Raw genomic sequence first — 115,343 nt, forward strand, 5'->3', positions numbered from 1 at the left:
GATTGGCTTTCGAGGCGCGAAGCTGAGTGAGGCGCGGAGTTGCCATCTGGGCAATGAGCACCGAACGAAGCAAAGCAACGACGAAAGCGAGCGTTTCTCAAAAGCCTAAACTAATGTGCCCTCAACTGCTCGAAGCACCATCCTCATTTCCTGCGCAGAAGTGTCTACCCACTCCCCATACTCTCGTTCGGCCAATGCCCGTTCATCCTCAATGAGAAATCCATCATTCACAAGCTGGTGGCCTCTACTCGCTGCCACTCCTTGCCATGTGCGAACACTTGCTTCAAAATGAGCATCTCCGCGATGAGCGACTTCATCTTGCACACTGACGTCAATGGCATGAAGCCCAGCCGCCGCAAACATATCAGGCAAATGATCTGCAATGGCATTGTCCATACCTGCATCTTTTCGCCATTGGAGGAAGGCATTATAAAATTGGCGCATTGATGCAGGAGGCTCGGGATTCCACGAAATCTGCTCATGCTGGTAATCCAATACAATAATCTTTCCACCTGGCTTCACGGCTTTCACGAGTTGTTTCAATGCTTGCTCTGGACGATCAAGCCATTGCAACACCCGTGCCGCTGTGACGATATCAAACTGATTTTCATACGGAAGTTCATAAATTGATCCGGTGTCAAAGTCAAGTCCTTCTATATGGCCAAACTCTTCCTTTGCTTTCTCAATCATTTCCGCACCCATGTCTATACCAACGACCTTCCCAGTCGGACCTGACATTAGGGCGATGTCCTTCGTAATTGCCCCTGTTCCACATCCTACATCAAGTACTGAAACCCCTGGACTCACGAGCTCAAACAGACGCGTATGGTCGTTTTTAAGGGTTCGCTTGTGCACGATATCATGCGTTTTTTCAGGCATTTCTGCGCGATTATTTGCTTTGTTTTCTTCCTCGTGGATGTTCTCCTGTTGTTCTTCCCTCTTCGACATCCTTAATTTCTCCCTTCCACCACTGCTTTCTTGTCGGTTCTTGTCCTAGTGGCGCCGTGAGCTTCTTCAATCGTGGAACGTCATATTCATTCACGATCGACACGACAGTGCCTGCGTTTGCACCGACTCGCCCCGTCCGGCCTGCTCGGTGAATGTATTGTTCTTTGTCCTTTGGCAAACCAACTTGAATCACATGTGTCAAATCAGGAATATCAATGCCCCTTGCAGCGACATCCGTTGTTAAAAGGAGGGCCGATTTGCCCGATCGAAGCTGCTGGATCGCTTTCGCTCTCTCTTGCTTGTCTGCTTCACTATGGAGTGCATCACATGGAATGCCTTTGAATGACAGCTTTTGTTTAAACATGTCCACATCGCCAATTTGATGCAGAAACACAATAGCGCGAATGCCTTTGAGCTGTGCTAGCTTTCGAACAACATCGATGTAATCACGGCGCTCCGCAGCAAAATAGATGTACTCATTTTGAGGCTTTAATGCTTCATGTTTAACTGACAGCACACTTGGCTCTTTCATTAAAGTTTGCGCTTGAGCGATTGCAGCCTCAGCCAATGTTGCTGAAAAAAGGACGACTTGACGATCCGCAAGTGTTGAGGAAACGATCGCCTTTACGGTCGGTACATGCTCCTTCGTGAGAAGCTGATCCCCTTCATCCAGAACGATCGTTTTCACTTCATGCATTTTTAGTTTTTTGAGTTGAATGAGCTCGTGAACACGTCCTGGCGTTCCAACGATAATATGCGGCTTTTTTTTCAGCTTGTCCAACTGTCGTTTCACATTCGTTCCCCCAATGAAGGAAGCTGCTCGTATGTCACTGTTTTTCGACCATGTTTGGACAACATCAAGAATTTGCATAACGAGCTCGTGGGAGGATGCCAATATAACGGCCTGTGCCTGTGGTCGATCCGACTGAATGCCATGAAGGATTGGCAGAACATAGGCTAATGTTTTGCCTGACCCTGCTGGCGCTTGAGCGAGTATATCCTTGCCTTCTTCTATTCGTGGGATGGCTTGGTCTTGTATATGTGTGAATTGGGTAAAGTGTGCCTCATTCCACGCGTTCTGAATAAAGGAGGGACTTTTTCCGACCCATTCTGGGAGTTGATCTGTCATCAGTAAACAACCTTTCTTGTTCTTGCTTTTCATTCTCCATAGTATAACACGGACATAATGAACGCCCCATAGCAAGAAGACCTATGGGGCAAATTTCTAGAAGAAGTAGAGACCAAAGAGCGTGGATATAATTAACCCTGCCATGACAGGTAAAAAGCTTTTACGAACGAGCTCCATTACTGGAACGTTAGCAAACCCAGCGACAGCAACGAGGGACGACCAAGCAATCAGAGTACCGCCACCAACCCATACAGACCCCATCTGACCTATTGCGCCAAGCGTTGCCACATCCACCCCGACAGTTGGACCGAGTGCGCCTGATAACGCACCAACAAGTGGGAGCCCTGAAAACCCTGATCCATCAAGACCTGTCAACATCCCAACGATGAGGATACCAAACCCCGCCATAAAGGCATTGTTCGGAATGTAGTTTTGCCCAGCTTCAACAAGTTCAAACAGGAATGATGGCGCCGTAGCACCTTCGGAAAGGCTTAAAACCGCGGCCGCCTGATCGCCACTACCGATAAAAAAGAAGCCGGCAATCGGAAGCACTGGTGCCATTGCTCTGAAAGCGAAGACAAATCCATCCACAAGGTGATCACTTACAGAGGAGAACATCGATTTCCAGTCCGTACTCGCACTTAAAGCGATCAGTATGAACAAGGCGGTGCCTCCAATGAGTGCAGCCCCTGCTCCGCCTTCAATGGAATCAACAAGTCCAGTAAACTTAGCGATGACCATGTATACAACGATACCTAAAAAGGCGAGTGGAACGATGATTGCATATGATGCTGCCATCTTTTTAATTGGTTTTCGTTCAGCCTTTTGTTTATCAACGTCTGAAGCAGATTGTTGTATTGGTGCAGTGATATATTTTCGCAAACTTAGGTAAGCAAGTAGGAGTGCTATACCTCCCGTAATAATTGAAAGCACAAAGGAACGATCTGCGACTGGTGTCATCTCTGTGGCAGCAGCGGTTGCGGTAAGCATTGGTGCAATTTGAATAATATAATCCGATGACAGTGCCATCCCTTGACCTGCCAACGAGATTGCAATCCCTGTACCAATGGGTGGAAGTCCTGCACGCACGGCCACTGGGATGAGTAGTGCACCAACAAGTGGTACGGCAGGTGTCGGCCAGAAAAACAAGGAGATGACATAGGTCACCATAGCAAGAACCCAAAACGACAAATGACCATTTTTCATAACGCGCTGGAATGGAACGATCATTAATTCGTCCGACCCCATTTTTTGCAACGCATTTAACAATGCGGTCATAATGGCAATAATTAAGAAGATATTAAATAACTCTCCAGCTGCCACTAAGCTCGCGTAAAACACAGTTTGCAGCCCCTCAAAAAACGAACCAAGATATGTCCAACCGACGAAAAATGTCATGATAATTGCAGGAACGACGACATTTTGGCGGAAGAGCATTGTCATGATAATGACGAGGGTGCCAACCAGATACATCCAGTGGGATGCTGTAAGCTCCATGGATCGCATACCCCTTCCAATCTATAGTGTAGGAACTTGCTTTACTATATGAGTGGACTAGGTCATGCGTGTAGAGGCAAACGCCTGTTTTGAAGGGATTCGGCAAAGATGTTTTCTTATCATGAAGGAAAAACCGCTTCCCAGTACCTAGCAGGGAAGCGGTTTTCTTATGATAGCTAAGATATTACACATCAACCTTATAAGGTAAGACCAATTCATCCCCAGGAACACCACGAATCCCCCAATTTTCCTTCGGTGTTTCAATGAGTGTCATTTCAATATCGTGTGGAGAAATCTGAAGTTCTTCGTGTATCCGGCGAAACAGGAGACGGATCAAAGTTTTCTTCGCCTCTACAGTTCTACCTTCAAAAAGAAGTATTTCAATAATGGTATAGGACGATGAACGATCATTGTAAATAAAATCATCTTCGTTCAGCCCAATAAAGCGATGAAATTTCTTCGCTTTTGGATAAGCAAACACCTCACAAATACTCTCGTGAATAATCCTTGATAGCTCATCTCTGACTTTCCTCAACTCTGTATGGTTGCCATACACCTTTACTTGCGCCATTGCGCCTCAACTCCTCTCAACTCAATAAAACAAGGTTACTACTAAATTCTTTAAGTGGTGTCAAATTTCCTTTTTAATAGTTCCTGAAGGATTTTTAGCTCTTGCTGTTCTCGCAATTTCGCCTATTCATATGCTTCTTTTTTCGGCTCGCTCTGAATGATTTCGAGCTCGCTTTTCTTCTCATTGCTCGTTTGCCGATTTTGACACATTCAAAAAATAATGATAGAACTCATTATCTTTCACAAATCCGCACTTTTCATAAAGTGCTTGAGCCTTCGTATTGTCAAGAGATGTCGATAAGGCCACGCCTTTCGCCTTTGTATTTACGCTGAACGCTCTCACTTGATCTAGTAACAGCGACGCAACCCCTTGGCTACGATGGTCTTCTCGTACATAGAGATCGTTAAGCACCCATGAACGTTGCATAGAGATGGACGAGAACGTTGGGTATAGTTGAGCAAAACCTATCGCTTGACCTTCCGATACGGTCTTTGCGATAAAAATAATCGACTCCGCGTGGTCGAACCGACGAAATAGAAAATCTCTCGCGCCCTCAATATCGGAAGACTGCTCATAAAACACACGATAGAGATCAAATAAGGGCACTAAGTCATTCAAATCCTGAATGGTCGCTTGATAGATTGTATAGTGTTCTGTCATGTTTGAAATTCCCCCTCACTTCTGCCATCTTTCAACTGAACAAGACGAAAAATTTTCAGTAACAAGAGAAGCTCCTCTCCCTTTCACGAAGCAGGAAGAAGAGCTAAAACCCTCTGATTTATTACCTAGATTTTAAGCTAAACAAGCTTAATCAACCTAATTGATAGACTCTATCTCTTCCCTTAATTACTGCACACCAACTTTTTATTAATCTAACTTATAAATTTCAGTATATTTCGCTGTGAGATAATCAATTAGTGGCTGCGCATCCAACGGACCACCTGTAATATCCTGTACAAGCTCACTAGGCGTTTTCATCTTTCCATGTTGATGAACGTTTTTCGTTAACCAGCTTGTGATAGTGCCAAGCTCCTCTTTTTGGATGATATCAGTGAGCGAAAAATCGCTTTCCATCGACTTTGCAAACTGAGCTGCATAAATATAGCCTAGGGCGTAGGATGGGAAGTAACCAAAACTACCGCCTGCCCAATGCACATCCTGGAGGACACCCTTTGCGTCGTTTTCCGGACGAATTCCTAAGTATTCTTCCATTTTGTCATTCCAAATGGCAGGCAAATCTTTGACCTCATATGTGCCATCAAATAAGCCTTTTTCAATTTCGTAACGCACCATAATATGAAGGCAGTAGGTCAGCTCGTCGGCTTCAATTCGAATCAACGACGGGCCAGCGACATTGATCGCACGATAAAAATCCGCTTGGGAGACGTTATCAAACTGCTCATTTGCGTATGTTTTCAGCTGCGTATAATGATTATCCCAAAACGCTGTGTCTCTGCCAACAAAGTTCTCCCAAAAAAGGGACTGTGACTCATGAATGCCGTAAGAAGCTGCTGAACAAAGCGGCGACCCTATAAGATCCTCGCTAATGTTCTGCTCATACAAGGCATGCCCACCTTCGTGGATGGTTCCAAACACGGCGGTACGGAAATCCTTTTCATCGTATTTCGTCGTTACACGAACATCATTTGGATTCAAACCAATCGCAAACGGATGAACAGCGGTGTCCAGTCGTCCGGCATCAAAGTCGTATCCCATCGACTTGAGCACATCGAGGCTAAACGCTTTTTGTTTGTCCTGAGGAAATGAGCGAAATAGAAAATCTGTTTCCGGTGCGTTCGGGGACTGTTTGATTTTCTCTAGCAATGGTACGATCGCTTCACGCACTTGGCCAAACACACGATCCACCGTTTCTACAGTAATACCAGGTTCAAACTGATCCATTAATGTATTGTACGGATTCCCTTCATATCCCCATAGCTCTAAAAATTCCTTCGTATTGGCGACAATCTTCTCTAGATACGGTTGAAAGGAAGCAAAATCACCAGATACCTTCGCACCTTCCCACGCGCTTTCCGCCTGCGCACAAAGGACGGTATGGGCACGAAACTTTTCCGCGGGAATTTTAGCAGACAGATCATATGTTTTCTTACTCTCTTCAACTGAACGCCTCGTTTTTTCCGAGAGTTCATTTTTTGACGCAAGTAACGTCGTGAGAGCTTGTTTCATTGCGTCTGAGGTTTGCAGTAGAAAGCCCTCTTCTGAAAGGGTTCCAAGCACCTCAGATCTTTGTGCAATCCCTTTTTTTGGTGCACCTGTGCGCATATCCCATGCAACCAGCCCTGTGGCTTCATGATAGCTTGCTATTTTTTGTGTTAACGCTTCATAGGTTTCTATTGCATTTTGAAAATTTGTCACCGAAACATCCTCTCCTCTACTATTTTTTCCAGTTTAGCAGACCCAAAATGAAAGTTCGAGCATGATCACTCCATTTATGTGTGGACTGATCGTTTTGAACCCTAATTATTGTAATAAAAAAGCAGCTATGGTTTAGATTGATAAACCACAGCTACTTTTTCAGGCTGATGAAAAACGCTCGCTTTCTTTGTTGCTTTGGCTTGTCCGGTGCTCATTGCCCTTATGGCAACTCCGCTCCTCTCAAGCCTTCGTGCTTAGATAAGACAAACGTTTTCATTCAGCCTGACTTCATTTGATGAAAAACGCTCGCTTCCTTTGTTGCTTTGGCTTGTCCGGTGCTCATTACTACTTCTCTTTATCTCGAACGTCCGCCGCGGCGACTTTGAGAGTGATTGGGACGCTTCGGTGCACCTTGTCCAAATGATTTGGAATTTCCGGTGCCTCCTCGCCCAAACGATTTTGCTTTTCCAGCGCCACCTTGTCCTGTACGAGGACCTGACTTAGATTTTCCAACGCCGCCTTGCCCTGAACGTGGTCCAGGTTTTCCATCGTTACGCTCTTTCTTTGCAGGCACATCACGCTTGCCTGCATATGTTCCTTTGCCGCGCTGATGGGTTGATTTTTTAGAGTGCTGGCCCGTATCCGCTGTTTTCGAACCTGTCTGCTTTTCAGGCGTTTGGCTATCTGTTACAAGACGTCCATCCTTGACAGTTTGTCGGCGTAGTGGCATTTTTATCCCTCGCTCGATCCTGCGCACATCATCAGCATCTCTTGGCGTCACCAATGAAACAGCAAGACCGGATGCCCCCGCTCGTCCTGTTCGTCCGATACGATGAATGTATTGCTCTGTGTCTGGAGGAAGGTCGTAATTAAAGACGTGTGTGATGCCTTCCACATCAATGCCACGTGCGGCTACGTCTGTCGCCACAAGCACCTGAATCTTTGCCTCTCGAAACTGCTTCATCACACGCTCGCGTTTCGCCTGTGACAAATCGCCGTGAAGCTCGTCAGATAGAACACCTGCCTCTAATAGTTCCCCATTCAGCTGCCTCGCTCTTCGTTTTGTACGACAAAACACAATCGCTAAATACGGCTGGAATTGATGAATTAATGTGACGAGAGTGTCTTTTCTTGCGCGGTGTGTTGTTTCGACAGCAATTTGCTTAATTTCCTTAACCGTAACCGTTTCAGCCTCGCTTGTGACCGTTACTGGATCCTTCATATACGTTCGTGCCAGCTTGCGAATTGGTTGTGGCATCGTTGCCGAACAAAGCACCATTTGGCGATTTCCCGGTGTCCTGCTAATAATGTCCTCAATATCATTCAAAAAGCCAATTTCAAACATTTGATCCGCTTCATCAATGACAAGATGGCGCAGGCTTCCGAGACGTATTGTGCCTCGATTTAAATGATCAATAAGGCGACCTGGTGTACCAACAACAATCGGCGTATTTCCTTCAAGTCGTTTAAGCTGCTGATCGACCTGTTGCCCACCGTATAGCGCAAGAACATCCGCGTCCAAATGAGACGTTAACGCTTTGATTTCTTCCGTAATCTGCAGAGCAAGCTCTCGTGTCGGTGCAACAATAAGTGCTTGCACAGCCTGGCTACTCTCATCGAGCTGTTGGATGATAGGCAAGGTGTAGGCTAAGGTTTTTCCTGTACCTGTTTGCGCCTGTGCAATAACATCCTTTCCCTGCAAAAGGTGGGGAATTGATTTATGTTGAATGTCCGTCGGGTGCTTGATTCTTTGTTCATCTAGGGCGTCAATCAACTGTTGATTCAAACTGTATTCATAAAAAGTGTACATTCTCTAAAATCCTCGTTTCTCATCAATAAGCTAGTGTTTATCTCATTGTACCTTGTTTGAACGATTTCCGAAAGAAGACTCCCACAGTACATATGAAAACAAACGCTTTCAACGAATAATTAATTCAGCTGGTTCTTTTTACTAGAGCCCCATCAGGTAATGTAGATCTTATTTTATTTAGAAAAAAAGATGTGCGTGTTCTCTTATCGACCTTTTATGGTTTTACTTCATTCCTTAACCAAACGACATTCGTGTAAGAGGCACCAGGTCATCTACCTTGAAACATTGTACGTACTTGCCTTATTTGGTTGCCACACGGCTTTTTACCTTCTATAAGAGACCAAGCCACCATAAAACAATGTACGCAGAAACAAACATCAGCGTAGTCAACATGCGTAGACTCTAGTGGGATCAGCGCGAGCTGAAGATCCCCTCGGAAAGCAAGATTCCCAGGAAGCTGAAGCCGTGCCCCACAGAAAGCGAAGTTTGTTGACGGAGCGATCCATAAAGACCTCGTCATGTTTTCTTTACTGCTAGAGTCTCACTAGTTACCGCTTTTGGTTAGTGTAAAGAACGAATGAAATGAGATAAACCTTGTTGGTTCAATTTCGGCCATAACCAACGAAGGTAGTGGAAAGGGCACTAGCCATTCGAAACACGCTCAATCTGAGCGATTGTTTCGACCATCCATTCTGTGGCAGATTGTTTTTGACTTAAACGCGGATTTTGCCCACACCAAAGCGACATCAATTCCGGTCTATTACGTTTAGCTGCTTCTTTTCGAATGTCTTGTGTCAATGCATTCAGAATGGGATACCCCGGCAACGTGCCTTCATGCTCTTTCATCTTCTTACTAAATTGGTTTTGTATTCCTCTTGCAGGTTTCCCACTAAACACTGACGTCATTACTGTTTGATCCTCTGTAGTGTTTAAAATGGCTTCCTTATGTTGCTCCTTGGCACCACTTTCCAAGCTGGTGACAAAAGCGGTGCCTAGCTGTGCCGCTTGGGCGCCTAAAACAAGAGAAGCAAAAATACCTCTACCGTCCATAATCCCACCCGCAGCAATCACTGGGATACTGACTTGATCAACGACTTGGGGAATTAATGACATCGTCCCAATCATAGACGCTTCAAAGGCACCGTGAAAAGTGCCTCGATGCCCCCCAGCTTCACTGCCTTGGGCGACAATCATATCTACCCCACTCTCCTCATTCAGAACAGCTTCATTCACTGTGGTTGCGGTCCCAATTGTAATGATCTTTTTTTCCTTCAATACGTGAAGGCGTTCTTTTGAGGGGACGCCAAACGTAAAGCTGCACACTGGAACCTCATGGTTTAAAATCACTTCCATTTGTCTCTCAAAAAGCAAATCATCTTGGTTGAGAGTGGGTTTCGTTGTTAGTTGCAGTTCTTCCCTAAAGGCTCGTAACGATTGATTTGCATTGAGCAGTTCTTCATCGGTCACTTCTGGATATTCAGGGATAAAAACATTGACAGCGAACGGTTTTGTCGTCTGTTTTTTTATCTCAACGATGGCTTGGCTCATTTTTTCGGGACTCATGTACCCGGCACCCAACGTCCCTAATCCACCGGCGTTAGAAACGGCAGCGACTAATTCAGGCGTTGTCACCCCGCCAGCCATCCCCGCCTGAATGATTGGGTAGTTGATCTTAAGCATCTGTGTTAGATTATTTTCATTCCACATGACATCAGATCCTTTCCATATCTATTTCACAATCAATTATAAGGAACACTCTACCTCTAACTAAAGAAAATTAAACGCATTGCATTAGAGGATAGCACAATGTTTCGTTTTGTAAATAATCCGAAAGGCGAAATTTTTAATTGAGTTTACGCTCAAACAGGAGTACGATAGATTGGAGAATTTCCCTTCATCACATCAAAAACAGCAAGAAAGGCAGGGCTTTGATTGAGGAAAAGAAACGTACACCAAGAGCCATTGTGGACTCGTTCCTTCACGATGCTCGTCATTGCCAATTTATTTGTTTTTATGAGCTTTCAAATGTTAATCCCTATCATGCCCCCTTATATTCAATCTCTTGGTGCAACTGAGTTAGAGATTGGACTTGTAACTACGCTATTTTCTGTTGGTGCTGTCATTATACGTCCCTTTATTGGGTATTTACTGAGCTATCGTGCACGTCGATGGCTTGTCCTCATTGGTTCAATGTCACTTCTCATCATGACAATACTGTATCCATTGTCAAATATCGTCCTTGTCTTTTTAATGATCAGACTTTTCCATGGCATCGCCTGGGGATGGTCCACGACAGTGAACGGCACAGCGGCTGTGGACATCACACCAAATGCCCGCTTAGGCGAGGGGATGGGGTATTTTGGACTTTCAGTGACGATTGGGATGATTGTTGCGCCTGGGCTTGGAATTATTCTCTACAATCAGTATGACTTCAACGTTAATATAATTGTTTCAGCGATTCTCGGAGTTGCCGCATTTTTCATGCTTTCTACAATTAAATATTCCACACCTGAGGCCGTCGAAGCGACAAAAAAAGAGGATGTGCCCTTTTCGTTTCTAGGTTCCCTTGTTGAAAAAAATGGCTGGTATCCAGCGATTGTAACGTTATGCTCCACCTTTGCTTATGGCACGGTCGTGACCTTTATTATGATTTTTGCCGAAGACCGTGCGATTGAAAGTATTTTTCTGTTTTATGTAATGAACGCGATTGTTGCGACCATTGTCCGTCCGATCACAGGACGGTGGTTTGACCGTAGAGGACCTCGTGCCATCGTCATTAGTTGTGCGTTTATTGCCTTTATCGCGATGTGGGTGCTCTCGTATACAACCTCATGGATTGGCATTTTAGTTGTTGGCTCTTTATTTGGACTTGGCTTTGGCTCTCTAATGCCGGCATTGCAAGCCTGGGTGCTGTCGAAAGCATCATCTGAACGCAGAGGCGTCGCCAACGGAATGTACATGTCCTGTATTGACCTTGGTATCGGCCTAAGTAGCTTAATTTTTGGGCTTATCGCTAGCTCCGTTCAAACAGGAACACTTTTTCAAATGTCGAGTGTATTTTTCCTCGTAGCCATTGCCCTTACCTGGAAGGCAGATAAAAATACAATTGATACAAGACCTCCTTCCTCACGTTCGGTGCAGCAGAGTTAAATAAATCAATGGAAAAAGAACGTGATCCCCTTGGGCACGTTCTTTTTTTTTTGCTGCATTGTATTGACCTCTCGTACTTTGGTACATCATCTAGGCTATCTCGAAACCTCGGGCACGAACCTCTAATTCCCGGGCACTCTTTGGTCTTTTTCGGGCACATCGGCGTGGAATCCGGACACTTACCGTTTAGTTTCGGACACTTGTCTTCCGTTCGGGCACTCATTGATCTTTTTCGGGCACTTTACTTCTAAGGTCGGGCACTTCTGCGACCCCGACCTACCAGCGGACGCCCCAATCTCTTATCATTCGATGCCCCACTTTATAATCGGTTCTGCCTTCACTTCCACGTTGCCTTTTAACGCTCGTGTAATCATACAGGAAGCTTCCGCTTTGTGGGCAAGCCGCTCCACCTTTTTCTCAAGCTCTGGCGATTCTACTGCGGTAAACACGATGGTTGGCCGGTGGGTAATCTCTTTATAGGTGAATACGTTGTCTGTCACATCAACAAGAGCTTCTGATTCGAGAGTAAGCGGTGCGACCGTAACATTCGAGCGTTCAAGCATCGCCGCTAGTGTAATGAGGAAGCATGTGGCAGCGGCGCCAAGCAGCATTTCGTCCGGATTCGTCCCTGCGCCCGGTCCGCCCATGCTTTTAGGAATGGATACTTTGGATTCAAGCTTTCCACAAGAGATGCGCCCTTCACTATTTCTACCGCCTTCCCAGCCTGCTTTCAAATGAAAGTGGTGAATCGCCATTCATTCTCACTCCTTCTTCGTCGTTTGTTTTGATGATCGCTTTGGTTTAGCAAATTCAAACCCTAAACTTCCTTTTTCCCTGTCTTTCCATACGAGGTAGGCATCAAATGATGATTTACCTTTGAACCCTTTAATAAGCGAAGATTTTCCATTAGTGAGAAGCTTTTTGACTGCCGCTGCTGTAATCGATTTTCCTAAAATCGTCTTGCTCAACGTGAACGGGCATTTTGTTGTGCTAAATTGATCACAGCCATACAGTTTTCCTTTGTCAACGACGTTCCCCCCACATGTGGGGCAAGAACCCAGAGGCTCTTTTGAAGACAATTGCGTTTGCCGTGTCCTTGGAGGAGATGCGTTTTGTTTTTGTTCTAATGGCTGAACGATCCAGCCCGAGGATGCTTGAACCGCATCTGTCACGAGCTTGCTGGCAAATTTTCTAGATTGCATAATAAACTGTTCTGAGGACGCCTTGCCTGAGCCAATTTCCTTCAACCGTTTCTCCCATCGTGCCGTGAGCTCTGGTGAGGCTAAGACGGTGTCTCCTATACAGTTAATAAGCACATGCGCTTTTTCCGTCGGGACGATGCGATGCTTTTGAAGCGTAATATACTCCAGCGCTTTGAGACGTTCAATAATGGCTGAACGAGTGCTCTCTTCACCAATGCCTGAGGCTTCTTTCAGAACTCGTCCAAGCTGCTTGTCTTCAATTGCCTGACCGGCATTTTTCATTGCCGTGATTAAGTCCCCTTCTGTATACCGCTTTGGTGGCTCTGTTTTTCCTTCTTTGACATTCATTTTTCTCGAAATACCAGTCATTCCTTCTATCACATCGGGCAGCGGTTTCGACGATGGCGTTTCCTCTGCAAACAACACCTTCCGCCATCCAGGCTCTAACAGCTGCTTGCTTTTTGACAAGAAGGTTCGCTCTGCACACAATGTCGTGATGTTGCGATGACTGTATTTCGCAGGTGCACAGTGAGCCGCAATAAAGGAACGGACTACAAGATCATACATAGCGGCCTCATCTTTCCCAAGCCTGTCCATCTTCGGCATTTTCTCAGTAGGTAGGATAGCATGATGATCCGTCACTTTTTTGGCGTTCACATAGCGACGATCTGTCGCAATCGATCGTGTTGTATGGATCAGCAAATCAGCAAAAGTCTGCTGTTGTCCTAATTTTTTCAGGATCTCTGGAAACGTCGCTGCTTCCGCTGCTGTCACAAACGGGCTGTCTGTTCGCGGATAAGAAATATACGATCGCTCGTACAGCTTCTGTAAAAGTTGAAGTGTCTTCTTGGCTCCATATTTATACCGTTTATTCGCCAACGCCTGCAGTGAAGACAAGCTATGAAGATTCGGTGGTTGCAGCTGCTTTGTTTCATGCGTTGCCGAGGTGATTTGGCTCGGCTGATTGACGGCCTCATTCGCATGCTTTTCTGCTTCTTCTTTAGATACGAATCTCGTGCCTCCTTCGCGCTGCAATGTGCCTTCATAAACGTTGCCTTCCACGTCAAACGTACCAATCACTTCATAAAAAAGCTCTTCAGTAAACGCCTGAATGGCTTTTTCCCGTTGCACAATTAAGGCTAGAGTTGGCGTTTGCACACGTCCTGTCGCGTACACTTCACGAGCTTGCTGCTGTTGACGTAGAAGTAATGTATAGGCACGGCTTGTATTCATTCCGACAAGCCAATCCGCATAACTTCGGGCTAATGCCTCTTCATATAGTGGTCGTGTCGCCTCGATATCAAGCAGATTAGAAAACGCATCCTTCACCGCTTGAGGTGTCAGGCTTTGTGTCCAAAGTCGTTTCATAGGTTTTTTCACGCCGGTCATGCGGACGACGAGCTGAACGATAAGCTCCCCCTCACGTCCTGGGTCTCCTGCCGCAATAATCGTGCGCACACTCGGGTCGCGAAGTACCGTTTTTATTGATTGAAAACGTTTTGCACGACCGCGTACCATTTTGTATTGAAATTGATCTGGCAACATCGGCAAATGATCAAGTGACCACCGCTTCCATTGCCCATTCAACTCATGGGGCGATTTAATTTCAAACAAATGACCTGCACACCACACAATTTTCGCGCCTTGTGGGAACTGTTCACACGGGCGAATAATGATTACATCTTTTTGTTTTTGATGTGAAAAAGGCGCTGCCAATGCTTCTGCCTGGCTCGCTTTTTCAGCCACTATGGCATCCATATGACCCCTCACTCTCTCTTCTATGTAGTGTAGCATGTTTGAAACGGACTGTCTGAGACAATCTCTTTTACAAGTTGGTGTCTATTTCGTGAACAGTGAACAAATCGATTGCATTGAGATAGATTCTCATTTAACATAAATGAGAAAAGTTCTCAAATAAAAGGAGCGACCCTACGATGAAAATTCTTGTTGCCTATGTGAGCATGTCTGGTTCAACAGAAGAGATTTCGGAACTGATTGTCGAAGGCATTGAAGCGGCAGGACATTCTGCGGAGCGAATTCATATTGAAGAAGAAGGACTAGAGGCAAAAGCATTGGCGGCGTATGACGGCATCCTTATTGGTTCTTATACGTATGGAAACGGAGATCTCCCTTATGAAATGGACGATTTTTATGACGATTTAAACGATGTTGAGTTAGCACATACCACCTTCGCAGTGTTCGGCTCATGTGACTCCGCGTATGAAATATATGGAGGAGCTGTGGATACATTAGAGAAGAAGTTGATCGACTGTGGAAGTGTTCAGCTTCAGTCCTCGTTAAAGGTGGAGCTGGCGCCGATGGGAGAAGAGATGGAGGCTTGCAGACAGTACGGCAGGCAGTTTGCGGAACGATTGCATGAGACGAAAACAACGCAACAAAAATGATTAATTCTATCCAAAACACACCGTTCAACACTCATAAAGAATTATCCATATGATACCATGAGAAAAGGATTCCGTATAGCTTAGGGAGGCGACGATACGTGCTTTTTAAAGCAATCAAATCCGTAGATCAAAAATCTACGAGTCAAGCTTTTTTTATCTCTTGGGTCACATGGGGTGTGCTGATACTTATCAATGTCAGCTACGAAGGTTTTTACGAAACGCCACTGATTTCAAGCCTACTTCTCTTTTGGAGCGGGTTAATCGTCTTTTTTCTTAGCGATTTTCTATTAAAAATACATGCGAGAAGACGAGTAAAAGCACATTGATGGGGATCTTCAACTCTTGTTTCCCTCGTATCTTTTGAAATATAATCACCATGCGATATCTCGTTAACAATTCTGACATAATTTACACAACATACGCCTTCTGATGATACACTTCTTTACACAACACTATGTTTCTATCAGGAGGAATGATATGTATGATAATGATGAAAAAACGTGTGGTTGCCCTCGGTCTAGCTTTTAGTCTAGCAATTCCTGCATCAACAGGGTTCGCAGCCTCTTCAACATCATCCGTTCAGGATCTGTTAGGGATGCAGGAAGAATCGCTTCCTAATGTTAAGATTCTTGCAACAGGAGGTACGATCGCTGGGTCTGCCGCGTCAAATACTGCGACAACAGGGTATACGGCAGGCGCTATTGGCGTGGAAACACTCATTGATGCCGTACCAGAACTTACCGATATCGCAACGATTAGCGGTGAACAGATCGCTAATGTAGGCAGCCCAAATATCGATACAGACGTGTTGCTAACACTTGCGAAACGTGTAAATGTACTACTTGCACAAGATGATACAGATGGCATTGTGATCACTCATGGTACCGACACACTTGAAGAAACCGCTTTTTTCTTACATATGACAGTGAAATCAGACAAGCCTGTAGTCGTTGTTGGTGCAATGCGACCTGCAACAGCTATTTCTGCTGACGGGCCTATGAATTTATATAATGCCGTCAAGGTCGCAGGCGCTGAAAAATCAGTCGGCAAAGGGGTCTTGGTTGTTCTTAATGACCGCATTGGGTCAGCCAGAATGATCTCAAAAACAAATACAACGATGCTCGATACATTCCAGAGTGAAGAATATGGGTTTTTAGGCGCTATCGCTGGTGGTGAAATACATTATTATCAAGAGATGCTTCGAAAGCACACGACAGAAACACCATTTGATGTGAGTGAATTGACGGAACTGCCTCAAGTCGATATTTTGTACGGGTACCAAAACATGCCTTCTTATCTCTTTGAAGCGGCAGCTGCAAATGGAGCTGATGGGATTGTAACTGCTGGGTCTGGCAACGGGTCCTTGTCGTCCATCGGATCAGAGGTGGTGAAGAAAGTCATTGAAAAGGGAATCCCTGTCGTCAGAGCCTCACGCGTTGGCAATGGCATCGTTACAGAAACGTCAAACGGAATTGCAGCGGATTCCTTAAACCCGCAAAAAGCACGTATTTTACTTATGCTCGCGCTTACTGAAACCGATGACCCAGAAGTTATTGAGCAATACTTTAACGAATTTTAATTGAAAACAAATGGCTGTCCGAGGTGAACTCCTTCGGACAGCCATTCATTATTTCTTGGGAAATAATTGTCGAATGATCATGCGTCCATTCGATTATCAAAGGGATATCATGCCCCTGTGACATGCGCCGCTTCGTTTTTTCAAATCGACATGTGACAAGCGAACATTGCCCAAAGATAGCTTTTTTCGATCCCACCAGCTGCCCTCGTCATTCAAATGACCTTCTTTCTGTATAAGTAAAGGATTGACTTCACCAAAAAACGACATGTTCAATATGAGGAACATTCTTTTACAGCTGCCGTTTGACATGATACGATAATTGAAAATGAGGTGATGAAGATGAGACTTTCTAACAAGAAAGTGATTGCCCTAGTGGATGAAGAGTTTGAAGATCTAGAATTGCACTACCCGATCCTTCGTCTTCAAGAAGAAGGCGCCAAGGTCGACTTGGTTGGGCAAGAAGCCGAGAAAACGTATATGGGTAAATATGGCGTTCCTGCGCGTACCACACATGCGTATAGTGACATTGATCCAAGCGCATATGATGCTGTTCTTGTACCAGGGGGTTGGGCGCCAGACAAGCTACGACGCTACCCAGAGGTGTTAGATATCGTTCGTCATATGGACGAGCACAAAAAGCCCATCGGACAAATTTGCCACGCTGGCTGGGTGCTTATATCGGCAAATATTTTAAAAGGCGTCAAGGTCACGAGTACACCAGGCATTAAAGACGACATGACCAATGCTGGAGCCGAGTGGTTTGATGATGCCGTTGTTGTTGACGGTCACATTATCTCAAGCAGACGACCACCTGATCTCCCCCCTTACGTGAAGGCTTTTGCAGATGTACTGGCTGATCAATAAAACATGGTTTGAAGGAAGCTGTCCTATATTGTGGACAGCTTTTTTATTTCGAGTCGACCTTTTCACACCACAAACACATTTAGTCACAGCTCAAAGATGTCCATCTTTCTAGATAATCCTTTTCCTTCTCAAATGAATGCGCTAATATGAAGAATGAAAAGCCTTACATATAAATTTAGAGAGGAGCTTGTGTATGAGTGAAATGAAAATTCGCCCGTTCCCCGAAAAGAAAACGATTAGCAAACACATTTATGGTCATTTTTCTGAACATTTAGGTCGCTGTATCTATGAAGGTTTTTGGGTTGGTGAGGACTCAGAAATTCCAAATACGGACGGCATTCGCAATGATGTTGTGGAAGCGCTTAAACAGTTAAACATTCCAGTCTTACGCTGGCCTGGCGGCTGCTTTGCTGACGAATATCATTGGAAGGATGGCGTTGGTCCAAAAAGCGAACGCGCAAGGATGATCAATACCCATTGGGGTGGTGTCGAGGAAAACAATCACTTTGGCACGCATGAGTTTTTACGGCTATGTGAGTTGTTGGAGACCGAGCCTTACATTAGCGGCAATTTAGGAAGCGGCACCGTTCGAGAAATGCAAGAATGGGTTGAATATATGACCAATGATGGCGAATCCCCTATGGTCAATTGGCGAAAAGAAAACGGAAAAAAAGAGCCTTGGAAAATTAAATACTTCGGCGTTGGTAATGAAAACTGGGGCTGTGGTGGCAACATGCGTCCCGAATATTATGCAGATGAATATCGACGTTATGCGACGTATGTGCGCAATTACAATGGCAACGAGATTTATAAAATCGCTTGTGGACCTAATGTCGAAGACTATAAATGGACTGAAGTGCTCATGCGCGAAGCCTCCTGCCGAATGCACGGTCTTAGCCTTCATTACTATACGACGGCTACAGGCGTTTGGAAGAAAAAAGGTCCTGCCACTGGGTTTGGCTCAAACGAATGGTTTAGTACACTGAAAAACACACTGTATATGGAGGAATTAATACAGAAACACTCTAAGATTATGGACAAATATGATCCTGAAAAACGAGTAGGCATTATTATTGATGAGTGGGGCACATGGTACGACGTCGAACCGGGCACTAATCCTGGATTTCTTTACCAACAAAATTCCCTTCGTGATGCACTTGTCGCCGGCATTAATCTGAATTTGTTCCATAAACATTGCGACCGTGTCCATATGGCCAACATTGCTCAAATTGTAAACGTCCTGCAATCTGTCCTTCTAACTGATGGTGAAAAAATGGTGAAAACCCCGACCTATCATGTGTTTAACATGTTCAAGGTGCATCAGGATGCCGAGCTGTTAGACCTCCATTTTGAAAGCCAAGAATATCGTTTAGGGAATGAAGTGATACCGCAGATTAGTGCGTCAGCTTCACAAAATGCAGAAGGAACCATTCATCTCTCCTTATGCAATCTATCACACAAAGATAGCGCTGAGTTATCAGTATCCATTGAAGGGCTCACGAATGCGACAGTTCACGGGCAAATCTTAACGTCTGATACACTCGATGCACACAACACTTTTGATGCACCAGATACCTTGAGTCCGGAGATTTTCCAAGACGCTTCAGTTCGTTCCGGTAACGTACACGTTGCTTTACCACCAGCATCTGTCGTCGTTTTGGCATTAACGTAAAAAAGAGCCTGTCCTGTGACGCTCAGGACAGGCTCTCTTCTTTTAACGTTGGGTGCATTTCTAAATGTTTGGGCTCGCTCCCTTTACGTTCACCAAAAGAGCATCTATTATCAGTTACACCTCAAGAGGGACGACAATACCTTCGTTGACATCGATGAGTCCGTGGTCCGTAATTTTTAAGGCAGGGCTCACTGGCAATGAATGTGTGCTAATAGACATAACTGGATTGTAATGCTCGTAGCCTAACGCTTCCATCGCGCGTCTGAGTTTAGCAACTTCTTTTGCCGCTTCTTCAAAAGGCAACTCCGTTAGAATGCCGCCTACAGGCAACGCTAAAAAGTGAGTCACTTTTCCGTTTTCGACAACACAGAAGCCCCCTTGTGCAGCAATAACTTCATTTGCAGCAATTGTCATATCTGCTTTGGTTTGCCCAACAACAAGTAGGTTATGATTGTCATGGGAGTATGTCGTTGCAATGGCGCCTCGCTTAATCGTATCCCCTTGAATTAACCCACGAGCACTTTGCCCATTTTTTCCGTAGCGTTCGAAGACGGCCACACAGCCTTGGGAGCTCTCTTCCCAACATATTTCACCATTGCTCGTGGTCAATGTTTCATGCGACTCCTCGGTAAACGTCGACCCGTCATTGACGTTCATTACGCGGCAACTTACGGTACCTTGCTTCTTTGTTTTTATCACAAAATCAGCTTCGGATAACGGCGACAGTTGAACGGACGAGTAAAAATGGGAAGGAAATTGCTTTTCCTTACTTGCCTGCTTCTCCTTCGAAGAGGCACTAAACACATGTGCCCCTTTCTTATACACCGAATGAATCGCCATGGCATTGACATCATCTAGCAATGAGAAGTCTGCTATTTTCCCCGGAGCAATGCTGCCGCGATCTGTCATGTTCATCCGACGTGCGGACGTATACGTGGCGGCATAAATCGCATCCTCTGCACGCATGCCCATTGCTATCGCTTTTTTTACGATATGGTTTAAGTGCCCCGTCTCCAAAAAGGCGTCCGCCATGACATCATCTGTCACAAAGCAAAAATGCTCTGCCAAAGCTGGCGTGTCCAACACATATTGCATCACGTCTGGCGTCATAGACTTTTCTTGCAGCTCAATAAACATGCCTGCTTTGATGCGTGCTTCCATACCTTCTGGCGTTTGATGGGTATGATCTGAATCTGCGCCAGCAAAAATGAACTGGGCAAGCTCAAGGTCCATTAGCTTCGGACAATGCCCTTCAATCACCAAGTTTGGATGTTTCGCTCTCATATAATCCAACACTTGATTGGTTTTGCAGTCAGGATCACGAATAACGTCGACATAATTCATAATCTCTCCAAGACAAATGACCTTCCCAGAGGAGATCAATGCTTCCATGTCTTCGACTTCAATTGTTCCCCCTGTGGTTTCCCTTGGCGTCGCTGGCACAGAGCTTGGGATCGCGGTAAATAAATCCGCTGTGCACTTGTCTTGGGCTTCAATCATGGCTGTGATTCCTTCAATGCCAAACACATTCGCCATTTCATGGGGCTCCGCAACAACGGTTGTCACCCCATTTTTCAACAAACCGTAGGAAAAGGTGTCTGGTGTCATCATTGAGCTTTCAATATGCAAATGAATGTCGACAAGCCCAGGAATCATACTTCTTCCCTCAGCATCTAGAACGATATCTGCCGTAAAACGTCCATCTGCCTGACCAATATAAAGAAATCGCCCATCTTTAATCGCTACATCTGCGCCTTCAAAGCATTTAAAGGAAGAGTGATACACATTAGCATTCGTGACAAGCACATCTACATGCATGACCTACGCCTCCTTTTGGTCAACAAGCACCATGCGTTCTGGCGCAAACAATAGATCCACGTCAGTGCCTGCTTCAAACGGCTGCTCCATTTCCTGATTGACCGTAAAGCTTCCATGCGCCGTGTCAACCACGTATTGAAAGCTACGACCAAGAAACGTCCGAACTCTGACCGTTCCAGGAATGACGTTACCTGCTGGCATTGAATGTGGTGCTCCGCGGTGCACGACAGCAAGATCATCTGGTCGAATGGCTGCCGCAAGGGCTGTTTCGTTGGATGTTCCTGGGTGGTCTCCAGCAAAAAAGGTTTGTCCTGCCAACGAAAGCTCATGACCGCCTGTTACTTTTTTCCGTGAATCAAAATGCAAAAAGTTGCTGAAGCCAATAAACCGTGCAACAAATTCAGTCGTTGGGTAACGGAAAATGGTTGCAGGATCGGCAAGCTGTTCGATATCGCCTTTGTTCATGATGGCCACTTTATCTGAAATCGAGAAGCACTCCTCTTGATCATGGGACACGTAGACCGTCGTAATGCCAAGCTCTTGCTGAATGCGCCGAATTTCAACACGCATGTTGACACGGAGGTTGGCGTCCAAATTACTTAACGGTTCATCAAACAATAAGAGATCAGGTTGGATAACAAGTGCTCTAGCAATTGCAACACGCTGGCGTTGCCCACCTGACAGCTCAGCTGGAAAACGCTCGCCAAAATCATTTAAATTCACAATATCAAGCATATCCTGTACACGCTTTTTCACATCAGTTCCTGTGACTTTGCGCAATTTCAACCCAAAGGCGACGTTGTCAAAAACCGTCATGTGTGGAAAAAGAGCATAGCTCTGAAACACAAAACCGAAATTCCTTTTGTTTACTGGAACCTTCGTGTAGTCCGATCCATCGAAAAGAAACTGTCCACTTTTCGCTTCTAAAAATCCTGCAATCAGTCGAAGCGTCGTTGTTTTGCCACAGCCGCTTGGTCCAAGCAAAGAAACAAGCTCGCCTTTTGCAATATCTAAATTAAACTGTTCAAGAATTGGCGTTTTTTGATTATAGGTAACCGTTACATCTTTTAACGTTAACAGTGCCAAAAAGATCCCTCCATTATCGTTTCGTAAAATACGTTAAACCGAGCAAGCGCTCAATTAGGAACATCAGCACTCCTGTCAGTAGCATCAGCAACACCGAAACTGCGGCAATTGTCGGATCAAAATAATTTTCTACATACGTCAGCATTTGGATAGGGAGCGTACTCACGCCTGGACCTGTCATAAACACGGACACATCAACATTGTTAAATGATTCAAGGAAGGCAATGATGACCCCAGCAATGACACCTGACTTGATGTTGGGAAGAACAATTTTAAAGAACGTTTCTACGCGTCCAGCACCAAGGCTTATGGCCGCTTCCTCAACAGCAAAATCAAAGTTTGCCAGACTGGATGCAATCACACGAACGATAAATGGAAGCATCAGCACGGTGTGTCCTATTAAAAGCCCCGCATATATTGGGATTTGAAATGTAACGATGACGTATTTTAACAAGGTAAAACCAAACACCACTCCAGGAATTAAGACGGGTGAAATAAAAATGGCATTTAAGAAAGCTTTGCCTTTAAAATCATAGCGGCTCAGCGCATAGGCGGCTGGCACACCTAAAAGCAACGCGAGAATGTTTCCAGCAAATGAAACGATGATGGACGTAACAAACGTCTTCATAAACATATCGACTTCAAAGATATTTTCATACCAACGGAAGGAAAAGCCATCAGGTGGGAACTTTAATACTTCGTTTGGTCCAAAGGAAGTTGCAGAGATGATTAAGAGCGGACCTAATAAAAACAAAAAGATAAGAAACGTATAGATCCCGAGCAAAGGGCTGTTCTTTTTCATGACGCATACCCCTTCGGATTCAGTTTGGCGGCGAGTTTATTCATCACGCCGATGACGATAAATGTGATGACGATCATAATCGTTGCGACAATGGAAGCCATGTACCAGTCATTTAACGTCATTGCATTCTGATAAAGGAATGTCGAAATAACTTGTTGCTTCCCACCTAATAGAGCCGGTGTGGTGTACGCGGTTAAGCTCCCGACAAAAACAAGGATACTGCCAATAATTATACCGGGTACACAAAGAGGCACAATGACCTTCCAAAATGATTTAATTTTTGATGCGCCAAGGCTTTCTGCAGCCTCTAACAAATCACCAGGGATGTTTTCCATCACACCAACTAGCGAAATAATAATGAGCGGCAAAAACAAGTGAATGAGACCGATCATCATCGCCGTTGGTGTGTACAAAATATTGAGTGGTTCAGCGATGAGACCAATACCTTGTAGGAAGTCATTTAACAAACCGTTTCTTCCTAAAATGATCATCCACGAAAAGGAACGAACGACAGCACTCGTTAACAAAGGGAAAATGGCTAATGCTAAAAGCACTGCTTTTTTTCTAGCCCCAAGCTTGGAAATGTAATAAGCAACAGGAAAGCCAATGACATTACACACAAGTGTTGTCACAAAAGCAACCTGTAGGGTTGTCCAAAGAATTTCTAGAAAAAAAGGATCTGAGAAAAAGTATAAATACCCTTCGAAACTAAAGGAGCGATCCTTAAAAAAGGTTGTGCCAATGGTGAGCGCGATTGGAACGATCATGAATACGGTAATAAATAAGAAGCCAGGCAGTAAGAGGCCGTATGCATAACGTTTTTTCATGATTCACTTCCCTCCTTGCCATCAAATTGGTGAAGCATTGCTTTCATAAAAGCATCCGATTGGACCGTCGTTGCAACATTCACGTTTGGTTGTTTCCTTAAGCGTTGCTGTACATCGACCACCGTCTGGCCGTCACACAAATCACTATTTGTTTCAACATCAACATAATAAGGCACTGTTCCTAGAAGCTCAGGCCAGAGAACTGCGCCAACAGCGAGCGGATCGTGCATGGCACATGCTTTTATGCCATTACGCTCTTCATACCTCATCATATAATGCGCCGTGGCGTCTTTAAGAAAAGCAGTAAGTGGAGACTCTGGTAATGAATTTAAGTGACCTGGTGTAAGCAACGCCTTTCTTGTGACATCTAAGCCGACCATCGTGACAGATGGAAAGCCGGCGTTTAGCACTTTCTTTGCGGCCTCGGGGTCAGCAAAAATATTGAACTCGGCAACAGGTGTGATATTGCCATAATCAAACGCTGAACCACCCATAAACACTAAGGAACTAACTTTTTCAGGCAGCTTTGGATCTCGATCTAAAGCCATGGCCAAATTCGTCATCGGCCCTGTGAGTAGTATCGTTATGTCCCCTTCATGAGCCTGGACAGATTGCGCAATCCATTCATCAGCTTGAACCGTCGCATCAACCAATGGTTTCTCCGACGCTGGCAGCCTTGCCCCTCCAAGACCGTTGTCCCCATGAACATGGTGTTCATGCACGGGTGGTCTCGCCATTGGCTGATTCGCCCCAGGGATCACAGGGATTTCTACTCCTAGAAGCGATAGGACATTGACTGTATTTTCTGTCGCCATATCAAGCGACACATTTCCTGAAACAGTCGTTACTCCTAGAATATCTAATTGATTACTTCGACAGGCTAAGGCTAAAGCAATGGCATCATCAATTCCTGTATCAACATCAATGATTAGTTTCGTTTTCATTCATCTTGTCCCCCTTTTAGGCGTGACAAACGGCCTTTGCGGGTTACCGCAAAAGCCGTCGATTCGGTCATACATCGAGCTGAATTATCGTGCGACTTCGCGATTCCAACGATCAATCCAGTTTTTCATGTTTGCATTTACATTTTCCATATCCAAGCTACGTAGGCTTTCAACAACATCTTTGCCGTACGTTAATCCTGCTGCTTCTTCGTCTGTTAATTCCACTTGCGTGTTCACAGGAGAATCTATTTTATTTTTTGCAGATGCCGTTTGCACTTCTTTGCTGAGCATCCAGTTAATGAATTCATTCGCAAGTTCTTGGTTGTCACTTGATTCCACGATGTTGACTGTATTCATAACAGCGTATGCCCCTTCTTCAGGGCTGACAAATTCAACACTAGGAACAGCTTCTTGAAGATCCGCTAAGTACATTTCCATGACGGGTCCAACAGCTACCTCGCCACGGCCAAACATATTGACGAGTTCAGAGGTTTTTCCGTAATATTTCACAACACTATCGTTGAGTTCGGACGCTTTTTGAATCGCTACGTCTTCATTAAACTCTGGCGCACCTCCGACAAGAGATGCTGCATCAAGCATCATAGGACCAGCTGTTGTTGTAATTCCAGGCAATGTTAATTTGCCTGCAAGCTCTGGGTTCCAAAGGTCACTCCATGAAGTAATTTCTGAATCTACAGCTTCCGTATCATAAGCGATTCCAAAGCGTGCAATCGTGTAAGCTGGACCATATTTTTCACCAAGAGGTGCTTGAGCTACATCATAAATGGATTCAACATTCGTTAGCTTTTCACGATCAACCTCCGCAAACAAACCGTCGGCGATGCCTTGGTTGGCGTAGTAATCAGACAAGAAAATCACATCAACGGGCGTACTGCCTTGACGAACTTTGTTCAAACGGTCCGCATTGTTTCCGATTTCAACAACAATGTCCACGTTATGCTCTTCTTCAAATGGCTTGTACACATTCTCTTCAAAGAATTCGCTCGCAAAGCCCCACGTTGAAACAACGAGTTCCTTTTTATCTTCGCTACCAGTCGCACCATCACCAGAAGATGTCCCACATCCCGCCAATACACTAGCAGCCAATACACCAGCAATTAAACCTTTTTTCAAGTCAAGCACCCCTTTATATCAGTAATGTGTAATTAAAATCACGAACAATAAGCAACAAAAAACAGTATAACATTCGTCATTCAGATGTAAATACATAATAAAATATTTATTAAACAAGAAAAACCGAATTTCTCAACTCAGAGAGAAATTCGGCACATTTAAACATATGTACACATGATTTCTCGTAGTCCAGCATTCGCGGCTGCCGGGTAGAAACGCTCAGGCCATCTTACTGAGCTTATACGAATAGTTGTCGCATTATGTCGAACGAAAACAAAGGCAACTATACCAAACGTATGTCATCTCAGTCAATAGGCAAACTAAATGTCCGAACGTTCTTGACATTACAAGCGTTTCCATTGCTATTATGTAGTGTTCGTCTACTCCAGAAAAATATTCATATAGCTTGAGAAGTCTTTACTTTGGTGGCAAGCTTTTAAAATTGCACCAAAAAAACTTACGAATTCTCTTATTAGTGCCCTTTCAGGTAACGTAGATCTTATTTCAATCAGAATGAATTGTGGTGCTTGTTTTCGCACACAATACATATGGAAAAAGTTCTCAATAGGCAAACAGCTATACGTTCGCTCTCCGCGGGCTTCTGCTGCGCCTCCTCGAGCGTGTTCACGCTCTGCGGGGTCTCGCTTGGCTCGCTTTCCCGCAGGAGTCTCACTAGTAGCCGTTTTTGGTTTAATAAAAGGACGAATGTACAGAAAAAGACCTTTTGCGGTTTCATTTGCAACTGTTACCAGACTAAATTTGTGGAAAGGGCACTAGCTACTACGTTTCACATTAATTACTTCTATCCAACATCTCCTCATTGGAATGAAGCTTCATTTCTTTTAGAGGTGTAAAGTAGTGGACGTTGGTATCTTTACTTTACGCAAGTTGCAAAAATGCCCCATATACTTAGTTTTATGCCGTGGAATCGTTTCATCTTTGCGTTCTTGTGTTCCCTACTTAACTCAAATTCAATCTGTTCCTTTATACACAAGGTTCACTCGAGCTTTCTTCCTCGTTATACGAGACCTGTTTACACAGAAGCAAACATCAGCGTAGTCAAAATACGTAGACTCCAGCGGGAACAGCACGAGCTGAAGATCCCGCAGGAAAGCAAGATTCCAAGGAAGCTGAAGCCGTGCCAAGCGGTAAAGTAAACACGACGAGAGGCTTTTCTGAGTCGATGTTGACCTTATACCATTTATGGTGCAAGCGAAGTATTTTGACGAAGCGGTTCCTGCACCCTTAAGGGCATAAGCGCAACACCGATTCGAAAGTATCTCACCTTGCTTCCACTCAGGCACAGGCTGAGTGAAAGTGATTTCCGAACTGCAGTAACACGCAAAAAAAAATGACCAGACCAAGGTCCGATCACAAATGAATAGTTGAAGGTGTGACATAGAAGCAATGCGTTGAAGAATGCCCACAATCTGTGGATTGAGCCTTTAGTCTTACTACTTCACGCCCGTATAAACAAAGGCACGAATTATATGGCGTTGGGCAAAGAAAAAGACGATGAGGATAGGGACGACAAGAATCATGTTGCCTGCCATAAGGATATTCCAAGCAACACCGCCCTCTACTTCTTTTAACTTTGCAATACCAAGTGGCAAGGTCCGTGCACTGTCAGAGGTCGTCATCACAAGCGGCCAAAAATAATCGTTCCAATGCGTAATGAAGCTGAACAAGGCAAACGTAATTAGCACTGGCTTGGACATCGGCATCATAATGCGTAAAATGATTTTCCATTCACTCGCCTGATCAAGTCGTGCCGCTTCAAGCAACTCTTCAGGCACCTGCTTAAAAGACTGTCGCAGCAAAAAAATGCCGAACGCACTTGAGCCAAACGGAAGAATAAGTGCCCACACCGTGTCTAATAACCCAAACGAGCTCATTTGCAAGTACACTGGCAGAAAAATGAGCTGAGCTGGGATCATAAGGGTCACCATCGTCAAGGCAAAGAAAAACCCTTTCCCTTTAAATTCATACCGCGCAAACGCGTAGGCTGCCGGAATCATCGTCAAAAACTGAAACACGAGAATGCCAACGGCGACGATGATGCTGTTCATGAAGTATTTAAGAAACGGACCAGAATTCCACGCGGTCGTGAAATTTTCCCACATCCAGACCTCTGGGAGCCACGTTGGCGGAAAGGTGATTGTTTCGCCGAGGGTCTTGACGGATGTGGACATCATCCATAGAAAAGGAAGTGCAAAGAGGAGGACGACGAGCACAAGCCCGATGCCATTTACCCCTTTTCCTACCCATTTTATAGCTTTCATATGACGGACTCCTTTCTATCGATAGTGAACACGTCGTTCCATTAATTTAAAGTAGACAATTGTCAAAATGGCGATAAGTACAAGCAAAATGACACCTGCTGCTGACGCGTACCCAATTTTAAAGAACCGGAATCCATATTGATAAATATAGAATACCAACGTGTTGGTCGAATTGATTGGTCCCCCTTGCGTCATGATCGCAATGGATTCAAACACCTGAAAAGAGCCAATCATATTAATGATCGTTAGAAAAAACACGGTTGGCGAAAGCATCGGGAGCGTGATTTTCACAAACGTTCGTACTGGGCCGGATTCATCCAACGCTGCGGCTTCATACATGTCTTTAGGAATGCTCTGCAACCCTGCGATAAACACAAGCGCATTAAATCCCACGCCTTTCCACACCGCAACAAGAACGAGCGACCATAGGGCTGTATCTGGACTGCTTAACCATTGCACTGGCGAAATACCTACCAGCCCTAATGCCCAATTTAACAACCCATGATCTGTGTCCATCAGCCACATCCAGAGCATAGCGACTGAGACGAGTGAAATAATGTGGGGACTGAATACCGCGCCCTGAATAAACCCATAAATGCGCGCTTTTTTGTTTAACCACAAGGCGAGCAACAACGACAACGAAATCGTCAACGTAACGGTGAAAAGCATATAAAACAAGGAATTCCACATGACCTTTTGAAATTCACTATCCCCAGAGAGGACCGTGAAATTGTCAACTCCGACAAAGTCTTTGGTAGGGCTGACAAAATTCCAATCAAAAAAACTGAGGTAGATCATATAAAAGATGGGGTAAATAAAAAACAACGCAAAGATAAGTACAGCAGGTGCCACCATGGCGTACGGTCGAAGGGTTTTCCACATCGCTATGCCCTTTCTGCCACAAGCGGCATTTCCTGATCCAACGAAACGTTTGACTGTTCGATCCCACTAATGACACGCTCACCTTTTACATCGAAAAAATACAAGCGACTTTTAGGCACATGCACCATGAGACGATGAGACGTATGCACTGGTGATAAAAACGTTTTGACATAAAAAGATTGTCGTCCACTTTTAAATTGATAGATCGTTTCGCTCCCTAAAGGTTCAACGGTAATAAGTTCACTGATCATCGTGATGGAATGGTCGGCATTCATTTCAGTCGACAACATTCCGTACTCAGGGCGAAAACCAACAAAGGCTGTTTTCTTCGGAATGTCAGAAAGCGACGAGGCCAAATCTTCAATCGGAAAGATGTTCATCGCTGGCGTACCGATAAACTCCGCTGTAAATACATTCCGCGGCTGATGATACACTTTCATCGGTGTATCTGCTTGTTGAATCACGCCTTTGTCCATGAGCACAATTTCATCGCCCATCGACATTGCCTCAACCTGATCATGTGTCACATAAACAAACGTTGTTCCCAGACGCTGATGGAGCTGGACAAGCTCTGTACGCATTTGTCCGCGGAGCTTTGCATCTAAGTTAGAGAGAGGTTCATCAAGAATAAAGACGGAAGGTTTTTTCACCATGGCACGCGCAAGGGCGACACGCTGTCGCTGTCCCCCAGAGAGTGACTGCGGTTTCTTGTCAAGAAAAGGCGTTAAGCCAACAATGTCACAAATGTCTTGTATCAATGCTTGCCTTTCAGCTTTAGGCACTTTTTTGTTCACAAGACCAAATTCAATATTGCCACGAACCGTCATTGTTGGGTATAACGCATAATTTTGAAAGACCATGGCGATGTCTCTTTTTCCCGGAGCCGTTTCATTCACACAACGACCTCCGATAAAAATATTGCCAGAGGTTTGCTTCTCAAGACCTGCTATCATTCGAAGTGTGGTCGATTTACCACATCCAGAGGGGCCTACAATGACCGTAAACGACCCATCCTTTATCGTAAGGTTCATTTCATCAACGACCGTCGTGTCACCAAAGCTTTTTGTAATATTTTCAAATACGATGTCAGCCAATACGATCCCTCCTTAAATTATGTGGAAAAGAGAAAAGCACGTTGCTCGCTTTTCTCTTCCACTGTTGATCTGCAAGATCATTTACTTCAGAAGGCCATTGCCTTGCTCTGCAAGTTCATTCATCGCCTCTTGTGGATCAAGGTCTTCTAGAACGACGCGCATAATCTGATCCTTCAACAGCTTCGTAATTTCCGGATAGGCTTCCGCCATCGGACGAGGATTCGCATATTCAAGCTGATCTACAGCCACACGGAACTGAGGTTTCTCTTCGTAAAGGGCCTTCATTTCATCGGATTCAATCGCCGACGTACGACTTGGCAGATAACCTGTATATTTACTCGCATAAATGGTTTGCTCTTTTGCCGTCATCCATTTGATAAACTCCCATGCTGCCTGCTGCTTTTCCTCATCTAAACCAGCTGTCATCACAAGGTTAGCCCCGCCTGTTGGCACACCAAAATCTTCGTTGGCAGGCATGAAGGTTGTGTTCAAGTCAAAGGATTGCTCTGAAGCAACACCAAGTAAATACGAAAGGTCGGCAGTAGAGGAGAATAACATCGCCGAACGGCCATTCCCAAAATCCTGCTTTGCCTGATCTCCCGCTTCATCGCCTGTTGGGACCTTTAAAACCCCTTTGTCTTCAAGCTCTTTCCAGAACGTTAACGCTTCGACGCCTGGTTGTTCATTAAAAGCAATTTCTGTTCCTTCTTCATTCAGCATTGTTCCCCCTGATTGAGCAACAAAGCCTTCAAAGAACCAAATATCAATCGGCATTGTGATCCCAACGCGTTCGCCTTCAACCGTTAACTTTGTCGCATACTCTTCAAATTCTTCCCACGTTTTTGGACCAGCCGGATCAAGACCTGCTTCCTCTAAAATCGTTGTATTCAAGTACAAGATTGGCGTACTTCTCAAGTATGGTAACGCGTGAAGGTTTCCGTCCACATAGGAGTTCCCCATCAGACCTTCAACGAAATCGTCCATTTGGATATCGTCATTTTCAACGAAAGGCGTCAAGTTTTCTGTCATGCCATTTGATGCAAAAACACCAACAGAGGCAATTTCGTTTTGAGTGACTTCCGGCGCATTGCCTGCTGCAAACGCTGCCTGCGTTTTCGCATGAAGATCGTCGTACGAGCCTTGATATTCGGCCGTCACATGGATCTGATCCTGTGATTCATTGAACATCTTGACAAGATTTTCATTGTTTTCTTGAATTTTGTCTCCCCACGCATACCAATATGTAATTTCCGTTTTGCCGCTTCCTTCACTTTCTCCAGAACCTTCAGTCTCTCCTGAAGCCGAATTGCTTGTCGTTCCTTCCGCGGGAGCTGACCCACAGCCCGCGAGCATTAAAATTCCCATGACCAATAATACAAAAGCCCAGTTGAAGCGTTTCATTCCATTCCCTCCCAAATGTACTGTTTTCCTCACAGTCTCTTGAAACTCATGATAAGGAAACAGTATGAAGCGCTCGTAAAGAGCAGGTGCACGTTTTGTATGTTTTTGTAAAGGCGCTTTACACTTTACGACATGAGCATTAACCGCTTCGTAAAAATACTTCGCTAGTGTTATGTTCTGCAGAAAATGTTTTTATTTTATCCCGACCTCGTATAATGGAGAAAGAAAACAGATAATTAGTTGAGCCGTGTTGATTCACCAAACAAGACAATTTAAGCGCATCTTTCCATGAAGAGTTATATCACTTGGTGCCCGAAGATCATCTACTTACGATCAGATACAAAAAGCAAAGATGAAGTAATTCTAATGTATACGTACAGCTAAATACCGGGACTTGTACGCATACGATTACAAACCTTACTAACTGCGTTTTTGTCAAACACTAAACGAATGGGTAAAGCGAATAGAGAAAAAGTAGTCCACCCCCGATGAGGAATTGGACTACTTTTTTCATACTAAAGATTGTATTCTCAAGTTCGAAGTGGTTTTTGTTAAAAGTGAAAACTTTGCATGGTTCTCCTCATGACGTCGGCCTGGTTGGTTATTAAGACAATGTCTGCCACTTCTCCCACATTTCTTGTGGGTTCACTTCATAAATTCCCTTTTCCCGGTACATGAGATTGTGCATGATAAACTCACGTCGAATCGTGGCGAAATCCTCATGGAAGGTTTCAATAAACTTGTTTAGGTCTGTTTCCGCGTAAGACGTATGGGGGTCAAGCTGCTCGACAATGTACTGCAAAACGATCAACTTTTTTTTCAGCTGCGAAGGAATGGTTTTTAATCGGTTCCCATCAAAAAAGTTTTTCAACACCTTCTCTTGATACTTCAACGTTTCAGGCGTGTGCACATCTTCTCTTCCTTTCTTAACGAATGTCATTAGAGCAGATTCCATTTGCTCCACCACTCTCGTATGAACATGGTAGTAGATCGTGTTTTTATCTCGACGCTCATAGATGAGTCCAGCGTCTTTGAGCTTCGACATATGGTGAGTAATGGTCGCCGGCGTGACAGCGAGTTCCTTTGCAAGCTCCTTGCCACTTAGTGGACGCCGTGAAGAAAGCAAAAGTACGATGCGAATGCGATTATGGTCGGATAGCGATTTATAATAGTGCACGAGCTTGTTGAGTTGCAAGGGTAGCCTCCTTTGAAATTAGATCATCATCTAATTAGATGTTTATTAAATTGAATATACATTTGATTTCACTTACTGTCAAGAATGTCGGGATATCTTTTAAGCAAATCAAAAAGCCGTATCGTCCATTACAGGATGACACGGCTCGCTTTTTTTAAACGGATCTCCCTTACCTTACAATCGCTTTTCGGATAAACAAGTACGAGGAAACAATATAAATGATCGTGAGCGGTAGCGTAAACGTAGCAATCGAAAGCAATGACTGAGAAGTGACATAATAAAAGACAGGCACCCACAGTTCGTTGATACTCATTAGCAGCACGGCAATACTCACCAAGAGTCCAATAGCACCGAAGAAGATAAACATTCCTGCGCGTCCAAAGCGTAAAAAGATGCTAGCAATCGTCGCCCCAGCTAAAGTCACGTGCACCAATGTCAAAAAGATGCTAAAAAATTGCTGAAAAACGGAACCTGCATTCAGATAAGACAGGTAAAAGTAGTGGAGGTTGACGCCCCATTGATTTGTGAAGAGCTCCACTTGCCCAATTATAACAAGAATCAAAGTCATTGCAGCATTAACGAAAAGCATCATTAGGAGACTGCCAAAGTAAAAATCAGCTCGTCGGATATTCAGCCCGAGCGCGAAATGAAAAAACTGAGTTAAAGCAAGCATTCCAGCGATGAACATATAGACATAAAGGGATGTGATGCCGCTCGTATTAATGGATTCGTCAGCTACACTTAACGCGATAACAATATTAATAAGAAAGCTGATGCCAACGATCATCCATGGGACAATATACCACGTCCAAACATCTTTGTTAAACATTGATAGAACTGTTCTTATTGCCATTATGACTGCACCTCCGTCTGTTCAATTGGCACACCTGTCAAGTGAACGAACAATTGCTGTAGTGAGACCGGAGTCACCTCAAGGCCCATCTCAGTTGCTTCTGCTTTGTCGTTCTTTCCGCTTTCGACCAATATTGTCGACGATTGAAAGACACCAAATGGAACTTCGGCTATGACCTTTTTCCCTGCCGTGAACTTAGCCACCTGATCCTTATGACCAGATATCGTAAGTGCCCTTCCGCGAAGCGTCTCTACATCCTCATTGATCATTAATTCACCTTTATTAATAATAAAAACGTGTTCCAAAAGTTCATTGATTTCATCAATAAGATGTGTGGAGAGAATGACAGTACGCGGGTGCTCGCTGTAATCGGCAAGCAATTGATCGTAGAATAGTTGCCTTGAAACAGCATCGAGCCCTAGGTACGGCTCATCAAAAACCGTCAGTGGGGCACGACTTGCAAGGCCGACGATAATTCCGACGGCAGATAACATTCCTCTCGAAAGCTTTTTCACATGCCTTTTTAATGGCAAATCAAATGCCTTTACCAGGCGGCTCGCAAACGCTTCGTCCCACATTGGGTATACTTTGCTAGCAATCTCCAACACATCGGCGACTCGGAAATTTTGTGGATATTTCTGGCTTTCTTTAATAAAACAAATACGGTTCAGAACGGAATAGTTTTCATAAGGCTCTTCTCCAAACACTTCAATATCACCACTTGTAGGAAAAAGCTGTGAAGTTAGCATATGCATGATCGTCGTTTTTCCGGCACCGTTTCTGCCGAGCATGCCATAAATTTTGTTTTCTTCTAAAGAAAAGCTAATATTTTTCACAGCTTCATGGTCTTTATACACTTTGGTAAGTTGCTTCACCTCTACAACTGTTTTACTCATCCTAAAGGTCCCCTCTCTGCAACATTTGTTTTAGCTCCACTTCTGTTATCCCAAGCTTTTTTGCCTCTTGAAGCATCTTCGCAACATACTGTTCAAAGAATTGTTCTTTTCGTTTTGTAAACAATTTTTGCCTTGCTCCTTCTGCAACAAACATTCCGATGCCCCGTTTCTTATAGAGAATGCCTTCGTCCACTAACAAATTCACTCCTTTGGCAGCTGTCGCTGGATTTATTTTGTAAAAGGCGGCAAATTGATTCGTGGAAGGGACCTGTGACTCTTCTGGCAGACGTTCCTCAATAATATCTGTTTCAATTCGTTCCGCAATTTGAATAAAAATGGGCCGACCATCTTCAATTAATGAACTCATATGTCACCTCTTCTCCTTTGCATAACTGGTTAATTACTTATGTAACTAACCATACAACAATAAAATATGCGGTGTCAATAGTATTTGTTACTTATGGGGCACAATAGAAAACAGAACCATACCAACATTGGATAAATCATTCCATCAGAGAAATGGTGACTTACTTTACCAAATGGGCCCGGTAGAGCTCGCTTTTTCTACTGGGGCTCGCTTCACCTTACTTTGGGCTCGCTTTCCTGCATTTTCGGCTCGCTTTTGGACATTTCGGGCTCGCTTTGATCCGATATCGGCTCGCTTTTTCTACTTGGGCTCGCTTCACCTTACTTTGGGCTCGCTTCCCTGCATTTCCGGCTCGCTTTTGGACATTTCGGGCTCGCTTTGATTCGATATCGGCTCGCTTTTTCCAATTAAACGTTTCATTCATTTTCGCTTTAACATCGTTCTGTTTCCAACAAAAAAACTGTAAGCACGTCAACTAATGACGAACTTACAGTCTTTCTAATACAGCTATGCTTAAAGCGTATCAATCACAAACTGTGACCAGCTTTCAAAACGGTCATACTGTTGGTTTAGCTCATCAGCTTTCTGCCAAGAGCCCTTTAACACATCCGTTTCGCGAACCTGAATATTTGTCTCAGGCTCCACATCCAAAATTAGCAGGATGCCTACATGTACTCGTCCCACCGCATCGTTGTCATCGTTGATCAACCCTACCGGTGTCAACGTAAAAGGCTGAGAACGATCAAAAGTAAGCTCTTCCTCTAACTCACGGAGCAAATTTTCTTGTAGAATAGCAGTGAAGTCCTCTTGGTCGCACGGGTTTTGATGACCACCTACGCCCAAAGAAAGCTTGTTGTGCAGCCGCTCTTCTCCACCAGCTGAGAGTCGCTCATACACAAAATAAGCTTGACCTCGTCGGACAACAACGTATGGAATCGGCTGCTTATACGCTTCATTCTCTTCAGCATCTCCCCGTCGCATTGTTGTGTAATGCGCCTCCATTTGCTGCATCACATTTTCTATTTGCTGCTTCTCCTGACACAAGCCATGAAAGATCGTATCTTTAAACAGCTGTTGCCTTGGCACTACTATAATTGCTTCATCCATCTTTCCCAAGCTGCCGCCCCCTTTTTCATTTCTTCAGTCTACCATAATCGGGTTAAAAAAGGGGGTGGAAGGCTACTGACAAACGTGGTCGCAAACTCTATTTTTATTTGATGTGTACTCCCTGGCTTTCTAAAAGAGTTAAACTCAATAACGCGTTCCCGACAATCCTTGCCATTTCACGTGCCCCTGCTTTTGTAAAATGCGTGTAGTCCTCACCTAAAATAGACACCAAATACCACTTCTCTGCCTCTTCATAACCGACGTCCTTCAGACGAGCTAGACTGAGAGATGTCAAATCAATGAGAAGAACGTTCTCCTCATGAGCAATGTCTTTCAACGCATTGCAATATGGGGTGTGACTGTTGCGAAACTCTCCATCCTCGAATTGCAACCTTGCCACTGGTGTAACTAGAATGGGTATCGCCCCATGTTGCTTAGCTGCGGAAATATACTGCTTGATGTAAAAGCGATAGCTGCCTTCAGGATCTGTATACCGCTCTGGCTTTGACTTCGTTGAATCGTTATGCCCCATTTGGATCAGCAACAAGTCCCCGGTTTGCAGTTGTTTTGCTATGGCGTCCAATCGACCTTCTTCAATGTAGGTTTTTGAACTTCTGCCACTCATCGCGTGGTTATACACTTCAGCACTGGCGGGGATAAACTCAGCCAAAAATTCTCCCCAACCTCGTTTTAAAGAGTCCTCTCCATAGTCGTGAACCGTGGAATCTGATGCTAGAAAAAGCCTTTTGTTTGCTACATCCATTAGAAGACGAAGACCTCCTGCTTTTCATTTGTAAATCCTCCGCTCAATCCTTACCTTGGAACCGTGTAAATGTTTGATTTTGGTGGCGTATCCATGTCCGCTCCGATAAAAAAGCTTGTATGCGGAGGCTGATTGTACGCTACATTTTGCCAAGCGACCCCTAAACGATAAAGTGGATCGTGCATTAGTGTCGTCATGCGTAAATCTGTTTCATAAGGCGTCGTATAGATTCGGAGCGCAGTTGAATCCTCTGTTCGCCAAATGGCCTCTTCGCGCCAATCTCCCCATAAGTCCGCTTGCAACGCAGGGTTCCCTTTTGTCCAGTTGTTTGAATAAGTTCCTGTGGCCGTTAATAAGGTTTCAGCACTTTGTGTGTCTGGATTCCATTTATCAATTCTCCCTACACCATGTGGTTCCTTCCAATTATGGTCAAGGATTTCTCTTAATGGATCGCCGTCCCACCAGATGGCAAAGTTAATCGCAGGATGTTGGTCAGAGATCACTTCGCCAGATGCGCTCCAAAGCTTCCCTATATCACTGCTTGACCACATCTCCGCTCCAGGGTATGCAGGATCAATGTCGGCCGCAAGTCCACGTCCAATATCTGTCGTCGTTGGAACAGCCCAAATCAATTCGCCATCTTTTGCGTCTCGCAATGCTACGCCGGTATCGTTAGGACGGTTTTCATGAACAGTAAACACTTCAAGACCCTTGCGGTTTGGAACTAGATCCCCTAGATGCATTGCATCCCCATGACCCGCTTTCGTATTGTACAATGGATCACCATCATGATCGATCGTCATGGCGCCGAAGACAATTTCATCTTTGTGATCGCCATCCACATCACCGACACTCAAGTTATGAAAGCCTTGCCCTTCGTATTGCTCTCCTCGCTCATCGCTGTCAAACGTCCATTGTTTATCCAAGTGCCCATCTCGGAAATTATAAGCGACTAATACCGTTCTCGTGTAGTATCCCCTTGCCATCACAAGGCTAGGACGTTTGCCGTCAAGATAAGCGACAGCAGCTAAAAAGCGGTCCACGCGGTTGCCATAATTATCTCCCCAAGAAGAAACGTTTCCACGTGGTGGTTCATAGGCGATCGTATCAAGGGCTGCGCCAGATTCTCCATCGAAAACCGTTAAAAACTCATCGCCTTCAAGGACATAGCCACTGTCATTTCGATAATCCGCGTTAGGATCGCCAATGACCTGACCGATGCCATCAATTGTTCCGTCTGCTGTTTTCATAGCAACCTCAGAACGACCATCGCCGTCAAGATCGTATACCATAAACTGTGTGTAATGTGCTCCTGCTCTAATGTTGGTCCCTAGATTGATTCTCCATAGCTTTGTGCCATCAAGTTCATAGGCATCCATAAAAACAGGACCTGTAAAGCCTGAATGAGAATTGTCCTTTCCATTCGCATCCCATTTCAACACAAGTTCATAGTGTCCGTCACCATCAAGATCGCCAATGCTCGCATCATTGGCTGTGTATTCATGTGTATCGCCATTTGGCCCTGTCCAATCGGCAGGCTTGTCAATCGACACATCAAGGTATTGCTCGTTTAGCACAAGTGCCTGCTCGCCATTAGCAGCTCCTTTGCCCTTGCCCTTCCCATTCGAAACAACAACCTCATACGAATCTGATGATGTTCCTTCTGGATCAACAAGGTTTGTCGACGACTTAATTGGCTTGTCCGTCAATTGCTCACCATTTCTGAACACATGAAAGCCAATCGATTTTCGGTCTGTTCCGAGCAGTCGCCAGCTGATTAACATCCCATCCTCTATTGGGACAGCCACAACACCTCGATCCAATGCCTCCATTTGCCGTTTAGGTGCTGCTTGTGCAGAAGACTGTTCACCAAACCAATGCCCTACCCCAGGTGTTCCTCCAAGTACCGTTGCCACAATTCCAGCGGTCAACCAATGCCGCCATTTAGCTTTTGCCATCAATCTTCCTCCTCCAGGATTCGTTTACATGAGGTCGGATTCTCAAGATGTTTGTAAGCGCTATCAACAATAGTAAATCATAGCTTACGTTCACATGCTATGAGATTTTTTTGCAACAAATTGTTTATAGCAAGTGGGCTCTATTGCTGTATTCGTGGCTTTAGAAAATGGTCGTGACGTATATTGTGCAAAAATGGAGAAGGTTGATGGGAAAAATTAATTTCCTTGGCTGTATAGCTCATTTATTTCTTTAATATATTCTTCACCTCCAACCTTCATCCACCGCTCTAATTCTGCATTCAATTGATTTTTGTCGATCTGCCCAACAATGTATTTGATTCTTGATTCATCAACGATTTTATCTAACTGTGCACCATTTTTAGCGTATTCGTCCGAAATAAGAGGTTCGGCTGGGTTTGCCACGATAATTTCTTCATTCGCTTTTTGTACATCCGCAACTTTTTGACGAATAGGGGTTTGTTCCACTGTAATCCGATCTAGTCTCGGAATATACATGAGCAACTGATTTAAACTATTCATTTCAGCAAGCAGCGCAGTATCTTCCGTACGGACGAGGTAGTCTGCTTCTTTTTCATAATGACGCCCTTCTAACCCAAAATCTAGTAAATTCTGTATCTTTTCCGAATTGACTTGATCTAGAAATGTTAGAACCCCTTTTAAATCCTCTTCTGTTGGAACTGCTTTTTTGGATATGGCGATCAGACCATTGTATCCGGACGTTGGGACCGCTCGTTGTCCTTTAGGGCCAGCCGGGGGTTGCATCGCATCAACAATCCCTTCTCCGCCTTGCTCAATAATCGCTTCCTGGACTCGTTGCGCATGGTCAGCTACGCCAATGAGCACTCCTGCCTTTCCATTGATCACCTCGTCAGGACTTGATGCTCCATCTTTTACGGCAAAGTCGGTATTTACAAGTCCGTCTGCATACATCTCTCTAAATGTCGTCAACACATCAACATACTCAGGAAATGTGTGCGTTGGCATAAGCTTCCCTTCATCCGTCTCTCCCCATTCGTTCGGGAGCCCCATCCACGTTTGCATTGTGATAAATGAGCCAGCACCTTTTGAGGTGACAAATCCATACGTATCGTCTTGCCCATTTCCATCTGGATCGTCATTTGTAAAGGCTCTTAAAACTTCGATGAACTCATCAACGGTTTCAGGCTGAGATAAGCCAAGGTTGTCAAGCCAATCCTGACGAATGGTAACGCCATTCCTTCCAAGTGCTCTTCCCCGATAAATCCCATACGTTTTTCCATCAATCGAGGCATTGGTTTTGATTGTTTCATTCATTTGAGACAAGCTAGGATACTCATCTAGATATGGGGTTAGATCCCAAAACGCACCGCTTCTTGCAGCGTTTACGAAACTAGGTGTTTTTGACGGAATGACGAGCAATGTAGGCAACTCTCCAGAAGCCAACATGATATTGAATTTATCGTCATAGGACGTGCTCGGCACCCAATTTAATGTGACGTCACGACCTGTTTCTTCCTCCAAAGCTACGAGAACCGGACTATCATCCTGTGGCAAATCGGTGCTGTGGCCAGGCAGCATCACCTCAATTGGATTGCTTCCATCTTCAGTTGTGTTTTGTGCAGACTCAGAACTACAAGCAACTGACAAGGTAAGTGTCGTTGCAACGATTAAAGCTCTCCCGTAGTTGAAGCTCTTATTCATTATCATTACCTCCAGAATTCGCATAAAATTCTAATTTTTAATAACATTATTCACCCTATCGAGTCGTCATTAAAGAACATCTACAAACAAATAGGAGACCAATTTTTCCATTAACCACCTATACATTCAATCAAGGGTAAATAAGGATACGGATAAAACCGTATCCTTATTTAGTCTATTGTGCATTTTCCACTTCATCAGAAAGCGCATTAATTTCACTAATGTAAGCTTCACCGCCACTATCCATCCAGCGATCCAGTTCAGCTTGATGCTGCGCCTCATCAATTTGGCCAACAATATACTTAACTCTTGCTTCTTCAATGATTTTGTCAAGCTGGGCACCATTTTTTGCATATTCATCAGATATGAAAGGCTCAGCAGGGTTTGGCACGACAATGTCTACATTTGCTTTTTGAATTGCTTCAACTTTCTTACGTACTTCGGTTTGCTCTACATTCAATGTTTCATTCTCATTATCTGTAATAAACATAAGAAGCTGATTCAAGCCATTTGTCTCAGCCAATAAGGTCTGATCTTCTGTAGGAACAATGAACTCCCCTTTGTCTTCGTAATGAACACCCTCAATACCGAATGTGAGTAAATTTTCCATATCTGCATTATTAAGCTTATCTAGAAACGTTAATACTTTATCTAGCTCTTCCTCTGTCTTCACTTTTTCTTTGGAAATGGCAAGAATACTGCTATATCCTGAAGTTGGAAGTGAACGCTGGCCTTCTGGTCCAGCTGGTGCCTGGAAAACAGCCACTGTGCCAGGATTCTCAGGATTTTTTTCAATAAGCTGTTCTTCTATTCTCTGTGCCTGGTCAGCAACATCTACAATAACGCCGCCTTTTCCATTCACCACATCATCTGTCCAAATTGCTGGGTCGCGTACCGCAAAATCGGAATTGACAAGCCCCTCAGCATAAATCTTTCTAAAGAAATTTAAAGCATCCATATATTCTGGAAAGGTGTGGGTAGGCATCAGCTTTCCTTCATCATTTTCGCCCCATTTGTTTGGCGCTCCAAACCAGACCTGCATAATATCCCAAGGACCGCCGTATTTCGTCATCACGAGCCCATACGTGTCATCTTGACCATTTTGATCAGGATCATCGTTTGTAAAGGCTTTCAATAATTCATAAAATTCATCAATGGTTTTAGGCTGATCAAGACCAACGTTTTCCATCCAATCGGATCGAACAGTCACCCCCATGCGTCCTAACGTCCTAGACCTATAAACGCCATATGACTTGCCATCAATCGAGGCATTGTGTTTTATCGTTTCATTCATTTGTGATAGGTTCGGATAATTCTCAAGATAAGGCGTTAAATCCCAGAATGCTCCGCTTCTTGCGGCATTCACAAAACTCGGCTGTTTAGGTCCAGCAACAATGATAGATGGCAGACTGCCAGAGGCGAGGGTTATGTTGAATTTATCAGGGTAAGAACTGTTCGGTACCCAACTAAAATCAACATTTGTGTTGGTCTCTTCTTCCATTTTTTGAATGATTGGACTTGAATCGTCAGGAATTTCTGTGCTAAACGCCGGCAGCATAATTTCTACTGTATAACGCCCATCTTCTCCCGTTTCACCGCTCGCTGACGTCCCACTACCTGACGAGCATGCAGTTGTCGCAAAAAGCATTCCCACCATCGCAATCATCATTTTTTTCTTTATCTGGTTCATGTATACAACTTCCCCCTTTTATTATATTGTCAGGTTCTAGCCTTTCACAGAACCTGACATCATCCGTATCCTGGAGTTGTTTTATTGAACGCTTTCTAATTCGTCATACAGTTGATTTATTTCATTGATGTAAACCTCACCGCCACTTTCCATCCAGCGATCCAGTTCAGCTTGGAGCTGCGCCTCATCAATTTGTCCTACAATATACTTGATTCTTGCTTCTTCAATGATCTTGTCAAGCTGGGCACCATTTTTTGCGTACTCATCAGAAATGAGAGGTTCTGCTGGATTTGGAACGATAGTATCTTCGTTCGCCTTCATAACTTCGTCAACTTTCTTGCGTACTTCGGTCTGTTTAACATTCAAAAGATCCTTATCAACAATGGACATTGACAGTTGATTTAGGCCCTCTTTCTCTGCCTGTAAAGCTGGATCATCTGTAGGTTCAATGTAATCACCCATGTTTTCGTAATGTACACCTTCAATACCACTTGTAATTAAATTCCCGATCTCTGGGTTATTCAGTTGATCAAGGAAGGTTAATACTTTATCAAGCTCTTCTTCTGTCCCCACTTTTTCCTTAGAGATCGCAAGAATTTTGGAATACCCCGAGGTCGGATAGGAGAGTTGCCCCTTTGGTCCTGCTGGTGCCTGAAAAACATCAACTGTGCCAGGGTTCTCTGCATCCTTTTCGATAAGTTGCTCTTCTATTCGGGATGCATGGTCAGCAACATCAACGATAACCCCAGCTTTATCATTCACAATATCATCCGTCCAGATGGCGGAGTCCCGCACAGCAAAATCCGAATTGATGAGACCTTCATCATAGAGCTTTTTAAAGAAATTCAAAGCTTCCAAATACTCTGGGAAGGTGTGGGTAGGCATCAGCTTTCCTTCATCATTTTCCCCCCACTTATTTGGTGCTCCGAACCATACTTGCATAATATCCCACGGGCCGCTGTATTTGGTCATGACGAGCCCATACGTGTCGTCTTTGCCATTCTGATCTGGATCATCGTTTGTAAAGGCTTTCAAAAGTTCATAAAACTCTTCAATGGTCTTTGGCTGATCAAGGTCAACGTTTTCCATCCAATCAGATCGAGCGGTCACTCCCATGCGTCCTAACGGCCTCGCCCTATAAATCCCATAGGTTTTGCCATCAATAGAGGCATTACGCTTAATCGTTTCATTCATTTGTGATAGGTTCGGATAATTCTCAAGATAAGGCGTTAAATCCCAGAATGCTCCGTTTCTTGCGGCATTTACAAAACTAGGCATTTTAGGATCGGCGACCAGAATTGTTGGTAAAGTTCCAGAGGCAAGAGTAATATTGAATTTGTCATTGTAAGAGCTATCTGGCACCCAAATGATGTCAACATTTGTATCCGTTTCTTCCTCAAGTTTTTGGATGACCCGGCTTGAGCTATCTGGGAGCTCTGTTTTGAAAGCAGGCAGCATAATATCAAGACTGAATCTCTTGTTATCTGCGGATTCACTGCCAGTCGCTTGCTCATTCCCCGATGAACATGCGGTTGTCGCTAAAAGCATTCCTGCCATAGCGACCATCATTTTTTTCTTAACCTTTTTCATCTATGCACTTCCCCCCATACTATATTGCAGGTTCTAACCTTTCACAGAACCTAGCAGAACACCTTTTGCAAAGTGTTTTTGCAAAAATGGATACACAAGTAGAATTGGAACTGTGCCTACAACAATAACTGCCATTTTTACTGCTTGTTCTGGTGGCTTTATAAATTGGTCATTGAGAGCACTCATATCCCCGACGGTTGCCTGAGAGAGCATGACGATCTCCCGAAGCATAACCTGCAGGGGCCACATCGTGGAATCGTTAATATAAAGTAACGCCGAAAAGAAATTGTTCCAATGACCAACAGCATAAAATAGACCAAAGGTTGCTAGAACTGGCTTTGATAAAGGCAAAACAATTCGCCAAAGCACTCCCATATCGTTACAGCCGTCAATTCGAGCAGCTTCCTCAAGTCCAGGAGGAAGTGATTGGAAGAAGTTTTTGACAATGATCAGATTAAATGCACTGATGGCTCCAGGTAAGATCAACGCCCAATACGTATCTAACATCCCCAAATCTTTTACAACGAGAAACGTGGGAATCATCCCCCCACCAAAAAGCATGGAGAAAATGACGAGATTCATGATCAGGTTGCGTCCCATCAAATTTCTTCTAGAAAGGGCATAGGCCATGGTTACCGTAAACAAAAGGTTGACGATTGTGCCTGCCACCGTTACAAACATTGAAACACCAATGCTTCGAAAGATTGTATCAGATGAGAAAATGTACTGATACGCACTTAAGGAAAACTCTCTAGGGATGAGGAAAAAGGGACGTGCGGTCAATTCTGCTTCTGTAGCAAATGAGCCACCAAAAATATAAACAAATGGCAGGATGGTCACAATTGAAAATAACCCAAGAAAAATGTAATTAAATACATCAAATACACGACCGGATGTTGAATTATAGTGCTTGCTCATCTCTTCCCTCCTAATAAAGACCTGGCTGACCCATGCGCTTCACAATATAGTTACTTCCTAATACGAGAACAATACCAATCACCGCTTTAAATAAACCGACGGCTGTACTATAGCTAAAGCTACCCATGGTTATCCCCATCTCATACACATACGTATCAAATACGTCTGCAACATCACTATTTAGAGAGTTTTTCATTAGAAAGATTTGTTCAAATCCATTGTCCATGAAGCTTCCGAGTCTTAAGATTAATAAGATTGCAATAACTCCACTGATGGCAGGCAAAGTGATATGCCACATTCGGCGAAAACGACCCGCTCCATCCATGATTGCTGCCTCATATTGCTCTACATCTACACCTGCGAGAGCTGCCAAAAAGATAATGGTTCCCCAGCCTGTCTCTTTCCACATAATTTGCAAAATGATGAGCGGCCTGAACCAATCTTCACTGGAGAGGAAATCAATTTTTTCTCCTGTCCATGATGCGATTAGATTGTTTAAGCCACCACCTTGTGTCGTTAACAGGATATAGGTGATACTTGCCACGATAACCATAGAGATAAAGTGTGGCACGTAAACGAGCGTTTGCACGAACCGCTTGTAAAAGGATAGTCTGATTTCATTAAGAAGTAATGCCAAAATGATCGGAGCTGGAAAGAAAAAGATTAAATCGTACAGAGCGAGCATTAGCGTATTTCGGAATAAACGAAAGAAATCGGGATTTTGAAAAAATGCTTGAAAATGCTCAAAACCGACCCATTCACTTTGCCAGAACCCTAGGAAGGGCTGGTAGTTTTGAAAAGAGATTAACACACCCCACATCGGCCAATATTTAAATATTAAGAAATAAAGCACGCCAGGAAGCAACAATACATAAAGCCAACGATCTCTTGAAAAGCGCGTCATCCAATGGACTTTTGGTGCGGTTATCGGCAACGTCTCAGTGTGATCACGCGCTACTTTTAGAGAACCTTTCCCCATTCATCTCTCTCCCTTCAATTGCTATGAAGCACTTTTAAACTAGCCACCATGGCTAATTGTGATTTCTAGCATATGAAGAAACGATGAATCAAGCAATCATACATTTTTGCTTTATGAAAGCGCATACATGTTGAGTTTATTTTTACTACCTTGCACTTTTTTGCCGGTTTGGACTACTTGTGAAACTTCTTCTTCCTGTACTCTCCTGGCGTCATCCCTTCGACTTTTTTAAATATGCGATTGAAATAACTCTGTTGATAGCCTACTTCGTTAGAAATAAACCGAATGGACCGGTCTGTCTGCTGTAGCATTTTTTTGGCGTGATTGATTCGCAAGTCTGTGACATACTCGACAAAGTTGACGCCCATGGTCGCCTTAAACGCTTTACTAAGGGTGTACGGGCTTGTTCCGATCATCTCTGCACAAAAGTCCAAAGACACATCCTCTGTATAGTGCTCCTGCAAATAAGAGACAACGTCTTCTGACATTTTCTTATGATGATCATTTGTCTTTTTTTGCATTTCTGTCGTGTAAGGAACAATGACTTCTGCGTGTACCCAAGACACCATTTCGTCCAAGCCTCGTACATCCATAAAGCGTTCAAATATTGTTTTCGACTGTAAAAGCCAGTGAGGCAATACCGATGATGAAACGATTTGCTGTTGCATGGCTCCTAATAACTGAAGCATGTATTGCTGGACGATATATTCTTTTTGATACTGTGTAGACACGATTGTCATGAACCGTTTCACTAGGGAAAGTACTTGACCTTCTTGTCCTGTACGCATGGCTTGGATAATCTCCTTTTCAAGGGCGAGTGGGTAAACAAAATCAGTTGCTTCGTCATTTGACTGAACATTTTCTAAATAAATGACTTGATTTTTTTCAACAATGTTTCGATAACTCACCGTCTCAACTGTTTTAGAATATGCAGTTGAGATTGCTTTCACATTAGGAATTTCAGATGATACGACAAGGGTGACTTGTCTAAAAAGCAATTGATTGATGGCCTCCGTTATCTTTGCTGAAAATCGTTCGATGTCCGCTTTTAAAGAACCTTGACTTGACGAAAAAACGAGCACTCCAACAGACATGTTATGTACATTTAAAGAAATAGACTGTTCAAAGATCTCCTCAGCAAACTCACGAACGATGTTTGTCGCCGCGAAAAGAATGAGGGTATCATCTTCGTCTGAGAATGGCTGTGCCTCAGTATAACTTCCCGTTAAATGGACATAGAAAAATTGTAGTGTGCGCTCACCCATCTCCCAACCAAAGGTTTGCATCTGCTCTTCAAGATCATTAAGCTCATACGCATCATACTGTCCATGGAGGAGACGGTATAGAAACCCTTCCTTCACTTGTGGAAGATGCTCCTCAAGACGGTGCTGCAAGGACTGGCTCTCCCCCGTGAGATTTTCCCACCTTTTTTCAATGAGCTGGAACTCATCTATATCCCGATCTCCATCTTCTTGATGAAACCCTTTCCCGACCGACTCAACTAAACGTTCAATTGGCGAATAGATCCGTCTTGATGCAAGCAACGACAAAACGATGGCGACCAAGAAGCCGGCTACACTAATCCAAAGAATAATATTTGACGCCTTAATTACAGGAGACGTGATGGCACTCATCGGAGCGGCAGAAATATATCTCCAATCTGAATGTGTACGGTTCATTTGGCCATACGACACACTGTAGGAAGTACCCTGCCAATCCATACTGAACGAGCCGTTCTGTTCTGGTTGGCTTGCCACCTTATCCACAAGCCATTGCTCCATCTCATTGTTTTGCCCCTCTGATGCCTCTGAAATTAGTTCATTATTCTCATTGAGCAGCAAAGAGATTCCGCCTTCTAATGATGTGAATCCTTGAAGCATCGACGACAACCTTTCTTCATCAATTCGAACAATTAACGCACCATATGGGCTTAAGCTGTTCCCAGGTGCTTTATGTACAAAGATCATTCCTTCATAACTATAGTTCGCATTTACTTTGTCCCAATGCTGCCAAAACACGTGCTGCGGTCGGTCCATTAGCGCATTGAAGGCCTCTTGAAGAGACTTCTCTTCCACCGAAAACACGCCAGGACTAAACACAACTGGACCTTGGGAAGTATGATCTATGTACAATTCAACTTTTCTTATTAAGGGATGTGATCCTTGAACAATAACGAGCGATTTGCTTAGATCCCAGGCTGTTTGAAATTCTGAAGAAAGATCGACCCCTGACAAATCTTGTCCAAAATTCGGTTGGAACGACCAATGCCCTATACTGTTCTCCAAAGAGCTCAGTTGATCATCAATTGTTTTGGCTTGTTTTTGAATCTGATTATGATGCTGGGAAAGGAGCTGGGATTCAAGGCTACCAGTAGCAAGTAGATACAAGCTAATGCCGGTAATGAGCCCAGGAATACTAGCCACAAACAAGAGCCAACTAAGACTTTTCCGGTAATAGCGTCTTTTTTTTCTGATTTGCAATTGCTTGATTAGATGAACAGCCATATTGAACCCTCCCTTTCTCTCTAATTAAAGCTTATTCTTTAAATTTACCAACTAATCAAAAATAAATCAAAATAAAAATAACTATCTCCAACACAAATCAAAATTTTCTTATTGAATAACCTTCCGTATTCGAACTATTTATAACTGTTGTTTTTTTTATGCTACACTGTATTATATGAAATTAATAGATCAACTCAACCCACCAATACATAACGATGAGGTGAACCCGTGAGAACAACCAAACTATGGTACAAGCACCATGCAAAGAATTGGAATGAGGCATTGCCTATAGGGAATGGTCGACTTGGAGGAATGGTCTTTGGCGAGGCAGCACATGAACATATTCAGCTGAATGAAGACTCTCTTTGGCATGGTGGTCCTCGAGATCGCAATAATCCTGATGCACTGACCCATTTGCCTGAAATCCGTCGCCGTATTTTTAACGGTGAACTATCAAAAGCAGAAGAACTAGCGTCAATGGCGTTGTCTGGTTTACCTGAAGCACAACGCCATTATGTGCCACTCGGTGACTTGGACATTTACTACTCTTTACCTGAAGGAAACGTGAGTGACTATACAAGAGAGCTTGATTTAGTAGATGGTGTAGCGAGAGTTCAATTTAATGTAGGTGACACTACTTTTAAAAGAGAGATCTTCTCGAGCTACACAGATCAAGTGCTTGCCATTCGGTTAACGGCAACTACACCAGGTGCGCTCACCTTTAAAACAAAATTGGATCGTCAACAATGGCGCTATGTGGATCGTGTCCGTCAAGAAAGTGACGACATGATTGTCATGGAAGGCAATGCTGGTGGCGCGCATGGCTGTAACTATGCCATGGCCTTGCAGCTGGTTCCTGAAGGCGGGACGCTTGAGCTGATCGGTGAATATGCCATCGTAACGGGGGCAGATAGCGCGGTGCTGCTTTTATCGGCTGGCACAAGCTTTCGTCATGCGATTCCAATTGAAGCTTGTTTGCAAACACTATATGAAGCTTCTCATTTTGATGGAGAAATGCTCTACCAGCGTCACAAAGCAGATTATCAAGCGTTGTATTCGCGTGTTGATTTACAGTTCGGTGAAAGTCTAGGAGATTTACAAGGATTGGACACTGAAGAACGTTTGGCACGTGTAAAAGCTGGACATGAGGATCATGAGCTTACAGCCTTGTATTTTCAATTTGGGCGATACTTGTTAATCTCTTCGAGTCGACCTGGCTCACTGCCAGCAAACTTGCAAGGGATTTGGAACAAGGAATTCCTCCCGCCATGGGGGAGCAAATTCACCGTCAATATTAATACGCAAATGAACTATTGGCTTGCCGAAACTTGTCATTTGCCAGAATGTCATCTTCCTTTGTTTGAACATCTGGAGCGCATGCGCACACCTGGCCGAATTACCGCAAGAAAAATGTACGGGGCACGAGGATTTACGTCTCACCACAACACGGACATATGGGCAGATACAGCTCCTCAGGATACGTATCTGCCTGCATCGTACTGGCCAATGAGCTCCGCATGGCTTTGTCTTCATTTGTGGGAGCACTATCAATTCACACAAGATCGTACCTTTTTGGAGAAAGCTTTTCACACAATGAAGGATGCGGCGCTCTTTTTTATTGATTTCCTTGTCGAATCACCTGAAGGGTATCTCGTCACATGCCCGTCTGTTTCTCCTGAGAATACATTTATCCTGCCAAATGGCGAATCTGGTGTGCTGTGCTATGGGCCAACTATGGATTCGCAAATATTACATGAACTCTTTACGGCATGTCTCTCGGCTGGAAAGATCTTAAAAGCGAAAGATGCGATTTTAGATGAAATTGCTGAGACATTAGCAAAACTGCCGCCAACCTCGATTGGCAAGCACGGGCAAATCATGGAATGGGTCGAGGATTATGAAGAAAAAGAACCTGGTCATCGCCATATTTCGCATTTGTTTGCCTTGCACCCTGGTTCTGCGATTACACCGCTTAAAACTCCAGAGCTCGCTGAGGCGGCCCGAGTGACGCTGGAACGGCGCTTAGCATCCGGTGGTGGTCATACAGGCTGGAGCCGTGCCTGGATTATTAATTTCTGGGCGCGACTGCATGATAGCGAAAAAGCGTATCAAAATGTGCAGGCACTCCTACAAAAATCAACGTTACCAAGCTTGCTTGATGATCACCCACCATTCCAAATCGATGGCAATTTCGGTGGAACGGCTGGGATTGCAGAAATGCTTTTGCAAAGCCAAAATAAAGAAATTCATCTTTTACCGGCATTGCCCAAAGCATGGAAAAGGGGTTACGTGAAAGGGATTCGTGCCCGTGGAGGGATCACCATCGATATTTCCTGGGAAAATGGCGTGCTCGTTGAGGCGACCCTGCAAACCGATCATGATGGGTATGCCGTCGTCCGTTCTGCTGATGTCACTGGCGTTTACCAGGACGGGAAAGGGATACCAGCAACAAAAACGTCGTCTGACAAAATCGAATTTGCGATAAAATCTGGGGGGGTATACGTACTACATCCTTGATGTGATTGCCTCTAGGTTTGCATTTTTCATATCAAAAAAGAGTGAACCGATAACGCATTGGTTCACTCTTTTTTATGTAGAATTACTCTTTTCTCCTTAAACGATCCATCCGTTCCTGTCCACGCTTTTTTGCATCTATCGTTGCTCTAATGTCTGGCACAAGCAGCACGATTTCATTATTTTCAATTGTGACATGACAACGCATGCCGTCTTTGAGTTTTTTTGGTGCCTTTTCAACAGGAATGTCATAGGAAATCGCATCCTCCCCTACAAGTACCGTGACATAGCCATCCTCAATTCGGTCAATAACTCCCCAGCTCATTCGTTATTCTCCTCTCTCTCAAGGCATGAGTTAAGTTTTTTAATGATCTCGGTAATTTTATTTACGCCGTTAGCGTCTATGTTCTGCAGCTCTTCGATGGATTCAATAGGCCGTCGTTCCATTACTTCCTTTATACGTTCATTCCCAACGTCTGCGACGGCTTCCTCCATTTCCGCAATCTCTTCTTCCGTCAGTTCTTCCGAGCATACCCCAAGCCAAGCAGGCAAATCAATCTGCTTGACGTTCCCCTTTGTTGTCATTATTGTGGGCTTTCCGTTACGAATGTTCAAGTATATCGTCCCATGCTTATCGGTTCCGTAGACCTTAACGCTTTTTGCCTTTAAACGATCAATCACTTCTTTATGAGGGTGTCCGTACTTGTTGTCCTTTTTTGCCGAGTATATCGCAATTTTTGGGTTGATTGCATCTAACAGTGCTGGACTACTCGACGTTTTCGAGCCATGATGCCCAACATGATACACATCAACAGGCTCTAAAGATGGCGCAACGGCTGCCTCACCATCGATTTCTGCATCTCCTGTAAACAACACATCTACACCATCCACTTCTGCTTTGAAGACGAGCGAATCATTGTTTGTGTCACCGGTAACTTGGACAGGTCCGTAAAAATGAAGGGCAATGTCATCAATAGAGAAAATCTCGCCTGGCTTTGGGACATCAAGCACCTTTTGTTTCTCTTCCATTGCATCAAGAAAACGATCTTCATTTTTTGTCCCATTGTAAACACCATTGGTAATGATGTGCTTTGGATCAAATTCTTCAATGATTTTATCAGCATAACGAATATGGTCATCATGTGGGTGAGTTAATACTAAAGCATCCAGTTTTTCCACGTCGTGATCCTTTAAATCTTGGACAATGCTCGCTTGATTTCCTGTGTCAATTAACACATTGGCATTTGCAGTTTGTATAAGACTTGCGTCGCCTTGACCAACATCGAAAAAGACGACACGCGGCTTTCCATTTTCATTGCTGGTGCCTGCTGGAAAACTTTTGCTAGATCCTCCAAAGCCGAGCCAGGCAAATATAGCCGGGAGCTCTACTTGATTATCCGATGTGTCTACATCGATAAAAGCAGACAATTCTTTTTCAACAATATCAAATGCACCCGTCACATAGGCTGCAAGCACGCCACCTAAAACTAGAACTAAAGCAATTCGTCTCATTCCACTCACTCTCCTACCCTCTTCTAGTTTACGGGGAAAGCACCAGCGAATTGAGTGGCAATGGTCGTGTTTTTCTGCGGAACACTCTTATGGAAAAAGACCTATAACGAACGAAGAAAGGTCATTCCCTACATGAAGGATTGAGGCTAATCCGTCTCTCGTCGGTTGATATTTTTGGTACACTAGAATAAATGATATTGAAAGGGGCGAACTAAGATGGCTTACGTAGTGGACGTTGCATGGTTGTATGGAAAGCTTCATGACCCTGCTGAAAATGTCGTTGTTGTCGATTGCCGTTTTTCTTTACAAGACTCCACGTATGGAAGAAACGCCTACCTTGAAGGGCATATCCCTGGAGCGGTCTATGCGGACCTTGACAAAGATTTGTCATCCCCAAAACAGATTCATGGAGGGCGGCACCCCCTACCTCCTGAAGAACAGCTGGCTACCTTATTTGGCCGTTGGGGCATTGATTCTACGAAAACCGTCGTTGCTTATGATGCCCAAGGCGGTGCCATGGCCTCACGTTTTTGGTGGTTGCTTCATTATCTAGGTCATCCTGAAGTGTATGTATTAGACGGTGGGTATCAAGCGTGGGTTGAGGAAGATTTTGAGACGACAACACAGGTCACGACCCCTGAGAAACGAACCTTTACACCTCAGCCTAGAACAGACGAGCTTGTCAGCATGATCGAGGTGAAAAATCGGCTCACCGAAGAACGAACGTTGCTCGTCGACTCACGAGAGAGCAACCGTTATCTCGGGATAGAAGAACCGATTGATCCTGTAGCAGGGCACATCCCAGGAGCCATCAATTTGTTTTGGAAAGACGTATTAAATGATGGCACGGAGCAATGGAAATCAGCGGACGACCTAATAACCCATTTCGCCAACTTGCCTGCTCATGAGGAGATCATCGTTTATTGTGGTTCAGGTGTATCCGCGTGTCCAAACATACTCGCCCTAAAAGAAGCAGGCTTTGACAACGTGAAGCTGTATGCGGGTAGTTGGAGCGATTGGATCTCGTACAGTGAGAATCCGGTGGCGACGGGGGAAAAGTAGGACAGAGCTAGAGTATACAGGATATAGGACACAAATACACCGCCCTGTAGGCTGAGACCTTAGGCGGTGTATTTTCTATGTCCGAGAGTCAACAGGGAATCAACATGTAGAGAATGAAATCAGTTTCACCGGGAACCTCATCAGTGAAAATACCTCGTTTTTATATCGGTTTATTTCCGCCAAGAAGTCGTGACCTGGCAAATAATCAACAAGTCAAGCAGTAGATCAACGATTAGCCAACTTTATTAACCGCTGTTTATTTGGGAGGTAGGACCTGCCCACCGCCCCGTTCCAGCCTTCTACGACCTGACATACAGCTCCACATTCTCCTCCATGTGGGAAGCCAGCTCGCTGGCGTACAGATCGGAAAGGTTTACGTAAAGCTCCTGATTCTCATGGACCTCCAGGTATTCGCCATGGATCATATTGATCGTGAAATAGGCAAACTGGAAGATGATCTCCTCGCCCACCGTAAAGCTCTCCCGGTCGAAATGTATGGACATCACGTCATCCGGCTCGATCCGGCCATCACGCTCCAGCAGCATGCGCAGTCTTTCATGCAAAAGGGTTCCTCCGTTCGCAAGTGTTCTTGAATTGGGATTGATGCTGAAATCTTCGGTGTTCTAACTTTTACAATATAGGTTAATTATCATGGAATCAAGAGAATCACGCTACATACGAAAACGAAACCAGTAGAAGGTGAGCTGATGCCATGAAAAAACGAATAGCCTCTGCTTCTGCACGATGGCTTGTGCTCCCCGGGGCTCTGCCGACCTGATGGGCACGAGGAAATCCGCTTGGATGGGAATGATGCTTGGGTCGTTCGTTCAGATCAATCGCCGCGGTATGCGCTGACAACACCCGCATCATTCCGCGAATGGAGTAGATCGCGCAGTAAACCACGCGAAAATCGCCCTACTATATGGAAGGTGGTTGAGTTGCCTAAGTAAGGAATCCCTTCCATGAAGCAAAAGGGAAGCTTGCGATTTAGTGCACCAGCCATTCTTCTTACTTCTCTTCTCCAGTTGAATCTTAGTGAATAATTCAATTCACTCACACCTAAACCAGCCTGCTACGGATGTCTCGTAACAGGCTGGTTTTGTATAGTAGACTCGCATTCATTTCTATTACATTTGTGTTCTAATCGTCTCTCATATCCATTATTCTATGATACAATTCAACCAAGCACATGGAACGGCTTTTAGGGTGGTCGGCTACCTCTCATTTGAAGGGAGGGATGCCTGTGGAGGTTAAAGACGCTTTGACGCTTATGATCAGTTTTGGTGCGTTTGTTGTTGCACTCGTTACGCTGGTCGTTGTCATTGTTGCGTCCTTCAACCAAAAGAAATAGACCGCCCTTAGGTAAGGTGAGTGGTCTATTTCTCATCAAACTACCGAAGCCGACCGCTTAAAGCGATCTACTGTGCGGGGAGTCGTGTGTCAGCACGGCTCCTTTATTAGTCTTATTATACGGTTTACTTTGTATACGTTCAACTTTTATTTATACTTTGGAGGCATAAGAGCATGGACATCACCGTCGAACGCGTTACACATACAAATCTAGAGATTTTCTGCTCAATATTATTAGAAGCTGTGCAATGGCTTAACGACGAAGACAAAGCCATGTGGACGATTGAGGATGTTTCAAAAGGACACATCCTTAAACAATATGCTCTTGAAGAAATGTATATCGGGTTTGTTCAAGGTACACCAGCTGCGACAATTGTCCTCCAAGAGATCGATCGCTTTTTTTGGCCTAATGAATCAAAAGGCGATTCATTGTTTTTGCACAAGCTATGCGTAAGACGGCAGTTTAGTGGCCAAGGACTGGCTTCATGTATGATTGATTTTGCCAAAAACGAAGCACGCAAGCAAAACAAAGCGTTTCTCCGTTTAGATTGTGCCGCTGATCGTCCTGCGCTTTGTGCGTTTTACGAGGCCAATGGGTTTAAGAAGGTTCGTGAGCAACGTGTGTTTGACCGCTTTGATACAGCGTTCTATGAATACAGTCTTTAGGCGCAGTAACAATCATCTCGATGTTCTCCTCCTTCCGACCGATTTCCTTCTATCGGATTCAAGGTATGGTTAGAGAAGCTTATGCACTGAATGGGCTCTTTCTACATCTCCCAAGAAAACATCAAAGACTTTTTATATTGTTGAAACCTCAGTCATCTATGAACGTATATACTTTAGAAGAGATCCGTACTGAATCATAATTTAATTTTACAAGGAGTTTACTCCATGAAAACTGATTTCACCAATCAAGCAGATCAATGGTTCCAAGCTGCTGAGCAAAAAGCGGCAGACTATTTCTCTGATCTACAACAACACATTGCCAACAAAACATATAGTGCTCGGATAAATAATGATTTATTGCTATGGAAAAAGCAACATGTATCTTCGCTTCCTTGGCTGTCATGGATTGCAAAAGGACAAAAATCGACGGGTGAAAACAATTCCAATGACTATATCCGCTTGCTCAATTCATCGGGAAAGCTTGACGCGTATCTTGACCGCAGCATTTCATACATTTATTTACGTGATCTTGGGAAGGCATTGAGCTCCCCAGTGACGCAGACTCGCATCCAAGCTGTAATCGCCGACACTAGGGCGCGTTTACTATCTTCACAATCCACACAGATGACGCTGGATAAAGTGTATCGTTGGGCGCAAAAGGAAAAAATCGAAAATACAATTATTTGGGTTCTTGATAAACTGGCATTCGTCAGCAAGCAGTTGCCAAAGGAATTAAACCCTGAGCATGCGCAACGAAAGCTTATCAAAATCATCGTTGGTGTCGTCATGCATGTTATTGAGGACATGAGCGCAGAACAAGAGGAATTGTCTAAAGAAGGACGTTCGCGGCGCTTGGCTCAGGCTATCCGACTCGGATACGCCTACGGATTAACCTACCCGTTCATTGATGATCTTCTTGATTCTGATGTACTGAACAAACAGGAAAAAAACCAATACACACGCATTATTCGCAGCTCATTGCTCACAGGCGTTGTCCCAGAATTAGGCGAATGGAAAGGGGACAACAAAAAAACAATTCAATTTATCCATTCAGAACTGAAAGAAGCCTTTGAGTATATACGCAATCAGCAGCAACCAGACGCAAAAGCGTTATTTTTTGAACAGTCCTATCTTTTTTTCCATTTCCAAGACATTGATCGCGTCAAAGAACTCACTGATACGACGTATAGCAATGAAGATCTATATCTTCCCGTCATTGGAAAATCTGCATCCTCACGCTTGATTGTGCGTTCGATCATCAACGCAAGTGAGGATGTTGGCTATGATGAAAGAACCTTTTATTATGGGATCTACAATCAGTTGTCTGATGACTTCACTGACCTTTTTGATGACTTGGAACATGAGCAGGTAACGCCGTATACGTACTATTATAAGTACCACGCCCAGCGCCCTGACCTTATTAACCCGTTTGAGCTTTATTTAGCAGTGATTTCCTACTTGATTCATGACGTGTATCACTCCGATGCCAAAACGCGTGAAGTCATTCTTGATCGTGCCATTAATGGACTCAAGCGTAGTAAGGAACGATTGGGCACTGAAAAATACAATGAACTGATGGCCATTTTTGCGCCGGACGATGCTGCGTTAAATCATCGACTGCAATTCTTAGTGAAAAAAGCGAAGGATGTCGATTTCCTCGACAAGCTGCTTCGGGATGAAATGGTCAATGGGCTTACAAAGGATAAAGAAGAAACTAAGGCTTTCCTTGAGATTACGACGACCGTTCGTGATCAAATTAACGATGAACTTTTAATTCCAAAAGCAGAAGAAGGACCAGAGATCGCAGAAACGATTTTTGGCGCAGCAAATTATAGCCTGACTGGAGATGGAAAGCGGCTACGACCTATTTTAGCCTGGGTCATTGGCGTCAAGCATTATGGGATTTCTGAGAAGGCGATAAGGCCTCTCTTGAAGTCGTTAGAATACCTGCACACCGCCTCTTTAATTTTCGATGACCTGCCTTCTCAGGACAATTCTTCAGCAAGACGTGGACGTCCGACGCTCCATGAGTTGCATGACTCTGGGACGGCAGAGCTCTCTGGTCTATTCTTAATTCAAAAAGCCATCGAGGAGCAATCCTCACTGGCAGGCTTTGATTCAAAATCACAACTAGCCGTAATGCAGTATTCATCACGGAAGGCCCAGGATTTGTGCATCGGTCAGGCGATGGATTTGCACTCAAAAGGAAAAGAGCTCTCCTTGGAGGAGCTTAATACACTATGCTTTTACAAAACTGGTGTTGCCTTTGAAGCCTCTCTTGTCATGCCCGCAATGCTCGCGCAAGCACCTGCGAAGGACATTGAGATATTAAAGTCATTTGCCTATCATGCCGGCATTGCTTTCCAAATCAAAGATGACCTCCTTGATCAGCAAAGTGATCAACGTACACTCGGAAAGCCAGTGGGGCAAGATGCCGAAAATAACACCTCAACCTTTGTCACTATTCTAGGACAAGAAGGCGCCACGCATGAAATGTGGGAACATTATTGTTTAGCGAATGAAGCATTGGATGAAGCAGAAAAAGAATTCCCGTTTTTAAAACGATTGATGGAGTACATTGTGCAACGAGCTAAATAAGCAGTTCTGCATAATGGCAATGGAAACATTCCTTTACGAATTGAAACAGCCCCTAACGTCCAACGTAGGAGGCTGTTTCTTCATGTTATGGTTCAACTACTCAGTTACTTAAAAAGACTGTCCTAACGTCCCTTGATCACTATTAGGACAGTCCACATTCTCTATTACCGTTGGTTTAACAACTCATACATATTTAAAATAAGCTGAGCACTTTCTGCGCGGGTTCCTTGGTCTAAAGGGTTAAATTGATTTTCTGACTGACCTTGCACCAAACCGAGCGCTTCTGCTTTCTCAATTGCCTCCTTAGCCCATGCAGGAGATGAGGCGATATCGTTGAACTGCGAAGTATTCTCTGTTTGAAGGCTCGTGCCATGACTGAGTGTATAGGCACGCATAAGCACCGCTACCATTTCTTGTCTTGTCATTTCTTCATGTGGCATAAAGTGATCTTTGCCGACGCCATTCACAAGACCTGCATTATATGCCAGGGCCACATCGTTAGCAAACCATTCGTCGGCTGAAACATCAGTAAAGACTGTTGTTTCATTGCCTTTAAGATCCAAGAAGCGAACGATCATTGTTGTAAATTCTGCACGCGTCACTTGGTCTTCTGGCTGAAAGCGATCCATGGACACCCCTTCAACAAATTGCTTCGCTACCATCTGTTGAAGCATATCATGCGCCCAATGCGCTTCGTTCACGTCAGCAAAGGACTTTGTATACTCTAGGACGCTGTAACTCCCTGGATGTTGAATGTTTGCGGTTAATGTTCCTTCACTTATCTGTCCGCCTGTGTACACAAGCGATTCATTGTTACCAACTTCATAGAGTCCAGTCAATTTGGCATCAAGCCCCTCCGCTACTGGAATTTCTATGATCAGTGGTTCAGGGAAGGTTCCAATTGACGAAGTTGCGCCTGAAGACAATTGGATGCCTACAGCTACTTCAATCGATCCAGCCTGAACGATTTGTGCACCTGTTTCTCCTTCGATTGCAATACGGTTTTCGGAGACTACCTCTTTAGCCAGCTCCTGTATTAAAAGGATCACGGTCGCTTCCTCGTTTACATCAAGGCTAAGCTGAGCGAAGACCGCTGGCGGAATCGATATCGTTGCACCATCTGCTTCTATAATTACTGTCGTCTTTGTTAGATCCTCAAGAAGTGATGACGGAATAAGGACTTCTTCTAATGTCCCTTCACTCGTAACGACCAGCTCATTGTCTGTGCGATTACTAAACATTTCCTCGTTTACATTGACTTGTCCAGGTCTTGTAGACTGTGGTTGATCCCCATCTTCTTCATCAATGGCCTCATCTGAACTGTCTTCCTCTACTTCAGTTTGATCGTCATTTTCCCGATCATCGTCATCTCGATCATCTTCGTCTTCGTCTTCGTCATCCGGTCTTCCAGGTTCATTTTCTTCTGGGGGCTCTGGCAGTTCGTCTCTCCATACGACTATCTCATGCTGAACCATTTGCTCCTCAAACATGGCAGAAATAATCGCCTGTCCTTCTGTATTCGCCGTTACAATGCCTTCCGGTGAGATTGAAACAATATCTGAAGAACTGCTTTCGAATGTTGTTTCATCAAGAACAGACGCAGTAGATCCATCACTGTATAGAGCCGTTACTTGAGCTGCGGCTGTTTCGCCTACCTCCATTGTGGAAGGTAAACCTGTCAACTCAATACGTTCAATGACGACTTCTTCTTCAGCACCTTTGACGTTCACCTCGAGCTCGGCGTCAAACTCTTGATAGCTTACAGAGATGGTGGCAGTTCCTTCACGCAATGCCGTCATTGTTCCATCTGGGGTTACTTCAACAATGTCTGCGTCAGAACTGGCAAGGGCAAGATCGTCCGTCACTTCTTCAATATCACCGTTGCTGTATAAGCCAGAGACCACTAGCTCCGCTGTCTCACCAACCTGCAAGGTTTGGCGTCCTTCCAATTCAATGCCTGTCAGTATCGTTTCTGCATCTGTCGAAACGATAAGGTGGATGGCTTCCTCAAAGTCTTCATACGTAACAGTGAGTTCAGTTTCTCCTTCAGTCAATGCAGTGACTTCTCCTGTCTCACTGACGGTAGCAATTGCTTCATCTCCACTTTCGTAAAGTACATTTTCCGTAACTTCCTCGGAAGTGCCATTGTCATACATCACTTTCACACGGATGTCTGCGGTATCACCAACATTTAACAGCGTTGGTCCGTGCATCTTGATTCCTGTTTCTTCTGGGTCAGGGCTTTCTTCAGACACAATAGAGAGGCGATAAGAGTCTTGAAGCCCTTCGTATTCAACAGCAATATCGGTTTCGCCCTCTTGAATGGCTTGGACAAGACCGTTCTCGTCGATCGTAGCCACCTCGGTGTCTGAGCTTACGAAGGACACTCCCTCTGTCACTTTCATCCGTTCACCTGATTCATAAGTGGCTTCGACAATCACTTGATCCGTGCTGTTTGGTTCAAGCTCTGTCTCCCCTTTTACTTCTATCGAGACAATGTCACCAGTTTGTCTTTCCACGACCGTGATCTTGCTTTCAGCAAAGGCATTTTCGTCCTCCTTGCTCGTTGCCCGAACCGTCACTTCACCAGCTTTCATTCCCTTGACGAGTCCACTTTCAGAGACTGTCGCCACGTCGTCTGATGAAGAACTGACAATTGACCAATTAAATTCAGGTGCTGGATCGGTTTCAGGCGTTACTGAGGCTTCTAATTGTACTGATTCACCCACCTCAATCGTTGCGCTCGAAGGCGTTATAGTGACTTGTGGGTCCCCGCTTTCCTCTCCTTTTGTAATGGAGAATTGATCGACGTCTTCACCATCTACGGCCTTGGCTGTCAATGTGAGCGTATCTCCTTGAATGTGGATTGCTGAAAAGATTTGCTTCTCCTTTGCGTACACATATTCCTGATAGTTCTTTTCCGTCAAGCCATAAAACTTCGGACCAGATGAGCCTCCAATTACGTATCGTGTTCCTTCCCCTTCTTGAACGATTTCGCCACCGTTCATCGGATAGGTGCGAAGGTAAAGGTGATCATGTCCTGTCAATACAAGGTCTACCTCATGCTTATCAAAAATCGGCACCCACATCGACTGCACCCTTTCATTCGCATAGGTGCTGCCATACGGCCCTTGGTGGAAAGCAATAATGGTCCATTTTTTATCGTTTGCCGCGAGATCGTTGTCGAGCCATTCTGCCTGCTTTTCATAATCGTTAGCAGAACCCTCTGTATTCAGTACGACAACATGAGTATCCTTGATGTCGAACGAAAAGTTGGTCCCTTTTAAGCCTGGCGCCCCGTTTTCGGGATTGTTAAAGTGCGCTAGATAATCTCCATACCCATTGCTTCCATTTACTTCGTGATTCCCGACAATTGGGATAAGCGTCGTGTCCATGAGCTGGTCTTGAGCTGCACTAAACCACCAGTCCCACTCCTTCTGTTCAAAGCTTTTGTCAATCATGTCGCCTGCATGAAGTAAAAACTCAGCTTCTGGCATATAATCTAATGCTTCTTGAAGCGTATTCCCCCAGAGGGCAAAGGTTTCCGCTGAGCCAGCTTGCGAATCGCCGAGGAATAAAAACGATGTCTCATCGCCCGCCGCTTCCGTTGTTTTAAATACGCCTTGCTCACTGACAAGCTGATCGCCATCCCCAACACGGTATACATAGGCTGTTCCTGGTTCAAGATCTGCTAATTCCGCTTTATGAATTCTCAAGGTTCCGTCTTGATAGGTCGTGTAAAGTGAACTGCTCCCTTCAACAACCTTCACATTCGTAGCATCAAAGCTTGTAAACTCCGATTGCTTGACGAACTCTACGACGGTTTCGTTCGTTTCAGGGCTCGTCTGCCAAGCAAAGCGACGCTCTGTTTCTGGTTCATTCCCCATCGTTACATTGATGTTCTTCGGTGTTGCTTGACCACTGTATGGAGACACAGTAAATGTCATTAATGGGCTATACGCATTGTTTAAAACGGCTTGCACCTGATACGTTCCTGCTTCCTGTGTTGCAGCTTCTGTCCGCAGAACACCATCCTCATCTGATACATCAGAAGCAACCTCTTCCCCATTCACCAACAGCTTTGCCCCAGCAAGCTTTGTCCCGTCCTCTGCCTGCTCAATAGTGAAGGCTGTTGATTCTCCCATAATGGTCGCATACGGATCCCACGATAGTTTTAAATCTGGTTTTACAAGCGTTCGCAGAGAAGGACCAATAAAGTCAATTGGCTCACCGTCCCCTTCCGTAGAAACGATGGATCCTGACGCAAAGGCAATGACTTGTTCTTTTGCTATGTCACCTTCTGCTTGTTCCAACGTAAACGGTCCAAGATAGGTGTTGCTTATGGTGTATTCGATTTGAGCTAATCGATCTGCTTCTGTCAGGTTTAACTGATCAAGATTCTGAAAGCTCAACTCAACTTGCTTCTCAAGAATCTCCGTGCCCAACTGCTCTTCTGAAAGTTTTTCACCGCGAATCACACGTACCGATTTGATGGCTTCTGGATTGATGTTGAATGCAAGTTGGCCACTCTTCAAACTGGACGCATTTTGCGCGGTAATATCAACCGTGTAGGTTTGGCCGGCATACGTCGCCTCCGGTGTTTCATACGTATAAAACGGTGAACCGATATTTACGGTAAAGTACCATTCCTTAATCGTTTGGTTTCCTTCCAGATCTCTTACTGCTACTTTTACTTTATAACGACGCTCGGCTAATGGAGCCGATGGCTGATACGAAATCGTGCCATCTGGCGGGTAAAACCCATGCTCAACCAGTTCATCATCGATATACACACGAATACTGTCTGGGTCAATCAAGGTGGTCCCAGGATGCTTCTCGGGATCATATCCCTCATCTTCAGAAGTGACTTGAATGGTCGGTGTTGTATTGGAAATAACAGTATCCTCAGCTGGCGAGATCTGTTTGATGACTGGCGGAGTGACATCGTCTGTAGTTGGACCATAGACCGCACGAATATCATCAACATAAATGGCTCCCGCATCTTTTTTGTTCCCGCTCGTTTCCATCAATCGGACAGGCAAATCTAAAGTCAGCGGGAGCGATTTGCCAGCTGGAACTGCGGCTTCAACATAACGCCAGCCTGTCCAGTTAACGCCTCCTTCTGCATCACTGCCTGTAAAGTTAATGGGGAATGGCGCACCATTTCCATCCTTCATTTGCGCCCTCAGCCAGTGCTTATTGCCATCACCATAAATCCACATGCTGATTTTTTGCGGATATCCTTCGATTGGGATAGGTCTATGACTACTCCGTGGTGTTAAATACACACCAGACGTCCCTGGTTTCCCAATAAAATCATAGCTCAGCTTGGCAGACTTAGAGCCATTGCGCACATAATCTAGATTCGTTTCTTCCTCTACATCTATCGAGTTAACTTCCGCCCCTGTCGCTACGTATTGATCAATGCCTTCTTCAAAATCCTCAATGATCACCGGAGCTTGTCCAATGCTCACGTCCATCGTTGTTTGTACGTCTCCATAGTTGACAACAATTTCTCCTCGAAGATCATTTCCGTTTGCGGCAGTGAACACACCATTCTCATCAATGGTCCCTATATCTCCTTCGATTGACCATTTAAAGCGGTCATTGGTCGCTTGAATCACTTGACCTTCGCGCAAGGCAGTCACTTGCAATTGAACTTCTGTTCCAGGATTAAACGAACGACTTTCACTTGGGAGCTTCAGTTCGTCGATGGCTGTCACAACCTCTACCTCTGCGCTTCCGCTGCTCGCTCCGTTACTCACATTAATATCTGCATAACCAGGCTGGTCTCCTGCCGTAAACGTCCCAGCCGCGTTTATTGTCCCAGCTTCTTCCTCAACATCCCATGTCACATTCTCCCCAATCGATGCTGGATGCCCATTCGCATCGACTGCCAAGGCTTCAAACGTATATTGAGAACCTTGCAAGACACGTTCTGCATTTGGAGTCACGACAAGCTTTTCTGCTTGTTCCAGTTCAGGAGCCGTGTTCACTAACAATAAGCCGTTCCCTGTTTTCCGTTCGCCTCCATCGGACCCTTGGTTCAACATACGAATGTCATTCGTTCCTGGGAGACGTGCCACAAATGTGGAAGAACCACCCCCATCAAGATTCATCGCATCGACGACCTCATGGTCCAAGAGTGCCTGTTCCAACTCAGTGGTCCTCATGCCTTCACTAACTCCCGGTTGGCGTCCGTCCACTTCAAAAAGCACAATCGATCCATCCGCCTTCGTTCCAATCGCCGTTCTTGGATGAACGCCTGCATTAAATCCCGTATCCTGTGCAACACCATCCTTTATTAAAGGACCATTTCCACCAATGGCTAACGTAACGTCAGCCCATTCCCCATCAAATTGAAAGCTTGCTGAAAGTTCATCGCCAATCTGTAAATCGGTCACACTTTCTTTCGCTGTTCCTGAAGCAGATAGAACAACGGTTCCTTCCTCCAAAGGTGTATCTCCCTGTGACTTTCGAACATCCTTGACACGCAGTATCAGCGTTTGACCGCTTTGAACGCTTCCTTCTAAGACATCAAGAATGATTTCGTCGCCTTCACTGTTCGTTTTGGTAGACGTGAAATAATCTGTTGTATATAAAACGAGTTGGTTATTGCCTCGGGAACGATTGATGTGTGAAAGAGGAACGTTCTCTCCATCAATTGTCACCGACCTCTGCAAAGCAGGTCGGCCATACAGCGACGACCCGTCCTCTTTTAGACCAAAAGCAAAGGACCCTGTTGGACTCGTCAAAATGTTTCCTTGATCCATAAACAAACCGTTTGGCAAGCCCGTAGCTTGTCCAGAGATATCAAAAAAATCACCGTTAACCCCTGCAATGACACGGCTTCCAGGGCTGTCATGCTGGGAAGCCATTTCAGTAACTCCCATCATTCCATACACTTTCCCTGCTTTTTTTCCTGCTCGTAGCTCCAGTTGCGGGTTTTTCGGGTCAAAGGTGACCATATGTATGTTCTGTTGACCATTGCTGTCCATTAAATCGACCCTCGAATACATGGCTCCCGGTGCAAGTTCAATTTCTCGTGCATCAATTATGTCTCCATACTCTGTTGCAGGCATTTCTGAGAATGCTGCAAATGATGGTGCTGGGGAAAGAATAGCTGATAAAAATAACATAACAATCAGAAACTTAATAACAGTCGGCTTCTTTACCATGGTCTAGCCCCTCTCAAACAAGTTTAATAGAATTGTGACTCGCACCTCATATACATATTGTTTATTTTAGAGGTGAATTATGGAGAATAGACCAACGTTAGTTTAAGAAAGTGTAAAGACATCTGCACAATTGATGAAGCAACACAAAACACCCACGGAACGTTGATCTCCGTGGGTCGTCTCTTCATTGAATCTATTTATGATACTGCCCGAACGTCACCACATCACTCAATGGATTTCGTGTATTGGGCACTTCACGTTCTCTCAACGCTTCTGGCAAATCCTCCTTATGGCTCCGATAGCCTAGAGATACGATGATATGAGGCTCATAACTATCTGGCAACCCTAACTCCTTTTTCGCTTTGTCTCGATCAAAGCCTCCCATTGCGTGAGCAGCCAGTCCTAAGGCGGACGCCTGAAGGGCTAGGTACGCCCAAGCGGCACCTGCATCAAACGCATGAGCTCCATTCGGATTGCCATTCGCCCGCTGCGAATCAGAGGCGATGAGCAACAAAACAGGCGCTTTTCCTGCCCAAGATAGGTTAAACTCATGTAGGAAACTACGATACAATGTCAGCTGTTCCTCATCCTTCGCGACAAAGAAACGCCATGGCTGGATGTTATTCGAGGATGGTGCCCAATTGGCTGCTTCCAAAACGGCATGAAGTTCTCGATCAGAAATCGTTTCCGAACTATACGAACGTGATGACCAACGATTCAGAAAAATATCTTCAATCCCATGCTCCGATGTACGAAATGAGGAAACATCAACGTGATTCTCTAAAGAGTGTTTGTTTTGAGTCATAGACGACCAACCTTTCCTTTATGATGCATATATCATAGCATACCTTCCTGTTTCTTGAGGTTGATAGATAAAGCCCAACAGACATCCGCATTGGGATTTCTATTGGGCTTTATGCTTAATAATATGAAGTTAAAAGTCTTTCAATGCTGTTAAAAGGGTTCATTAAATACTGCGAGCTAAAGAAAATGGACCCATCAATTTCAGGGATCTTTTCATTGTAAGTTAACTGATCAATAATTTGCTGTGCTGAGCCCCATCCTGCTTCTGATGTGCCGATCTTATAAGGGGCATGCCCGATATAAAGTTTTACATCCGTGCCTTCCACTTCATTGGCCCACCACTGAGCAAGCACATCGTAAGCTGCCGGTTCGAAGCCAATACTCCAATAGAGCTGTGGTGCCACATAATCAATCCATTCGTTTTTCACCCATGTCCGCACATCAGCATACATGGCGTCATACGTTGGTACACCTGCTCTAGTCGCTGATCCTGTAGGGTCATCACTTTGGTTGCGCCAAACACCAAACGGGCTAATTCCGTAAGATACTTCTGGCTTTATAGAGTGAATGCTTTCCCCTAAGTTCTTAACAAACTGATTGATATTATCACGGCGCCAATCCGCTGTCGTCATACTGCGCGTATTATGCAATACATTCGCCGCGTCATCATTGAACCGTACATGCGAAGGGTAGAAATAATCATCAAGATGAACGCCATCGACATCGTAGTTTTTGACAACTTCACTAATCGCTTGAATAATGTGCTGTCGCGCAGCTGGAATGCCAGGATTAATGTACATTTTGTTACTTGCAGAGACAATCCATTCCGGGTGTTGCTTGGCTACATGAGAAGAAGCAAGCTGTGATCCGACACTTGCACTCGCGCGAAAGGGATTAAACCAAGCGTGAAACTTCATCCCTTTTTTATGTGTTTCTGAGATCATAAAGTCAAGTGGATCATAGCCGGGGTTTTTCCCTTGTGTTCCTGTAAGCACTTTATTCCAAGGAGCATATGCCGATGGATAAATGGCGTCACTTTCAGCACGGACCTGAACAAACACATCCTGAATGCCCATATCTTGCAACCTGTTTAAAATCGTTGTGAATTCCTGTTTCTGCATAGCAGGGTTTCCTTGCGCTGCCTTTGAAGGCCAATCGCCGTTAATTGTAGCGATCCATGCCCCTCGCATATCTGTCGACACAGAAACGTTATCGTCAATTTCGCGTTCTGGAACCGCACCCGTAAGCAGGGTGATCAGCTGCGCATTTTGGTGCCAATTGACCTGTAATCCAAAAGCTTCCCCAATAAAACGCAGAGGGACCATCATTCTGCCGTCCCTTACTTCAGCAGGCGCATCCAATGTAACAGACGTCCCATTTAATGTGGCTTGACGATTCTTATGGTGCAACACCATTGTCGTCGACCCCTTGTCAATTGTGACTCTCTGGTTCGCTTGATTCCAACCTACTTTTGCTCCAAGCTCTTCGCCAATCACACGCAATGGTACAAGCGTGACGTCTTCCTTCGTTAAATATGGCGACACATCTGACGTCACTGGCTGGTTGTCCAGCTCAATGGTGATAGCCTTTGCCGACGCCACAGGCACGGCCACAGCCAGTGCAAGCAAAAAAAAGAGCCCTACCCACAAGTGTTTTCTGTCTATCATCGTCTCTCTCCCTTGAACGAAATCGATCTATTTGTATGTATGCAGCATAATGAAAAGCTGTTTTTTTTGGAAATCTCCCCATGATATACCTTCGTGAACCGTTCGTTCTATGCGGACGTCGAGCAGAGGCTTTTCTTCAAAGGTCTTGTGATCGTTTAACTAAATCTCTAATAGTTGGTTCAACAGAGTGTTCTAATGCCTCTCCAATAACTCTCTTTTATATCGTCTACATTTGCTTATTGTTTGATGGTGAAAAAAACGAAGTGTTTCCGAAGTGACAAATAAAAAATGACCAGAGACAATCCCTGGTCACTTCGCGGAAGGAATGGTCTATCCTTTTCTTCCTGAAATCACGACGCCTTGCACAAAATATTTCTGTGCGAGAAAAAACTTCCAGAACCAAATACTACATATTATGTAACATGATGGTTTACATACCTATACGCGACGATTATACTCCTACATAAGAACATAAATTCGCATATAGGAGTGGTTGTATGACTAATTCATATCGTAGTGCAAACCTATTAATTGGTCCAGTTCCCAATAAAATTCGCCACATGAAAGTAGCTATTTCACTAGGCGAGTCATATCCCGAATTCGAAGCTAAAATTAGAGACTTAGAAAAATATGCACCTGCCATTCAAAGTTTGTCATCTAGATTTATAGAAACAGAAAATCTCTATAAAGAGGCTTTTGAGGCAATGAGACCAACTTTTGATATGATCGAAGCAACAGCCCTGTCTTATAAGTCCACGATTGAAGGAATGAAGCCAGTCTTAGATAGTATTTCTGAAATGATGGACACTATCAGAAACATGATGCCCAATATGTCATTTATTAGAGAGGTTTTATCTCAGGTCGATTGGGATGAGTTTCAGCGTGAAGCTCGAATAGTACAGGCTTATGAAGAAGAACTTAACGAAGACGATATCATTAGTGACCAAGAGTATGAAGATGCTAAAGAGAATGTCTTTATTCAGCTCCTCGTATTTATGAAGCTTAATTTAGTGGCACATCATCTTAAAAATAAAAATGTCTCTAATGCAATGACAATCCTTGCAAACACTACTTTGATTATTGCAACAGTGTCAAGTTGTGTTTCTAATGCTAATCAGACTACAGTACAACATAATTACTATTTTAATGAATCGGATATCAACAATTTAAGAATATATGAAAACTGCGATAATGGAAGTGGTACAAATATCAATAATACTGACAATGAGATAAAAAAAGAGTTACACAGAAAATTATCAGCCGATCCTTGCATTTAAACTATATCAAGAAGACAGCGTAATTAATAAACGCAAGCTAAGCGGGTTTGCTCTTAGATTCTATTGGGGCGAGACCGTTTAGTCACTTTTGTAACCGTTCTTAATTGTAGAAATACATATAGTCATCAATATCCTGCTTAAGCGACTCGAATTTCTGACCCCCAAAAACGTTTCAATCGGACCATTAGCCTTCCCACTCTAGACATGCTCTGCTGGATGCCAGCAGAGCATGTGAGGCATTTAAATCCAAGAGGTGTGTATTGAAACACTCGGCCACTATGCAGGAGAAGCCCGCTTGCCGGGTTCGCTGGAGTCACCTGCTTGAGGCACGAATCGATTGTTATTGGATGTGTTGAGGTCATACAAATCCAGAATGGCACTTAAGTTCCGGGTATTACAATGTTAATCAATAGTTATAATTTTTATCATAGAGATCTTCGGTTAGGATAGCAGTTAAGTTTTTTTCTTCTTCATATAAGCTGGAACGGTCTCAACGCCTTTAAAGTTGTACAACGGTTTTACTAACGTCACAATGTCCACTGTCTCTTTAATGTTCGCGATAATTTCTTCTTTCGGTTTATAGGCCGCTGGTGCTTCATCAATCGTTGCTCTTGTCACAGATGTTGAGAAGACACCTTCCATCGTTTTTATAAAGTCATCAAAATCAACATTTGCTCTCGCTTTTGTTCGGCTCATGACACGACCAGCGCCATGAGGGGCAGAATAATTCCAGTCGGCATTCCCTTTCCCTTTCACAATCAGGCTGCCATCACGCATATTTAAAGGAATGACGGCAAGTTCACCCTTTTGAGCAGACGTTGCCCCTTTGCGGAGAATCATATGATCCAAGTCAATGTAGTTATGGATGGAATCAAACGTATCTACGATGGCCCATCCCATTGCTTTCACAATTTCTTGCACCATGACAAATCGATTGGCAACGGCAAATTCTTGGGCGATCTTCATATCGTGGAGATAGTCATCCAAGTGTGATCCTTCTAGATACGCTAAATCCTTGTTGATTACTTTAGGTTTAACGTTCTGCAGCTCAATTTGAATATCCTGATAGCGCCCTTCAGCCTTCAATCTGGCAATCAAATCTGCTTTCTCATTTGGATTAAATTCATGGTAGCTAATCGCCTTATTCTGATGATGTTTTGCTACAGCCGAGCCCACCGAACGGCTGCCACTATGGATGGATAAAAACACTTTCCCCTGATTGCCTTCTCCTACTTCAATATAATGATTGCCACTCCCGAGCGTCCCAAGGCTTTTTAAAGCTCGATCTTTACTAAAGCCAGCAATAATAGCGTCTAATTCATTTAATAAAGAATGTGGCGCATAGTCACTGACGGTTTCGCGAATGTCGCTTCCACTTGGTACCTTCTCACGAATCACTTGATCAAGCTCTGCAAAATCAATCTCCTTGCTCCCAACGTTTAGTTCGCAGACGACAATCCCACAACCAATATCCACGCCGACCAGATTAGGAACCACTTTATCTTTAATGGTCATCGTCGTTCCAATGGTGCATCCTTTGCCGGCATGGACATCCGGCATAATTCGAACAGTGCTGCCCTCAGCAAACGATTGGTCACACAACTCTTGGATCTGCCCTAACGCTGTTTTATCGACATTGTCAGTGAAGATTTTTGCTGATGTGAACTTCCCGCTAACCTGTTTCAATTGAATCACTCCTTCGTCTTCTCGTTACCGATTCCTGATTTACATGCTAGTGTACCAGATATAGCTTTTTTATGAACATGCTCTAAATTGGGATGTTATCAACGCAAAAAACGACCAGAAGAGGATCTGATCGTTTCAAGATGATTGTAATGCTCAATTAACTTCAGCTACAACTAACATTCATTAAATCGCGACCTCTAGCGGAACCTTGTCCCCCTTTTTATACTCTATCAGCTTGAAATCATCGGGAGTAAAGGCGTAAAAATCGGTAACGTCTGGGTTGATCCATAATTGTGGAGCCTCAAACATTTCTCGTTGGATCTGCTCTTGGAGAGGTTCAATATGACGATCGTACACGTGGCAATCGCCAATCGTAAAGATGTACTCTCCTAGTTTATACCCGAGCACTTGAGCCATCATTCGTTGCAGCACATTGTATTGAACGACATTAAACGGATTGCCGAGCCCCATATCATTGGAACGACAGCGGACTTCCAAGTGTAGCGTCTGCTGTTTCACATGCCATTGTGTCTCATAAACACAAGGAGTTAACGCCATGTCATCAAGGTCGTCTGGATTCCATAACATCGTGATATGTCTACGGGAGGACGGGCTTTCGTTCAGTGAATGGAGCAGATAATCAACTTGATCGACAAGCTGCCCTTGAAGAAGGCGGTTCTTTTTACCCATTTGATATCCGTATGCCGCCCCAATCGTGCCTTCCCACGGACCTTCTTTGATTTCCCACTGGTCCCAAATGCGCACGTTCATGTCTCGTAAATCTTGAACGCGGTTTGATTTTTGTTGCCATATCCAAAGCAGTTCTTTGACCGCTGTTTTAAATGCGACGCTTTTCGTTGTGAGAATGGGAAGCTCCTCGTTCGTAAAACGCATTTGTTTGCCAATAATGCTTTTCGTATATGCAGGCTCAAGGTCTGACTCCCATTTCGTACGAACATCGGTGCCGTAGTCCCAAACACCATGCTCTATCACTTCCTGAACAAGTTGATTATACTGCCGATCTGCTTCACTCATCTATGTACACTCCTATCTTTAAAGCTCACTCATGCTATTATACATGAGGGAAATTCACATTTCGAATTCGTTTTGTTGGGAAATAGCATTTGATAGAGATCGCATCTATTCTCATCATACAGGTTCATGATAACGAGAGCATTTAGATAGGCACGCCGAACCTTGCTCGTGATCGATAAAAAGAAAAAGAGATAAATGCAAAAAAATGGATGCAAAGAGGGAATCAATTCTGATATACTAACTGAAAAATCAGATTTAGGTAAATAGTACCTTAGAAGATAATAATTGTATCATTACTAAGGGAGGACTGCTAATGATTGAATTTGAACCATGGTCGATCGATGAAGATTATGGAGTGACGCCAAGAACCTATGCAATCGCCACGTATGATCATATAACCTATCAATCGATTGTTTTTGATGAGGACGGGGTGTTCTTACAAAAGAGGACGCCTTTTCAACTGATTAAAGAAGCATGCCTCTATGGTGGCTCCAATTTTAAGGGGCGGCTTGGCTACAGCAAGTTTACCTTCCCAAACAAGAAGAAGCTGCCGATTGCTGTTGATCCTCTCTACAGCATTTTTGCCTATCCGACCATTGGTTTTGAGCTTCGAGACTGCTTCTGGATCTTTGCAAGTGCAAATCCTTACTACGTCAAGATTGACCCTCGGAACACACGATTAATCTTTCCAAACAAGTCACATCTTGATGTGCCTATCAGCCACACCACCTGTTTAAAACAACAAATGATGTTAAGTCAATTGATTGTCACCCACTCGAAGCGTTTCTATGATCAATAATGACACACCTTAAAGATACATAAAACCCTAGATTAGATTAGGCTGCCCATTCTTTATTCGTTCTAGTACCTTGGCGGAGCAACACAAAGGCAACTAGAAAGCTTGCCACTGCCACGTAAAACAATGCCTGCAACGAGAGAAAATCCATAAACAATCCTGCGATAAATGGCGCAACAAGCGACGAAGCCATGGAAAAAAAGTAATACAGTCCTGTAAAGTAGCCGATGTTCTCTTTCCCACCTAAATCAGCTACGAGAGGGTACGCCTGTACGTTCACCAATGCCCAACCAAAGCCTGCGATAAAAAGAATAATTCTTACAGCCGTCACGGAGGTTAAAAAAGGCATCGCAATAAAAAACACAGCAAGGAAGCCTAATCCTAGCAGCATCATTCGTACCTTTCCGAAGCGGTTTCCAAGCAGACCTGCGGGGAGTGCGAAGAGAACAAAGGACAAACTAAAAAATCCAAGGGTCGTGCCGGCAGCGCCTGCGTCCATCCCTAAATGCCCGACAGCATACGTCGTAAACTGAGCTTCAATTCCTGAGTAGCCGATAAAATAACAAAAGATAGCTAACAAGATAAGGAACGGGCCTCGAAGCGATTTCTTCGGCAAATGCTTCAAGCCATCCAACAATGCACTAAGAGGCTTCGTTTCTTCATGCTCCTCTTGAGCATTTGCATAAGGTGGCTTGCGGTTAATTGTTTTCCAAAGCAACGCAAAGGAAAGGAGCATCACACCAGCTGCGATTAGAAAAGGGAACGTCGTGTCCACCGTGTAAAGCCGTGAAAGCCCAAACAATGCCCCCATCGCTCCGATGCCACCCATTAAATTAATCAATCCATTGGCAGACGAGCGTTTGGCTGGCGGCGTTTCATCTGGCATCAATGAAATCACTGGCGCCCGAAAAATAGTCATTGCCAGTAAGAATAGCACGTCAACGCACAGCAACACCCAAAGGGAAGTCTCGGATACGATTGGGATAAGGATAAAAAAGAGAGCTGCTAATGGCATCCCCACGGCAAGAAAAGGAAGTCGCTGCCCGTGCCGTCCATTGATTCGGTCTGACCAGGTTCCGATTACGGGGATTAAAAAAACAGCAATGAGGTTATCCAACCCCATAATGCCCCCTCGTAACGCACTGCTGTCAATATATTCGCTGAGGACCAAAGGCATGTAGGCATTGTAAAAGGTCCAAACAAGCATCATGGCTAAAAATCCTGTGCCTATGGTGGTTATTTTTATTGTCGACATTGCTTTGGCCCTCCTTTTGTACAGCTCTGTTTTCATTGTACAGAGGTTTATATTTCCAGTCCATACAATTCATTTGTTTTTTATCGACCTGAAAGACACTTATACTTTTTTCTTCCATTAAAAGTACGCTAGGATAAAATAGAATGCTTTAATCATTCGTTATTCATTGAATTCCGTCTTCACGACGACTTACAACGAAAAAACCACAGGAGGCTGAATACCCATGGTCGATATTATCAAGCTCGTTGGAGCATTACTTTTCCTTATCACTTTCCTTCGGATATGCTTTTTTGGGCTGGAGAAACACTGGGAGTTTCAAGAAATGAATCCTTTAGAGAATGCAGACGCGCTTAAAATAAAACGCAAAAAAAGCGAGGAAGTGACCAGCGTTTATCACGTCCCTTACCCCTCGTTGTTTTCTAAGGAGGCGAAACAAATCGATTTCTTCCGGCAAGTGCACCTGATACGAGCAACGCCAATGTTGCGCCAACTAAACATATCCATGGCACCATCCAACTGCCTGTTCGTTCATGAAGAACACCAGCCAGCATAGGGCCTGTTGACGCAAGCAGATACCCGATCGATTGAGCCATTCCCGAAAGATCCGCTGCTTCTTCAGACGTCCTTGTCCGTAGTGTAAACAACATCATTGATAGACTAAAAGCACTGCCTCCTCCGCTACCAAAACAGATGACAGCCACGAAGAGCCATGGACCGGACCCCCAATATAAACTAGCCAATCCTCCTAAAAAAAGGAACGCACTCACCACGAGCATAAAGCTCTGACTTTTATAACGCGCTGCGATAAGGGGAATTAAAAAAGTAAATGGAATGAGGACAAATTGTTGTAGTGAGACGAGCACTCCCGCCTCTGCTTCCCCTATCCCCTTTAACATCAGCATATCTGGAAGCCATGTGATGAGCGTGTAATAAAGTCCAGATTGCAATCCCATAAATATCGTTACCTGCCACGCAAGGGAAGACGTAAGCATTCGGCTTGACCTTTGCTTCGGGATGACCTGCTTTTTTATGACATTACGTTGCCCCCTCCATACGGGAAGCCAGAATAAAAGGCTAGTCAACGCCAGCAACGCCCAAAAACCTAAAGAACCTCTCCAGCCTAAAGACGTTTCTGCTAATGGAATGGCCAGTCCTGAGCCAAGTGCTGCGAAAGAGTTCATTACGACAGCATACAGTCCAGTCATAAGCCCAATCCGATTTGAAAAATCACGCTTGATTAAAGCTGGCAACAAAACATTTCCACAAGAGATCGCTAGACCGACAAACAACGTACCGATAAAAAGCAGACCTATTTCTCCAGCAGGTCGAACCAAGAGACCGAACAACAAAACTGCTAGAGCAGAGGTTAATACTTTTTCGATGCCATGGGTTTTAGCCAGCTTTGGAGCAGTAGGTGCGAATAGCGCGAAAGCCATTAACGGAATCGATGTGATGGCGCCCGCCAAACTGGTAGGCAGACCAAGTGCTTCTTGGATGGAATGAAGCAACGGACCGACCGAAGTAATAGGTGTGCGCAAATTAGCGGCCATCAACAAGATCGCAATGAATAGGAACAATTGTGTTTTTGATTGAAAAATATACTTAGGTGACTGTGTCATTACAGAATTCTCCTTCTAGTGCATAGCTTCCTTTAGCTGATCTGCTGAATGTATGCGTCCACTGCTCGAACCGCTTGATCAGGTTGTTTTGTTTCGATCGCCTCTACAAGCTGTTGGTGTTCATCATGGCATAACGGGTGGTCTCCCATGCTTGTTTCTGAAATGGATTTACTGATATGGTTGGCAAGCTGATCATACAGCTCAACAAACAACACATTTCCAGACGCCAGCGTGACTTGTCTATGAAAAGCAAAATCAAAGGCGACAAAGTCTTCATGCTTGTCCGCTTGTCGGCGAAGCCTCAAGAACTTGTAGAGCTCCTGAAGCTGCTCCCCTGTTCGGTGCATCGCTGCGTAGCGGGCGCTTTCACGTTCGAGCATATGCCTGGCAGCAAAGACATCTTTTCTAGGAACCTCTTCAAAACGTTTTTGCAATGCGACGCCCAATACGCTTGTTGCCTTTACATATGTCCCATCGCCTGGTTTGGCTTCGAGCAAACCAGTATGGACAAGGGCACGTACGGCCTCACGCAAAGTGTTTCGACTTATCCCAAGCTCCTGTGAAAGCGTAGATTCTGACGGGATTTTTTCCCCGACTGACCAATGACCTCGTTCAATAAACCGTTCCATTTGCAAAGCTGCCTGCTCTACTAAAGAGATTTTCCTTGTCGGCTGTAATTGCAATTGTCATTCCTCCAAACATCCGATGTTTGATAAAAAAAGCTTACCATACCCCACTTTATTCGTATACTAGTAAATTGATAGATTGGTCATTCTTTGCGATAATAACGACATCTTCTAAAAAATGGAGGGACAGTCACTTTAGTGACGGTATGAAAGGAGCACATATAATTGAACTCTAATCTCTCAGATCGAATTCACTCCATTGATCTCATTCGTGGACTTGCCTTGCTCGGCTTGCCTTTTGTCAATGTACTGTTCCTTTGGTATATGTTCGTACCCATTCCAGAGACCACTTTGGACATCTGGGTGCAACGCGCTTTATATGTATTTGTTGAAGGACGTTTCTTTAGTATTTTTTCATTCTTGTTCGGCTTAGGCATCTACATTTTTCTGTCACGAGCAGAAGCCAAAGAATCATCAAAATACACCTTAATACTGTTACGTCTCTTCATTTTACTAATCATCGGCTTTGTTCATCAGATGTATAATTCTGGCGAGGCATTGTTTATCTACGGGATTGCGGGGCTTCTCTTTTGTTGGTTTTATCATCTCCCAAAGCAATTGAATCTTTGGCTTGGCATTACTGGCTTCATCGGTGCAGGTATTCTAGGCATTAAGATCTTAATGGTCTTCCCTCTATTTTTGCTCGGGATTGCCGTCGGTCAATATCGTGTGTTTGAACGGTTGCAAGAGCTTAGGAAACCGATTGTGTATCTTTGGCTTGGAAGTACAGTAGCCTCTATTGTGGTCATCGTCGTTTTGCTTATTCAAGCCCCTTCACAAGGGTTTCCAGCCATGTCGATTTCCAGCGAAAACATAGGGGTGAACCAAACCGCTGCGAACGCATTTATCCACCACGCGCTCTTGTATGGACAAGCCATTACTCTATTTTATGTGACGACAATGATCCTGCTTGCACAAAAAACAACACTACTTCGTCCTTTACAAGCGTTCGGTCGAATGGCGTTAACCAACTATGTCGGACAAACCGTCATATTGTTATTTATCTCCACGTTTTTCTCAGACACCACCGTTATTCAGTACAGCCACACCGTTTGGATTTGTGTGCTTGTCGTCCTCGTTCAAATTGTTGTCAGCAATCTCTGGCTGCGGGTTTTCCGCTACGGACCTCTCGAATGGCTGTGGCGTTGTGGAACTTACTGGCAGACAGTCCCACTGCTCAAACGACGTGAAGGGTAGTGGAGGGATCTAAACAGCTAACATGATGAAACAGGACTGCCCAAAGAAACTGGGCAGTCTTCCTTTTTGTTTTGATGGCATTTGTGAAAAGAGCAATCACTTCTATTCGTCTCGACTCATTTTCAACCACAGACAAAAAGACAGCCAGGAACGGAATCCCTGACTGCCCAAATTTATTTCTTCGATTGGATTTCTGCTTGAGTGCGCAGTGGCAATCGTACTTTCTCTGCTTTTTCGATTTGTGTAATCTGTCCATCGTGTAGTGTAATTTGCACGGTTCCGTAGTCGATCTGGTGAATGGCTTTTAAAATATGCTCAATCCACTCCTGGTCAATTGCTTTGTTGGCCATTGTGACATCCGCCTCCCTTACACAGTTTAGTAATCTGTAGAGGATGCGCCTGACACGTTCACCTGGCGCATCCTACATACATCGATTTCTCCACACTATTTCTCCACTTATTCCGATTAAAAAAGTGAGGTTATTGCGCAACAGAAAACACCCGACACTGCTCAGGATACAAATAAATCGTATCACCAACGCTCAAATGGAGCGATTTACTTTGCAGCTCCGTCAATTCAACCTGTACGTAGTCGCTTGCAACGTCCAAACGGTTTATTTCTATTGAAACAAGTGGGCCTGCCCGATGCAATCGATGAATGATGCCCGGAATACTCTTGTCACGAGACTCTTTTGTAACGGTAAAATGATGCGGCCGAACATAAGCAATCCCTCTTTGTCCTTCTCCTATTCCAGACTCTTCATCTCGGAAAACAAAGCTTCCATGTTCGACACCACGGTCGGAAATTGGTCCGGAAAATGTATTAACCCGCCCTAAAAAATCGAACACAAACGGGGAATTCGGAGAATGGTACACTTCATCGGGTCGGCCGAGTTGAATAATTCGTCCTTCATTCATAATAGCGACACGGTCCGCAACATCAAAAGCTTCCTCTTGATCATGAGTGACGAACACACTCGTCGTGTTAAATTCTTGATGCAAATTACGAAGCCAAAGCCGAAGCTCTTTACGTACCTTGGCATCCAAAGCGCCAAAAGGTTCATCTAGCAACAAAACAGACGGCTCCACGGCAAGCGCTCTTGCCAACGCGACACGCTGTCGTTGTCCACCCGACAGTTGGGCAGGATAGCGATCGGCGTAGCCTTCCAGCTTAATGAGGGCCAACAGTTCATCCACCTTTTCCTTAATTGCATTTTTCGATGGACGCTGTTTTTTCGGGCGCACCTTCAAGCCATAGGCGACATTCTCGGCAACCGTCATATGGCGGAAAAGAGCATAGTGCTGAAACACAAAACCGACATTTCGAGCACTAACATGTGTATTCGTCTGCTCTTGACCATGAAACGAAATGCTGCCTTGATCACTATGCTCCAAGCCAGCAATGATGCGAAGCAATGAAGTCTTTCCCGAACCAGAAGGACCAAGCAAGGCGAGCAATTCGCCTTCCTGAACGGTCAAATCAACGCCGTGAAGTGCTTGAAATGAGCCGAATGATTTGGAAATCTTTTCGACAGTAATGCTCATTTTGTCCTCCTCTATTTTTAGGCGGATGAGAAACGCTCGCTTTCTTTGTTGCTTTGTCTTGTCCGGTGCTCATTGCCCTTATGGCAACTCTGCGCCTCCCAAGACTTTGCGCCTCGAAAGACAAGCGTTTTCATTCCGCCTAAATTTCTTGATGAGAAACGCTAGGCTAGCTTTTTTCGTTGTTTTGCTTTGTCCGGTGCTCATTGCCCTTATGGCAACTCCGCTCCTCTCAAAGCTTCACGCCTTAAAAGACAAGCGTTTTCATTCCGCCTAAATTTCTTGATGAGAAACGCTCGCTTTTTTCGTTGTTTTGCTTTGTCCGGTGCTCATTGCCTTTATGGCAACTCCGCCCCTCTCAAAGCTTCACGCTTAGATAAGACAAACGTTTTCATTCCGCCTGCGTTTTTCAGTGCATTTTAAATTCCAGGAGTGAGACCAGCTTTATATTCAATCAATTTTTTGATCACCAGCGTAATAATGGCCAACAATGACATTAGAGAGGCCACGGCAAACGCTGCGGCAAATTGGTACTCGTTGTACAAAATGTCGATATGCAGTGGCATCGTGTTCGTCATGCCTCGAATTTTCCCTGATACTACAGCGACGGCGCCAAATTCACCCATCGCTCTGGCATTACACAAAATGACGCTGTACAGAAGACCCCATTTAATATTCGGTAGAGTCACATACCAAAAGGTTTTCCAGCCTTTCGCGCCTAAAACGAGCGATGCTTCTTCTTCCGATGTCCCCAAACTCTGCATGACCGGTATTAACTCACGGGCCACAAACGGAAAGGTAATAAACAAGGTGGCGATGACAATTCCCGGAATCGCGAAGATAATTTGTATATCGTATGCTTCCAAGAACGGTCCCATGACGCCATTGACTCCAAACAAAAGCACGAAGATTAGTCCCGCAATGACTGGAGATACGGCGAACGGCAAATCAATTAATGTAAGCAAAAGCTGCTTCCCTTTGAACGAAAATTTTGTAATCGCCCAGGCTGCGACAACACCAAACAGGGTGTTTAACGGAACGGTAATTAGGGCCACTGTCAGCGTTAATTGAATGGCTGACAAAGCATCAGGTTCTGTCACTGCAGCGAGATAAACGTCCCACCCCTTCGAAAATGCCTGTAAAAAGATTGTGAGCAACGGCAATAACAAAAAGAGGGAGAGAAATATACCCGAAATGCCAATCAGCGTCCACTTCAACCAGGACGGTTCTGAGGTTGATTTTCGTAGCATTTTAGCGGGCGCTACTTGTGGAAACACGGGCTGTGCCATTGTTCCACCCCCTATACTGCTGCATGGCGGCGCGTCCACCATTGCAGCACGTTAATGAATAATAAAATGACAAACGACAACATAAGCATGACTGCGGCAACAGCCGTTGCGCCCGCATAATCGTATTGTTCCAGCTTTGTCATGATCACCAACGGAGAAATCTCCGTTTCAAATGGCATGTTTCCTGCGATAAAAATAACCGATCCGTATTCGCCGACTCCTCTGGCAAACGCGAGGGCAAACCCTGTGAGTATGGCTGGCGTCAGCTCTGGCAAAATAATTTTTCGAAAGGTTTGCCATCGGCTTGCCCCCAAGCTCGCTGAGGCTTCCTCAACCTCCTGATCAAAGGCCTGCAGCACAGGTTGCACGGAACGTACGATAAACGGAAGTCCGATAAACAATAACGCAATCGTAATCCCGATTGGAGAATAGGCAATGCGAAACGGAAAAAATTGCCCAATCCAGCCCTCTGGCATATATAACGTGGCAAGCGCAATGCCTGCCACCGCGGTTGGTAAAGCAAACGGCAAATCAACCAAAGCATCGATGAGGCGTCTCCCTGGAAATGAATAACGCACCAACACCCAAGCAATGAGAACGCCAAAGAAAATGTTGATCAGACCTGCAATGAGTGCCGTACTGAAGCTAAGACGGTAGGAGGCGAGCACGCGCGGCTCTGTCACAGCCGCCCAAAAGTCTGCCCACCCCATTGTTGAGCTTAATAAAAACACCATAGATAGCGGGATTAGCACGACGACACTTAAATAAAAGATCGTGTATCCAAGTGTTAAACCATACCCGGGAAGTAAACGTTTTTGCCTAGCTGCTGTTGCCATTGTGTCGTACACCTTCTTTCTTGCAAAACGTCGCTTTTACTTCGGTTGGAAGATTTCGTCGTAAATGCCCCCGTCATTAAAATGGTTTTCCTGCGCCTTTTGCCAGCCACCAAACTCCTCATCGACTGTAATCAAATCGATCTCAGGAAACACATCCGCATACTCTTTAAGAATCTCTTCATCTCTAGGACGGTAGAAATTTTCGGCTGCCAAACGTTGACCTGTTTCCGTATATAAATATTCTAAATAGGCTGTTGCCACTTCTGTTGTGCCATTTTCTTCAGCATTTTTGTCTACGACCGCCACAGGAGGCTCTGCAAGAATGCTGATGGATGGGACGACGATGTCAAACTGGTCATCTCCTAGTTCTTTTAAAGTAAGAAAGGCTTCGTTTTCCCATGCGAGCAACACATCCCCAATGCCACGTTCAACAAAGGTGGTCGTTGACCCACGTGCACCTGAATCCAATACCTCAACATTTTGGTACAAGCTAGAAATATACTCCTTAACCTTCGCTTCATCGCCATCGAATGCACGCGTCGCATACGCCCAAGCCGCTAGATAGTTCCATCTTGCCCCACCAGACGTTTTTGGGTTTGGCGTAATAATACCAACATCTTCTTTAAGAAGGTCATCCCAATCGTTAATGCCTTTCGGATTTCCTTCACGGACGAGGAAAACGATGGTTGATGTATAAGGCGTTGAATTGTTTGGCAACTCTGATTGCCAATCTTCGCTCATAATACCCGTTTCTGCAACCGCGTCTATATCATATGCAAGAGCCAGTGTGACAACATCTGCCTTCAAACCATCCCGTACGGAACGGCCTTGTGAACCAGACCCTCCATGCGACTGATTAATTTCCACTTCCTGCCCTTGCTCTTCTAACCAATAGGTCTGAAATTCTTTATTAAATTGATCATATAATTCTCTCGTCGGATCGTAAGACACATTAAGTAGAGACACCTTTTCCTTCTGTTCAGTATCTGCACTTGCTTCTTCACCGCTAGCTTCAGCTTCATTACTGTTACTGCTAGCCCCCGTGCTAGTGGACCCGCTTGATCCAGCTCCACATCCGACTAAAAGAAGAGATAACAAAAATACACTCCATGTAACGAAAAACGGTTGCTTCAACTTCAAAGTACTTCCCCCTTAGTTATGTTCTCTGTGTAGGATCAAGGAAAATCTCCCTTGGGTCCTCGAATTAAGGTGTACCTTCAGTTGACTGATCAGTACATAGACGTGTATTCATTTTAAAACCAACTATTTCTATAAGGATTATCATATACACCTTTAACGAATTCGTCAACCTTTTTTCTTACTTATTTTTCGATGAATTTTGCAATTTCCCTATACTCCGATCATTTGACTCAGGTATGGGCGAAGTCACAGAAAAAATCTGCTGAAAGATAGTGAGTCTATGCGAGTCTTTCTCTTCAAAGCGAGCCAATAGATCGGAAAAGCGAGTCCATTTTGCCTTGAAGCGAGACTCTATCACCTAAAAGCGAGCCTGTAGCCTTGGTAAGCGAGACCTTCTCTTCAAAGCGAGCCTGTTATTTGGGAAAGTGAGTCTTTTTTCCCCTATCACCTTTATGCGAGCCTATAACCTTGGTAAATGAGCCATAAAACGACGAAGCCTGTCTTACTTTTATCCTTCAAAATAAAAAGAAGCATTCCCCAAAGTCGTTTTCATGACTTTGTGAAAATGCCTCTTTAGCATTACCTTTAATTTTTTATAGGTTTTTTCAGTAGCCCGACCATTAGAGCTGAAACTACAGCACCTATGGCAATGGCTAAAAGATAGAGCCAAGCACTTCCTATGACCACTGGGAAGACAAAAACGCCTCCGTGCGGTGCGGGTAATCCTATACCGAACAACATCGTCAACGCACCAGCAATTCCCGAGCCGACAACGATTGACGGTATGATACGTGCAGGGTCTGCGGCTGCGATTGGAATCGCCCCTTCGGTGATAAAGAATGCGCCTAGCACATAGCTCGTTTTGCCCGCATCACGTTCAACTTTCGTAAATTTGTTGCGGAACAAGGTCGTCGCTAACGCAAGACCAAGCGGTGGCACCATTCCGCCTGCCATAATCGCAGCGTGTGGAGCAAAATTGCCTGCATCAATCATGGCAATGCCAAAGGTAAAGGCAGTTTTATTCAATGGTCCACCCATATCCACGGCCATCATGCCACCTAAAATCAGACCAAGAATTATAATGTTGCCTGTCGACATGCCATTTAGCCAATCGGCAAGATTTGTATTCAACCAGCTGACTGGTCCTGCAACGACAAACCACATGATCATGCCAGTGGCAAAAATGCTAAGCACAGGATAAAACAAAATCGTTTTGATGCCGTCCAACGTTTTGGGAAGTCCTGCGAGCAGCTGCTTTAAACCAAGCACGATATACCCTGCAAGGAACCCGGCAATTAATCCACCAAGAAAGCCTGCATCGGTTGTTGTCGCTATAAATCCACCGATCATCCCCGGCGCGAAACCAGGGCGTTCGGCAATGCTCATGGCAATGAACCCAGCTAGAACGGCAATCATCAGTCCAAAGGCATGATCGCCTCCAATGACCTTCAACGCTTCCGCAAACTGATTGTATGTCGGATCAGTAGGATCGGCAGAATTGATGCCAAAGAAAAAGGAAATCGCCATTAAGACACCGCCACCGACGACAAACGGCAGCATGTTGGAGACGCCATTCATAAGATGCTTGTAAAAGCCTCCAGCGCCACGTCCTGTGCCTGTAGCTGCTTCGGAACCACGCTGCCCCTCCGCTTTGTAAACAGGAGCATCTTTGGCAGCAGCTTTTCTAATGAGCTCCTCCGGCTTACGGATGCCATCCGTCACACCTGTGATAATGACCGGTTTGCCATCAAAACGCGCCAGCTCCACCTTCGTATCGGCAGCGACAATAATACCATCCGCATTGGCAATCTCTTCATCTGTCAGGCGGTTTCGTACCCCGTCCGAACCGTTCGTTTCCACCTTGATGGAGATATTGAGTCCCTTTGCTTTATCCTTCAAAGCATCCGCTGCCATATACGTATGAGCGATGCCCGTAGGACATGCGGTTACTGCTAGCACACGAGGACCTCCATCTGTTGAGGCTGCTTCTGCTTCCGGCGGCTCGTCCTCTTTCGCAAGCTTATCCGCTTCTGCGGCATTGACAGCATGAAGTACGTCTTCTGTGCTTTTTGCGTCAAGCAGCTGTTGGCGAAACGACTCATCCATGAGCAATGTCGAAAGCCTCGATAACGTTTGGAGATGATCGTTGTTGGCTCCTTCGCTAGCCGCAATCATAAAGAACAAGTGCGCAGGCTGCTGGTCTAGCGAGTCAAAATCAAGCCCTGCTTTAGAACGTCCAAAGGCAATGGCTGGTGTTTTCACAGCCGCTGATTTGGCGTGTGGAATCGCAATGCCTTCACCAATGCCTGTTGATGTTTGCTCCTCACGAGCTTGAATAGCGTCACGATATGCGTTGTAATCGTTAAGACGACCCGCATCAGCTAAGGTCATAGCTAACTCATCCAATGCTTCTGCTTTTGACGTGGCATTGAGATCTAAACGAATCGTATCTGCCTTTAAGAGCTCAGTTATTTTCATGATATCCCCTCCTCATTTAACCCTTGCAATTCAATTGTTGGCACAAGGGCTTCAACTGTTTCTCTATCACAAAGACCCGCTGAAAAAGCCGTTGCGCTCCCCGTTGAAATCGCCAATTTCAAGGCGTCTTCAACGGTGTCATGTTTCTTAAATTGATGAATGAACCCAGCTGTAAATGAATCGCCGGCACCAACGGAATTGATGACCGTCCCCTTTGGCGCATGTGCGTGAATGACTTTTTTTCCACTGACATACAAAGCACCGTCTCCTGCCATGGAGATCAAGATATGCGTCACGCCAAAGTCCGTTTGGATCCGTTTGGCTAGTCGCACCGCATCAGAAATCGAATCCACCGACGTATCGTACAACTCCCCAAGCTCTTGATGATTGGGTTTAATAAAATCTGGGGCTGCCTTTAACCCTTCACGCAGGCCGGCGCCACTCGTGTCCAAAAACACATGTGCACCACGATTGTGAATGAGTTTTGTGAGCGTCGCATACACCGTCTCGGGCAACGTTGCGGGGACAGATCCTGCAAGGACAACGGTGTCGTTTTCATTGATTTGTTCAAGCTTCTTTTGAAAGTTTGTAAAATTCGCGTCCGTAATGTCTGGTGAAACACCGTTAATTTCCGTTTCCTGTCCACTTTTCAGCTTCACGTTAATGCGAGTTTCTCCTTCGAGCTGTTCAAAGTCCGCCTCAATTTGTTCCTTTGCCATCGCATCAACGATCGCTTTACCCGTAAAGCCACCAACAAAGCCAAGCGCTTTCGAGGGCGAACCCAACGTCTTTAGCACGCGTGAGACGTTAATGCCCTTACCTCCCGCTGATGTGTAGCTGTTTGTGCTTTTGATCACACTTCCTTCATTAAAGGAATCAATATGGACGACATAGTCCAAAGCCGGATTTAACGTGACGGTATAGATCAAAGCTGCACCACCTTTACTTCTGTCTTTTGCATAAGTGCTTCTTTCTTTTCAGGATCGAGCAGGGAAGACGTCACAAATGTAGCCTCGTTTAGATGCCCGACACTGGCAAACGATGCTTCCCCCACCTTCGAATGGTCCGCCAAAACGAATCGTCTTGCGGTCAATGAAAGCGCTGTTTTTTTAACAAACGCCTCATCTGGATCAGGTGTTGTGTATCCTTGGAAGGGATCGACACCGTTCATGCCAAGAAATGCACAGTCAAACCGATAGGCCTGCAACGCTTCTGCTGCTCTTGGTCCGACCAAAGCGGCTGTACCTGCCTTTGTGCGACCACCAATGACATAAGTTGAAATGCCATATTCCATTAATCTCGTCACGTGCGGAATTCCGTTGGTCACAACGACGACCTGCTTATCCTGTAAAAAAGGAATCATTTCAAAGGTTGTCGTTCCAGCGTCAAGGTAAATGCAAGCACCTTGTTGGACTTCCTTAGCTGCTTCTCTTGCAATATGTTTTTTTTCATTTTGATGACGTGATGTTTTTTCAGCGACCGTTAGCTCCTCGCTCCGCTTTTTGCGAAGAGATGCACCACCGTGAACGCGTTTAATGTATTGATCATTTTCAAGCTCTGTCAGATCCCGGCGAATGGTCGACTCCGAAGCACTCGTTTCCTTCACTAGCTCCTGAACTGACACAACATCTTGCTTATTTAGCAAAGCCAATATTAAGTCTCGACGTTCAATGGTAAGCATACGTGCACCTCACTTATTGAATTCGGTTGCATAAATGAGAATAACGCCAAAAACGATCATTGTCAATCACAAACGATCAATAACGATTACAAACAATCATTAGTAGTTGGATAAAAAGGAAGGATTAAACAAAAGTAGATGGGAGAGTGATGTGGGGGATTGGAGATCCGTTGAAGAGCTACGTTTAAAAACCAAAAGGGAAAGCACCTTTATCGGTACTTTCCCCAAACGTCCTATGATTTATTTTTGACTAGCGCGTTCAAATGCATCCCAAAGACCCCAGAGGTACATGATGCCGAGGGCGCGGTCGTAAAGTCCGTACCCTGGACGGCATTTTTCTCCCCAAATGTGGCGCCCATGGTCAGGACGGGCATAGCCGTTAAAACCACTGTCGTGATAGGCTTTGACCACGCCAGTGATGTCGACGGATCCGTCCTCTGTCCGATGAGATGTTTCAATAAAATCACCATTAGGAAAAACCTTCACGTTACGAATATGAGCAAACGGAATATGGTCTGCAAATTCAGTGACGAGAGAGGGAATGTCATTGGCAGGATTAGCGCCAAGAGAACCACTGCATAGTGTTAATCCATTGCTTGGTGAATCGACAAGTCCCACAAGACGTTTCAAACTGTCGCGATTGGTCATGATTCTTGGCAGACCGAACACGGAAAACGGTGGATCATCGGGATGAATCGCCATCTTAATGCCTGCTTCCTCAGCGACTGGAATGATGGCTTCAAGAAAATACTGCAGATTGTTCCAAAGGTCTTCTTCTGTGACGTTTTCATACGCTTTGAAGACATCCTCTAAGTGCTCAAGTCGCTCCGGCTCCCACCCTGGCATTGTGAATTCAGTTTGCGTCACCGTTTTCACAAGCTCAAGCGGATCAATGCCTTCCACCTTCGCATTTTCAAAAAACAACGCTGTAGACCCGTCTTCCATTTCCTTAAACAAGTCTGTGCGCGTCCAGTCAAACACCGGCATAAAGTTGTAGCAAATGACCTTAACGCCAGCTTTGCCTAAACGACGAATGGTTTCTTTGTAATTGTCAATGTATGTATCTCTCGTCGGAAGACCGAGTTTAATGTCTTCATGCACATTGACGCTTTCCACGACATCGATGTGAAATCCGTTCTTTTCTGAGAGCGCCTTCATTTCTTCGATTCGTTCGACTGGCCAAAGAACTCCAGCAGGGAGATCATGCAAGCTCCAAACCAAGCCTGTCACCTGAGGAATTTGCCGAATCTGCTCAAGCGTTACCGAATCATTGCCTTCGCCATACCATCTAAAAACCATTTGCATGCTGTCTTCCTCCTCTATCGTTTGCATATGTCTAGTATAGCAGAGGGAGAATTACAATGGGTATGGGCAGATTTAAGGTTTTATCTGTTTATGGTAGGCAATTTAGTAGTGATATGAGTGGATCTATCAAATGAAAATTTCTTTTCGAGCACGAGTCCATGATTTTCGCGCGCTCATCCGGTTTTTTCGCGCGCACTGCCTTCGATATTTCGCGCACAAATTGCTGATTTTCGCGCACTATTTCCTTTTTCGAGCACGAACTCTTGATTTTCGCGCACTCATCCACTGATTTCGCGCACCTCTTTCGATTTTTCGCGCACAAATTGCTGATTTTCGCGCACTATTTCCTTTTCGAGCACGAACTCTTGATTTTCGCGCAATCATCCACTGATTTCGCGCACCACTTTCGATTTTTCGCGCACAAATTGCTGATTTTCGCGCGCTATTTCTTTTTCGAGCACGACCCATTGATTTCCGCGCGCTCATCCGGTTTTTTCGCGCACCACTTTCGATTTTTCGCGCACACATTACGGATTTTCGCGCACTATTTCCTTTTCGAGCACGAACCCTTGATTTTCGCGCAATCATCCACTGATTTCGCGCACCACTTTCGATTTTTCGCGCACAAATTGCTGATTTTCGCGCGCTATTTCTTTTTCGAGCACGACCCATTGATTTCCGCGCGCTCATCCGGTTTTTTCGCGCACCACTTTCGATTTTTCGCGCACACATTACGGATTTTCGCGCACTATTTCCTTTTCGAGCACGAACTCTTGATTTTCGCGCAATCATCCACTGATTTCGCGCACCACTTTCGATTTTTCGCGCACACATTACGGATTTTCGCGCACTATTTCCATTTTCGAGCACGAATCCTGCAAAAAGAACGTGCCCCCTCAGCACGTTCTACGTCTTTCAAAGCTTCTACATCTTCATATCCCGTTGCTCGAACTGATGTGCTTGGCGGTACTTTCCTGGGGTCATGCCCTCCATCTTTCGGAAGTACCGGATAAAGGATGCGGAACTGCTATAGCGAAGCTGCTCAGCAATATCGGCCACCTTTAGGTTGGAGTCACGGAGCCAGGCCTTCGCGAGCGTGAGGCGATGTTTCATCAAATACTCGCTAAAGGACATGCCCATATCCTTTTTGAACACGCGACTAAGGTACGTGGCGTGAAAATGCAGTGTGGACGCACAATACTCTAGTGTTAAATCGGTATCAGCCTTTTCTTCAATCATCTGTAGCATCTGCTTTGTAATGTCTGCGCGTTCTGAAGGCTGCTGTTTTTCAAACTCCGCTGCAAGTGGGTACAACACGGTGTCTCTGAGCCATTCTTCGTAGGCATCTAACGATGGAAGGGCAAGCAATTCGCCAAACACATCCCGTTCTCGTAAAAATGTACTGGAGCCAATGCCCTGTTCTTGGGCGAGGCATATTGCTTTAAGAAAGAGACGCACCATTGTCAACTGATTTTCATAGAAGGAGGCGTTTTTCTGTTTTAGCTCATGGACAAACTGATGCAACTGCTCGGAGATCTCCTCTCTTCGCATACTTTTGACTGCTGCCACGACTTCCTGAATGCTTTCCTCAGGATAAAATTTTTCAAGTGAATCTGGCTTCACATCGGCAATGGACAAGACGACGCCATGCCCAAGCTGAATTCGACTGACTAAAGCTTCGCGACTTTCTTCACAGGCTTTGTGAATGCCTTTAAGCTCTATAAACGAGCGGCTCATGCCGATGCTAATTTCCATATGAAGATACTCTTGAACGGCTTGTTTGATTCGCTCAGCAAACGCAGCGATACTCTCCTTTTCGTCTTTGTCGTGCGATACAAGCAAATAAATGACCGCATTTTTCATCACTGGCGGAAAGGATGCTTGATTCATCTGAAGGTCTTGAATGATGTTTTGAATGCCAAAAACAAACAAGTCTTGGTCTTGAAGCGTATAAGGAGAAGACGGTTTGACATCCATTTGAATCGCTAAGACATACAGTGTGGACCATGAGGTTGGAAGGCTGTAATAGGCAAATTTCCGTTCCGCCTCCTTAGTCGTCATTTGACCAGACAACAACCGCAGCATAAACCATTCCCTCATCTGCCCAAGCTGCTCCCGGAGCTGGTTCCCTAAACGGGTTTCTGATCTCACAAGTGTGTTCAAACGTTCTTCAATTGATCCAAATTCATCCTTCCTTTTCTCATGAAGGCCACTTCTCTGATGCAGCCTTCGAATCGGTCGATACATTCGTCTCGATCCATGCACCGCTAAGACACTCGTCGCAATAAAAATGACGATACAAGACACAAACGTAAACCAGCCAATGGCTCGTGAATCCGCATGTAATGTGTCCATTGAGGCAAGGGACACATACAGCCACCCGTTGTACGAGGACACCCGATACATGACCATCCACGACTCTTGCTGAATGGTCGTTAAAAAATGACCCGCTTGCGTCTCATTCTCCCTTACATGGCGAGAAAGTCGTTCCTTTAATTCATTCGGTTGAAACTGAGCTGGATAGTTTCCTGAAACCACCTCTGCCTCGTCATTTAAGATCAACATCTGATTGACCGATGTATCCTCGGGGATCAGAGGCTCAAGGCTATCTTTTTTAAATGTCACAATCACCAGCCCGAGTGGTTCCATCGAGTCGTCTAGGATCGGCCACTTTTTCACTAAGCTAATATAAGGTTCTTCGTTGGTGAACATGCCTGATCCGTGCGAAACCCATGTAGAGGTTTGGCTTTGCCGGGCAAGTCCTTGATAGAAGGCATGTGTAGGTAATTGCGACAATACCTCCAACCCATTCTTGCTGACGAGCCAATCCTGCTGCAAATTGACGAGTGTTGTGTTTGCGACCTCTATGCCATTGGGCTCCAACGTTTGAAGTCCATTTGAGAGCTCTCTGTACTGTAAAAAATCCTTCGGCGACAGAGGCTTGTCCATTGCATACATCATGGGTCGTGAATTCATCCATTGAATCGTGGAATAATCCGCTTCTTCAAGAACTCGTTCAACTGTCAACTGGTTTTGGTAGAGGAGTTGCCTTGAGCTCTCCTCTACCTTTTCCTGAATCGTACTTGCGGCGCGATGGTACGAAAACACCCCCAGCACGATGACTGGAATAGCTCCAAAGCAGAGACTAAACATCAACAAGCGTTTGAAATATTTAGGCATTGGCACTCCTCTTTTTTATCGCCGGAGAAAACATTGTATTCAGAGTGAAACGAATTGCCTCTATTTAACGTTTGCTTATTGCAACTCTGCAAACGATTCGCCATATTCCTTGGCTACCTGTTCTCCTCCGCTTTTTCTCCATTTTTCAATTTCTGCCTGCCACTCTTCCTCATTGATCTCACCCATCACAAATTTGGTGTTTGCATCATCAATGATCGTACTTAACTGGCCGCCTTTTTCAGCCGAGGTTTGTGATGTGAGTGACATTGTTGGGTTGTGAACAGCGGCTTCTAAATTTTCCTCCAATGTTTCGGCAACATCCTTTTGCAAAGGGGTCAGTTCGTTCTCAATGGCATTCACCTCAGCGGGTACGATACCCATTGGCAAACGATACGGCAAATGAATGTCATTCTGGAAGTCTCCACCGTCTAACTTCTCAACCCCATCGTCCGTTTTCTCATAATGGACGCCTTCAATGCCCCATTTAAACAGGTTTGCCATCGGCTCTTCGGCCAGCTTTTCATAAAACCCAAGAATTTGCTTCAGTTCTTCTTCTGATTTCACCGCGGGTTTTGGGAAGAGAAAGACGCCATTTGCGCCAGAACCAGCCGCAACGCGAAGCTCACCGCCTTCCTCAGGGGCCAGACCAGCGAACACGCGAACGGATGAATCAGGATACGTTTGCGCAATGCGAGTTTCCATCGTTTCTGCGATGATACTCACATCTGGCCAAATACCTGCTGTTCCACCGGCAAACTCCTCTTCCCATTGTGAACGCTCAATCACGGCAAAATTACGATTGATCAGTTCTTCATCATACAGCTTTTTAATAAACTTCAGTGCCTCCATGTAGCCGTCTGTGGAGGTGGCATGAGTGAATACGCCATCTTCCTCCTTCCAGGTATTCGGTGCCCCCATCATAGGTGCAATGCGATACATAGCGGATCCAATACCAGAAATTGACATTCCATACGTATCATCTTCGCCATTCTGATCAGGATCCTCAGTTGTGAATGCTTTCATCACGTTATAAAAATCGTCAATCGTCTCTGGCTCCTCAAGTCCGACGTTTTCAAGCCAGTCATGACGGTATATAAACACATCACGCGCGATTTCACGAACCTTCGGCAATCCATAGATCTTGCCTTTAAACGACGTGTTCTTATAGATAATATCATCAATTGATGACAAATTCGGGTAATCTTCCAGATAAGGACCGATCTCCCAAAAGACCCCGTTTTGCAGGGCATTTTCCATGTACGCCCCGTCCATATTCGTATATACGGCTTTTGGCAGATCACCAGAAGCGACCATGACAGGAAGTTTTTCACCGTAGGTCGCTGACGGATAGGCTTGAATTGACAAATCTACGCCCGTATAGTCCTCTATGATCCGTTCAATCTCATTGTCTGCTTGTGGAAATTCAACGCCGTCAAAGTTCATCCCGACAGTAAGGTTTAGCCGACCATCCTCAGATCCTTCGTTTGCGTCACTCGCTTGATCAGCGGAACAGCCCGCGATGACGAGAACGAAGCAGGTGCTTGCCAGAAGCATTTTCAATGTAAGCGATTTCACTTTTGAACACAACTCCTTTTCATTGATAAAATCATCGTTAGCCTTTGACTGAGCCTAAAAGAACGCCCTTTGCAAAGTGCTTTTGTAAAAAGGGATAGACAAGCATAATCGGCACAATCGATACAACGATAACCGCCATTTTGATGCCTTGGGAAAGCATCACTGAATCGCTTGCTACTTCGCCTCCTGATTCCCCTACAGCTCCTTGCGACAAGATGACAACCTGCCTCAACAGAACCTGAACCGGCCACTTCGACGAATCGTTAATGTATAAAATGGCATTGAAATACTGATTCCATAAGCCTACCGCATGGAACAGACCGAGCGCAGCCAAAGCCGGCAGCGACAACGGCAGCACAATTTGTGTCAGCACTCTAATTTCATGCGCTCCATCCATTTTTGCCGATTCCTTTAATTCGTTTGGAATGCTTTGAAAAAAGCTTTTTAAGATGATCAAGTTGAACGCACTCAGTGCATTCGGAATCATGAGCGCCCATAACGTGTCCGTTAGTCCAACACCTTCGACGACAAAATAAGTTGGGATCATCCCGCCATTAAAAATCATCGTGAACACAACAAGCAGCATGATGATGCTCCTGCCTGGCAGGGCCGTGTGCGACAATGCGTACGCCATGAGCGAGGCAAGCACGAGATGAATCGCAGTTCCAACAATCGTAATATAGACCGACACGAGCATGCTTCGCGGAAACGTCGCCGTCGAAAAGATATAGGCGTAGGCATCAAAAGAAAAGCTCGTTGGAATCAAATCCGTTGAATTTGAAAAAGAGGAAACGACGACATAAACAAACGGCAGCAATGTCGCTATCCCTAACAATGTCAAAAACACATAATTGCAACCATCAAAGAGCCGTCCTAAAAAACTATTATTCGTCACGTCAAGCCTCCTTCCTTTGCTTAATACAAGCCTTCTTCACCAAATTTTTTCGCTAATTGATTGGCCCCCATCACAAGCACGAGCCCGACAAGCGACTTAAATAGCCCTACAGCTGCACTGTAGCTGAATTGTCCTTGCCGCATCCCAACAACATACACATACGTATCGAATACCTCACCGACTTCTCGGTTCAACGCATTCAGCATAAGGAAAATTTGTTCAAAGCCGAGATCGAGAAAATTGCCGAGTCGCAGAATAAGTAAAATGACAATTACACTTTTAATTGAAGGGAGCGTAATATGCCAAAGCTGGCGAAAACGGTTGGCGCCGTCCATTTTTGCTGACTCATACAATACCGGGCTGACACCAGACAAGGCAGCGAGGAAAATAATCGTTCCCCAACCCGCGTCCTTCCAAATCATTTGCATAATAATGAGCGGACGAAACCAGTCTTCACTCGTCAGAAATGCCACGGGTTCCCTACCGAGTGATGTCAGCAATACGTTGATCACACCATTTTCCCCTTCAAGAAACAAATACGTAATCCCGACGACGACCACCCAGGACAGAAAATGTGGCACGTACACAAACGTCTGAATAGAACGCTTAAACCACTCCCGTCGCACCTCATTTAACAACATCGACAGGACAATCGTCAGCGGGAAAAACACAAGCACATCTAGAAAGGCAATATAAAGCGTGTTGCGTAACAGCATCCAAAACTGTGGTTCACCGAAAAAACGTTCAAAATGAGCAAAGCCGACCCATTCGCTTTGTAGAAACCCTAAGTACGGCTGATAGTTTTGAAACGCCATCGCCACACCGCCCATTGGCAAATACTTAAAGATGGCGAAGTACAAGACACCTGGCAATAGAAACAGGTACAGCCAGCGCTCTTTCCACATACGTAGCCAAAGGGGCTTTTTTTCCATCGCAAAGGGCAGCGCTTGTCGCTCCGTTTGCATCACTTCTTTTTTCATGAATTTCACCCCCTTCTTCAAAGACGTCAATCCCTTCATACACAAGGAAGGTACCGCTTACATTAAAGCGAATGGAAGCATGTGTATATATCCATTTGACAACTTCGGGCAAAGACCACGTGTAGCAAGGGGTTTGGAAAGAAATGTACATTTTATAGACAGGAGGAAGGATGGGGGGTTTATTTGCGTTAAACCTGAGCCACTTGCCGCCCATTCGAGCACTTTCGCACCGTATCCGAGCAGTTGGTACCGTTATCCGCGCACCTTCTCTTCCTATCCGAACAGATAGAGGGGCTACCCGCGCACTTGCTGCCATTTCGAGCACTTTTGTCCCGTATCCGAGCAGTTTCTGCCGTTATCCGCGCACTTTCTTCTCCTATCCGAGCAGTTGGAGGTGCTATTCGCGCAGTTTCAATTCCCTTTAACTTGTGTACTTTGCACGTCACAAGACAATCAAAACCACCAGCGTGAACTGGTGGTTTTGATTGTCTTTGTTACCGGCCTAGGTCTTAAAGGCCCGCTGAATGGGTTTCTCTCTTGCACCACATTCACTCACCAATGCTAAAGGGGTTTGCAAAAGACCCATTCGACTAAGGTATCGAATTACTCATATACATGATGCGAATGGCATAACATCAACAAAGCGATCAAAAGTTCATTGGGGCTTGATCAAAAGATTTTTGGGTATTATACTAAGTGTACACACTACACGAGACCTATCATAAAATGATTGGCGACACCTAATGAAAAATCAACACGGTGAATCGTCCAATCATGATAGGGATAACACATGATTTTTTTAAAGAAGCACTGGTGAAAAAGCCTGTGCTTCTTTACTTTTGTAGACAGAGCACATTGATTGGCTCACTTTTCCTTAAGTTCGAAAGAATTAATAGTGGAATTCAAATTTTTTTCACACCATACTTATTTAAGAACCTTTGCTTTCGGCCTCAATTGCACCTTCTTTGCTTTTGGTCCAGGCCTACTTTTAGAGGAAAGCCCTGCATCACGTCGTTCATGAAAGTTTGACTACCCGAGTTCTCGGATCCTTGATAAGACACTCAGCCCCTAAATCGAAAAAATATTTTCTGAAATTATTAAGCGAGGCAAAGCACCGTAGTAGCTTCTTTTGAATTATTCTTCAATACCTGAATGGACGAACACCTATCAACCCTATAAAGAACGTGCCCCACGACACGCTCTTGTAACACTCATCAAGACCTAAAAAACGACAAGCCTCGGCTCGTCGCAGCTTTATTCCGTTGGTTTTAGCGATTCTCCACCCAAGCGGTACTTTCTTCCTGGGCCTTTTGCAATGCTTCGTCAGCGTTACGTTGCCCGGTGAGTGCGGCTTCAATCTCGGATGTCAGGATAAAGCGTGGCTGTGAGGAGCCCCATGGATACCTTGGTGTCCACGGGGAGCTGATGGCCTCAAAGACTGGCTCCATCAAATTGCTGTACTCCTTCGTGCTTTCCCACTCTTTTGCGGCTTCGATTGCTGGCATCGCGTTCGCTTCTTCAAAGATGTATTTCTGTGTAAATTCACTGACGGAAAACTTGATCCATTCCCAAGCCAACTCCTTATTGTCGCTGTCTTTCGCAATCGTTGTTGGGCTGCCAGCGAATAATCCACCAACACCTTCATCGTTTTTAAACTCCTGAGCAATGCCAAGGCGCTCCCCTAAGCCCTGCGCGTATGCAGGCACAACGGTGTCTCCTGGTCCCTGATTCATCATAATCGCTATGTTGTTTTCTTTGGTCAGCCATTTCTCATTGCCTTGATTACTCACTATGCCTTCTGGAGCGTATTCACTCATTTCGAGCAACCAGTTCAAACCATTATTCATTTCCTCGGAGTCAAACGCAAATTCGACTTCGTCCCAAGCAAAACCTGTGCCCCATTGACCGTTTTGCCCTTCAGCTAAATTGATCAGCGTAAAGGCTGACGACCAATCGCCACGAAAAAAGATGCCATAGTTCTGCTCCCCGGTTTCCGGATTTTCCCCTGTCATTTGCTTTGCCTTTTCAGCAACCTCTTCCATCGTTGGATAATCTGATAAATACTCGACGCCCCACTGATCAAATAACGTTTTGTCATAGGTGATAAAACGGGCATCGGCAAGAAACGGCATGCCATAAATCTCAAGCTCCTCACTCTCCGGCCCGATCACTTTCCAGCCTTCGATCTGCTTCTCAATAAAGACATCCAAACTAAACTCTGGATCATTGTCGATAAACGGCTGTAACGGCTCAAGCACACCTTTTGGCGCAAAATCGGCAATGCCCGGCATCTGATAGACGTCAGCTTCCCCAGAGGTCAGCATTGCCTGCGTTTTTTCGGTATACCCCTCCCACGGCATAATGATAAAGTTGACGGTTGCCCCTGGGTGTTGTTTTTCAAATTCTTCCTTGAGCACAGACACTCCCTTAGTACGTTCCCCAGTGATCGGATTCGTCGTTTCTTCCTCAGCAAAGTCACCGATGAGCTGAACCGTAATTTCCTGCCCTGCCCATTCTCCAGTCGTTTTGTCTGTCTCTGCGGCCCCATCCGTTTCGTTCGACGAGCAGCCTGCCACAAGTAGGAACATCGCAAATAAACATCCAATCATCATTTTTTTCATCGTGGTTTCCTCCATTTTCTCTTGTTACTCACCCTTTAATCCACTAAGCGCAATGCTTTGAATGATGTAGCGCTGCAAAAAGAGATACAGGACAACAATCGGGAGAATACTGACCGTTGCCAACGCCATTGTTAGCCCACCAAGACTCGTGCCATTTTCAAGCGAAAAGCTTGCCAAATACAGCGGCACCGTATGCAAGTCTTGATTATTTAACACTACAAGCGGCCACATAAAATCGTTCCAGCTCCAAATAAACGCCAATATGATCATCGTCGCTGAGATTGGTCCAGCCAATGGCATGAACACACGAAAAAAGGTTTTAAACTCTCCTGCCCCATCGATCTGCGCCGCTTCTCGTAACGTGTTTGGCAGTTGATCAAAGTACTGTTTTGATAAAAAGATCAGCATACCGTTCACGAGCGGCGGCAAGATGAGCGGCCAAAATGTATTTAGCAATCCAAAGGTATTGAACAGCTGATAAAGCGGGATCAGGCGCGGCTCCATCGGAATCATTAATGTGCCAAGGACGATGATAAAGAGAATCTTTTTCCCTTTGAATTGGCCTTTTGAAAAAGCATACCCCGCTAAAAGTGAGGAGGTGACGGTAATGCACACCGAGCTGACCGTCACGATGGCGGAGTTCAGATACGACTGCAAAAGTCGCCCGTTTTCAAAGACAATATTGAAGTTAAACGGAGACGGCTCGTCAGGGATGAGCTTTGGTGGAAACGGCATCGTAATATTTGCCGTGCGATCAAAGCCGACGCTAACCATCCACGCAAACGGCGCCATCAGGAGGCAGCCAAACAAAAGCAGCACACCAAATTTCACAGTATCTAGTGGCTTGAACTTTTTTTTCGTTTTCGTTGCTTGGTTCATCGCTCGTTCCCCCTTTCTAAAGTTTCATGTTCGACACTCTGAGGTTCACAAAGGTGAACACGAGAATAATCATAAACATAATGTACGTTGCCGCCGAGGCAATGCCGAACTCAAAGCCAGTAAAGCCCCGTTCGTAGATAAAGGCGCCCATCGTTTGAATCGAACGCGCGGGGCTTCCACTCGGGCCACCAAGCACGTACACTTCGTTAAATCGCTGCAGGGCTCCAATCCAGCCAGTAATTAAAAGGAAGGCAAACGTTGACGACATGTTTGGGATGGTGATGAATAGCCATTGCTGCAGGTCGCTGGCACCATCAATCCGTGCAGCTTCATACATTTCCGCGGAAATGGCTTGTAGGTTGGCAAGGCAAATGATGATGACAAAGCCTATCCAATGCCACACCGCCAGCATAATGACGCCCCATTTGGATGTCGATGGATCCGATAGCCAGCCTGGCGTAGGGAGTCCCAAAAATTCTAGCGAGTAGTTTACAATCCCCATCTGTGGATGCAGCACAAAGGCAAAGATCATCGCTGCCGCAACGATGGACGTGACATTCGGCAGGAAATAAACGACTTTGAAAAAGTTTTGCCCTCGCGATACAGAATTGATGAGTGAAGCGAACACAAAACCAAGCGGCACAGTGATCGCGATCTGAAAAAAGCCGATAAAAAAAGTATTCCATACGGAGTTCCAAAACGGACCGGATGTGAGCACGGTCTGAAAATTTGCGAGCCCGATAAATTGCTCGGCCGCTCCAGTCGTTTGGAAAAAGCTGAGCCGAAGTGACTCAAGAATGGGGTACACCATGAAGAGAAGAATGCCGAGCAGACTCGGCAATAAAAACAAATACCAGACGCGACTTGAATGGGGCAGACGTGATTTTCCCCGAAGACTGATTGTTTGAGGCGATTGCTCTGTTTGAGCCTCAAGCTTTGATGGACGCATTACAAGACACTCCTTTCGTTTATGACAGCGCTATCATTTTCTAAGTAAGCAACAATTGTTGGTTTAATGTATCTTTTTCACTTTATCATTTATCATAATTATTAGATTATAAATTCTTGTTGGATTTGCGCGACTACTTAGCAGATCTTGCTATGTGAATTGAGGGACACGTTCGTGGGAGTGCGAAGTGGTATTTAAGCTTTCTCGTCGAGATTCAAGCGACTGGATTTCCTTGTTCCTCTTAAACATGGCAGATAAAAGAAAAACCAAGGCTATCCCTAAAGTCATAACGATGAACTTTGGGACCACCTTGGTTTCAAAATTTCTAGCTCACTTACGCGGATATAAGCAACTCACTTTGACTATTTAGGGGCTAAGCTTTCATAGCAAATGTGTTTGATTGCCTATTCTTTTGATGGCCACGTCTCATCAAGATGCTGCGCGTAAAAAGAAATCCCACGTTTAAAGTATTGAAGCGTCTCATCATCAGTTGTTTCCATTAGATTATTTAAGACGAGTTCCATCGCTTTTTTATGCTCCCCTATATTGTAAAGGGCCATCGCATAAAAAATTTGCAATCCTCGATGATCAGGAAATTCTGTCACTCCTCGTCGAAGTGTCTCAACAGCATGATGATATTGTCCTAAAAGTCGGTACGTGCTTCCTAAACCAAGGAGACATCGCGCTAGACTTGATTGAGATAGCCCTTGATCAATCGCTTTGACGTAATACGGAATCGCCTTATCGCTTAATCCAGCATTATCATAGGAAATCCCAATTTGATACGTAATTTCTGCGTTTTCCGGATTTTGTTCCAGCAATTCTAATAGGAGGTTACGCGCCTCGGACAAAATCACTTTGTCCTGTTTTGCACGTCCATATTCCCTTAACTCAATTGCTTTGGCTAGCCTTTCATGCGCTTCATTGTTTTCAGTCATTGTCTCCACTTCATTTTCATCAGCCATGTTTTTGCTTTGTGCGATGCTACTCTTGGTTAAAGTTGAATGAATAAAATCATTCTACTTGGGCCTCCTTAATTACTTGCTCATCCAAGCTCTCCTATACCTTAATTTTTCAAACGGGTACCGTCAATCCTGTAATGAACTCAGGTCTAAAATTCTAGAATTTTTCAAGGTTGCTTTAAGTCTTCGAATCGTTTTATATGAACGGCATGCTTTACAGGACACGTGTTATCACCACATTAAAAAATCCACAACGTTTTGGCTGTGAATGCGTTTAGGGTTGCATGGTATCTGGGTGGCGTTGATGCTTTTTTTCCTTTCTATATTTGGATGGGGGCTGATGAACTTGTTTGCGGAAGATGCGACTGAAGTGTGAGGCTGTGTCGAACCCGGTTTCAAGGGCGATGTCAGAGATGGTTTTTTCGTTATCCACTTCAAGCAAATATTTGGCCCGCTGCAAACGAACGTGCGTTAAGTATTGCATCACCGTCAAGCCTGTCATTTCTTTAAATACGCGGCACATGTGGTATTTGCTGAGATTTAGTCGCTCGGCGATATCGTCAAGCGACAAACGTTGTTGAAAGGCTGATTGAATGTAGATAACGATCTCATCCACGTAGCGGCTTTTTTCAGATTCCTGTGGCGGTAGCTGTTGGAGACGGGAACGACTAATCTGATATAGCTTCATCAGCATGCGCAGGATGAATGAAAACAATTCCCCTTCCTGAAGACGAAGGTTAAATGAAGCGGCTTCATCAGTCACATGAACACCTTTGCCTTCGTGCCGAATCATCGCAATCTGCCGAAGCAGTTCATCCATCTCCTCTAAATCGGCGGTTGAGAGACCGCGAAAGAGAAAGTGATTTAATTTGTAGAACGGCAACAGCAATGCCGACAGCTGCAGCTCATCTAGCATCGGACCGATCCACTCTGACGAAAACTCAAGCACAGACCGTCGATACGGCTCCGTCGCAACTGGTCTGGCACCATGAAGTGTCAGCCCATTCATAATGATGACGTCCCCTGGCTGAAGTGAATAAATACGGTCCCCAATCAAATACTGGCAGTTCCCACTATGAAAACAATAAATTTCAAACAGGTCATGCGAATGCTTTTGGAACTTCTCCTCTGACCATTGCTCATCCACTATCCGATACGCTGCACCAATCTTGTCCGTTTTCAATGTGTGTGCACCCCTTTTTGAATTGCGTTTTGAAACAGAACGTATTGTTTAACAGTATACACACGGGATGAAATCGTCCAAGGGAAATGTCTAGGCGAATCACTAGTAGATGAAAAAGGACATAAAAAAAGCGAAGAACCGAAGTCCTCGCGTAGAAATGTAAAGGTCGAATAATAGAAAGAGCTTAAATCAGCAATGATGCCGTTATCCCTTTAAATCAATGTTCCCGCCAAGGTTTGGTTGGGCTGCACGTTGCATAGCGGAAATATCGGCAGAATTCATCAATTCACTGAGCGCAGAACTCTGCTGGGATCCAGTCCCCATCGCCATTTTCATTACGGCAAGGGAGACCTGTTGCTTTAGCTGCCCTTGATTCATTGCAATCGACACTGCGGCAATATCCATTCGAATGCCTCCTTCCCTAGTGAATGACCGTATGTAACTGTTGCTCCAACAAATGAACTTCCTCTTTGAGCGTCTGAAACTGTTCGTTTACTAAATCTGTTTCGTCTGCCGAGAGGTCTCCTTCATGCACAAGAGCTGCCAAATCTCTCATGGCGTAAAGCTTTTGCTCGATCTGGGCAAGGAGGTTGTCCCGTTTCTGTAGTTCATCGATTTGTGTTTCCAAGAAGGTTTTTTCCTCGAGATTGATAGTCAAACCAACCCCTCCTATCAAAAATACGTTGGACTAGCTTAGGAGAGTACTGTGGCAAGAACGGTTTTCCACGTACGAAAACATTCGTAATGTAAGAAAAACGCGGAAGACCGAAGTCCCCCGCGAAGATTTGTTGCAATTAAAGATGTGTAGAAATTAACGAAGCAACTGAAGTACGCCTTGTGGCTGTTGGTTCGCTTGAGCAAGCATTGCTTGAGCTGCTTGGGAAAGGATGTTATTCTTCGTGAACTCCATCATTTCTTTCGCCATGTCAACGTCACGGATACGAGATTCTGCAGCAGTCAAGTTCTCAGCAGAAGTACCGAGGTTGTTGATTGTGTGCTCTAGACGATTTTGGTTAGCCCCAAGCTTAGAACGCTCAGCAGATACTTGATCAATTGCACTTTGGATCACAGTTACAGCATTCGCTGCACTTTCGTGAGTTGTAACGTCAAGAGCGAATTCTACGTTTGTGCTATTCGTTCCATCCGTTACATTAAGAGCATTAGAGAAACCTTCTTCACCAGCTGAACCAGTGATGCCTAATGCCTCAGCTCTCATATCAGAAATATCAAGACTCAAGCTTTGGTTTTCATTAGCACCAATTTGGAATTGTACATCCTTACCCTCATATGCTATTTGAGGTGCTGTAGCAGATTCTTCACCAGCTACTTGTGTAAGTGTGAAAGTACCATCTGTTTGGTTCACAGTGAATTTATCAGTGAGGGCGGTTGAATTACCAATAAGAGTCTCTAATGTAGCAGCATCTTTAAATGATGAAGTTCCATCACCTTCTGCATCATAAGTTAACTCGACACCATTAATTGTGATATTACCTTCACCAGCTGGTAAATCAAAGGTGAATTCACCCTGAACAGCTGTAACTCCTACTACTTCTTCAATTCCAGCAGTATCTTCAGTAAATACAAGGTCACCAGTTGGTCCCGTAGCGGACTCTGCACCTGCATTTTGGGTTAATTCTATTTCTCCACCATTAACAGTAGCAGTATACTTCGTGCTAAGTGTCGCATCAGCATTAATGGCAGCTGCCAATGCATTCACATCTGCCCCACTATTAACTGTTACTCCATCTATCGATATATCAGAGTTTGCTGCAGGAGCAGTTGCAGTATATACTCCTGACTGAGCTGCTACCGCTGTTACAGCTTCAACACCTTCAGTAACTGTTGCAACTGTTACATTAGATCCACCAACACTATCTTTTGTTCCATCCAAAAGTTTTTGCGTATTGAATTCTGTTGTGTTACCAATACGGTTTACCTCAGAAGTAAGCGAGTTAATCTCTTTTTGAATTTCCTCACGGTCTGAAGTTGTATTAGTTCCGTTGGACGCTTGAACAGCCAATTCACGCATACGTTGAAGTATACTTTGAGTTTCATTTAGAGCGCCTTCAGCTGTCTGAATCAATGAAATCGAATCTTGAGCGTTACGAGAAGCTTGCTCCAAACCACGGATCTGACCGCGCATTTTTTCAGAAATAGCTAGACCAGCAGCGTCATCGCCAGCTTTGTTGATACGAAGACCAGAAGACAATTTCTCCATGTTTCCTTGGCTTTGTGCGCTGTTGAACTGTAATTGACGGTGCGTGTTTAAAGCTGGTAGGTTGTGATTAATAATCATTTCGTTTTCACTCTCCATGTGTAGTTTTGAGGCACGTCCTTGTGCCTTTTTATGGTGAACTCTCGGTATGAGAGGTTCTCCCGAATGGGTGTCCAAGAGCAACCTGTGCTTCGGGCCCAAAGCCATGATTGCCTTGTTATCTTATATATCGGACTCGGAGGGATAGTGTTTAATAGTTTTGATTAAATTTTGGACGGAATTTTTCTACACCTTCTTTTAGCTTCTGTCACAATTGGAAAATTAACTTAGCGAATGAGAAGAAAAGGATCGGTGGAGGCAAATGAACGGTAACTTCGTGAATATCGTAGGCTATCAATTTGAAAAGGTGCATACTGGGGTTATTTGCTTGCTCTTAGATACAACAAATACATTTGTTCCATTAAATGATAAATATAAGGTCGTAAGTAAACTATACGATGCTTGTGGTGTGCCTGTTCCATTCTCACAAAAAGAATTAGTATCCATTTCATGTAAGCCAGAGTATTCGTTTGGTCGCAGACGGAAAATTGATCTTGTGATTGAATTAGCGTTAGTGAACCGACCAACGAAATACTTTGTCATTGAAATGAAAGTAGATTCCATCCCCTACAGCAAGCAGTTAGAAGGTACTCGCCATGATTTCATTGAGAAGAAATGCGATAAGAAGAACGTTCAATTCCTTTTGTTTTTATTCGGTTCCTCACAAGTATGTAAAGTGCCTCCCCTCCATTCCTTTACCGTTTTTCGTTTGCCAGACATACTTGACTCCTTTTCATGTTTGTCAATTGACCATTACATCTATAAAGACTGGCTCCGCGCGTTAAAGCAAGAAAACGACTGCAAAGACAACATTTCGCATGCATTGGACCAAGCGCCTGGCATCTGGAATGCATCGTATTGGAGAGAACGCAACTAACGTCCTTTCTTCCCTCTCTTCTATTATATGTACGACGATTTAAAAAACGCATCTCCACAGAAAGAGGATTGGACCATTTACAGCGGGAGCAACAACCCTGTGATGAATTGGTCGAAGGGATGGCTGGATCAAGAGATCCTCGGGCATCCTGTGCAATTCTATTGGGAATTTAATGAGCAAGACTTCATATTGAAAGTGCGCTTGTTTCAGGATAACCAATTGGCGAAAACTGACCTCAAGCAGCTGAGAACCGACATTTCCTCTCTATGTGACGGTGTTACTGATAGTAAAGGGAAACCAACTCGGCATACATATGGCTTGTATAATTCACTCTACAAATGGTCCTTTGATTTTAAAGAGTGTGAGTTCAAAGACATCATGAATAACGTCCAAAGCATTACGGATACGATTCACCCTCTTTTAGAGCAATATGGTACAGAATCAAGGGAAAACGACTAACGAGAACTTCCGGTAAGTTTGCTTGACGGAAAATACCTCACATTTTTTTGAGGAACCATTGTTTTTAATCACCTAAGGCTTCTTTAAGAAGTAAGGAGTTTTTTGCACTCACGTTAATTTCATCCACATACACTGCATTTAATAAAAAATAATCATACTAAAAGAGCCCCCGCCAAGGAGCTCTTTATTCGTGATCGATATATTTTCTCTCTATTCTAACCATTCAAAAATTATGATAGAATTGCCTAAGCAGGTGCCGTTCGGCTTTTATGGGTTGGCTCGCTTTCCCTCACGCGTATTCTTCCGCAGAGAGGAGGTGAAGCCGATGGAGTTTCTTATCATTTTCTTATTCATTGAAATCGCAAGAGCCTTGATCAGGGAAGGTTGTGCCTTCCTATTTCAGTGGCTCAAGCGTCTTTTGAAGAAAAGAAGGCATAAGAAAAACCGCCCTCTACGCCCTAGGAAGCTGAAAGGCGGTTCCAAAACCAAGCTTTAAATGAGCGAGCCGCCTTTAAAGACTGGCACCTGCGATTCGAGACGATGTTAGCGCATCGTCTCTTATTCACTGTACCCGTTCGCACAGCAAATGATGCATGATCAATGTTTATTTTTGATATCTACAGCATAACGCAAGATGGCAAAACCGTAAAGCGATAATTTTCTGATCATTTGATGATTGTGCATGACCTTAAATTTCTATCCATATAATTTAAAAGGCGTAACTCAAAAGAACCCCATCATGGAGCACATTATCATACACCGATATATTTTCTCTCTATTCTAACCATTCGAAAATTATGATAGACTTGCCTAAGCAGGTGCCGTTCGGCTTTTATGGGTTGGCTCGCTTTCTCTCACGCGGACTCTTCCGCAGAGAGGAGGTGAAGCTTATGGAATTTCTTATCCTTTTCTTATTCATTGAAATCGCAAGAGCCTTGATTAGGGAAGGTTGTTCCTCCCTCATTCAGTGGCTCAAGCGTTCCTTCTTGAAAAGAAACATAAGAAAAACCGCCCTCTACGCCGTGACAAGCTGAAGGGCGGTTCCAATACGATGCTCTAAATGAGCGAGCCGCCTTTAAAGGCTGGCACCTGCTACTTGAGACGATGTATCTGCATCGTCTCTTGTTTCACTGTACCCATTCGCACAGCAAATCATGCATTTACTTTATTATTTTTTATATTAACTCAAAATTGCCACTCCGTAAAGCGATAATTTTCTGATCATTTGACGAATGACCTTTTTCTTGTGCTTATGAGACGAGGATATTCGTCCTTACTAGAGCCAGACCATAATTACTGGGCATACACCCTATAATAAAGGCCTCGTAGTTTCCCCTTTAAGGTGGCACTCTTTTGCACTCACGTTATTTTAATGCGCATACACTGCTTCAGATATAAAAATGAACCACACAAAAAGAGCTCTTTATACATACACCGATATATTTTCTCTCTATTCAAACCATTCTCAACTTATGATAAACTAGCCTAAGTAGGTGCTGTTCGGCTTTTATGGGTTGGCTCGCTTTTCTCTCCTTAGGATGCATCCTAGGATTGGAGGTGAGAATTATGGAGTTTCTTATCATTTTCTTAATCATTGAAATTGCCAGAGCCCTGATTAGGGAAGGTTGTTCCTACCTTATTCAGTGGCTCAAGCGTTTTATGAAGAAAAGAAAGCATAAGAAATACCGCCCTTACTGCCGTGGTAAGCTGAAGGGCGGCCCCAAGAAATAACTCATAAGTTTTGCGTGCCGTCCAAAAAGCTGGCACCTGCGATTCGAGACGATGTAAGCGCATCGTCTCTTATTCACTGTACCCGTTCGCACAGCAAATGATGCATGTTTTGTAAATTATATTTTACAAATCTCTAGTTTTAACCTACCATACAATTACTAAACCGTAAAGCGATAATTTTCTGACCATTTGACGATTTTGCTTCACCTATGTTTTATACTTATAACACGAGGAGATTCGCCCCGGCTTGAGACAAGTTTTATTCACTTGGCGTATTTAGGGTCACATAGTTTTCCTGAATACGGAGGAATTTTTTTGAACTCCACGTTATATTCATCCATACATACTGCTTTAAATATAAAAATCAAACACACAAAAAGAGGACTTAATTCATTCACCGATATATTTTCTCTCTATTCTAACCATTCAATAATTATGATAGACTAGCCTAAGCAGGTGCCGCTCGGCTTTTATGGGTTGGCTCGCTTTCTCTCACGCGGACTCTTCGCAGAGAGGAGGTGAAGCTTATGGAATTTCTTATCATTTTCTTATTCATTGAAATCGCAAGAGCCTTGATCAGGGAAGGTTGTGCCTTCCTCGTTCAGTGGCTCAAGCGTCTTTTGAAGAAAAGAAGGCATAAGAAAAACCGCCCTCAAGGCCATGACAAGCTGAAGGGCGGTTCCCGAAAAAAATAAAATAGAGAGCCGCCTTTAAGGGCTGGCACCTGCTACTTGAGACGATGTTGTTGCATCGTCTCTTGTTTCACTGTACCCATTCGCACAGAAAATCATGCATTTGCTTTTATAATTTATATAGTAACGCAAAATAGCTTCTCCGTAAAGCGATAATTTTCTGATCATTCAAGCGAATAACGGTTCATATCCTTATTACAGGACGGGAGTTGATCAATATGAATAATGAAGATGTGCTTACTCTGCTGCGACGCTACCCTGTTAAGAATCCTAAAGTCACTTTTCTCCGACACAATGAAAACCGTACCTACCGTGTGGATGATGAGGTTGGTAACCGATTTTTACTGAGAGTTCATGAGCCTTTTAGGGAAGGTATGCGAGGGCTGCAGCATTCAGCTAAAGGGCTTTTCGAGGAGTTAACGATGCTTGAGGCGCTTCAAAATCAAGGAACCGTCCTAGCGCAAAAGCCTCTTCGAAACAACGCTGGCGAATTGATTACGACGATAGAGGAAAATGACAAGCAGAACCATTGCTCTCTCCTAACATGGCTTGAAGGCCGAGATGTTCTAAATGAGGACCTGGACAAGCCTGAGCTTGCAAAAACGCTTGGGCATGAGTTAGCGAACCTGCATGCGTTTTTTCGAACTTATCCGCACAGCGGCATGGCTCATCGACCGAGTCAGGGTTTGACACACAATCTAGATTTGGTGTCATCGATCCAGGTTGGTCATAGATTAGGATTGTTCACTGATGACACTGTTGAAACAGTGGATCAAACGATTCGCTTGATTAATTCACGCCTCGAAGCCATCAAAGATGACCCGACTTACTGGGGGCTCATTCATGGCGACCTCGTCCAAGGCAATATTCTTCTTTCGCCTGAAGGCAAATTGAGTTTCATTGACTATGGTTTTTGGGGATCTGGCTTTTACCTAACGGATGTGGCAATGGGTGCACTGCTCCTTCCTTTTGAGCTAAGGGACATGTTTGTGCAAAGCTATTTAGGCCAATCGCATGTAACCGAGGAGATTCTTTTGCACATCGAAGGACTCATGATTTGTGCTATTATTGGTTTTTACACCTTTCAAATGGATAACGAAAACGTTCATGCTGGAATGAAGGAAAAGTTGCCAAGACAATGCCGTGAATTGTTTGTGCCTTTTTTACAAGGGGAGCGAATTTTTTATCACATATAGAGTGCTAGGGTGGCAGGAAAAATCAAAAACAATCTTTTTCAATCCATGTTGTATTTTCATCCATGAACACTTCTTTCTATAATATAGACAAAAAACACACGCAAAAGAGCCCCCTTCCAGGAGCTCTTTTTTCATATACACCGATATATTTTCTCTCTATTCTAACCATTCTAAAATTGTGATAGACTTGCCTAAGCAGGTGCCATTCGGCTTTTAAGGGCAGGCTCACTTTACTTTCTATCGGAGGTCTCCGATGAAAGGAGGTGAGAACCATGGAATTTCTTATTATTTTCTTATTCATTGAAATCGCCAGAGCGTTGATCAGGGAAGGCTGTTCCTTCCTTATTCAGTGGCTCAAGCGTTTTTTGAAGAAAAGAAGGCATAAGGAAAACCGCCCTCATAGCCGACGAAAGCTGAATGGCGGTTCCTACAGAAAGAAGTAATTTAACGAGCCGCCTTTAAAGGCTGACACTTGCTGATTGAGACGATGTTACCAGCATCGTCTCTTTTTCACTGTACCCATTTGCACAGTAGAAAATGCATGTTTTGTCGTTTAATTTATATCTTATCTCTATATAAAACGTACCATACTACTGCTAAATCGTAAAGAGATAATTTTCTGACCATTTGATTTGAAAACTATCTTATACAATGGTATCGCTTCGGTGGACTATTGCTTTGCTAATTGAATTTCTGTCGTATTAGAAGCTAAGCCAACACTCGCATCATGAAAATGAACCCCCATACAATTTCTCATGGAGCTCCTTCAAGTGATTGTTAATGACATCCCTTATCCTGCTCTTATTGTCATTAAACCCAACCCTGAAGTATAACGACTTGAGAAAGTTTGTTACATTGAACCTCGTGCGGAAATAGGTATTCGAAAAGCCTTCTTTGGTAAATATCAACTCAAGATCATGAAAAATTTGACTGACCCATTGTACCAAAGTCTCTTCGTCTAGCTTTTTTTCCATAACTGTCAGACCGACTTAAATCGGATGCCCTTTTGGATGGCTTAAACGACCGAGTGATGGGGGCACTCGTTATACAACGTCCAAACTATGCAATTTATATTTCACCTATGAGTTGTCGCGGCGCGTCAACATGGCACGTCTCGGAATCGTCGTCACGGCGTTTAATCCTGGGATGATGCCAGGCAAGGGCTCTTCGCTTACCCGTGATTACCCTCCGGTTATGCAGTTTTTATGGCGGCATGTACTGCCGGTTATGCGGGTATTCATCCCGGAGTCCGTAGCACAAAGCAGTCAGGAGCCGACCTTGCTCACCTTATCTCTTATCCACAACTCAAAAATGCTACTTACTGGGACGGCCTCCGTGAAATTCGTTCATCGGATGAATCCTATGATGTGGAACGTGCAAAGAAACTTTGGGAGTGGAGTACTGAGAGGTGGGGAATTGCAAAGGACATTTAATCCTTCATAACAAGTAGGTTGCCGTCTTTTGCTTTTTTAAAGAGCAAGAAAACTTTATTTGCAATCAATGTTGTTTTTTATCTTCGAATACTTCTTTCTATACTATAAGTAAAAAATGCTCTTAAAGAGCCTCTTACCAGAGGCTCTTGATCTAATATACCGATTTTTTTCTATCTGTTCTAACCACTCTAAACCTACTAGTGCCCTTTCAACTAACTTAGTTGGTCATGGTCGAAATTGAATCAACAAGGTCGATCTTTTTTTACAATACCCAAAAGCGGTACCTAGTGAGACTCCAACAGCAAAGAAAACACGACGAGGTCTTTTTGAGTTGAAGATGCGCTAGGGTGCACGGGAATGACGACGACCGCTCCGTCAAAATACTTCGCTTTCTGTGGGGCACGGCTTCAGCTTCCTCGAAAAAGCAGGCTTTTTCGAGGGGATCTTCAGCTCGCGCTGATCCCACTAGAGTCTACGTATGTTGCCTACGCTGATGTTTGTTTCTGCGTACATTGTTTATTGTGGCTCGGTCTCGTATAGAGGGTAAAAAGCCGTGTGGCAACCAAATAAGGCGAGTAAGTGCACTGTTTCAAGGTAGATCACCTGGTGCCTTTTACACGAATGTTGTTTGGTAAAGGAATGAAGTGAACCATAAAAGGTCTATCTCATTTCATTCGTTCTTTACATTAACCAAAAACGGTCACTAGTGAGACTCTAGTAGTAAAGAAAACATGACGAGGTCTTCTCGAGTCGATGTTGCACTTGTGCCCTTTAGGGTGAAAGCGAACGTATAGCCGTTTGCCTATAGAAAATGTCTTCAAAATGGGCATTTGTAAGAGAACACGCACATCTTTTTTTCTAAATAGAATAAGATCTCCATTACCTGATGGGGCACTAGCATCAAAAACTATAGAACAAACAGTTACTTCCATTCATGACGCAAAACACTGAACAGCATTGAATCTCTCCAGCCATCAGAGATCAGAATGGTTTCCCGCATCTGCCCTTCTTTCTGCATGCCAACTTTCCTGAGAACACGTTCTGACCCAGTGTTGCGTGGATCACACGTCGCATAAATGCGATGCATCCCAAGGCCCTTAAAGCCATAGTCAATAAGCAGGCGGGCAACATCGGTTGCGATGCCTTGTCCCCAATATGCGGGATGAATAATGTAGCCGATCTCTGCCGTCTGATTTGTCACACTGTGGATGTTCAACTCTCCTCCCCCAACCAATTGGTCGTTCGTTTTTAATGTAACGGCAAATCCATATCGTTTCCGCGGAAGTGCTGCAGCATCACTAATGATCTCCTGCACAAACACCTGTGACTCTGCTTCGGTGTTTGGTCCCCACGATTGATAACGGCAGACCTCTCCCCGTGAGGCATAGCTGTGAACACCTTCCCAATCGGATTCCCTGAATTCTCTTAATGCAATTCTTTCGTTGGCGAGCAGCGCTTCCACTTTAATCACCCTTTCATCTACGGCTCTATTTCGTTCAGTATAAATCAAACACATGATTTCTATATGTCACTATCTAAATTATTTAAACAATAAATCATTTCTGTTAATATAGATACACTACATACACTGAGGTGATGATAATGAAAACAAATCCTTCTTCCATGATGAAGATGATCCAGAAACAGAGAAAAAAACGAAAGAGAGAGTGAATTTGTTGGCAGATGCCTATTTTGAAAACCAACGACTTGCAGACCTTTATGATGAAATGAATTTGCCAGAGCGTCCTGATCTTGACCTGTATCTTCAGATGGCGGAGAAATTCGAGACGGATACCGTCATTGACCTTGGGTGCGGCACAGGCGCCCTTGCATGCAAACTTGCTGCCCAAGAGGTGGATGTCATCGGAGTCGATCCTGCCGCTGCCTCACTTGCTGTCGCTAAGCGTAAAACATATGCTGACAAAGTGAACTGGTTTCATGGCACGATTGACACACTCCCTGATGCACAAGCTGACCTAGTGACAATGACCGGAAATGTCGCTCAAGTCTTTGTCACTGATGAAGAGTGGATGGCAACATTAATCGCCTGCAAAAAGCAATTGCGTCCAGGCGGCAGGCTCATGTTTGAAGTTCGCAATCCTGCGAAAGAAGCATGGAAAAACTGGACACAGGAAGAAACGTTTGAGGAGCTTGATATTCCATCCATCGGAAAAGTCGAGACGTGGACAGACCTGCTTAGCATTCAGTTGCCTCTCGTTACATTTCGCCATACCTTTCGATTTCACCAGGATGACAAGATTCTTACGTCTGAGTCGACATTGAGGTTCCGAAGTAAGCATGAGGTCCTTCGTTCCCTAGAAAAGTCAGGTCTGGACGTCGAGGATATTCTCGATGCACCCGATCGACGTGGTCTGGAATACATCTTTATCGCAAGAAAGCCAAGCTTGAACGATTAGATGAGCTAAATGAGCTTCTAACGACTTATTGGAAACACAAAATGAAAACAGGTCTCGATCAATTGAGGCCTGTTTATCAGGTGTTCATACAGGCAGACAGTTCGCTTCGTAAAACTTTTTCACCTCATGCGCTTTGAACAATCACCTGCATTAGGAATTGTCGTTCAAAGCGATATCCTTCATTATTTTTCAAAATAGTTGAATAAGATGTGCTCTTATGTCAATCCTTAACATAGGATGTATCAACATCGTATTAACATTGTAATCAGGAGATGATATAATGAGATATCATACAAAAGAAGGAGGAGACCCTATGTCTGTCACCTTAAAGCAATGGGGAAATAGTTTAAGCATCCGCATTCCTCGCACAATTACGAACACATTGGCATTATCTGAAGGTAGTGAACTTACCCTTGAAATAATGGACAACGCGATTGTTTTGAAACCAAAACAAAAAAAGCATACTTTGGCCGAAGCTGTGGAAATCATGAAAACCCAAAAAGCACCTGGTGCATACTTTGACGATAGTATGGAAGGAGAGGAGCTTATTTAATGCCCTTCTCACTTGGAAGAGGAGATATTATTAAAGTTCATTTTTCGCCACAGAAAGGTTTTGAACAAAGTGGATGGCGTCCTGCCATGGTCCTTTCTCCTCTCGCCTATAATCAACTTTCGAATTTTGTCCTCCTCTGTCCCATTTCCAACACAGAGAATCAATGGTTTTATTTTGTAGACATTCCTAATAACAAGAACGTGAAGACAACCGGAAAAATTATTACAGACCAGATAAAAAGCTTTGACCTTTCAGCCAGACGTTTCCAGCATGTAGAAACATTGCCAGATGAAGTAATTATTGATGTGTTAAGCAAAGTGACAACATTGTTTGAGCATTAGAATGCTGTGTGTCTTCTATCTTATCATGATGAATCTCCTTGTCCATTTAAGCGCTAAGCATAATCTTTATCTCCCAATATACATCATCCTTCGAACGAATACACAACATAAACTTTGGTGTATGAACAGACCAGCTATTGAATTTTCTTCTTTTTCAGGTAAACTATTGGAAGAGAATAGAAAGGGTGATTTGTCGATGAAACTAGCAGAGGCATTAATCCTGAGGTCCGATCTGCAAAAGCGGATCGATCAGATGAAAGCACGGATCCTGCGCAACACGTTAGTACAGGAAGGCGAAAAGCCAGCAGAGGAGCCGGATCAACTATTTCAAGAGCTGAAGCACATGCTTGCTGAGCTAAAGGGGTTGATTCAGGCGATACAGCGAACAAATGCAAACATCGCCTTTGACGATAACAGAACACTTGCAGACGCGTTGGTTGAACGGGATATACTCGCGAGTGAGCGGAAAATCCTTTCAGCCGTCGTCTCTGAAGGCAGTGTCAAATACGATCGTTATAGCCGTTCGGAAGTGAAATTTCTGCCCGTCGTGGATACGGCTCAGCTGCAAAAACAAATGGATGACTTGGCAAAGTCCTATCGTCTTCTGGACACTCGGATTCAGGAGCTTAACTGGCTGACCGAGTTGCTCTAACATTAATAAATTTCGTTGCAAAGCAGTCGGTAGCTAGCGATCAATGAGGCGAGCACAAAATTCCAAACTTAAGAATACTATGAAGAGGTACGGGGTCAAGCCTCTAATGGGTATAATCCCACCTAAATGTTTTCCCCCTAATTGTTACATGAGTACCGTTATTTTTTTACCTATGATTACCACGTGCTGATCATTTTTCAATAGTGAGGGTGGGCTTTCGGGGACCCTTTGCAACGATACCTATAGGCTACGATGATGTTCATCTGAGCTTATAGGTTTTTTGTCGTGAAAAACGGGTATTGGTGTAGACACCACGTATATTCAGTAAGGGGAATTAGAACTTTATGGTTTCAGCAAAAAAATTGACCAATTCAATCAAACGGTTTCGGAGCATGTCCCGACGTGAACAATGGCAGGTGCCGTTCTCCAACCTTTGGATAATGCCCTCTTTTTATGCTCTAGGTGCTACGATTTTGTTTGCTCTCACGGCTTGGGCAGAGTTTGGCATGAATGTGCATCAGTATTTCCCAGCATGGCTTACGTTGGATCAGTCACTCACACAAAGCTTGCTCAGCACGCTAACGGCGGGGCTCTTGTCGTTAACTTCCTTTACGTTCTATGGCGTTCTCACCGCTGTTACAGCATTTGCGGCTCAATTTTCGCCGCGCATCTTGAAGAACTTTATGCTCCATCGTGTCACACAACGGACGTTAGGCATCTTTATCGGGAGTTTTCTGTTCGTTTTGTTCTCTCTCCTATCGGCTCAAAAGGAAACTACCGAAACATTTTCTTTGCTTCCATTGATGTCTGCCTTTTTCGCTGTGTTTTCGCTCGCTGCATTTGTCCTTTTTATCAATCATATTGTGAAGTGGCTGCAGATTAACAACATGACGCACTCGATGAAGGTAGAATCTGTAGCCATCATTCAGCAATCTTTACTCAATGAAGTAGAGCCTCATCGAACGGCTGAGCCGGATAAGCTACAAATCTCCGAATTGACGGAGGAAAATGGACATGTCGTGTACGCTAAATCGTCCGGTTATTTGAAAACAATCGATTTTGAATCCCTTATTCATCAAACGAACCAGGATGATGTCGTTCTCAAGCTGCATTATCGTGTCGGTCAATATGTCTTTCGCTCGACACCTTTATTTACGTACTGGAAGCAAACCGAAGAACCGCTTAATAAAAACAACTACCTTGCCTATTTCCACACCGGTCGCATGCAAACGGAAGTACAAGACATTGAATTCAGCATAAATAAGTTTGTTGAAATTGCAATCCGTGCACTAGGAAATGATGATCCAAAAACCGCCATTGGTACAATCAAAGAAATCGGTGATTTGCTCATACATATTTCGCAGTTCACGAGTTTCACTCCTTACCTGAGCAATCAAGCAAAAGAGCTTCGCTTGATTATCAATGACTTGACGTATGATGAATACTTGTACACAGGTCTCGCTTCCATTCGGCATTATGCTCGTGGAAATGTCGTTGTCACGCTGGCCCTTCTGAGGGTCGTCAATGCGATTGCACAAGGGGCGCATGACCGTGACCATTCTGCGATTTGGGACTTTGCCGTTTACACAGTCCATGGATTTGAGTATAAGTACATGCACCATTTAGATGAGCAAAAGTTTTGTGACGCGCTTTATGAAATTGCCAACACGACAGATCGCCACGAGGCCTATGAGGAGTTGCTTGATTGGATTAACCAGCAGTGTCCGGGTTTTAGCGAAAAAGAGGCATGATCATATCGCACACATGCTTCATGCAACCACTCACAGTAACCTTTCAGACGCCTGATTGACGCCAAATGACTCGTGCGGAGGAGAGATTATTTCGATAATAGGCCACATCCACACGATCGCCTTCACGCAAATGATAATCGTGAACATCACTTTCGCGGATGCGTAACGTGAGTGGACTTCCATCACTGTAACGAATAAGGTGCGTTTCTCTATCGAGGCCGATAAATGATGAGACGGAATAGCCAAGTTCATTTCTCTCCAAAATGGCTCTCGTAATTTCTGCACGGTTTGGTTGTTCCTCTGCGATCTTTTCATAGAGTGCAAACTGATGGTTTTTATGATCGTGGGGGTCCGCCAAAAACTCGACCAAATCACCATGATGTAGGCCAATCGAGCGAACCATTGATTCTGGTACAAACTGACCGATAGTGGGGAGGATCCCCCCCTTCAGCTTTCGTTCAAACCGAAAAACTGGCGGTGTTTCTTTTGAAGACTCTTCAAACTTCCATTGGAGATCGGGAAACAAGTTTACTTCG

The 115,343-nt window shown here is 44.5% G+C and carries 92 protein-coding genes and 1 riboswitch (1 of these 93 only partly in view); of the genes, 25 read left to right on the plus strand and 67 right to left on the minus strand.

The genetic code is table 11. The annotated features are described in order from the left end of the window. Positions 1-105: 105 nt before the first annotated feature. The 8 genes from EV213_RS01225 to EV213_RS01260 form a co-directional block, all read right to left on the minus strand. A complete protein-coding gene (locus tag EV213_RS01225; protein WP_133578651.1) occupies positions 106-948 on the minus strand; it encodes a methyltransferase domain-containing protein in 843 nt (280 codons plus the stop codon). Beyond that, positions 890-2,077, minus strand: coding sequence for a DEAD/DEAH box helicase (locus EV213_RS01230; protein WP_133578652.1), 1,188 nt, complete (start codon positions 2,075-2,077; stop codon positions 890-892). Before EV213_RS01230 ends, EV213_RS01225 begins: the two co-directional genes overlap by 59 nt. Positions 2,078-2,173: 96 nt before the next feature. Beyond that, the gene (locus tag EV213_RS01235; RefSeq protein WP_133578653.1) at positions 2,174-3,574 is read right to left on the minus strand and encodes a hypothetical protein; all 1,401 of its coding nucleotides are present in this window, start codon (positions 3,572-3,574) and stop codon (positions 2,174-2,176) included. 184 nt (positions 3,575-3,758) lie between these two features. Next, positions 3,759-4,145 carry a tautomerase family protein gene (locus tag EV213_RS01240; RefSeq protein ID WP_133578654.1) on the minus strand — a complete coding sequence of 129 codons (387 nt, stop codon included), beginning with the start codon at positions 4,143-4,145 and terminating at the stop codon, positions 3,759-3,761. Positions 4,146-4,325: 180 nt separating this feature from the next. Next, on the minus strand, positions 4,326-4,805 hold the full coding sequence (locus EV213_RS01245) for a GNAT family N-acetyltransferase (protein ID WP_133578655.1): 480 nt from the start codon (positions 4,803-4,805) through the stop codon (positions 4,326-4,328). A gap of 207 nt (positions 4,806-5,012) precedes the next feature. Beyond that, positions 5,013-6,521, minus strand: a complete 1,509-nt coding sequence (locus EV213_RS01250; RefSeq protein ID WP_133578656.1) for a carboxypeptidase M32 — start codon at positions 6,519-6,521, stop codon at positions 5,013-5,015. A gap of 355 nt (positions 6,522-6,876) precedes the next feature. Further along, positions 6,877-8,331, minus strand: coding sequence for a DEAD/DEAH box helicase (locus EV213_RS01255; protein WP_133578657.1), 1,455 nt, complete (start codon positions 8,329-8,331; stop codon positions 6,877-6,879). Positions 8,332-8,973: 642 nt separating this feature from the next. Then, positions 8,974-10,038, minus strand: coding sequence for an NAD(P)H-dependent flavin oxidoreductase (locus EV213_RS01260; protein ID WP_133578658.1), 1,065 nt, complete (start codon positions 10,036-10,038; stop codon positions 8,974-8,976). Positions 10,039-10,263: 225 nt separating this feature from the next. Here EV213_RS01260 and EV213_RS01265 point away from each other — a divergent pair, with 225 nt between their 5' ends. Beyond that, entirely contained in the window at positions 10,264-11,481 is a 1,218-nt protein-coding gene (locus EV213_RS01265; RefSeq protein ID WP_341770310.1) for an MFS transporter, read from the plus strand. Between the two features lie 302 nt (positions 11,482-11,783). On the opposite strand, the gene EV213_RS01270 is transcribed toward EV213_RS01265, so the two are convergent. Together EV213_RS01270 and EV213_RS01275 are read right to left on the minus strand one after the other, a co-directional pair. Beyond that, positions 11,784-12,236 (minus strand): OsmC family protein, encoded by a 453-nt coding sequence (locus EV213_RS01270; protein WP_133578659.1) that lies wholly within the window; start codon positions 12,234-12,236, stop codon positions 11,784-11,786. 6 nt (positions 12,237-12,242) lie between these two features. Continuing rightward, complete coding sequence (locus EV213_RS01275; protein WP_133578660.1) at positions 12,243-14,441, minus strand: type IA DNA topoisomerase; 2,199 nt, start codon at positions 14,439-14,441, stop codon at positions 12,243-12,245. 176 nt (positions 14,442-14,617) lie between these two features. Between EV213_RS01275 and EV213_RS01280 the strand changes: the two genes are divergently transcribed. From EV213_RS01280 to EV213_RS01295, 4 genes are all read left to right on the plus strand, one after another. Further along, the gene (locus EV213_RS01280; RefSeq protein WP_133578661.1) at positions 14,618-15,088 is read left to right on the plus strand and encodes a flavodoxin domain-containing protein; all 471 of its coding nucleotides are present in this window, start codon (positions 14,618-14,620) and stop codon (positions 15,086-15,088) included. Between the two features lie 487 nt (positions 15,089-15,575). Further along, complete coding sequence (locus tag EV213_RS01285; RefSeq protein WP_133578866.1) at positions 15,576-16,667, plus strand: type II asparaginase; 1,092 nt, start codon at positions 15,576-15,578, stop codon at positions 16,665-16,667. Positions 16,668-17,006: 339 nt separating this feature from the next. Continuing rightward, positions 17,007-17,531, plus strand: a complete 525-nt coding sequence (locus EV213_RS01290; protein WP_133578662.1) for a type 1 glutamine amidotransferase domain-containing protein — start codon at positions 17,007-17,009, stop codon at positions 17,529-17,531. A 193-nt stretch (positions 17,532-17,724) separates the two neighbouring features. Next, complete coding sequence (locus tag EV213_RS01295; protein ID WP_133578663.1) at positions 17,725-19,203, plus strand: alpha-N-arabinofuranosidase; 1,479 nt, start codon at positions 17,725-17,727, stop codon at positions 19,201-19,203. A 114-nt stretch (positions 19,204-19,317) separates the two neighbouring features. Here EV213_RS01295 and EV213_RS01300 read toward each other — a convergent pair whose 3' ends face one another. The 23 genes from EV213_RS01300 to EV213_RS01410 form a co-directional block, all read right to left on the minus strand. Then, positions 19,318-21,021, minus strand: coding sequence for an adenine deaminase C-terminal domain-containing protein (locus EV213_RS01300; RefSeq protein WP_133578664.1), 1,704 nt, complete (start codon positions 21,019-21,021; stop codon positions 19,318-19,320). Between the two features lie 3 nt (positions 21,022-21,024). Beyond that, positions 21,025-22,107, minus strand: coding sequence for an ABC transporter ATP-binding protein (locus tag EV213_RS01305; RefSeq protein ID WP_133578665.1), 1,083 nt, complete (start codon positions 22,105-22,107; stop codon positions 21,025-21,027). A gap of 13 nt (positions 22,108-22,120) precedes the next feature. Beyond that, positions 22,121-22,909 carry an ABC transporter permease gene (locus tag EV213_RS01310; RefSeq protein ID WP_133578666.1) on the minus strand — a complete coding sequence of 263 codons (789 nt, stop codon included), beginning with the start codon at positions 22,907-22,909 and terminating at the stop codon, positions 22,121-22,123. After that, complete coding sequence (locus EV213_RS01315; protein WP_133578667.1) at positions 22,906-23,736, minus strand: ABC transporter permease; 831 nt, start codon at positions 23,734-23,736, stop codon at positions 22,906-22,908. The genes EV213_RS01310 and EV213_RS01315 overlap by 4 nt, the downstream gene beginning before the upstream one ends. Continuing rightward, entirely contained in the window at positions 23,733-24,680 is a 948-nt protein-coding gene (locus tag EV213_RS01320; RefSeq protein ID WP_133578668.1) for a nucleoside hydrolase, read from the minus strand. Before EV213_RS01320 ends, EV213_RS01315 begins: the two co-directional genes overlap by 4 nt. A gap of 84 nt (positions 24,681-24,764) precedes the next feature. Continuing rightward, entirely contained in the window at positions 24,765-25,814 is a 1,050-nt protein-coding gene (locus tag EV213_RS01325; protein WP_133578669.1) for an ABC transporter substrate-binding protein, read from the minus strand. A gap of 165 nt (positions 25,815-25,979) precedes the next feature. Beyond that, positions 25,980-26,080, minus strand: a riboswitch (purine riboswitch). Positions 26,081-27,268: 1,188 nt separating this feature from the next. Then, positions 27,269-28,096, minus strand: a complete 828-nt coding sequence (locus tag EV213_RS01330) for a carbohydrate ABC transporter permease (protein ID WP_133578670.1) — start codon at positions 28,094-28,096, stop codon at positions 27,269-27,271. A gap of 15 nt (positions 28,097-28,111) precedes the next feature. Further along, positions 28,112-28,978, minus strand: a complete 867-nt coding sequence (locus tag EV213_RS01335; RefSeq protein ID WP_133578671.1) for a carbohydrate ABC transporter permease — start codon at positions 28,976-28,978, stop codon at positions 28,112-28,114. A gap of 2 nt (positions 28,979-28,980) precedes the next feature. Then, entirely contained in the window at positions 28,981-30,072 is a 1,092-nt protein-coding gene (locus EV213_RS01340) for an ABC transporter ATP-binding protein (protein ID WP_243739943.1), read from the minus strand. Positions 30,073-30,153: 81 nt separating this feature from the next. Beyond that, positions 30,154-31,473, minus strand: coding sequence for an ABC transporter substrate-binding protein (locus EV213_RS01345; protein ID WP_133578672.1), 1,320 nt, complete (start codon positions 31,471-31,473; stop codon positions 30,154-30,156). Positions 31,474-32,077: 604 nt separating this feature from the next. Next, positions 32,078-32,668: a DUF2087 domain-containing protein gene (locus EV213_RS01350; protein ID WP_133578673.1), complete on the minus strand. Its 591-nt coding sequence runs from the start codon at positions 32,666-32,668 to the stop codon at positions 32,078-32,080. A 169-nt stretch (positions 32,669-32,837) separates the two neighbouring features. Further along, positions 32,838-33,521: a hypothetical protein gene (locus tag EV213_RS01355; RefSeq protein ID WP_133578674.1), complete on the minus strand. Its 684-nt coding sequence runs from the start codon at positions 33,519-33,521 to the stop codon at positions 32,838-32,840. Next, a complete protein-coding gene (locus EV213_RS01360; protein ID WP_133578675.1) occupies positions 33,521-34,417 on the minus strand; it encodes an ABC transporter ATP-binding protein in 897 nt (298 codons plus the stop codon). Before EV213_RS01360 ends, EV213_RS01355 begins: the two co-directional genes overlap by 1 nt. 1 nt (position 34,418) lies before the next feature. Then, the gene (locus tag EV213_RS01365; protein WP_133578676.1) at positions 34,419-34,784 is read right to left on the minus strand and encodes a GntR family transcriptional regulator; all 366 of its coding nucleotides are present in this window, start codon (positions 34,782-34,784) and stop codon (positions 34,419-34,421) included. Positions 34,785-35,297: 513 nt separating this feature from the next. Then, positions 35,298-35,900 carry a hypothetical protein gene (locus EV213_RS01370; RefSeq protein ID WP_133578677.1) on the minus strand — a complete coding sequence of 201 codons (603 nt, stop codon included), beginning with the start codon at positions 35,898-35,900 and terminating at the stop codon, positions 35,298-35,300. 94 nt (positions 35,901-35,994) lie between these two features. Then, a complete protein-coding gene (locus tag EV213_RS01375) occupies positions 35,995-36,654 on the minus strand; it encodes a rhamnogalacturonan acetylesterase (protein WP_133578678.1) in 660 nt (219 codons plus the stop codon). Between the two features lie 50 nt (positions 36,655-36,704). Then, on the minus strand, positions 36,705-38,612 hold the full coding sequence (locus EV213_RS01380) for a rhamnogalacturonan lyase (RefSeq protein ID WP_166639113.1): 1,908 nt from the start codon (positions 38,610-38,612) through the stop codon (positions 36,705-36,707). Between the two features lie 216 nt (positions 38,613-38,828). After that, complete coding sequence (locus EV213_RS01385) at positions 38,829-40,313, minus strand: extracellular solute-binding protein (RefSeq protein ID WP_243739944.1); 1,485 nt, start codon at positions 40,311-40,313, stop codon at positions 38,829-38,831. Positions 40,314-40,488: 175 nt separating this feature from the next. Further along, positions 40,489-42,003 (minus strand): extracellular solute-binding protein, encoded by a 1,515-nt coding sequence (locus tag EV213_RS01390; RefSeq protein ID WP_133578680.1) that lies wholly within the window; start codon positions 42,001-42,003, stop codon positions 40,489-40,491. A gap of 81 nt (positions 42,004-42,084) precedes the next feature. After that, positions 42,085-43,593, minus strand: coding sequence for an extracellular solute-binding protein (locus EV213_RS01395; protein ID WP_133578681.1), 1,509 nt, complete (start codon positions 43,591-43,593; stop codon positions 42,085-42,087). Positions 43,594-43,626: 33 nt separating this feature from the next. Continuing rightward, complete coding sequence (locus EV213_RS01400) at positions 43,627-44,511, minus strand: carbohydrate ABC transporter permease (RefSeq protein WP_133578682.1); 885 nt, start codon at positions 44,509-44,511, stop codon at positions 43,627-43,629. A gap of 10 nt (positions 44,512-44,521) precedes the next feature. Beyond that, positions 44,522-45,415 carry an ABC transporter permease gene (locus EV213_RS01405; RefSeq protein WP_243739960.1) on the minus strand — a complete coding sequence of 298 codons (894 nt, stop codon included), beginning with the start codon at positions 45,413-45,415 and terminating at the stop codon, positions 44,522-44,524. Positions 45,416-45,663: 248 nt separating this feature from the next. Then, on the minus strand, positions 45,664-47,994 hold the full coding sequence (locus EV213_RS01410) for an AraC family transcriptional regulator (RefSeq protein WP_133578684.1): 2,331 nt from the start codon (positions 47,992-47,994) through the stop codon (positions 45,664-45,666). Positions 47,995-48,222: 228 nt separating this feature from the next. On the opposite strand from EV213_RS01410, the gene EV213_RS01415 reads away from it, so the two are divergent. Beyond that, complete coding sequence (locus EV213_RS01415) at positions 48,223-50,511, plus strand: glycoside hydrolase family 95 protein (RefSeq protein ID WP_133578685.1); 2,289 nt, start codon at positions 48,223-48,225, stop codon at positions 50,509-50,511. An 82-nt stretch (positions 50,512-50,593) separates the two neighbouring features. Here the strand turns inward: EV213_RS01415 and EV213_RS01420 are convergent, their stop codons facing one another. Further along, positions 50,594-50,833 carry a DUF3006 domain-containing protein gene (locus EV213_RS01420; protein ID WP_133578686.1) on the minus strand — a complete coding sequence of 80 codons (240 nt, stop codon included), beginning with the start codon at positions 50,831-50,833 and terminating at the stop codon, positions 50,594-50,596. Further along, positions 50,830-52,020, minus strand: coding sequence for a ComEC/Rec2 family competence protein (locus EV213_RS01425; protein WP_133578687.1), 1,191 nt, complete (start codon positions 52,018-52,020; stop codon positions 50,830-50,832). The genes EV213_RS01420 and EV213_RS01425 overlap by 4 nt, the downstream gene beginning before the upstream one ends. A 216-nt stretch (positions 52,021-52,236) precedes the next feature. Between EV213_RS01425 and EV213_RS01430 the strand changes: the two genes are divergently transcribed. Continuing rightward, entirely contained in the window at positions 52,237-53,082 is an 846-nt protein-coding gene (locus EV213_RS01430) for a sulfurtransferase (RefSeq protein ID WP_133578688.1), read from the plus strand. A 299-nt stretch (positions 53,083-53,381) separates the two neighbouring features. Here EV213_RS01430 and EV213_RS01435 read toward each other — a convergent pair whose 3' ends face one another. Beyond that, entirely contained in the window at positions 53,382-53,645 is a 264-nt protein-coding gene (locus EV213_RS01435) for a hypothetical protein (RefSeq protein WP_133578689.1), read from the minus strand. Between the two features lie 674 nt (positions 53,646-54,319). On the opposite strand from EV213_RS01435, the gene EV213_RS01440 reads away from it, so the two are divergent. The 3 genes from EV213_RS01440 to EV213_RS01450 all read left to right on the plus strand — a co-directional run bounded on the left by EV213_RS01440 (position 54,320) and on the right by EV213_RS01450 (position 57,696). Next, on the plus strand, positions 54,320-54,433 hold the full coding sequence (locus EV213_RS01440; RefSeq protein WP_424923008.1) for a putative holin-like toxin: 114 nt from the start codon (positions 54,320-54,322) through the stop codon (positions 54,431-54,433). 173 nt (positions 54,434-54,606) lie between these two features. Beyond that, a complete protein-coding gene (locus EV213_RS01445; protein ID WP_133578691.1) occupies positions 54,607-55,098 on the plus strand; it encodes a GNAT family N-acetyltransferase in 492 nt (163 codons plus the stop codon). 225 nt (positions 55,099-55,323) lie between these two features. Then, a complete protein-coding gene (locus EV213_RS01450) occupies positions 55,324-57,696 on the plus strand; it encodes a polyprenyl synthetase family protein (protein WP_133578692.1) in 2,373 nt (790 codons plus the stop codon). 164 nt (positions 57,697-57,860) lie between these two features. Here EV213_RS01450 and EV213_RS01455 read toward each other — a convergent pair whose 3' ends face one another. The 3 genes from EV213_RS01455 to EV213_RS01465 all read right to left on the minus strand — a co-directional run bounded on the left by EV213_RS01455 (position 57,861) and on the right by EV213_RS01465 (position 67,345). Further along, positions 57,861-64,874, minus strand: a complete 7,014-nt coding sequence (locus tag EV213_RS01455; protein ID WP_133578693.1) for an Ig-like domain-containing protein — start codon at positions 64,872-64,874, stop codon at positions 57,861-57,863. A gap of 193 nt (positions 64,875-65,067) precedes the next feature. Then, entirely contained in the window at positions 65,068-65,679 is a 612-nt protein-coding gene (locus tag EV213_RS01460; RefSeq protein ID WP_133578694.1) for a nitroreductase family protein, read from the minus strand. A 115-nt stretch (positions 65,680-65,794) separates the two neighbouring features. Continuing rightward, positions 65,795-67,345, minus strand: a complete 1,551-nt coding sequence (locus EV213_RS01465) for a family 10 glycosylhydrolase (RefSeq protein WP_133578695.1) — start codon at positions 67,343-67,345, stop codon at positions 65,795-65,797. Between the two features lie 497 nt (positions 67,346-67,842). Here EV213_RS01465 and EV213_RS01470 point away from each other — a divergent pair, with 497 nt between their 5' ends. Beyond that, entirely contained in the window at positions 67,843-68,622 is a 780-nt protein-coding gene (locus tag EV213_RS01470) for a hypothetical protein (protein WP_133578696.1), read from the plus strand. Between the two features lie 453 nt (positions 68,623-69,075). Here the strand turns inward: EV213_RS01470 and EV213_RS01475 are convergent, their stop codons facing one another. Further along, complete coding sequence (locus tag EV213_RS01475; protein WP_133578697.1) at positions 69,076-70,308, minus strand: RtcB family protein; 1,233 nt, start codon at positions 70,306-70,308, stop codon at positions 69,076-69,078. 183 nt (positions 70,309-70,491) lie between these two features. Continuing rightward, positions 70,492-71,343, minus strand: a complete 852-nt coding sequence (gene thyA / locus EV213_RS01480; protein ID WP_133578698.1) for a thymidylate synthase — start codon at positions 71,341-71,343, stop codon at positions 70,492-70,494. A gap of 313 nt (positions 71,344-71,656) precedes the next feature. Between thyA and EV213_RS01485 the strand changes: the two genes are divergently transcribed. Beyond that, entirely contained in the window at positions 71,657-72,142 is a 486-nt protein-coding gene (locus EV213_RS01485; protein ID WP_133578699.1) for a competence protein ComK, read from the plus strand. Positions 72,143-72,179: 37 nt separating this feature from the next. On the opposite strand, the gene EV213_RS01490 is transcribed toward EV213_RS01485, so the two are convergent. The 3 genes from EV213_RS01490 to EV213_RS01500 all read right to left on the minus strand — a co-directional run bounded on the left by EV213_RS01490 (position 72,180) and on the right by EV213_RS01500 (position 75,696). Then, a complete protein-coding gene (locus tag EV213_RS01490; protein ID WP_243739945.1) occupies positions 72,180-73,394 on the minus strand; it encodes an MFS transporter in 1,215 nt (404 codons plus the stop codon). Between the two features lie 419 nt (positions 73,395-73,813). Further along, positions 73,814-75,013 (minus strand): CynX/NimT family MFS transporter, encoded by a 1,200-nt coding sequence (locus EV213_RS01495; protein WP_133578701.1) that lies wholly within the window; start codon positions 75,011-75,013, stop codon positions 73,814-73,816. A gap of 32 nt (positions 75,014-75,045) precedes the next feature. Next, complete coding sequence (locus EV213_RS01500) at positions 75,046-75,696, minus strand: FadR/GntR family transcriptional regulator (RefSeq protein ID WP_133578702.1); 651 nt, start codon at positions 75,694-75,696, stop codon at positions 75,046-75,048. Positions 75,697-75,864: 168 nt separating this feature from the next. Between EV213_RS01500 and EV213_RS01505 the strand changes: the two genes are divergently transcribed. After that, entirely contained in the window at positions 75,865-76,896 is a 1,032-nt protein-coding gene (locus tag EV213_RS01505; protein WP_133578703.1) for a DUF418 domain-containing protein, read from the plus strand. 173 nt (positions 76,897-77,069) lie between these two features. Here the strand turns inward: EV213_RS01505 and EV213_RS01510 are convergent, their stop codons facing one another. The 21 genes from EV213_RS01510 to EV213_RS01610 all read right to left on the minus strand — a co-directional run bounded on the left by EV213_RS01510 (position 77,070) and on the right by EV213_RS01610 (position 102,687). Next, on the minus strand, positions 77,070-77,246 hold the full coding sequence (locus EV213_RS01510) for a YezD family protein (protein ID WP_133578704.1): 177 nt from the start codon (positions 77,244-77,246) through the stop codon (positions 77,070-77,072). A 130-nt stretch (positions 77,247-77,376) separates the two neighbouring features. After that, a complete protein-coding gene (locus EV213_RS01515) occupies positions 77,377-78,441 on the minus strand; it encodes a sulfate/molybdate ABC transporter ATP-binding protein (protein ID WP_133578705.1) in 1,065 nt (354 codons plus the stop codon). A gap of 416 nt (positions 78,442-78,857) precedes the next feature. Then, entirely contained in the window at positions 78,858-79,688 is an 831-nt protein-coding gene (gene cysW, locus EV213_RS01520; RefSeq protein WP_424923012.1) for a sulfate ABC transporter permease subunit CysW, read from the minus strand. A 50-nt stretch (positions 79,689-79,738) separates the two neighbouring features. Further along, positions 79,739-80,563: a sulfate ABC transporter permease subunit CysT gene (gene cysT / locus EV213_RS01525; RefSeq protein ID WP_133578707.1), complete on the minus strand. Its 825-nt coding sequence runs from the start codon at positions 80,561-80,563 to the stop codon at positions 79,739-79,741. A gap of 36 nt (positions 80,564-80,599) precedes the next feature. After that, a complete protein-coding gene (locus EV213_RS01530) occupies positions 80,600-81,697 on the minus strand; it encodes a sulfate ABC transporter substrate-binding protein (RefSeq protein ID WP_424923013.1) in 1,098 nt (365 codons plus the stop codon). A gap of 591 nt (positions 81,698-82,288) precedes the next feature. Further along, positions 82,289-84,181, minus strand: coding sequence for a PTS fructose transporter subunit IIABC (locus tag EV213_RS01535; protein ID WP_133578709.1), 1,893 nt, complete (start codon positions 84,179-84,181; stop codon positions 82,289-82,291). Beyond that, positions 84,178-85,110, minus strand: coding sequence for a 1-phosphofructokinase (gene pfkB / locus EV213_RS01540; protein WP_133578710.1), 933 nt, complete (start codon positions 85,108-85,110; stop codon positions 84,178-84,180). Before pfkB ends, EV213_RS01535 begins: the two co-directional genes overlap by 4 nt. Continuing rightward, positions 85,107-85,862, minus strand: a complete 756-nt coding sequence (locus EV213_RS01545; protein WP_133578711.1) for a DeoR/GlpR family DNA-binding transcription regulator — start codon at positions 85,860-85,862, stop codon at positions 85,107-85,109. The genes pfkB and EV213_RS01545 overlap by 4 nt, the downstream gene beginning before the upstream one ends. Positions 85,863-86,102: 240 nt before the next feature. Further along, a complete protein-coding gene (gene uxuA, locus EV213_RS01550; RefSeq protein ID WP_133578712.1) occupies positions 86,103-87,167 on the minus strand; it encodes a mannonate dehydratase in 1,065 nt (354 codons plus the stop codon). 924 nt (positions 87,168-88,091) lie between these two features. Beyond that, positions 88,092-90,347: a helix-turn-helix domain-containing protein gene (locus EV213_RS01555; RefSeq protein WP_133578713.1), complete on the minus strand. Its 2,256-nt coding sequence runs from the start codon at positions 90,345-90,347 to the stop codon at positions 88,092-88,094. 75 nt (positions 90,348-90,422) lie between these two features. Further along, positions 90,423-91,922 carry an extracellular solute-binding protein gene (locus EV213_RS01560; protein WP_133578714.1) on the minus strand — a complete coding sequence of 500 codons (1,500 nt, stop codon included), beginning with the start codon at positions 91,920-91,922 and terminating at the stop codon, positions 90,423-90,425. 37 nt (positions 91,923-91,959) lie between these two features. Beyond that, on the minus strand, positions 91,960-92,817 hold the full coding sequence (locus EV213_RS01565) for a carbohydrate ABC transporter permease (RefSeq protein ID WP_133578715.1): 858 nt from the start codon (positions 92,815-92,817) through the stop codon (positions 91,960-91,962). A gap of 20 nt (positions 92,818-92,837) precedes the next feature. Then, the gene (locus EV213_RS01570) at positions 92,838-93,797 is read right to left on the minus strand and encodes an ABC transporter permease (RefSeq protein WP_424923009.1); all 960 of its coding nucleotides are present in this window, start codon (positions 93,795-93,797) and stop codon (positions 92,838-92,840) included. A 1,268-nt stretch (positions 93,798-95,065) separates the two neighbouring features. Further along, entirely contained in the window at positions 95,066-96,418 is a 1,353-nt protein-coding gene (locus EV213_RS01575; RefSeq protein WP_243739946.1) for an ABC transporter substrate-binding protein, read from the minus strand. Positions 96,419-96,442: 24 nt separating this feature from the next. Further along, a complete protein-coding gene (locus tag EV213_RS01580) occupies positions 96,443-97,297 on the minus strand; it encodes a carbohydrate ABC transporter permease (RefSeq protein ID WP_133578717.1) in 855 nt (284 codons plus the stop codon). 16 nt (positions 97,298-97,313) lie between these two features. Next, positions 97,314-98,246 (minus strand): carbohydrate ABC transporter permease, encoded by a 933-nt coding sequence (locus tag EV213_RS01585; protein WP_133578718.1) that lies wholly within the window; start codon positions 98,244-98,246, stop codon positions 97,314-97,316. 404 nt (positions 98,247-98,650) lie between these two features. Beyond that, on the minus strand, positions 98,651-99,211 hold the full coding sequence (locus tag EV213_RS01590; RefSeq protein ID WP_243739947.1) for a tetratricopeptide repeat protein: 561 nt from the start codon (positions 99,209-99,211) through the stop codon (positions 98,651-98,653). Between the two features lie 271 nt (positions 99,212-99,482). Then, positions 99,483-100,391 (minus strand): AraC family transcriptional regulator, encoded by a 909-nt coding sequence (locus EV213_RS01595; RefSeq protein WP_133578720.1) that lies wholly within the window; start codon positions 100,389-100,391, stop codon positions 99,483-99,485. A gap of 204 nt (positions 100,392-100,595) precedes the next feature. Further along, the gene (locus EV213_RS01600) at positions 100,596-100,796 is read right to left on the minus strand and encodes a YjfB family protein (RefSeq protein WP_133578721.1); all 201 of its coding nucleotides are present in this window, start codon (positions 100,794-100,796) and stop codon (positions 100,596-100,598) included. A gap of 16 nt (positions 100,797-100,812) precedes the next feature. Beyond that, on the minus strand, positions 100,813-101,049 hold the full coding sequence (locus tag EV213_RS01605) for a hypothetical protein (RefSeq protein ID WP_133578722.1): 237 nt from the start codon (positions 101,047-101,049) through the stop codon (positions 100,813-100,815). Positions 101,050-101,202: 153 nt separating this feature from the next. Next, a complete protein-coding gene (locus EV213_RS01610) occupies positions 101,203-102,687 on the minus strand; it encodes a flagellin N-terminal helical domain-containing protein (RefSeq protein WP_133578723.1) in 1,485 nt (494 codons plus the stop codon). A 280-nt stretch (positions 102,688-102,967) separates the two neighbouring features. On the opposite strand from EV213_RS01610, the gene EV213_RS01615 reads away from it, so the two are divergent. The 7 genes from EV213_RS01615 (at position 102,968) to EV213_RS01630 (ending at position 109,093) form a co-directional block, all read left to right on the plus strand. Continuing rightward, positions 102,968-103,582 carry a hypothetical protein gene (locus tag EV213_RS01615; protein WP_133578724.1) on the plus strand — a complete coding sequence of 205 codons (615 nt, stop codon included), beginning with the start codon at positions 102,968-102,970 and terminating at the stop codon, positions 103,580-103,582. A 99-nt stretch (positions 103,583-103,681) separates the two neighbouring features. Further along, positions 103,682-104,041: a hypothetical protein gene (locus EV213_RS01620; protein WP_133578725.1), complete on the plus strand. Its 360-nt coding sequence runs from the start codon at positions 103,682-103,684 to the stop codon at positions 104,039-104,041. A gap of 1,566 nt (positions 104,042-105,607) precedes the next feature. Beyond that, entirely contained in the window at positions 105,608-105,772 is a 165-nt protein-coding gene (locus EV213_RS20605; protein ID WP_166639115.1) for a hypothetical protein, read from the plus strand. A gap of 527 nt (positions 105,773-106,299) precedes the next feature. Next, positions 106,300-106,467, plus strand: coding sequence for a hypothetical protein (locus EV213_RS20610; RefSeq protein WP_166639116.1), 168 nt, complete (start codon positions 106,300-106,302; stop codon positions 106,465-106,467). 215 nt (positions 106,468-106,682) lie between these two features. After that, positions 106,683-107,660 carry a phosphotransferase enzyme family protein gene (locus EV213_RS01625; protein ID WP_133578726.1) on the plus strand — a complete coding sequence of 326 codons (978 nt, stop codon included), beginning with the start codon at positions 106,683-106,685 and terminating at the stop codon, positions 107,658-107,660. A 272-nt stretch (positions 107,661-107,932) separates the two neighbouring features. Next, entirely contained in the window at positions 107,933-108,103 is a 171-nt protein-coding gene (locus EV213_RS20615) for a hypothetical protein (protein ID WP_166639117.1), read from the plus strand. 762 nt (positions 108,104-108,865) lie between these two features. Continuing rightward, complete coding sequence (locus EV213_RS01630) at positions 108,866-109,093, plus strand: hypothetical protein (RefSeq protein ID WP_133578727.1); 228 nt, start codon at positions 108,866-108,868, stop codon at positions 109,091-109,093. Between the two features lie 922 nt (positions 109,094-110,015). Here EV213_RS01630 and EV213_RS01635 read toward each other — a convergent pair. Further along, positions 110,016-110,555, minus strand: coding sequence for a GNAT family N-acetyltransferase (locus EV213_RS01635; RefSeq protein WP_341770311.1), 540 nt, complete (start codon positions 110,553-110,555; stop codon positions 110,016-110,018). A gap of 214 nt (positions 110,556-110,769) precedes the next feature. Here EV213_RS01635 and EV213_RS01640 point away from each other — a divergent pair, with 214 nt between their 5' ends. The 5 genes from EV213_RS01640 to EV213_RS01660 all read left to right on the plus strand — a co-directional run bounded on the left by EV213_RS01640 (position 110,770) and on the right by EV213_RS01660 (position 114,807). Next, entirely contained in the window at positions 110,770-111,510 is a 741-nt protein-coding gene (locus EV213_RS01640) for a class I SAM-dependent methyltransferase (protein WP_133578729.1), read from the plus strand. A gap of 280 nt (positions 111,511-111,790) precedes the next feature. Then, entirely contained in the window at positions 111,791-112,063 is a 273-nt protein-coding gene (locus tag EV213_RS01645) for an AbrB/MazE/SpoVT family DNA-binding domain-containing protein (protein WP_133578730.1), read from the plus strand. After that, positions 112,063-112,404: a type II toxin-antitoxin system PemK/MazF family toxin gene (locus EV213_RS01650; RefSeq protein WP_133578731.1), complete on the plus strand. Its 342-nt coding sequence runs from the start codon at positions 112,063-112,065 to the stop codon at positions 112,402-112,404. The genes EV213_RS01645 and EV213_RS01650 overlap by 1 nt, the downstream gene beginning before the upstream one ends. A gap of 196 nt (positions 112,405-112,600) precedes the next feature. After that, positions 112,601-113,056, plus strand: coding sequence for a DIP1984 family protein (locus EV213_RS01655; protein ID WP_133578732.1), 456 nt, complete (start codon positions 112,601-112,603; stop codon positions 113,054-113,056). A gap of 344 nt (positions 113,057-113,400) precedes the next feature. Continuing rightward, positions 113,401-114,807 (plus strand): DUF2254 domain-containing protein, encoded by a 1,407-nt coding sequence (locus tag EV213_RS01660; RefSeq protein WP_133578733.1) that lies wholly within the window; start codon positions 113,401-113,403, stop codon positions 114,805-114,807. A 43-nt stretch (positions 114,808-114,850) separates the two neighbouring features. Here the strand turns inward: EV213_RS01660 and EV213_RS01665 are convergent, their stop codons facing one another. Then, positions 114,851-115,343, minus strand: partial view of a hypothetical protein gene (locus EV213_RS01665; protein ID WP_133578734.1) — the 3' portion only. 191 nt of this gene lie beyond the right edge of the window; 493 of the gene's 684 nt are visible here — the last part of the coding sequence; its start codon lies beyond the right edge, outside the window; its stop codon occupies positions 114,851-114,853.

Source organism: Aureibacillus halotolerans, from assembly GCF_004363045.1.
Classification (GTDB): Bacteria; Bacillota; Bacilli; order Bacillales; family DSM-28697; genus Aureibacillus; species Aureibacillus halotolerans.

Coding starts and splice junctions, on each gene's coding strand:
- EV213_RS01225 (WP_133578651.1), bottom strand. CDS start 948: ATGTCGAAGAGGGAAGAACAACAGGAGAACATCCACGAGGAAGAAAAC.
- EV213_RS01230 (WP_133578652.1), bottom strand. CDS start 2,077: ATGACAGATCAACTCCCAGAATGGGTCGGAAAAAGTCCCTCCTTTATT.
- EV213_RS01235 (WP_133578653.1), bottom strand. CDS start 3,574: ATGGAGCTTACAGCATCCCACTGGATGTATCTGGTTGGCACCCTCGTC.
- EV213_RS01240 (WP_133578654.1), bottom strand. CDS start 4,145: ATGGCGCAAGTAAAGGTGTATGGCAACCATACAGAGTTGAGGAAAGTC.
- EV213_RS01245 (WP_133578655.1), bottom strand. CDS start 4,805: ATGACAGAACACTATACAATCTATCAAGCGACCATTCAGGATTTGAAT.
- EV213_RS01255 (WP_133578657.1), bottom strand. CDS start 8,331: ATGTACACTTTTTATGAATACAGTTTGAATCAACAGTTGATTGACGCC.
- EV213_RS01260 (WP_133578658.1), bottom strand. CDS start 10,038: ATGTGGAATGAAAATAATCTAACACAGATGCTTAAGATCAACTACCCA.
- EV213_RS01270 (WP_133578659.1), bottom strand. CDS start 12,236: ATGGCGATTCACCACTTTCATTTGAAAGCAGGCTGGGAAGGCGGTAGA.
- EV213_RS01275 (WP_133578660.1), bottom strand. CDS start 14,441: ATGGATGCCATAGTGGCTGAAAAAGCGAGCCAGGCAGAAGCATTGGCA.
- EV213_RS01280 (WP_133578661.1), top strand. CDS start 14,618: ATGAAAATTCTTGTTGCCTATGTGAGCATGTCTGGTTCAACAGAAGAG.
- EV213_RS01285 (WP_133578866.1), top strand. CDS start 15,576: ATGATGAAAAAACGTGTGGTTGCCCTCGGTCTAGCTTTTAGTCTAGCA.
- EV213_RS01290 (WP_133578662.1), top strand. CDS start 17,007: ATGAGACTTTCTAACAAGAAAGTGATTGCCCTAGTGGATGAAGAGTTT.
- EV213_RS01295 (WP_133578663.1), top strand. CDS start 17,725: ATGAGTGAAATGAAAATTCGCCCGTTCCCCGAAAAGAAAACGATTAGC.
- EV213_RS01300 (WP_133578664.1), bottom strand. CDS start 21,021: ATGCATGTAGATGTGCTTGTCACGAATGCTAATGTGTATCACTCTTCC.
- EV213_RS01310 (WP_133578666.1), bottom strand. CDS start 22,909: ATGAAAAAGAACAGCCCTTTGCTCGGGATCTATACGTTTCTTATCTTT.
- EV213_RS01315 (WP_133578667.1), bottom strand. CDS start 23,736: ATGAAAAAACGTTATGCATACGGCCTCTTACTGCCTGGCTTCTTATTT.
- EV213_RS01320 (WP_133578668.1), bottom strand. CDS start 24,680: ATGAAAACGAAACTAATCATTGATGTTGATACAGGAATTGATGATGCC.
- EV213_RS01330 (WP_133578670.1), bottom strand. CDS start 28,096: ATGAAAGCTATAAAATGGGTAGGAAAAGGGGTAAATGGCATCGGGCTT.
- EV213_RS01335 (WP_133578671.1), bottom strand. CDS start 28,978: ATGTGGAAAACCCTTCGACCGTACGCCATGGTGGCACCTGCTGTACTT.
- EV213_RS01345 (WP_133578672.1), bottom strand. CDS start 31,473: ATGAAACGCTTCAACTGGGCTTTTGTATTATTGGTCATGGGAATTTTA.
- EV213_RS01355 (WP_133578674.1), bottom strand. CDS start 33,521: ATGGCAATAAGAACAGTTCTATCAATGTTTAACAAAGATGTTTGGACG.
- EV213_RS01360 (WP_133578675.1), bottom strand. CDS start 34,417: ATGAGTAAAACAGTTGTAGAGGTGAAGCAACTTACCAAAGTGTATAAA.
- EV213_RS01365 (WP_133578676.1), bottom strand. CDS start 34,784: ATGAGTTCATTAATTGAAGATGGTCGGCCCATTTTTATTCAAATTGCG.
- EV213_RS01375 (WP_133578678.1), bottom strand. CDS start 36,654: ATGGATGTAGCAAACAAAAGGCTTTTTCTAGCATCAGATTCCACGGTT.
- EV213_RS01380 (WP_166639113.1), bottom strand. CDS start 38,612: ATGGCAAAAGCTAAATGGCGGCATTGGTTGACCGCTGGAATTGTGGCA.
- EV213_RS01385 (WP_243739944.1), bottom strand. CDS start 40,313: ATGAATAAGAGCTTCAACTACGGGAGAGCTTTAATCGTTGCAACGACA.
- EV213_RS01390 (WP_133578680.1), bottom strand. CDS start 42,003: ATGAACCAGATAAAGAAAAAAATGATGATTGCGATGGTGGGAATGCTT.
- EV213_RS01395 (WP_133578681.1), bottom strand. CDS start 43,593: ATGAAAAAGGTTAAGAAAAAAATGATGGTCGCTATGGCAGGAATGCTT.
- EV213_RS01400 (WP_133578682.1), bottom strand. CDS start 44,511: ATGAGCAAGCACTATAATTCAACATCCGGTCGTGTATTTGATGTATTT.
- EV213_RS01405 (WP_243739960.1), bottom strand. CDS start 45,415: ATGACGCGCTTTTCAAGAGATCGTTGGCTTTATGTATTGTTGCTTCCT.
- EV213_RS01410 (WP_133578684.1), bottom strand. CDS start 47,994: ATGGCTGTTCATCTAATCAAGCAATTGCAAATCAGAAAAAAAAGACGC.
- EV213_RS01420 (WP_133578686.1), bottom strand. CDS start 50,833: ATGAGCTGGGGAGTTATTGACCGAATTGAGGATGGCTATGTCACGGTA.
- EV213_RS01425 (WP_133578687.1), bottom strand. CDS start 52,020: ATGAGACGAATTGCTTTAGTTCTAGTTTTAGGTGGCGTGCTTGCAGCC.
- EV213_RS01430 (WP_133578688.1), top strand. CDS start 52,237: ATGGCTTACGTAGTGGACGTTGCATGGTTGTATGGAAAGCTTCATGAC.
- EV213_RS01440 (WP_424923008.1), top strand. CDS start 54,320: ATGCCTGTGGAGGTTAAAGACGCTTTGACGCTTATGATCAGTTTTGGT.
- EV213_RS01445 (WP_133578691.1), top strand. CDS start 54,607: ATGGACATCACCGTCGAACGCGTTACACATACAAATCTAGAGATTTTC.
- EV213_RS01450 (WP_133578692.1), top strand. CDS start 55,324: ATGAAAACTGATTTCACCAATCAAGCAGATCAATGGTTCCAAGCTGCT.
- EV213_RS01455 (WP_133578693.1), bottom strand. CDS start 64,874: ATGGTAAAGAAGCCGACTGTTATTAAGTTTCTGATTGTTATGTTATTT.
- EV213_RS01460 (WP_133578694.1), bottom strand. CDS start 65,679: ATGACTCAAAACAAACACTCTTTAGAGAATCACGTTGATGTTTCCTCA.
- EV213_RS01465 (WP_133578695.1), bottom strand. CDS start 67,345: ATGATAGACAGAAAACACTTGTGGGTAGGGCTCTTTTTTTTGCTTGCA.
- EV213_RS01470 (WP_133578696.1), top strand. CDS start 67,843: ATGACTAATTCATATCGTAGTGCAAACCTATTAATTGGTCCAGTTCCC.
- thyA (WP_133578698.1), bottom strand. CDS start 71,343: ATGAGTGAAGCAGATCGGCAGTATAATCAACTTGTTCAGGAAGTGATA.
- EV213_RS01485 (WP_133578699.1), top strand. CDS start 71,657: ATGATTGAATTTGAACCATGGTCGATCGATGAAGATTATGGAGTGACG.
- EV213_RS01490 (WP_243739945.1), bottom strand. CDS start 73,394: ATGTCGACAATAAAAATAACCACCATAGGCACAGGATTTTTAGCCATG.
- EV213_RS01495 (WP_133578701.1), bottom strand. CDS start 75,013: ATGACACAGTCACCTAAGTATATTTTTCAATCAAAAACACAATTGTTC.
- EV213_RS01510 (WP_133578704.1), bottom strand. CDS start 77,246: ATGGCCAACAAAGCAATTGACCAGGAGTGGATTGAGCATATTTTAAAA.
- EV213_RS01515 (WP_133578705.1), bottom strand. CDS start 78,441: ATGAGCATTACTGTCGAAAAGATTTCCAAATCATTCGGCTCATTTCAA.
- cysW (WP_424923012.1), bottom strand. CDS start 79,688: ATGCTACGAAAATCAACCTCAGAACCGTCCTGGTTGAAGTGGACGCTG.
- cysT (WP_133578707.1), bottom strand. CDS start 80,563: ATGGCAACAGCAGCTAGGCAAAAACGTTTACTTCCCGGGTATGGTTTA.
- EV213_RS01535 (WP_133578709.1), bottom strand. CDS start 84,181: ATGAAAATAACTGAGCTCTTAAAGGCAGATACGATTCGTTTAGATCTC.
- EV213_RS01545 (WP_133578711.1), bottom strand. CDS start 85,862: ATGCTTACCATTGAACGTCGAGACTTAATATTGGCTTTGCTAAATAAG.
- uxuA (WP_133578712.1), bottom strand. CDS start 87,167: ATGCAAATGGTTTTTAGATGGTATGGCGAAGGCAATGATTCGGTAACG.
- EV213_RS01555 (WP_133578713.1), bottom strand. CDS start 90,347: ATGCCTAAATATTTCAAACGCTTGTTGATGTTTAGTCTCTGCTTTGGA.
- EV213_RS01570 (WP_424923009.1), bottom strand. CDS start 93,797: ATGAAAAAAGAAGTGATGCAAACGGAGCGACAAGCGCTGCCCTTTGCG.
- EV213_RS01575 (WP_243739946.1), bottom strand. CDS start 96,418: ATGAAAAAAATGATGATTGGATGTTTATTTGCGATGTTCCTACTTGTG.
- EV213_RS01580 (WP_133578717.1), bottom strand. CDS start 97,297: ATGAACCAAGCAACGAAAACGAAAAAAAAGTTCAAGCCACTAGATACT.
- EV213_RS01585 (WP_133578718.1), bottom strand. CDS start 98,246: ATGCGTCCATCAAAGCTTGAGGCTCAAACAGAGCAATCGCCTCAAACA.
- EV213_RS01590 (WP_243739947.1), bottom strand. CDS start 99,211: ATGGCTGATGAAAATGAAGTGGAGACAATGACTGAAAACAATGAAGCG.
- EV213_RS01600 (WP_133578721.1), bottom strand. CDS start 100,796: ATGGATATTGCCGCAGTGTCGATTGCAATGAATCAAGGGCAGCTAAAG.
- EV213_RS01610 (WP_133578723.1), bottom strand. CDS start 102,687: ATGATTATTAATCACAACCTACCAGCTTTAAACACGCACCGTCAATTA.
- EV213_RS01615 (WP_133578724.1), top strand. CDS start 102,968: ATGAACGGTAACTTCGTGAATATCGTAGGCTATCAATTTGAAAAGGTG.
- EV213_RS20605 (WP_166639115.1), top strand. CDS start 105,608: ATGGAGTTTCTTATCATTTTCTTAATCATTGAAATTGCCAGAGCCCTG.
- EV213_RS20610 (WP_166639116.1), top strand. CDS start 106,300: ATGGAATTTCTTATCATTTTCTTATTCATTGAAATCGCAAGAGCCTTG.
- EV213_RS01625 (WP_133578726.1), top strand. CDS start 106,683: ATGAATAATGAAGATGTGCTTACTCTGCTGCGACGCTACCCTGTTAAG.
- EV213_RS20615 (WP_166639117.1), top strand. CDS start 107,933: ATGGAATTTCTTATTATTTTCTTATTCATTGAAATCGCCAGAGCGTTG.
- EV213_RS01630 (WP_133578727.1), top strand. CDS start 108,866: ATGGCGGCATGTACTGCCGGTTATGCGGGTATTCATCCCGGAGTCCGT.
- EV213_RS01645 (WP_133578730.1), top strand. CDS start 111,791: ATGAGATATCATACAAAAGAAGGAGGAGACCCTATGTCTGTCACCTTA.
- EV213_RS01650 (WP_133578731.1), top strand. CDS start 112,063: ATGCCCTTCTCACTTGGAAGAGGAGATATTATTAAAGTTCATTTTTCG.
- EV213_RS01655 (WP_133578732.1), top strand. CDS start 112,601: ATGAAACTAGCAGAGGCATTAATCCTGAGGTCCGATCTGCAAAAGCGG.
- EV213_RS01660 (WP_133578733.1), top strand. CDS start 113,401: ATGGTTTCAGCAAAAAAATTGACCAATTCAATCAAACGGTTTCGGAGC.